We start from the raw sequence: 115,343 nt of genomic DNA, 5'->3' as shown, positions 1-115,343 counted from the left end.
TCAAACATGAATTCGTCTTCTTCTTTGATAATCTGAACACCGAATTCGAATTCCGGGTAATTGCCCGTCTCAATGGCATCCCACAAATCCCGGCGGTTGAAATCGGGATCTTTACCCGCCAGCTTCTGCACTTCGTCCCACACCAGGGAATGTACGCCCAGCAGCGGTTTCCAGTGGAATTTGACGAAATGCCCTTTGCCCTGTTCGTTTACGAACCGGAACGTATGTACCCCAAATCCCTCCATCATCCGGAAACTGCGCGGAAGCGATCGGTCCGACATCGCCCACATCACCATATGAGCCGTCTCGGTATTGGAAGTCACGAAGTCCCAGAATGTATCGTGCGCGGATTGGGCCTGCGGAATTTCATTATGTGGCTCCGGTTTGACGGCATGGATAAAGTCCGGGAACTTCATGGCGTCCTGAATAAAGAAGACAGGCATGTTGTTTCCGACGAGATCGTAATTGCCTTCTTCCGTGTAAAATTTCGTAGCGAAGCCGCGGACGTCCCGCACGGTATCGGATGAGCCGCGCGACCCGGCAACGGTCGAGAAACGGACAAAAACGGGCGTTTTTACGGAAGGATCCTGCAGAAATTTCGCTTTTGTATACTCCGTCATAGGTTCGTATACCTGGAAATAACCGTGTGCCCCAAATCCCCTTGCGTGTACGATGCGCTCCGGAATACGCTCGTGGTCGAAATGAGTCATTTTTTCCCGGAAATGAAAATCTTCCATCAAAGTCGGCCCGCGCACCCCGGCCTTCAAGGAATGCTCATCCTCGCTGACTCGAAGTCCCTGGTTGGTCGTCAACTTCTGCCCGGTGTCGTCCACCCTGTAGGGTTCAAGCTGTTTATCCTTGCTTTGTTCGTTTACAGGCTCGCGCTGATCGTCTTTTTTCATCGGACAACCTCCTTTGATTTGTTCAGGAAATGAACTCTTCTACTTAGTAACCTGTTTCTGATAAAGCCAAACCGAAATCGCGATGAGAAAATATGACATAACCTTCCACATCGATCCTTCCTACAGGAAGCTTGCGCTTAAAGTCACAAACAAAAAAATCCCTGCCTGGCCGGCAGGGATTCCGATCACTGCGTTTCGTCTAGTACAAGAAAGTGCGTGAGATAATGACCAGCAGAATGAAGAGAACCAGAATAACACCTGTGCTGGTACCAAGGCCAAATCCACCGTAACCCATTCGTCAACACCCTTTCTTTGTTGGGATAGGATATCTTATGCAGCAAGTGACTGTTATTTTTGGACTCCTTTCCCGGTTCCCGGAAATTTCCGCAGGAACTTGGCGAGCCGTGAACCGCATTCCGGCCAGGTCGGCATCAAACTACCAGAAATGGTCATGACATTGACCTACTAAGAGGGAGGCTCTCCTTTTACAATAAAATAAATTCGCCCCGCAGCGGGCCGACAACCTGGAGGTTACATCTTGATGAAGCTGTCTTTAAGCATGTGGAGCATGCACCGAACGACCCGTGAAAATCAGGGAACCGTCCTGGATTTTCTCACTTTTTGTCAGCAGGAAGGCATCGGCCAGGTCGAACTTCTGGATGTCTTCTGGAAAAACAAAGAAGCCGAAATTCCGGCGGTTCTTGCCTTCTTGAAAGAAAACGGAATAACCTTGTCCAGCTATGCCGTCGGCAACGATTTCGTAAAAGGAACTCCCGGCGAAAGAGCCGAAGCGCTGCGCGTTGTAAAAGACGGGATCGAGACGGCAGACAGGCTGGGCACGTCGGTTGTCCGAGTTTTCTCGGGAAATATGTCCGACGCCTATACGTTCGATTCCGCTCTTGAGTGGATCGTATCCGGCCTTGGGGAAGCGGCGGCTTTAGCTGAACAAGCGGGCATTACCCTCTGTCTGGAAAATCACGGCAAGCTGGCCGGTAAAGGGGATCAGGTCCTCGAGATTTTAAAACGAGTCGGCTCGCCTGCCCTGAAATCGACCTTCGATACGGGAAACTTTCTGCTCGTAGATGAGAAACCGCTCCATGCGCTGGATGTTCTTCTTCCTCACATCGGGCATGTACATATTAAGGACTTTGCCGAGACACCCGAAGGGCGATATAAAGCACTGAGCGGTAAAACGTATGAAGGCGTCTTCGCCGGTGAAGGGGAAGTCCGGCTCGACGTGATCGTTTCGAGGCTGAAGGAAGCCGGGTATAACGGCGCCTATGTCCTCGAGTACGAAGGAACCGGAGACGAAGCCGAAGGAGTCCGTAAAAGCTATGAAAACTTCAACCACCTTGTCCAAAGGAGATTAACCCCCATGACACCCATTCAACTAGCTGATGTCGTCATTATAGGCGGAGGCACCGGCGGCTTTGCCGCAGCGCTTGCGTCAGCCGAGTCGGGTAAAAGCGTTATCCTGACCGAAGAAACCGTGTGGATCGGCGGACAGCTCACCAGTCAGGCGGTCCCCCCCGACGAACACCCGTGGATCGAAAAATTCGGCTGCACCCGTACATACCGCAGGTTCCGCGAAGATGTCCGCAATTATTACCGGGATTATTTCCCGATGAAACCTGAATCCAAAGCGATAACGGAGCTTAATCCGGGCAGCGGCTCCGTAAGCCGGTTGTGCCATGAACCGAGAACGGCGCTTGCCGTTCTCCAGCAGATGCTGGCGCCTTACGTTCACAGCGGTCAGGTGACCATCCTGCTCCGGCACATTCCGGTAAATGCGGAAACGGACGGGGACGCGATTACATCGGTTGAAGTAAAAAGCCTGGACAGCGGTGCTCTGACCATCCTGAAGGCCCCTTACTTCCTGGATGCAACGGAATGCGGCGATCTGCTGCCGCTGGCAAAGGCAGAGTATGTGATCGGCGCGGAATCTTACGCGGAAACCGGAGAACCGAACGCGGTAGTCGGAGATCCTCTTCCCGGCGATATGCAGGGCTTTACGTACTGCTTCGCGGTGGATCATCTGGAAGGCGAACATCACGTCATCGAGAAGCCCGAGATGTATGACTTCTGGAAAGCGTACAAAGCGGATTTCTGGCCGGATCGCCTGCTTAGCCTGATAGGTGTCAAGCCTGCCACGAACGAGCCGGTCCGGTATGAAATTTTTCCGGGGACCGAACACTTCTCCCTCTTCCGGTACCGGCAGATCGCGGACATGGAGCACTTCCGCGAAGGAACCTACCGCAGCAGCATTTCGCTCGTCAACTGGCCGCAGAACGATTACTGGCTCGGTTCCATTATCGACGTTCCCGAAGAAGAGAAGCAGAAGCATCTGTACGAGGCCAAGCAGCTATCGCTCTCTCTCCTGTACTGGCTGCAGACAGAAGCGCCCCGTCCGGACGGCGGCACCGGCTACCCCGGCCTGCGTCTGCGCAAAGATGTCGTCGGCACGGAGGACGGCCTGGCGATGTATCCTTACATCCGCGAGTCGCGGCGGATCAAAGCGGAGTTTACCGTGCTGGAGCAGCACGTCGCCACCGCCTGCAGACCCGACGGCCGGGCCGAAGCGTTCGCGGACAGCGTAGGAATCGGCTGCTACCGCATCGATCTGCATCCGAGCACGGAGAACCGTCCGTATATCGACGTCTCGTCCCTGCCGTTTCAGATCCCGCTCGGCAGCCTCATTCCGGTACGCGTGCGCAACCTGCTGGCCGCGGGCAAAAACATCGGCGTCACGCATATCACGAACGGCTGCTACCGGCTTCATCCCGTCGAGTGGAATATCGGCGAAGCGGCCGGATACTGCGCCGCCTACTGCATCGACAACGGCATGACGCCGAGCGAGCTTCGCGGCAATCCTGACGAACTGGCCAAATTCCAGTCGCACCTGGCCAAAGCCGGCATTGAGCTGGAATGGCCTGCCCTTCGGCCGGTCTAATTCCCCCTGCGAGTCCGACCTGATCGGGCGGGAGGATCTCCCGCTTGCATTTTATGATGAGAGCCTCTGGGAGATCAGTCAGTCCCCCAAATTCGGTAAGCCTTCAGACCTTTCTGGAGGCTTTTTTTGGTAAGATAAAGCACCGAACTCACGTTTTTTTGTTATAATCGGAAAAAATGATTGTCCGTTAGGAGGTTAATGAATGGCCGGCTCTCTTTCCGATGATTTATTCATCGGCTCCATTATTTCCCTGTTAATCTGGGGATGCACCAGCGGCATTTTTACGAGGTTTAATCTGACTCATACGGAAGACAGGTACATACACCCTCCGGACGCCGAGGAGTACTTCTCTCACAAACCCGACAAAAAACCTCTCCTGCACGCTTTCCGTTCCTTCTATTTTATTGCGGCCGTACTCGGTTTTGCCGCCTCCGTTGTCGTTTCGTACCTTGAATTTTAACCCTTCGCGGCCTCTTTTTTCTCTGCGCGCGCGTTTTCGATGCTGATTACTCCCCGGATGAAAAGGGTAAGCTGAAAATTGGGAGTCCCTGCATCCTAATGGGATCCCTATAACGAAAGCCCGATACGGAGGTACGACCATGAGCCGCCGGAAACTGCAGGAAAGACTCAAAATGAAGAGCGTGGAACCCCAGCACGGAGAACAGTTCAACCATTTGCTCCGTTATGTGTTCCAGGTTACGAACCATGATTTACAAACGTTCGGCTGGGAAGACCGCGAAATCGCCCAGGCGAAGCTTCCGGTGCTGAAGCAAGCCGATGTCCTCGGCTGGTTTGATGAAGACAAGCTGATATCACAGCTGGCCGTGTACCCGTTTCAAGTGAATATTTTCGGCCGGATATACGATATGGGCGGTTTGACGGGCGTCGGCACTTATCCCGAATACGCCAATATGGGCCTTATGAACCAACTGATGCGGCAGGCTCTTACGAACATGCGAGGACGCAGGCAGTCTATCTCGTATTTGTACCCGTACTCCATCCCGTACTACCGCCGCAAAGGCTGGGAAATTATTTCCGATAAAATTTCGTTCGAAGTCAAAGACACGCAGCTGCCGAAGCTGAAAACGGTCCCCGGCAATGTGGAACGGGTGACGATCGAACACCCCGATATCAAAACCGTGTATCAACGCTTCGCTTTACAGAACCACGCCGCCATGTTGCGGAATAATTTGGCCTGGGAAGAATATTTGCGCTGGGATCTCGACGACATGACCGTGGCCATTTATTACGATGCGGATCATGAGCCTTCCGGGTTTTTGCTGTATTGGATTGCGGGCGAAATTTTTCATATGAAAGAAATGGTTTTTCTTGATGAAGAAGCCCGGACGGGCCTGTGGAATTTCATAAGCGCTCATTTCTCCATGGTCACCTATGTAAAAGGCCATACCTACAAGGACGAACCGATGTCCTTCCTCTTGGAGGACGGGGATATCAAAGAAACGATTGCGCCTTATTTCATGGCGAGGATCGTGGATGTGAGCCAGTTCATTGAACAGTATCCGTTCCAGGCGCAGGGGGAAGAATGCAAGTTAACTTTCAACCTGCATGATCCCATGCTGGAATGGAATCAGGGTACGTTCACTTTGACAGTGGACAAAGAAGGTCAAGGCCGGCTGGCCGACGGGGGCGGAACTCCTTCCGCTTCCTTCGATATCCAGACGCTGACCACGATGCTGATGAGCTATAAGCGGCCTTCTTACCTGCAGCGGATACGCCGGTTTCACGCGGACAAAGAGTCGGTTCAGCTGCTGGAAAAGCTGATTACGAACGAGCAGCCTTATTTCTCGGATTACTTCTAAGTGTCACGATTCCCGCCGCAAGCTTCTATGAGAAAACACGCCAAAAAAACCGTTCCTAGCCGGAGCGGTTTTTTTGGGCATTCCGCCTTCTAATCATCCAGTTCCACTTTCGCCAGCGGCTTCAAAGCGGGCCCCTCGATGACTTCGCCCGTGTAGGCGAAACGGGAGCCGTGGCAGGGACAATCCCATGTCCGTTCGGACGCGTTCCAGTCCACTTCGCATCCCAAATGCGTACAGGTCGTGTCGACCACGTGCAGGCTTCCTTCGCGGTCGCGGTAAGCGCCCGCTCTTTTCCCCCGGACCCGTACGACGGATCCTTCATCCTCGCGGAGTTCGCCGGTTTCTTTCGTGGGAAATTCGAGCTTGCCGGAGATAAGCTCTTTGGCGACGTTCGCATTTTCCACCACAAAGGTTTTAATCGACGGGTTCGCGTGAAACCGGGAGGGCGAGAACAAATCCGTGTAGGGGCTCTCTTCCCCGAGAATGAGCTTCGCGTTCAATTGGGCGGCGGCAACGCCCGTGCTCATTCCCCACTTCTTATAGCCCGTGGCGACGTACAGATTCGGAACGTCATCCAGCTCCTGTCCGATGTACGGGATCGTATCCAGCGTGTACAGGTCTTGAGCCGACCAGCGGTACGCGATTTCTTTCACCCCGAAGGTTTCTCTCGCGAATTTCTCAAGCGCTTCGTAATACTGGAACGTGCAGATGCCCTGGCCCGTCTTGTGGCCTTCTCCGCCCACGATCACCATCGGCTCGCCGTTAATCAGCACGGACCTCAGGGAGCGCTTCGGCTTATCGGCACTGAGGTACATGCCTCCGAGATAACGCTTGTCCGTTTTGACCGCGAGCACATAAGAACGCTCTGCGTAAAGACGCGCGAAATACAGCCCGTGCAGGTTGTTAAAAGGAAAGTGAGAAGCGGATACGACATGCAAGCTGCTGACGGTAAACCCGCCGCTTGTCTTGAGAACGGAGGGACTCCCCGGCTCGTATCCGGTTACGGTGGTTTCCTCGTAAATCCGCCCGCCTTTGCGCACGATTTCTTCAGCCAGATGAGTCAGAAACGGGACCGGGTTGTATTGGGCCTGATTTTTCATCACGACCGCCCCTTTCGTTTCGAAAGGGAGATCGGTTTTTTCTACATAGCTGCCGGGGATTCGCAATTTCTCGTAAGCTTCGTATTCTTTGAACACTTTGTGCAGAGAAGAATCCGTATCGGTGTACACAAAGGCATCCTGTTCTTCAAATTGGCATTGAATGTGGTGCTCCTTGACCAGATGACGGACGAACTGAAGAGCGTCTCGGTTCGCCTCGTAGTACAGCCGCGCTTTTTCTACGCCAAAGTCGGAAATATACTGATCGTAGATCAAATCGTGCTGGGCTGTAATTTTGGCGGTCGTATATCCGGTCGTCCCGTGTAAAATGCGACCCGCGTTCAGAACCGCGACTTTCAAGCCTTTCATGGCCAGCAGGTAGGCCGTCGTCAGACCGGTTATTCCGGCGCCGACGATAGCGGCGTCTACCCGGATATTTTCGTTCAGCCTGGAATAGGAGGGAATTTGGGCGGAAGCCAGCCAGTACGATTCCGGAAACTGGGGGAAAGCGGCGGCTGATCTCGAATTCGTTTCGTTCACGTGGATTAGCTCCTTTTACCAATATTCTCCTAACTTCTCCAGAGTGACCTCATTCTATTCGTTCCGCACAAAGTAAAAAAGCACCCTGCCGGATGCTTCTAAGGCTAATCAGGCGTTATCCACCTGCATAATGTCCATAAAAGGAACTTTCGTCAGCTGTTCGCCGTCCTGAACGTGTACGAGTCTCGTCCGGGGATCCATGACCGTAATTCTGCCGTAGACCTGCTCCTCCCAGCCCCATACCGTGAGAAGAATTAATGAATCCTCGTCCTTCGCTTCCACCAGCCGGTTACCGAGTTCTTCCAGCTCGAACTCATCCCGGGTCGGACGTTTTACTTTTGCCTTTGCCATTATACCTCCTGAATGACGGTCTTACCTTCTGCCGTTTATCTTTCTATCTTACCATGTTTATGGGTTTCTTCCAACGGTTTGGAAACTCACGTTCCTATTTTCTTCTCGCGCTAATGTAAAAAAAAGCCCCTGCCCGGTTTGCACCGGACGAAGGCTCGGATTGTTGGACGGCTTATGTCCGTAAGCATCTGCAGCCAACCTTGATCTGCTCGGTTAAGCTTGAGAAACGGCCATTGTTTCCCGGCACTGTTTGGCGGCCGCAACCATGTTGCGCAGGGCTGCTGCGGTTTCCTCGCTGCCTCTCGTTTTGAGGCCGCAATCGGGATTAATCCAGAAGAGCTGCGGGTCGAGTACGCGCAGCGCACGCTCGATCATGCTTACCATCTCTTCGACGGAAGGGACCCTCGGACTGTGAATGTCGTAGACACCGAGCCCGATTCCCTTCTCGTAGGTGTGCTGTTCGAAGCTTTCGATCAGCTCGCCGTGGCTGCGGGAAGTTTCAATGGATATGACGTCGGCATCCATATCGCGGATAGACCCGATCATGTCGTGGAATTCGCAGTAGCACATATGGGTATGAATTTGCGTCGTGGCCCGCACGTTCGACGTTGTGCTGCGGAAAGCGTTGACCGCCCAATCGAGATAAGCCCGGTGCTCATCTTTCTTAAGAGGAAGGCCTTCACGGACAGCGGGCTCGTCGATTTGGATCATTTCGATTCCCGCCTCTTCGAGTGCTTGCACTTCTTTCTCCAGCGCGAGCGAAATCTGATAGGCGACTACGTCTCTGGACAGATCGTCCCGGACGAATGACCAGTTAAGAATCGTAACCGGTCCGGTCAGCATCCCTTTGACGGGACGTGTCGTGAGCGACTGGGCGTAGACGGTTTCCTCGACGGTCATCGGCTGCGTAAAAGCCACATCGCCGTAAATGACCGGCGGTTTCACACAGCGCGAGCCGTAGGACTGCACCCAGCCGTTGCGCGTGAAGGCGAAGCCGTCCAATTTTTCGCCGAAAAATTCCACCATGTCCGTCCGTTCGAATTCCCCGTGAACGAGGACGTCCAGATCCAGCTCCTCCTGAAGCTTGATCCATTTATCGATCTCGCTCCGGATAAACGCTTTATACTGCTCGTCCGTCCATTCCGCTTTTCTCCATTTGGACCGCGCCTGTCTGACTTCCGCTGTCTGCGGGAAGCTTCCGATAGTCGTGGTCGGGAGAAATGGCAGCTGCCACTTCTCGCGCTGAAGGGCCCGCCTCTCGCCGAAATCCGCGCCGCGTGCCGCCGGCACCTTTTGAAGCTGCAGAGCGGCCGCCTGGACGGCTTTGTTGCCGCGAGCTTCGGAAGATCGGAGGGCGGCAAGCGCTTTTTCGTTCCGCTGAAGCGCTTCGGCGGTGTCCGCCGTTTGGGATACCGCCGCCTTGGACAGCAGGACGATTTCCTCCAGCTTCTCGTCGGCGAAGGCAAGAGCGTCTCTCAGCACCGGATCGAGCTTATCTTCGTGAACGGTGGACACCGGCACATGCAGAAGGCTGCAAGATGGCTGGACGATCACCCGCTCTTCGGGAACCACGGCTAAAATGCCGCGAAGCGTATTCAGCTTCTCCTTCAGATCGGAACGCCAAATATTCCGGCCGTCCACGATACCCGCTCCCAAAATTTTACCTTCGGGAAATCCTTCGCTCTTCAGAAGCTTCAGCGTCTTCTCACCGCCGTGTACGAAATCAAGCCCGATCCCGCTTACGGGCAGCTGCACAACCCTACTGTAATGTTCCACGGATTCGAAGTAGGTCTGGAGCATAATTTTCAGTTTCGGCGCTGCCTCTGCCAGTGCTTTGTAGATCGCTTCAATCCGTTCCATATCCTCGGCGGATACGTTTGTCGAAAGCACCGGTTCGTCCACTTGCACCCATTCGGCGCCTTCCCGTTCCAGCTCTCGCAGCACTTGGCCGTACAGCGGAAGCAGCCGGTCGATCCAGGCATCGGTTTCCGTCTCGGAGTACCCTTTGGACAATTTCAAAAACGTAAACAGTCCGAGAAGCACGGGCTTGCCCTGGATTCCGAGCGCTTCTTTGGCTTCGCGGTAAGCTTTGAGAGGCTTGTTCTCGACCAGTTCGGGCCTCGCGCCCTGCAGTTCCGGCACAATATAATGATAGTTGGTGTTAAACCATTTCGTCATTTCGCATGCAGCCGCCCCGTCCTCGCCTCTAGCCATCGCATAGTAGGTGCCCGGAGATACTTCACCGCCCTCGTATTGAAACCGTTCCGGGACGATTCCGAACATCGCGGAAGTATCCAGTACGTGGTCGTATCCCGAAAAATCGTTGACCGCGATAAGCTCAATGCCCTTCTCCCGCTGAATGCGAAGATTTCCCAAACGGACCTCGGTCAGCTTGTCCGTCAGCTCCCGCTCCCCGATTTTACCGGCCCAGAAAGACTCCAGCGCCTTCTTCCATTCACGTCCCGCTCCGATCCTCGGGTACCCCAAACTGCTGCTTTTCAATGCGTTCATGATCTTGACCTCCTGATAGTGGCTTGAATTGGATGTTTGCATAAGTTCTCTGTTTCATTTGCTTGTTTGTACGCGAAAAATAAGAAAAGGACGTCATTATCCCCGAAGCATGCAAGGATAAAGACGCCCTCTGTTTGTATAATCAGCGGCTCGTACTTTAACACCTCCCTATCTCCCGTAGGTAAAGCAGTGCTGTCAGAACAGGCAGGTCTCCTGGCTCCAGAATCATCATCTTCGGCTGCCTTCCCGGTCTAAGACCAGTGGCATAATCGCCTTGACTCCTCTGTTACAGTGGCGGGACCGCGCCGGTTTTTCACCGGACTTCCCTTTTAAGCTCCAGCTCCCGAGGGGCTGGGCACCTATTCCCAACATATTCAATTGGTTAACTTAGGAATGACTATACACAACGAAGCTTATTTATGCAAGCTTTATTCCAGAGGAATGCCGAAATATTTAAGCAGAGCTTCCTTGTAGGCCGCGTCGTTTTCGGGCACGAACGTGCGCACGCCTTCTGGCGTGAACAGCTTAAACTCCTTGCCGGAGACCGAATTGCGCCCCTCACGGGTCCGTACGGCTACCATCGCATCCTTCGTGAAAATGGAGTCCGGGCTGTGCTCGCACCAGAAGCTGGCCATGACAAAATCTTTGGGCAGCTGCGGCTCCTCGGTAAACGAGTAAATGCGCCTCCAACTGCCGTGATGGTTCTCGCTCAGCACCCAGCCGAATACGGGGTCCCGCTCCATGGCGTATAACTCCCCGCCCTGCCGCTGTTCCAGCTTCTCGGCAAGACGGACCGGTCTCCGGGGGACGATGCCCCCGACACCTACGTCGCATAAGTAGCTGACCCCCTCCGCCTCCACTTTCAATACGTGATGGCGGCGTTTGGGCGGCAGCTGCGTCTCGTCTCGCCAGAACCGGGCGACATAATCGGTCACGGGGTAACCGAGCTGGCGCAGCAGCCAGCCGAACAGGGCGTTCAGCTCGAAGCAGTAGCCGCCCCGCCGCCGCTCGACGATTTTGTGGCGCAGATGCTTTATGTCCAGAGACAGCGGAATACCGTTCAGGATATCCAGATTTTCATACGGAACGGTGTGCAGATGCTGCTCCTGCAGCAAAGCCAGCGCTTCATAACTGCCGTCCAGCGGCCCTTCGTAACCGATTCGGTTGAGGTAAGCCTCCACTTCAGGTTTCAAAGCTTCTCTATCCGTCCTCACGAGACATCCTCCTTTACGGCAGGCTCGCAGACCCTGATTTCTTTGGTACGGAGATCCACAACACGGCTGCGCACATCGCATTTGGAAATGAACAGAGGCTCGCCGTCCCGGTCTATCCAATACGCGATAGGCAGTGAAACTTCGCTGCCGCGAAAGGATCCGTCCGCATGACTCGTCCCGATGACCATGGCATGATGCCGAGAGGCGATTTCTTTCGCTTTTGCAACCCATTCATCGAACTGCTCTTCACTGAACATGCCGACGCCGATCGGCTGAACAAACAAATCGGTCCGGGGGCTGATCGCTTCCTCCACCTCCCGCAGTACCAGTTCGTCACACAAAATCGGGGTGATGAGTAGCCCTTCTTCCTTTACGGATTCATATCCGCTGTATTTGGCCCGGTCCATCGCGATTTTCCCTTCCCGGTTTATGATAACGGCCCGGTCTTTCGGATTTTTCGAACCGCTTATAAGTAGAGTACGCGTACGGGCCGCAAGCTCACACGCCAGAGATAGATTCGTATGTAAGTATCCTTCGGGGAAAACTGCCGCAGTTATGTCGGGATACCTCATCAATTCCGCTTGCAGTTGTTCCAGGTTCCGCTCCAGCTTAGGCTGGCTGACGAGAATTTTCAATCTCAGCACCTCCGGCTTATTCTTAAAGATTTCAACAACTTGGTGAAATATTCCTCCATGTTCACCAACTTTTGATGAGTTTCCGCTCAATTGGCATCATTATTTATTGCATTATCTGCCAGAGAACTCCATAATAGGAATCTGAGTTCTTTTTTCTTTTAGAAAGAGAGTGCGGCCCGTGAAAGATATCCTTGTCCATTTATTCATCATGACATTTCCCCCTCATATTTACCAGATTTTTATGCTTACGCGTTTTTACAAAAGAGAAAAAAAACGAAACCGATTTCTGATGGGAATCCTGATGGGGTTTTCCGGGATTTTCAGTATAAGCTATCCGGTCATGTATCTCGTTCCTGATTTTTATTGGGATTTAAGAGGCGTTCCTCTTCTGCTCGCTTTTATGTACGGAGGGTATTACGGAGGGTTTACGGCGCTCGGGATGATGCTGATTTTTCATGGGATCATGTTCCCGTCTTTCGGAATTTCGGACGTCATTCTCTATGCGGCGGGTTTTCTTCCCATCCTGCTGCGAGCCCGTAACTTCTACCAATATCCTTCGCGAAAAAAAATCGCCCTGTCGCTCTTATACACAAGCATCGGCGCTGCCGCTCTGCTTATCTGGCTGTCTTACATCGTCTCGCATCACGATTTTATCTGGCAGGACCTGCTGCCGCAAGTAAGTCTTCTCGTGACCGTACAGCTTCTGCTGCCGGTGCTCCTCATCCTGTGGTTTCAGCATATGCTCCGGCATGACCAGATGAGTATCGAAATCCAGAAAGCCGAGAAGCTGCAGCATCTCAGCGATCTGGCCGCCAGTGTCGCTCACGAGATCCGAAATCCGCTTCAAGTTACGCGCGGGTATATCCAGATTTCCCAGAAGGAAGCCGACGAGAAGCTCGGCCGATACTTAAACATCGCCATCGGAGAACTCGACCAGGCCGAGAAGATTATCTCGGAGTTTCTGCTCTTCGCCAAACCCGAATTGACGGAAACGGGCCTCATCCATCTCGGCGATTCGCTTCAGCAGGCCGTGACGATGCTTGAACCTTATGCCAGCATGTCGGGAGCCGTAATCGAACTTTCCTGCGAGGACGATATTTTTATCGAAGGAGACTCTTCCAAGCTCAAGCAGGCGTTCGTCAATCTGATCAAAAACGGAATCGAATCGACCCAAACGGACGGTCTGATCCGCATTTGCGGTTATGTTCGGAAGCATAAAGCCATCATTACGATCACCGATAACGGCAGCGGTATGACCAAGGAAGAAATCGAAAGACTGGGGGCGCCCTTCTATACGACGAAAAGCAAGGGGACCGGGCTCGGCCTGATGGTCACGACCCGTCTGATCGATGCCATGCGCGGCAAAATGCGGTTCTCCAGCGAAGTCGGCACCGGATCGGAGGTCATGATCACCTTCCCCCTGACGACAAAAAACAGAGTATCTATTTCCGGAGAATAGATACTCTGTTTTTTTATACGTGCGCGAGATGCTGGAGGGTTTGGCGGAAAATTTCTTTCACGTGATCGTCGTCCAATGAGTAAAAGACGGTTTTGCCGCTTTTGCGCCGCTTAACGATCCGGACATTCCGTAAATACCGGAGCTGATGTGAGACGGCGGATTGTCCCATTTCAAGCACGACACTCAGATCGTGAACGCACAATTCCTGCTGGGAAAGCGCATATATGATTTTGACGCGCGTAGGATCTCCGAGAGCTTTGAACATCTCCGCCATGTTGACGGCCATAGATTCGTTCATCTTCGCATGCTCCAGAGCAGTCCCGTCCGTTTCCGTCCCCGCGCAGGATTCGTCGCAGAGGTCTTCGATTGGTTTTTGCATGATCCATTCACCGCCTTCGTTTCCATACGGCTTATTATATCAAAAACATTACGGTTAAGGGAGTCCCTTCTCCGCTGCGCAAGAAGAAAGTGCCCCGCACCCGGTGCGGAGCACTTTCTTCTATTGGTTAAGATAAAGAAGAGGGCTTCTTCTCGATAAGAACGGTCAAGCTGATCAGCGTTACGAAAATGGTGGCTCCCATGTCCGACAATATGGCGATCCACAAGGTCAGCAGACCGGGAATAGTCAGAAGCAGGGCGATGGCTTTCAATCCGAGCGCCAGGCTGATGTTCATCTTGATCACCCGGTTCACCTGCCGCGCCACGGAGATAGCTTCGGGCAGTTTGCCGAGGTGATCCTGCATCAGCACGATATCGGCGGTTTCCACCGCGCTGTCGGTTCCTTTGCCCATCGCAATGCCGAGCTGGGCGGAAGCGAGTGCCGGAGCGTCGTTGATGCCGTCCCCGATCATGGCTACCGTACCCTCGGCGGCGAGCTCCTTGATTTTGTCGACCTTTTGTTCGGGAAGAAGACTGTCGTAATACTCGCTTACACCGACAGCTTTGGCGACTTTCTCCGCGGTTTTCTGATGATCTCCGGTCAACATAACCGTTTTATGAATGCCCGCTTTATGCAGGGCGGCGATCACTCCGCGGCTTTCCTCCCGGATCTCGTCGGATATTCCGAACATACCGAGCACCTTTTCGTTATCGGCGACTATAACTAAAGTAAGTCCTTCTTCCTTCAACGAGTCGATTTGCTGCTGAATATCTTCCGGAATCCGCAGATGTTCCATGCTCTTCTCGTTGCCGAGCCAGTATCGCTCTCCTTTGAAGCTCGCCACCACTCCCCTTCCGGATACCGTCTCGATAGAGTCGGCTTCTTCGGCCCGGATGCCCTTCGCCTCTATCTCCTTCATGATCGCTTTGGCGAGAGGATGCGAGGAAGATTTCTCGATAGCCGCGGCGGCGGGGTAAAACTTGCGCTCATCCAGCACCACGGACTTCTCCACGTGGGGCTCCCCTTTGGTCAGCGTGCCGGTTTTATCGAACGCAAGCGTATCGATTTTGCCCAGCTGCTCCAGGAACACGCCGCCTTTGATCAGAATGCCGTGGCGGGCATTGCGGGTAATGCCGGATACGATGGCGATCGGCGAGGACAAAATCAGGGCGCACGGACAGCCGACGATCAGAACGGCCAGCCCCTGATAAAGCCATGTCGACCAGCTTCCCCCCAGGAAAAGCGGAGGGATGACGATAACGAGCAGCGAAATGATCATGATGAGGGGGGTGTAATACTTGGCGAAGCGGTTGATGAACAGCTCCGTCGGCGTTTTCGTCTCCTGGGCTTCTTCGACCAGATGCAGGATTTTCGCCAATGAAGAATCCTGATACGCCTTCTCGATGCGGACTTTAAGCAGCCCTTCGTTGTTGATGCTTCCCCCGAACACCTTCTCGCCGGGCGCTTTTTCCACCGGTAGGGATTCGCCGGTTATCGCGGCTTCGTTGACCGAGCTTCTGCCTTCTTCCACGATGCCGTCGGAAGGAATTTTCTGCCCGGAGCGGACCTGAACGAGATCTCCGATCTTAAGAGACGCGATCGGGACGACCGTTTCTTGGCCGTCCGTCAGCAGCACCGCTTCTTTCGGAGCCACTTGAAGCAGTGTTTCCATGGAACGGCGGGCTTTCTCCATCCCCATTCCTTCCAACAGCTCGTTCAGTCCGAACAGGATGGCGACAAGCGTCGCTTCCTTCCACTCGCCGATCACGATAGCTCCCACGAGCGCGATAGTCATCAGCGTATCAATATTGAATTTCAGGCGGAACAAGTTTTTAGCGCCTTTGATGAACGTCATATAGCCGCTCAGTGCCATAATGATCAGATACAAGGGGATGGATACATAGCCCGGCACCCGTCCGTCCGTGAAAAACGCGATCGCGAAAAGCACAGCCGAAACGATAAGATTACGGGTAATCGCCCGGTTGGATTGCCCTCCGTGATCATGATCGTGACCGTGTGAGTGGCCGTGATGGCTGTGCCCATGCCCCTCGTGCGTATGCCCGGCCGCAGGCTGGGATTTGACCAGATAAGCCCCGTCATTGCCCAGAATTTTCTCGACGGCAGGCATGGATATGCGGCTGTCCACGGTCAGCTTGCCGCTGTTATAGCTGAGTCTGGCTTTCGCCCCGTGTTCGAGCTTCTGAATCTGTTCTTCCAGCTCGCGTGTACAGTTCGCGCAGGATAAACCTTTTACGCGGTGCTCCTCCATCTCCATTCCTTCTTTCCAAACAAACGTTTTTTATAAAGTATGCAAAATATGAGTATATGTTCATATAATAAATTTCCGAAAACGTAAAGTCAAGATGCTGGAAGTTCGTGGGATAAAAAAGAGTTGCCGAACCCGTCTATCGACTGCTGCGGTCATGTCTATCCTAGAGACTGAAATCCGCAGAGATGGTAGGATAAAGAAAAGAACAGGTTCTGAGGAAAACGGAGGGTTATGTTCCATGACGGAAGCCTTGTACAAGCAGTACCATTCTCTTCTTTATTCCATCGCTTACCGGATGCTCGGAACCCTGAACGATGCTGAAGATATCATCCAGGATGTTTATCTGGAGATCCAGCAGCAGGATCTGGTCCGTATCGGGAATATGAAAGCCTATTTATGTAAAGCGGTAACCAACCGCTGTATCAACTTTCTCCAATCCGCGCGCAGCCGCAGAGAAATCTATACCGGCGAATGGCTTCCGGAGCCTGTATCCGTTCAACCGGGTCTTGACCCCGCCGAACGGATAGTGCAGGAGGAAACCGTCTCCTACGCGCTGCTCGTCATGATGGAGCGGCTTAATCCGGTTGAGCGTGCGGTGTTCATCCTGCGTGAAGCGCTCGAATACAGTTACCGGGAGATTGGAGATACCCTCCAGAAGTCCGAGGACAACTGCCGCAAGATTTACAGCCGCGTCAAAGCGAAGCTTGTCCGGAAGGAGGCGGAGCCCCTTCACAAAAGCGAACGGGAAGAACACTTTGTGAAGCTGTTTCTCGACGCGGCCAAAACAGGCGATTTCGCAGACTTTATCGCTCAAATGACTGCGGACGCCGTTCTGGTTACGGACGGCGGCGGCAAAGTCCGCTGCGCGCTGCGTCCCATTTATGGCTCGCACCGGATCCGGGCGCTGTTCGAAGGCATATGGCCGCGCGGTTATTTCAGCGGCTCCCTGCTCCCCGCCCGGATCAACGGAGAGCTGGGCTTCGTCCTCCTTCGCGACGAGCGTCCGGTTCTTGCGGTCAGCATGACGTGGGACTGGGAACAGAGCCGGATAGACCGCCTGTTCATAGTCAGCAATCCGGATAAGCTGCACGGAATCCGTCTATAGAGTTACCCCTGAGGAAGGAGGCGAAAACTTTTTTTGCCTCCTTTCTTTTTTTTGTCACAAAACGGCCTCCTTATCTGTTATAGGTCTGAGTGCAAATAGGAGGAGGAATATAAGATGAAAACCCGTCTTCAAATGGATCAGCTGATTCCGAAAGGTTATGCCGCCATGGTGGGGCTGGAGCAGTACTTGGGTTCCACAAGCTTGGACAAATCGCTGAAAGAACTGATCAAAATACGCGCATCCCAGCTGAACGGCTGCGCCTTCTGTATCGACATGCACGCGAAAGACGCGCGTAAACACGGGGAAACCGAGCAGCGAATTTACGCCTTGAACGCCTGGCGCGAAACGCCGTTCTTCACGCCGGAAGAACGTGCGGCGCTCGCATTGACGGAAGCCGTTACGCTCGTTGCCGAAACCCATGTCCCGGACGACGTTTACGACGAAGTCCGTCTTTATTTCGATGAAGTTCAGACATCCGAGATAATTATGGCCATCGTCGTCATAAACGCCTGGAACCGGCTGTCCGTATCGGCCAGGAAAATGCCTGCCGCGGACTGATCCCCAGCCCCTGCCTTCCTTGAAGGCGACTAACCAGTACTCCCTTGTTTCTATGACAAGGGAGTTTTTGCTTTACGCAGGCGCCTCGATAGCAGGTTATCCAAACTTTTGTCAGCCTAGCCTTCCTTAAGCTTGTCCGGCTTTCCTGCATAACTTGCAGATATTTCCGCATTCTAAAGAAAAAGGATATCGGACGAATAAAAAGGAGGGGTACGCGTGGAAATGAAAGGTCTGATGTACGAAAATATACAACAACTTCTCGCGGGAAGCGAGGATACGATTTATCAGCCTTTTCTCCTATACGAACGCTCCTGCGTGCTCATTTATATCCAATCGATCGTCGATGTGAAGACACTTCAAGAGAAGGTCGCTTCCGCTCTCATTACCGAAGCCCAGGGCGACCATGATTGGGACGAATTCCTTCAACTGCTGGACGAAGGGACTTTGTTCCCGCTGCCCGCGAAGCTGGTTTATGCCTCCCAGGATGCCGTCCGGGAAATCGTGCACGGAAAAGCGGCGCTCTGCATCGAAGGCCTGGGCTGCGCTTATGTTTTCGATGTGGTCAAGTATCAGAAAAGGGCGGTTTCCGAGTCCCAGAACGAGCTTGTCGTTATCGGGCCCCAAGAGGCATTTATCGAAGATATCGTCAGTAACTTGTCCCTGCTCCGGCATAAAATCAAGCACCCGGATTTGAAAACCGTTAAATATATCGTGGGCACTTATACGCAGACGACTGTCTATATGATTTATATCGAAGGACTCTGCAAGCCGGAAATTTTAACAGATCTCGATAAGGGAATCCGAGAAATTTCCATCGACGGGGTACTCGGGATCAGCTACCTTTCGGAACAAATGAAGAAAGGAAACAAAACGCCCTTCCCTCAATTCCAATATACGGAACGGCCGGACTCCGTCGCCGCTTCCTTGCTGGAAGGACGTGTCGCTCTCATGCAGGACGGGACACCGTCCGCGCTTCTCGTACCCGTGACGCTCTTCTCCCTGCTCCAGTCTTCCGAGGATTACTACCAGAGCTATTTATCGGCAAGCTGGATACGGCTGGTGCGGATCTTCTTTGCCTTGATTTCGATGCTCCTGCCTTCGTTATACGTGGCGATCACTACGTTTCAGCCCGAAATCATCCCGTCGGATCTGCTGCTTACGATTTCGGCGGCCCGCGAGAATATTCCGTTCTCCGCACTGACGGAGGCTCTAGTCATGGAGCTGACCTTCGAAGGGCTGCGCGAGGCCGGGACGCGCATTCCGAAGCCGGTCGGCCAGACGATTTCCATCATCGGCGCCATCGTAATCGGACAGGCGGCTGTACAAGCGGGGATCGTATCCGCTCCCATGGTCATCGTTGTATCCATCACGGGGATTGCGTCCTACATCATTCCCCATTTCGAGCTGGGACTGGCTTTGCGTCTGCTGCGTTTTCCGCTCCTGCTGCTTGGCGGTACGACAGGTCTGATCGGTGTTTTCATCGCCGCCTTCATCGTGTACGGTCATCTCACGAGCCTAAGGTCGTTCGGTGCCCCTTACCTGAGTCCGCTGGCGCCTCAGGTGCTCAGAGACTGGAAGGACATCTTCATGCGTGTGCCTTCGCCTTTTATGACCAAGCGTTCCAAAGCGTACACCGACAGAAACTTCAGGAGGCAGAAATAACATGAGCCGGATAAGGATTCTCCTTGCTCTGCTTCCCCTGCTGCTGACGACAGGCTGCTGGTCGAAGGTCGAAATCGACGAACAAACGTTTATTTTTGCCATATACATCGATCAGGGGGAAACTCCCGATAAGGTAGAAGTTACAATCAGCAGCCCGCTGCCGAACCGCCTTACGTCCGGTCAACAGGCCGGCAGCGGCACTTCCCAAGGACAACCATACGCCATTATCAGCAAGCAAGGCACTTCGATTCCGCAAGCCCTCATGCTCATTCAGCGAGATCTGACCAGGAAAATTAACTTCGGGCACACCCGGATCGTTACTGTCGGTAGACAATACGCGGAGAACGGGATCAAAGATCTGCTGAGCTGGATGCAAAGAGAACCTACTTTTCATATCAGCACAATTGTGAATACGGCCCCGGGCAAAGCAAGAGAGATAGCGGAACTTACGCCCGTTTACGAAAAGATGCCGGCGGAAGTGATGCTCAAAATGTCCCAGCAACGAGCGATGCTGGATACGAGCGCCAAGGAGTGCTTGATAGCGGAAGCTTCCGGTCAGGGGGTCGCAACCAATTACTTGTCTATGGGCGTAATGAAAATGGCTAGCGAGAACGAAAAGGCCGAGCCTTGGGCGGGTATTCAAGGAGTAGCCTTATATAACAACGATAAGCTCACGGGGGTACTTCCGAGTGCGGAAGGCAGAGCCATAGCCTGGGCCTTGGGCAGATTGGGCAGGCAAGTTTACACCCTATCCTGGGACGACGGCCAAAGTAAGGCGGATATCCTCTTTAATCAATTGACGAGCAAAAAATCGGTCCGGATGGGGCCGGACGGTCCCCGGTTCACGCTGACTCTTACAGGCGACGGAGATCTGATCCACAAAAGGGATCCCATGAACCGCGAAGAGAATGAAATGAAAACTATCCTTGAACAGAAGCTGCGTGAGAAAATCGTAAAACAGTTGAAAAGCGCATTCAGCAAAACACAGCAAGCAAAGTCGGATGTCCTGCAGCTTGGCATGCTGCTTGATTGGAATTATCCGGAATTTTGGGAGAAGAAGCGGGAAAACTGGACCGATTATTATAAGAACGACCTCGATATCGAATTTAAATGCGAGATAAATGTGAAACAGACCGGAATCCAATCTTAACAATCCCAATCCGGTCCTTCATTCTACGGGAAGGAAAATCCGCTATGATTGCTGTGGCTTTTTTCGCTATCGGCTTACTGGAATGGGTTAGAACCAACCCCAAACCTCCCGGCGACACCGTCAAATTCTGGGTGCTTTTCTCGGTGCTGGGCTGTTGGAGCGTTCTGGCCTCCGTCTTTACGTGGTGGCCCCAGCCCAATCAGCTCATGCATCTGCTGCTTGGCTGGCTGGAGTAAGCTTCTTATTTCTGATTGAAGGAGGTGATCGCATGCGCTCAACGTCCTGGCAGACGTTCCGGTTTGCAACGATTTACATGATTTCTCAGCCGATCGCTTTTCTTATTACCCCTCTGATTTCAACCTCCGGCTATCAGGGCTGGATCTCCCTGCTTCTGGGAGGGCTTATCAGCGCTTTATTCCTCTGCTGCACGGTCTATATCGGTCGCTTGAGCCCTGGCGTGCCTTGGGTTCAATCCGGTGAACAAATGATCGGAAAATGGCCGCACCGCTTCTTTCTGTTCGTTGTCCTGTACTGGTGCGTTTATTACGTTTCTATTGATCTCGAAAGCTTTACGCTGTTCTACGGATCGATTTATATGAGAGAAACGCCTCAATGGTTCCTGCAGCTTATCATCGGACTGGTGATCGTGATTACGGCGCGCTGGGGATTTGTCTCGATTGTCTATATGGCGGACGGGCTTTTCCTCATTACGCTACTCGGGATCGCCATCATTTTGGGCTTGTTTACGGCGAACGCCAATTTTCAAATGTTCCCCGCTTTATGGACCCATCACAAAATGGGCTTGGCGTTCCGGGATACCTTTACCGCCGTTTCCTGGTTTGGCGAATGGTTCGTTTTTTTATTTATGGTGCCTCATCTGAAATTCGGGCCTAAAACGCTTCGCAACCTCCTCTCGGCCTGTCTGCTCGTGACGTTTGCCGTCTCCTTGCAGTGGATGCTGACTTTGTTTAATTTCGGTTCTTACTACGGAAGACGCATTCAGTATCCCCTGCTCGAATTGATCCGAAGTTCAACGTTAAGCGGATTTCTCGGCAATGCGGACCCCCTGCTGATCGGTTTGTGGACGACCTCCATGTTCATTCATGATGCGTTTCTCCTGTATGTAGCAACCAAATGTGCGGCACAGCTGTTTAAATTTCAAACGAGAAAAGCGATCCTTCCTCTCCTGGGCGGAACCGCAGTTGTCGCGGCACTTCAATATTCCCGGGACACGACCCGTTTTCTGACCGATATGAACTCCCTTTCCATCGTCCTGTTTTGGGTGTTGGTGGATGCTCTGCCCGTTTATTACGCAGTTATTGTTTATGTGAGAATTAAATTTAGCAAAAAAAAATTCCAAATCACTGAATAAACTGAATGTTTTCTCCGATTCTACTTAAGCTCTCCATATAAATTCATTTTGTGCTGTGATATTCTGTAAAGAGTGCTGCCTTGGGGTTGGTTCAGGCGCTTATTCCCAATGAATACTGGAGAGATATCATGTCAACTTCTGCCGCAAAATCATCCGTTCTATTGGATTTTTACAAAACCGAGCACAACGACGGACTCCGTTCCTTTTATTTGCCGGACGAGCAGCTCCAGTTCAGCGCCCTGCCTCATGAAGTGCTGACGGTGGCTGCCCAAGATCCTCACCGCTATCCGGTTGTCATTTTGGCCGATTCGAAACCGGTCGGTTTTTTTGTCTTATACGACGGCGAAGAAATCGCCCTGTACTCGGACGACCCGCAGACTATCGTACTGAGAGCTTTCTCCGTCAACCATGCGGAACAGGGAAAAGGCTACGCCAAGCAGGGACTGCTTCTCCTCCCCGATTTTGTGAGAAAACAGTTTCCTCTGGCTCGGATTGTTGGCCTCGGGGTCAATATGAAAAATATTCCGGCACGGAATTTGTATTTAAAATGCGGGTTCGAGGATCACGGGCGGACCAAGATCGGCCCGCTGGGTCCCCAGCACATTCTTACCCTGCCGCTGTAATTAGAGACAGATGCAGCCAGCGGCTGTGCCTGGTTTTTGAAACGAAAACGGTGGCGTACTTTTTTGCATAAAATTTCTGAATTTTAGCGGGTAACGCGGCCATTTATGGGACAGTGAAAGAAATTTTGAGAGGCTGATCGACTATAATTAATCGCACTCATCAAAAATATTAATTAACCTCATTAACTAAGAACTTTATTTAATAAGGTTAATTATTCGAAAGAGCCTCCCTAGGCTCTTTTTTTCTTATCTCTCTACCTGCATCGCCTCTCCAAGAGATTTCAAACCACTATTGTACAGCATGGTTAAATTTCGATCCCGGCCGAATAGTGGATGTGCTATTGTAGAAATAGGATCTGCAACTGCATGGGAGGGACGCGAACATGAAAGCTTCACCAGATACGATAGCCTTAGCAGGCTTAATCGGAGAACCGTCGAGAATGCAGATGCTGCTGGAGCTTCTGAGCGGAAAATGCATGCCGGCCAGCGAGCTGGCCGGAGCCGCCCGCATCACTCCCCAGACGGCCAGCTCGCACCTGGCCAAGCTGGTGGAAGGCGGCCTGCTCACGGTCGAGCTCTCGGGGCGCCACCGGTACTACAAGCTTGCGGGCCCGGAGGTCGCCGATGCGCTTGAAGCGCTGAATACACTGGCGCGGCCAAAGCCGGTCAAGTCGCTGCGGGAGCACGACCGGCTTAATCATCTGCGCTTCGCCCGCACCTGCTACGACCATCTCGCGGGGGAAGCGGGAGTCGCGCTGGCGGACCGCCTGCTTGAGACGGGCGTCATCGGCCAGTCCGGCCGCGACTTTACGGTTACGGAGAAAGGCGAAACCTTTCTCCGAGCCTTCGGCATAAACTGCGCGGAGCTCCGCAGAAGCCGGAGACAATTCGCCAAGTGCTGCCTGGACTGGAGCGAACGCAGGTACCACATCGCCGGAAGCCTAGGCGCCGCCTTGACGGAGCAGCTGTTCCGGCGGGAATGGATCGAGCGGATTCCCGGCGGGCGGGCCGTCCGGATCACGGACACAGGGCGAGACGGGCTGAGGCATTTAGGGGTAGACCTGAATCTCCCGTGAAAACGTGCTGAGCTTGCATGAATAATTCGATGGGGGCCGAATAGTACATCATGTATACTTCTTGCGAGGTGATAAGAATGATCAAACAAGAAGTACAGGAAACGTTTCGGACGATTCGGCCTTCAATTCTTTATTTCGGAACGCCGGTCGTTCTCCTCACCACTTTGAGCGAGGACGGAAGCACGAATATCTCCCCGTTGTCGTCCGCCTGGGCGCTCGGCAGCCGGATTATTCTCGGCATCGGAAACGGCGGAAAAGGGATTGAAAATTTGTCCCGAACAGGTGAATGCGTAATCAACCTGCCGGACAGCTCGCTGTGGGAACAAGTTGAGAAGCTGGCCCCGCTGACCGGCAAATCCCCCCTCCCGGACAATAAACGCGAGTTATACCGGTTCGAGAGAGACAAGTTTGCGGTTGCCGGCTTCACCCCTCTTCCGTCCACATGCGTGAAACCCCAGAGAATTCAGGAATGTCCCCTGCAAATCGAAGCCGCTCTCGTTCAGGTGCACCCGAGCGACGGCTTTTGCATCGTGGAAACCGAGTCCCGCGCCGTTCACGCCGAAGAACGGATCGTGCTGGGGGAACATTATGTGAACCCGGCCGCATGGAATCCGCTCATTTACAGCTTCCGGCATTACTTCGGCTTGGATGCGGAGAAAGGCAAGTCCTTCAAGTCCGAAACTTGAATCGGCATCCGCATAGACTGGACGCGTCCTACTCTGCCGTCCATTCCACCCGGAACGTTCCTTCCGCGTGATCTCCTGTAAGAATAAGGGTGGAAATGCCGGATTCGGGTGCGCGGATGCGGATTTTGTTATCTCCAGGCGGATCTCCGGGCACCTGCTTTACGTCCGTAAACCGGACTCCGTATCCGCCGTTTTTCATCGTCCACGAATAGGTTAACAGAGCTGTTTCTCCCTGTTTTATAGGAACCGGAACAGCTTTTTCCCCGTTGAAATAGGCAAAGCTTACCTCGTAAGACGAATGGGTCCGAATCTCCCGCCACTGTTTCGTCTCCGTGAAATCGCCCCCTGCAAATATAAGCAGAACAGCCGGTATACCTAGTCCTGCCACCGCCGACATTAACTTCGTTCTTCTGTACAATGAATCCGCCACATAGAAAAAAAGCGCGCAAACCGAACCGATTAGTCCGGGAATCGCTATATAATTGGGATTGAAAAAAAACACGACAAACGGAGCAAATCCTCCGGCACCGTAAACGACCATCCTTACCCCAACCTTTGCCTGCGGAAAAAATTTGAGCAGAATCAGCTCGACAAGAATGGAATACATAACGGCATATCCATAAACAAGCCACCAAAGATAGGGAAACCTCGCGGCTTCCGAAATTTGGTATAAGCCCGCATCATCTTCAAGGGCTATGATCACAAAAACGCTGAACAATGTACCGGCTGCGGCCAGCTTGGAAAGAATAAAGCTCCAGATCCGTTTTCTCTTAATCCCCTCTCTATCTTTCATAGGTGCTCCCCCTTTTTTAACGGCAATATCAGCGTGTTCGTCGTTAATCGATAAATTTTTCGCCTGGAAGTAACGTTCCTTCAACGTCTCCCTCATGCCGAGAATACCAAAAGACCCGCTGGTCAAACAGTTCTAACTTTTATAGGTCCTCCCGTCCCGGCAGCAAAAAGAAGCACCTCTTCAATCCGGTTTTTCTTACGACCGTCATGAAAGGTGCTTCTTTTGAAATTCCGTACAAATCGGACTGCGCTGCCTGCCGGAGTTTAGCTGTGCACTTCGAAATCCGCTTCAAAGGAACGTACCACTTCCGGCAGCCACCTCTGCTCCACAAACTCGATATGCCGCGGAACGGCTGTATACTCGTCATAATCGCTCTGGCTGGAAAACTCCATCGAGAACGCGTACTGATAGTCGTTTTCCAGGCTGATCTGCCGTAAAACTTGAAGCTTCTGCACCTGCGGTATGGAGGCAAGCAGTTCTCTTCCGTCGCTCAGAAACTTTTCCGCTTCGACCGAACCCTCCTCATGCTTCAAGTTGAATAAAACCAGATGACGAATGGTGCTCATTTAAGTTCCCCCGTTCATTCGGTTTAGTCGTCCGTTTATAACTCAAACGAATACGGATTATAAGGTTTGTTCGCGATCCCGGTTTACAGGACTGCCGGGCGGCCTTTTATCGGGCTTGGGCATTTTGGCCCGCATGACTTTGTAAATCATCGCCGGCTTAAACAGTTCGGTCGGTTTTTCTACCATGTGCAGGATGCGGATAAACTTCCCGTACACGTCCTGGTCGTACTCCGACAGACGGTACAGCCTGCGGACGTACCACTGCATAAAACCGAGGCCCCCCGGCTTCTTTCCTTTCGTATTCGGATAGAGGAACGCATCGGAGGTCGCCGTCATCCACGTAGGCTCAACGAGCGCCGACAACCGCTTGTGAAGAGCGACCGGAATCGCTTCGGCCTTGATCTTGCCCGCACGCACTTCCTGCATAACTTTCTGCAGTTCCAGCGCTTCCAGGCAAGCGATGCTGATGCCTTGCCCGAAAACCGGGTTAAACCGGCAAAAGGCATCCCCGATGACGACAAGTCCTGACGGGAAACGGTCGAGTTTTTCGTAATGCCGGCGCACTTGGCTCGGAAACCGGTACACATGAATATCGCCGGCCGGTTTAAGCGATTTGATATGGTCATACAAATGCGGATGTGTAAGGGACTTGGCGAAATTCAGGAATCCCTGGTCATCGCGCGGCGGATGATTTCCGTCTCCGTATCCGACGAGGGTAACGGACCAGCGGTCGCCTTCAATCGGGAATGTCAGCCCGCCTTTGGACACTTCCGGCGGATTCGGAAAAACGATCACGGACTTGTAATCATGGCTTACGGAAGGATCGCGCTCGTACATCCGTGTGGCATAAGCCAGATTGATATGCACTTCGGATTGCGAGAGGGCGTCAAAGCCGTGTTTCAGAAGCTGATCCGGCGTTTTAGTCGCCGAACCCGCCGCATCGACGATCAGGTCCGCCTCCAGACGCTCGGATTGCTTGGTAACCAGATTCTCCGTCTCGACACCCGTAAAGCGGTTCTCGCCGGGACTGCTGATATACTGAACGACTCTGTGCGAATAAGCGAATTCGATGTTGGAGCGCTGCAGCAGCCGCTGATGAACTCGCCATTCCAACAGAGGCCGGCTTTGGGAAACAACCTCGAATCCGCTGTTGAACCGGACAAAGTGAAAGTTCTGATAAACCCAGGAAATGTCCCGGATAAAATCGAGCCTTTCGCCACCGTGCCCCTCCAGCTCCTGCATAATACCGGGAAAAAACTTGTCGAGCGTATTTTCTCCGCTTTTTAAAAGCCCGTGGGTATGATAGCTCTGCGGTGTGCCTTTACGAGGGTAAGGCCCCTCCGGCTGAGGGTCCTGCTCGATAATCGTCACTGTATCGAAGTAATCGGACAGAACCCGAGCCGCCAGTTTTCCGGCCATGCTGTTGCCGATGACGATTGCTTTGCGCGGCTTGCCCTGCTCCTTCTTGAAATCATTCATTCCGCCACACTTCCTTCCCGTCTAAAAGTCCCCAACTGATCCACCGTTCGTTCAGGTGCTGCTTTTGGTTACGGTCTGCCGCCAGGCTGATTTGCGGTCCATCCAAATCAGCGTAACGGCGAACAGGACGCCGATCAAACCGATGGCTACGCCGGACAATGGTGCTCCCCGGAGTCCCAGCGCGGTATTGATGGCAACTCCGCCCACTGCGGCTCCGATGGCACTGCCTACATTAAAGGCGGAAATATTGAGAGAAGCCGCCAGATCCGCAGCGTCTCCGGCTTTCCGCAGGACAAGCATATTCAACGGTGTTACGATAGCGAAACCGGTCAGTCCCCAGAGGAAGGAGAAAATCACCGCCAGGATAGGCACCTGCCCGAGCAGGGCGAAGGCCGTCATCGTGATGATCATGGCTGCCAGCGAACCGAGTAATGTTTTCATCAGGCCCTTATCCGCCAGCTTTCCGCTGGCGATGTTGCCGATGGCGGAACCGATCCCGAACGCGAGCATAATGGGAGAAACCGCCGTTGGGGTAAAGCCTGTAATTTCTTCAAGGTAAGGCGCGATATACGTATAACCGGCAAACAAACCGCCCGAGCTGAAAACCGTCGTCATCAAGGCGACAAGGGGTTTGGCACGGAAAATTTCACGGGTTTGTTTAGCCATTCCGACGGCTTTGCCGGACTTGATCGTTGGGACGAGCCATGCCATTCCGATAACACAGATAGCAGCCGCAATCGTCAAGGCATAGAAGGACATCCGCCAGCCGTAGCTGTTACCGATAAAGGTTCCTACCGGAACGCCCAATATGGTGGCTACCGTCAAACCCACGGTTAAATAGGAAATGGCGCTGCCTTCTTTTCCCGGAGGCGCAAGCCGCTGGACCACCACGATGGCCACACCGACAAGCGTCCCGTGGGAAAACGAGCAGAACAGCCGGCCGACCATCAGCAGATAATAGTTGGTCGTAACCGCGCTGATCAAAGATCCGGCAACGAACAGGAGAAGCAGTGCGATCAACAGCTTTTTCTTCTCGACTCTTCCCGTCGCGGCCGTAATCAGGGGGCCGCCGATCGCGACGCCGAGTGCGTAAACCGTAATGAGCAGTCCCGCGCTCGACACATTCATGTTGAAATCCCGGGCAATCTGCGGCAGCAGCCCCATCGGCAGAAGCTCGGCGGTACAAATAATGAAAATACTCACAGCCAAGAAATAAACGGCCAGCGGCATCCGGGTCTGTTCGGGTCCTTGAATCCCGGCACCGGAAGCATGAGCCGCTTCCCCTTCTTTGGATTGTTTCGTAGACATGGTGCTCACCTCTCTCTATCCGTTTGACTAGTATGTCAGTGATTAACGAGACCGACGGCTTCTTTAACTCCCTCGGCCCGCTTGTTCAGCGCAGGCTTGACATCCAGCAGCGCATAGCGGATGCTGTCGCACAAAGCCTGCCAGCTGGCTTCGATGATGTTTTCGGAGACGCCGACCGTGCTCCAGGTTTCTTCGCGGTCCGAGAATTCGATCAGAACCCTGACTTTCGTGGCGGTACCGTCTTTATCGTCGAGCACGCGGACCTTATAGTCCGACAAGTGCATCGTCTGAAGACTCGGATAGTGCTCCATCAGGCATTTGCGCAATGCGTTATCCAGCGCATTGATCGGCCCGTTGCCTTCGGCGGCGTTGTACACCGACTCTCCGTGTACCTTGACCTTCACAACCGCTTCGGACAAAATCGCCTGATCGACGGATTTGACGACGGTTATTTTAAACGACTCCAGGGTTAGGATTTCTTCCAGATTCCCGTGGACACTCCGGATCAGAAGCTCTAGGGAAGCGTCGGCTCCGTCGAACTGGTAACCCTGATGCTCAAGCTCCTTGACACGTTCGATAAGGATCTTCGTATTCGGGTTGTTCGCTTCCAGCTCCAGACCGAGCTCCTGAGCCTTGAAAACAAGGTTGCTCTGGCCGGAAAGCTCGGAAACCAGAACCCGCTGCCTGTTCCCCACCAGTCCGGGCGCTATGTGCTCATACGTGCTCGAATCGCGCAAAATAGCCGAGACATGGACACCGCCCTTGTGAGCAAAGGCCGCATGTCCGGCAAAAGGCTGATTGACGGGCATATGCATGTTCGCAATCTCGCTCACATAACGCGCCGTACTTGTAAGTCCGGCAAGCTGCTCCGCGGTTATAACCGGCAGACCCAGCTTGAGCTGGAGGTTCGGAATAACCGAGATGAGATTTGCGTTGCCGCATCTTTCGCCGTAGCCGTTGATCGTTCCCTGCACCTGTGCGGCACCCGCCATGACGGCGGCAATCGTATTCGCCACGGCGAGCTCGCAATCGTTATGGGCATGAATGCCGAGCGGGCAGTCCAATTGTTCTTTCACGGAAGCGACTATCGCCGCGATTTCGTGCGGAAGGGTTCCTCCGTTCGTGTCGCAGAGAACGATCCAGTCGGCCCCGGCTTCGTAAGCTTTGCGAATGGTCGACATGGCGTAAGCGCGATTGCTCTTGTAGCCGTCGAAAAAATGCTCCGCATCGTAGATCACACCGATTCCGCTGCGTTTAAGAAACCGGACCGTGTCCTCGATCATGTTCAAATTTTCGGAAAGCGTCGTCTGGATCGCCGTTTGGACCTGAAAATCCCACGATTTACCGAAAATCGCCGCCGAGCCTACCCCGATATCCAGCAGCTGCCGGAGGTTCGCGTCACGTTCGGCCGAGCTGTTCTTGCGCCTGGTGGAGCCGAATGCCGTAATTCTGGCCTGCTGCAGATTCAACTCTCTGGCGCGGACAAAAAATTCCACATCCTTGTGATTGCTGCCGGGCCAGCCTCCTTCGATGAAAGAAATACCCAGCATATCCAGCCGTTTTGCGATTTTCAGCTTATCCTCGACTGTCAGGCTGACGCCTTCTCCTTGCGTGCCGTCCCGCAAAGTCGTATCCAAGATCGTTATCCGATTGTCCATATCTCCCTCCCGCTTAAAAATCTCCGCCGACCTCTGCCGGGGACCGCCTGCCAGGCAGCCCCCGGTCCGTTTCGGCTGGGACTATTCCGGCTTAACTCCCTCGACGGCAAGCATATACATCGTCTGAGAGACCGCTTCCGTCTCCACCCACTGCCGATACTCGGTTTCGGCGGCCGCCCGTTCCTGCTCGGACAAGTAACCGTCCGCAACCATCTGGACACCGCGGGTTGCCGCAACGTCCGCCCAGATTCCGGCTTGCTGGAGGAAGTTCCCGTCTTCACGCGTCACGGTTTCGTGCTGTTCGCTGCTCCGGATATCCACGAGCCCCAGGTCCGCGAAAACGCCGGGAAGCTCGTCGGCTATCCCGTTGCGCATTCCCGCATCGGAACGCCATTTCAGAAAGGCCGCATAGAAGGCCTTCATGCTTGGAGGCGGCTCCGGCTGCCAGCTGATCTTGTCGTGATTATAGTCCAGCACGATCACGCGGCCGCCCGGTTTTGCGGCTTCGATGAGCTGGCCGAGCGCCTGCCGGGGATCGGCCAGCCATTGAAGCACGCGGGCCGTCGTCACGATGTCGAATTCGCCCCTGTACGGCAAATAGTGGATGTCCGCCGTTTCGAAGGCAAGCGGCGCCTGCCCGCCGAAAGTTTCCCGGGCGTAAGAGATCAGTCCTTCGTTATTGTCGATTCCGACGACACGGCCTTCTTCACCGACCGCCTCCGCGATGCCTTTCGTAATGGCTCCAGTCCCGCAGCCGGCATCGAGTACCGACTGTCCCGGCTCGAGAAGCTCAGCCAGTCTCCGGTGCGAGGACCCCACCGTCCTTGCGTCGAACACGCTCCGCACACTCGCCGCGGAACCGTCCAGTCTGGCTCTGTTTTCCGTTATTCCACCGCTCATAAGCGCGTCTCCTTTCGTACGTACCCCGCTTTTTAATACCGGTTTTTCAGAAAATAACTGACGATTTCTTTCATATCCTCGGAAGACTTCCGGCTTGTCGTGAGCTTCCACGTTTTATACCTGGCGAGCTGTCTGAATTTAGGCGCGGATACGACCGAACCCACGATCTGGATGTCGAGAAGCAGCGGCCGCTCTTCATGAAGAAACGATTTCGCCGCCTCCTGAAGCTCCTCTACCGTTGTCACACGGATCGTATCGATCAGCATCGACTCGCCAAAGGCCACATAGTCAATCGGCTTATACGACGTTCCTACCACGTTGCCTTTGTAGTACGATTTCTGCGCGTTGTTGATGGACTCGAACTTCTCGTTGTTCAAGTTGAGCCAGAGCACCGGTATTTCGTGGGACGTGGCCGTCGCCATCTCCAGCGCCGTCTGGCGGAAGCCGCCGTCACCGAAGATCGAGACGACATACGAATCGGGTTTGGCGCATTTGGCGCCGATCGCGGCCGGAGGCGCATACCCGATAGCCGCACCGTTCAAGCCTTCGATATACGTGCCCGCGCCTTTCGAAAGCAAGTGGGTTTCGGTCCACGAGACCGGGTCCGTTACCCAGATCGTTTTGTCGAGCGGAAGCAGTTTTTGGAGCGTTTCGATGACTTGCACCGGATGCAGCTTGCCTTCGACGACGGAGACGTAAGACAAATCCTTCTCGCGGTCGGCATCGGCAAATTTGTGCTTGGACTGCCGCAGCGCCGCCGTCGCTTTCTCCCACGAAGCGTCCTCGAGCAGATCATACAGAGCAAGCAGGAAAGTTTCCGAATCCGCAGCAATGCCTATGCGCACCTTGTAGTTTTTGCCGATCTGCTTCGGGTCGATGTCGACCTGCACCAGCGGAACTTTATCGAAGATGGAGTCCCAACCCTGCGTCGTAAACTCGCTCATGGACACGCCGACCGCGATGACGAGATCCGCTTCCCGGTACAAATAATAATTGGCGGCCGATTTCCCGTGCAGCCCCGTACAGCCGAGCGCATGCGGATGATTCTCGCTGAGAATCCCCTTTCCTCTGAGCGTCGTGGCTACCGGAATCCCCAGGTCGGCAATCTGTTCGACGACTTCTTCGTTGTGGCTGTAGTTTGCGCCGGCTCCGAGCAGCAGCAAGGGCTTCTGCGATTCTTTCAGCAGATTTCCGAGCCGGCTCACTTCTTCTCCGGCCGCGTCAACGATTTCAGTCGGTTTCGGGAAGGCGAACGGCTCAAACCCTTCAAAATGTATTTCCGTGAACTGAACGTCAATCGGTATGCAAACATGTACGGGCCCTTTGCGACCCGACCACAGGTGCATCTCCGCTTCCTTCAATGTATCGAGCAGGTGGTCTGCAGACTCGATCAATTTGGAATACTTGGTCACGTTGGACATCAAAGCTTCCAGATCGAACGTGCGCCCCTCGCCGACGCACTCCTGGAGAGCGCCTTTCCCGTAAGTCGATATGGGAACCTGACCGGTCAGAAGTATAACGGGCTGCGAATCTGTGAAAGAGTTCACAATGCCGCTGAGCGCATTCGTGGCTCCTATCCCCGTCGTCGTGATGACGCAGGCGGGTGCTGCGCCGGCTTTGGCAAAACCGTCCGCCATCAGCGCCGCACCGTACTCGTGCTGAGAAAGCACAAACCGGATTTCCTTGCGCGAAATTTCGTCGATCATCGGAAGCACATAGCTTCCGGGGATTCCGAAGACCGTATGGATGCCCATCCGTTTTAACCAAAGCGCGACAATTTCTTTGATATACATCGTTTTATTCCCCTTCTTCTAACGGAAATGGAAGAATAACCGGACGGATGCGAAATCCCGCCCTAGACATCAAATTTCAGCGGTCCCTTGCCGGCGAGATAATCGTCCAGCCCCGTAAGGGAGGCCATGCTTTTGCCGCTTAAAATTTCTTTCTTCAATTCTTCTTCCCTCTGTTCGACATAAAGGGCTCCCTGAAGAACCGCGTTTAAATATTTGCGCTTAATGAGCAGCAGCCCGTCGTTATCTCCGAAAATCCAGTCCTGCGGCTCGATGACGATATCCCCGGCCTGAACCGTGTCCGGTACTTTCGTCGCAGGCTTAACCGCCGTTTTGGCCGATACGTAAGTGACTTCCGTAGAGAAGACGGGAAAGTCCAGCTTGTTGATATCGTCGATATCCCGGACGGCGCCGTTGATGACAAGACCGCCCAGCTTCCGGCGGATCGCTTCAAGGACGTAAATATCTCCCGCGAGCGCTTCGGAACGTTTGTTCACATTGTTCAAAAACAGGACGCTGCCCTGAGGTGCCTTGCTGAGCGCCTCCAGACCGGGCAGCATGTCGTTGTCCGTGTTGACCGTATACACAGGCCCGCACAGCTTAAGATGACGCGTCCGGTTCTGAAATGTCGTCGGAAACGGAACGGTATACTTCTGGGAAGCATCGTTAAGCTGAGCGCAGCCGATGTTGGCAAACTGGTGTCTGACCTGCTCGATCGTAGATAAGTCGATGCCCTTCTCTTCCGTAATCATGTTCAGCACACTCCTTCAGGGTTATAGGGTATGAACCGCGCCTGCGTGCGTCAGCACATCGGCAAGCTGTTTGATGGCGTACACCAGATTCGTCTTCTCAATCGTCAAAGGCGGGGCGAAACGGATTCGTTGTCCGGCAGGGCCGCCCGTGAAAATCAAAATTCCGCGTTCGAGGCACTGCTGGACGATGGACTTCCCGGAAACCCCTTCGACTTCGAAGGAGAGCGTCGGACCCGTCAGATGAACGTCCCGCAGCAGCGGAAGCTCGAATGGAAAATGCTCGCGGATCAGAGCCTCGATCTCGCCGCACAGCTCTTCGGGTCGGCTGGCGTCGATATATTCGGCGACCGCCATGGCCGCGAAGCAGCCCAGCGACGAAGTCTGGAACGTATGCGCGAGAAACAGCGAGCCCGGGATCGATTCCTTCAACGAGCCCCGGTATACGACGGCGGAGAACGGATACAGCCCGTTGGTCATCGACTTGCTGAACAAGTAAATGTCCGCTTCTATTCCGAGATGGCAGGACACGCTGAGGTGACCGTGACGGTAAAAGCCGCACTGGATCTCATCGGAAACGACGACTACACCATGCCGCCTGGCTTCGGCGGCCGTATCGGTCAGCCACTTCGCCGGGAGGGGGATGTAGCCGTTGGCTCCCTGCACCGGCTCATAGATAAAAGTCGAAATCGTCTCCCACGGAATATCCGTCTGCCCCGGCTCGATTTCGATGCAGTGCTTTTCAAGCTCGCCCAACAGGGACGTTTGCTGCAAGGCAAAATTTTTGTGCACACTCGTAACGGCAAGCGCATCAAGGCCCAGTCCGTGGAAGGAGCCTTTGAGATAGGCGATTTTGCCTTCTCTCACGCGCTGGCCGATGGAAAGTGCCGTAGATACGGCCATACTGCCGCCGACTTGAAACAGGAGCTCGTAGCCGGGAGCCTTGAGCTTGCCGAGAAGCCACTGTGCATACTGCTCCGCTTCTTTCGGGTAAAAGCAGGCGGCAATATCCGAGCGCAGCTCGCGGAACGGAGCGATATCCGGGTTGCAGTGACCGAAATTCACCGATGCGTAGGCGCTCATGCAGTCGATATAATGCTTCCGTCTTCCTTCGCGGTCTTCCAGGATCAGAAATTCGTTCTTGGAACCGGCCAGATAATAATCCGCACCATAAATTGACTTTTCATCAAAAACGCTCAACGTCATGGGCTCAGCTCCTTCAATTTTTAGTCAATAGCGTTCCCATCCACGAATGGGGAGCCGGAAAGAACGTCAGGATGGAATCTCCCCTGGAAATAATTCCAGCCGTCTTCATATCCAGAAGATTGATAAACACGTCTCCGGCCGGACAGTGAGCCGTTCTCGGGATGTTCAGGCTGAAAAATTTTTCGTACGGAATTTCCCAGTACACCGAAAGGTTTTTGGAAATCGTGAAATTAAAATTGTTCGTCACCACATGATGAATGCTCTCTTTCGGCAGGTTGTTCGCTTCGAGAACCCGCGAGATGACAAGACGGGAATTCGTAAGAAAACTGTCCTGCAGCCCTTTCTTCTCCTGGCCGTACATCAGCCGCCATGAAGAAGAATCTTGAAGCGTCTGAAAAGGAGTCATCGTAAACTGGGGATTCCGGCCCGTCACGATGCAGGAAACGGCTCCATCGCTGTGCAGGCCGATCACGCCGGGGATGATGCGCACGATAGGTCCGTAATCGAGGATTTTATCCGCGCTCACGAGCAGGACGTTCGTGCCGTTCGCTTCCGCAAACTGCCCCGCCAGTTGAAGAGCTGCCGCAACGCTTGCGCAGTACTGCATGAATACCCCGTAAAAAAACGCGCTGCCAAGTCCAAGCTCGTCTAGAAGCCGCCCGGCAAAATCCTCTTCGTGCAGCTCCTTGCAGTGATGATTGCCGGTAGCGAAGAAAACGGCGCCGACCGAACTTTTGTCCAATCCACTTTTTTCCAGAGTAGCCGTGGCCGTCTCCAGCGCGAGCTGGTACATGGTCTTATCGGACCCACAATATTGACGGACCCCGTTGATCCGGAATTTGGCTAAATTTTCTTTGGACGTATCCATCTCCGGGATCTCCGTCAAAGGTTTGTAATCGCCCAACACATAATGCACATGACTGATTCCGACCATAGCTAACCTCGTTTCTTCTCTATCGCATCCTGCTTTACGAAAAGGTAAGCAGAAGCTTCTGCGGTATACGGAAAGTTTGTCCTTGAATGACAGGACGCTCGTTTTGGGCAAGCTTTACTCCGCTGAACCGGTTGAACAACTGCAGGAACGTTTCCTCAAGCTCCAGCTTTGCCAGGTTAAACCCGAGGCAATTGTGGGAGCCCATCGAGAACGATAAATTCGCTTTTTCTTTGCGGGAAGGAATCCACTGGGCCGGATTATCGTACATCTCCTCATCCCGGTTGGCGCTGGCCAGAAGAAGGATAACAAACTTCCCTTTCGGGATGACAACCCCGTCCAGCTCATAATCTTTTTTGCATATCCGGGTCGTCGTATGAAGAGGAGGCTGCCAGCGCAGGCTTTCCTGAACAGCAGACTTCAGATACTCGCCATCCTCCATCACGCGCGCCAGCTCTTCCGGTTTGTCCAGCAGAATGGCCATGATATTGGCAATAGAGCAGGCCGTCGTCTCGGAACCGGCGGACAGCAGAAGCAGAATGTGGCGGTTCATATCTTCCTGAGTCCACTGCCCCTTCTCCACAGCCGCCCGGAAATGGGCGATCATGCCCCGGGAAGTTCCGCCACGCACGAAGTTCTCGATGTAAGCGTACAGTTCATCGCTCGCTTCCAGGGCGGCCTGAAAATGGCTTTTGGGATTATCCAGATGGAGAATAATCGGCCGCATCTTGTGATAGACCCACATGGCATCCTCCGCCGGCAGACCGATTGCTTCCATGATGATGGTCATCGGAATGGGAATCGCGACTTCTTGGATAAAATCGACCTCACGGCCGGAAGGAATTCCGTCCACAATCCGCTTAATGACCTGCCTGACGGCGTCTTCCATCCCTTTTTGCATCGCGCTGGGCTTGAACTGGTTGCTCATGATCGGGCGTCTTTCGCTGTGCTTCTTGCCGTCCATATCAATGATCGTGGAGCCGAACAGATGGCGGGTCGTCCGGAACGGATGCTCGACCGTAAAGTTTTCCGTATCGAGCAGGATCTGCTTGATATGTTTAAACTTGCTGAGGAAGTAGCACTGCTGTTTTTCCGACCAGTGAATCGGCTCCTCCTGTCTTAAAGCGGTATACAACGGCCAAGGATCCTGCCGGAACTCGGTGGACATATAATCAATGACGAGAGGAGTCGCTTCGCTTCTCATAAGATCACCATCCTCAATTGGAGGAAACCAGATGATCTTGGAAGAAGGTTTCGTAAATCGATTTCAGCGTATAAAACTTGCGGATATCATAATCTTCGATCACGATTTCGCGTCCGACCTGTTCCTCCAGAAACACAATCATATCCACCATCGACAAGGAGTCGATATAACCGTGCTCCAGCAGATTATCGTTCTCGTCGATCTGAAGGTCTTCCACCTGATTCGTTTTTTGAATGTGCTCCACAAATTTTGCATACACGTCTTCTTTAGTCACAATCCATCATCTCCTTAACGGGTTAGGGTTGGAATCTGCATTGCTTTAAGCGCCTTCCGGTCGACTTTGCCGTTTGTGTTGAGAGGGAATTCTTTGAGGAAGCTGAAACGCGAAGGAATCATGTAAGACGGCAGCATTTCCGCGCAGTAAGCCCGCAATTGCTGCTGTACGGTTTGAGTGTTTTCCTGATCGGTCAGGACCATAAAAGCGTGAAGCTCCGTTTTGTTCCCCTCGTGTACAATCAGGCATACGCCGTCGACCTTCGGATGTGAAAGAAGTCTTCTCTCCACCTCCTCCAATTCGACCCGGTAGCCCATGATTTTGACTTGGTTATCGGTCCGGCTGACATAATAAAATTCGCCGTTCTCGTCCATGTACGCCAGGTCGCCGGTTTTGAACACTTTCTCTCCCGTGCAGGGCGTTTCCGGATGAGGGACCAGCCGGCTGCTCGTCAATTCTTCCTCCAGCCAGTAGCCTGAGAACAGACAAGCTCCCCGCAGATAAATTTCACCGGTGATTCCCGGCTCGCGAATGATAGTGCCCGCTTCATCGACGAGCAGCATTTCGGTGTTGTGCATCCCCGAACCAACGGAGATCGATTCCGTGTCAGGGAGCGGAAGGGGTAAATCCTTAAACGAACACGCAATGGATTCCGATTGCCCGAAACAGTTAATAATCCGCTTCAAGCCGAGCAGAGACTGCAGTTTGCGAAGATCTCGCGCCGAGCAGTACTCGCCCCCGTAGAGGATCGAATGGAGATGAATATCTTCGACAGGCTGGCGCTCATGAGCGAGGACATTTTTCCAGATGGAAGGAACGCCGCTCATCAAGTCCACCCGCTGCTGATGCAGATGCTCCAGAAACCGTCTGGGCTGGAAAATAAGCGAACGGGGCACGATGACGAGGGTTCCTCCGGTGCCGAATGCCAGCCCCATATCCACGAGGCTGAAATCGAACTGCAGGGACGATACCGAACCGACCCGCGTGTTCTGCGGCAGGGCGCACTGGGCGTTCATCCCGTCGAAATAAGACACCACCGCCCGGTGCGTCATCATGATGCCTTTGGGCTGACCCGTCGTGCCCGAGGTAAAAATGAGATAAACGAGATTTGTATCCAGCAGTTTGGAATCGGTTGAAAGATCGTCCGCAGCTTGGCTTACTTCCGGCACAAGCAAATGGCCTTCATCGAGGTAGGCCTGCCCTGCTTCCGCTTGCGGCGAAAGCTTCCGGGAACGCCCTTTTTGAATATGCAGTCTGGCTCCCGTGCGCGTGAGGATAGATTCGAGCCGCTCCTGGGGAGTGTCGGGATTCAAGGGAATGAACACGAATCCCCGGATCGAGCATGCAATCATAACGGCAATCGCTTCCGCAGACGGATCGAGTTCGAGCACGACCCGGTCTCCGGTACGCAGACCGGCAATTTTCAGCCGTTCCGCATAATCACGGGATTTATCGGCCAGACGGGCGTACGTCCACTTCTCGGAATGGTGCACAATAGCTAAGGATTCCGGGGTTTTCTCGGCAAATTTCAAGAAATAATCATGCAAAAATTTAGGTTCGTCAGAGCGATACATACAGACCTCCACTTAGCGTCAAGTTCGTGTGCCTATTCATCAGCTGAACGAAGCGATGAGTTCTCGCATGGCTTTTTGCCGTTGTCCCGTCACATCCTTTGCGCATTTAGTCGGGGTGTTCAGAGGGATTGCTGTCCTTAAATTATCACTACCCCTACCGAAATTAAAATGTGGTCACCCACATAAAAAATGTGGTTTTGTTCCCATCAAAAAAGGCTCCCTGCACCGGATAGAGCCCGGCGGGGAACCTTTTTGCTCACTTCATTTGCATAATTTTCTTTACGGCGCCTCTACGCGAAGACACTTCCAGCTTGTCGTAGATTTTGGTCAGCCGGCTCTCTACTGTCCGTATGGTCACGTTCAGTTCCTTTGCCATCTGGGCGTTGGTATACTCGAGAGCAATCAGCTCCAGCGTCTGGATTTCCACTTCCGTGAATACCGACGAGATATGATTTAACAGATGATAGAATGAATACGGCAGGAAGAAATGCCCGTCCAGCGTGCACTCGATCACTTGAGCCACCTGTTCCGGTTTCGTATCCATATTTAAGATATTGTTGACTCCCGCTTCCATAAGCGTATGGAAAAACAGGACGTAATTGTATTCGGACAGTACGATGATCCGCAGATCCGCGTAGGTTTTTTTCATTTTCTTGATCCATAAAATATCACAATGCGGGGAGTCACTCATAAGCATAACGACAACGAACGGTTCGGGCAGCACGCCCAAGTGAGTAAAAGACGCCGATTTCATTCCCGTGTCGATTCCGGCAATCTGAAACTGATCGGACTGGCTGAGATAGTCCGCAATCGCGGGATTTTTCCCGGAACTGTTATCCACAATGAAGACATGAATTGGCTTGTTTTTCTCTCTCATCACACATTCTCCGTTTTTGATTCTTATTTTTAAACCGTTCCATCCTCTTGTTCTGCATCCGTCTTAGGACATAGCGGATCAACTCCTTGTCTTGTGGAGTATCGTGAACGGCTTGACCCGGAGTGTAGTGAGCATACGGATAGGAAGCCGGAGCTTCAATAGATTTGGTTCTCCGGATGGAAAGCCTCCAGATTTTCCTTGACTCTCTGCAGGAATTGGCCGGTCACACGGCCTTCGAGGATCCGGTTATCACTGGAGAGACAGAGATTTGCCATGGATCGGACGGCAATCATCTCGTCGACGACCCGGGGTCTTTTTACAATCGATTCGATCGTCAGAATAGCTGCCTGGGGGTAATTGATAGTCGGAGAGGAAAGAATGGAGCCGAATGCGCCCGTGTTGTTGATCGTGAACGTTCCGTCCTGCATATCGTCCAGAGTGAGGCGGCCCGTCCGTGCTTTCTGCGTAAGGCTTGCGATTTCCAGTGCGATCCCCGAGACGCTTTTCTGGTCCGCGAATTTGATAACGGGGGCAAGGACGGAATCTTCCGTCCCGATAAGCAGGGAAATGTGGACATTTCGCTTCATGATGATTTTATCGACGGCCCACACGGAGTTCATCACCGGATAATCCTTGATGGCCGATACGACCGCTTGAATAAAAAAAGCCAGATAAGTTAAATTAACGCCTTCCCGGCGCATAAAGTCATCTTTAAGCTTCGTCCGGAGCTTTACCAGATCCGTTACATCCGTCTCAATCGAAGTCAAGGCGTGGGGAATTTCCCGGACGCTTTGCAGCGTGCGCATGGCTATCGTATGACGGACGGGCGTGACTTTGATAAAATCCTCCGCCTCGCCGACTGTCTCCGCTTCCGTTTGACCAAACGGGGTAGGAGGATTGTCCGACAGATGGATGCCGGTGCTTCTAACGTGAACAGGCTTTTCTTTCGGTTCCGTATGGCTCGTCTCGCCTTTCTCCATATGCTCCCGCTCCTTTTCCAAACTCATAACCGGGACAGCCGCCTTTCTTTTGTATAATCTGCATACCTATACTTCCATTAATGGTCATGAATGCCTTTTATTGTTTAGAAATTGTACCCCACACGTTTACAGCCTGTCAATTGATTCGCAAGCATCCACAAAGTCTCCTTATATCCGACAAAAACCGCCAAATATCTTTCAATAAAAGAAAACATCTAGCTAGGCAGCGATTAAATTGGATACAACTGGTAATTCCAAGAATATATGATACAATATAGGAATAAGTATTAAATAAGTCCTATTCTTGTTACGGGACGCACATTCTAAGGTGGGCCAACCCGATCCCGAACAGAAAAAAAAGCCCTGCCGCTAAGGCAAGGCTAATAGACCCGTTTGTAAACTTGCGTAAAGCGTAGAGATTCAACCGTGTTCAAAAGCCGGCTTGTTATCCTTGTCGAAAACAACCGCTTTTCTCTTCCGGCCCGCCTTAGAAGCTAAATACGGAAGCAGGTAATAATCAAGGCCTAATCTTCCTGCGTTTGCCCCTGCGGCAGCCACGAAAAACCCGAGCAGGATCATCCACGGATTCGAGCTCACCGTTCCCGCAAACATATACATAAAGTTCATCAGCAATCCGAACGTGGCCGCTACGGCCGTCAGACCGCCGAGTATCAGACCGAGACCGACCAGCAATTCACCCCAGGGAACCAAGATGTTAAACGCTTTAACGCCCGGCAGCGCCACATTTTCCAGAAAAGCCTGGTAGGTCGGATACACAAGCTCATTAGTCGCCTTGTCCATCACCGGCTTCGCGATGGCGCCCTTCATAAAACCGCTTGCATCGAAACCTCCCGTAAGCTTGCCCCATCCCGCACTTGCCCACTTCCACCCAACATACAGACGAAGCAACAACAGCAAACCCGAAGCGTAAGCATTGGTTCTTAACCAATTCATCAAAATGATCATCTCCTTTTGGTATGGCTCTGCATGAACATGTCAGAGCTGTGATTTGGCGAAAATCTCCTTCCAATAGATCCAAACTGGATATAGATACCCTCCTTTCCATGTAATGGTAAAAGATGCCTTAATTGTACTTGATTTTTAAAACGCTATCAATTTATTTTTTGCCATTAAATAATGGACTATTTTGACGCTTACATGGAATGTGAAGCACAAATCCCGCCAATTCAGGCCGAAATAAAAAAAGCCCCGTATTAGCGGGGGTAAATTTAATGTAAATGCCCTCACTCCCGAAGCTCTTCCCGCAGAGGTTTTACATGATCGGGAATATCGGTCATTCTGCAAGGCACCAGCTGCGCCCGGAACGTTCCTTGATAGCCAAAGACCGGACCGAAGACGGGATTACTCACATTTACGGAAATTTTATAAGCGTCTTCGGCGTCATCGAACCACTCGCATACTTCGGCTGTCCCCGTCAAACCTGCGGGAAAAGGAAACTGGAGCCAGCCTTCATAAAACCGCTGATCTCCCGACCGGATGCGGATACCGCCGTTGGGAGCCGCCGCAAGTTCAAGATCTACAGCGAGATGCTGCTTGTTCCCCAAGTAATCGACTATTCGCCGGCGCCGGCTGCTGTAAATCATCGTGGCGTCGAAATGCCGGACCCTGGACCTGAACGCGAAGTGCCGGTTCCAGGTTACCGTCTCCCGGCCGTAGCCGTCCCGGTAGGCGAAATTTTCGATAGTGAAAGGAATTTCGGTGCCGCTCTCCGGAAACATGATGTGCCGTGAAGTGCCGATCAGCAGCGGGAGGGCCGTCCACTTGCTGGCCCAGATGCGGTGCATCACGCCTTCGCCAACGGAAGCAACGCCGTCCCCGCTGCTGAAGCCGAACCGCTCCCGGATGCGGGGATGCAGCCTGCCGAATTCCTCTCCTAGCGCCTGCTCGTATATGGATGCCATTTTAGTTCCCCTTCCTTGTGATTGGCGCGCGGCTTGCGCAAGCATCTTCCGGCTTGCGGCAGTTCCCGCCTCGACCAGAACGCCAGCAGGCACAAGCCGGCCATCGCTCCGCTGAGGGTCAGCGGATTAAACGGCGCCTGCAGCAGCTGAGGGCTCCGGGCGAGGGCGATTGCAGGCAGCACCAGCAGCAGCGCCGCCTGCAGGATGTACACGCCCGCCTGTCTATGTGCCGCCGCCGCAAGCAGGCCGATGCCGATCTCGCCCGCGCCCAGCAGGGCGAGTACAGGCTTTTCGCCTCCGGGGAACCACCCGGCCGCCTGCAGGATGGCCAGCTCGCCTCCCCCGGGGAAGAGCAGCTTCGGCACCAGCCCCTGGTACACCCACAGCAGTGCGAGTAGTCCCGCACTGACATAGTGCATCAGGGCGCGCTGGATGCTGACCGAAGGCGGAATGCCTTTTTCCAGCCAGATGCGGAGCATGTCAAAGCTCCAAGCGGTCGCATAGCCGAAAAGCGGGCGGAACAAGAACCGGTCGAGCCAGCGCCCCGCCGCTCCGAAGCGTGTATCGTACGTATAGCGCGTCGCAAACGTCACACCGCCGCCTTTGGGCGAATACTTCCAGTATCCGCTCCCGCTGCGGATCAGCGAGATCCGCTGGGGGGAGCCAAACTTCAAGCCCGATATGCGTTCCCCGGTCAGCAGGTTCATTTTGGTTTTCGTTTCACCCGTTCCCGCGATATTCATTCCAAAGCCGATTCTTGTCCGGTAATGAAACCGCTGGGGCTCTCTATCCCCGCTTCGGGGCAGGTAGGCGATCTCCGTAAAACGCAGATCCCACTGCTGATGCAGTTCCGGAGTCTGAGTCGCTTTCCACAGCGTTTCCATGTCCGTCTGAATGTCGAGCTCCACATAGATCGGTTTTGCCGCCATTCTTTACTCCTCCTCCGCATCCGGACGCTCTTCAGATTCCAGTCCCGTCCGTTTCCCGCTCTTCGTCGATAAATCTCTTCCGGATGTCCGAATCGGGGAGAAGGCAGTTCTCCCTCCGTCCGAACCACCTGTAACGGCCCCGGGCAATCCAAGCGTAAACCCGGTCTCTTACCGAAACGGGTACGATTGCGGCCAGGCTCAGAACCGGCCAGAACCCCGGCATGCAGCGGAACACGCGCAGAGCCGCCGCGGACTTCGTGTAAGCCCGGCCGTTCTGGATCAGCACGAACGTATCCGGGTCGCCGGCCGCCAGCCCCTGCGTCTTCAGAAGGCGTCTGCCTAGCTCCGACTGGATGGCGGCGAACCGAAACCGCCGCGAGGGGTCCCTGCGGATTACGAACCGGGTGATCCCGTGACACAAGATGCAGGATCCGTCGATCAAGAGGATGACGGAATCCTTCTGACAGGCCTTTTGTCGTCTCCCCATAATTCCGCTCCCCGGCAGCTGTTTTCTATCTTCGCCGTCTTAACGCCAGTATAGGGCAGAATGGCGCTTTTGCTCAGTTCTAACTTATTTAGAACGCAGCAAAAAGAGGTTCTACAAATCATAGAACCTCTTACCTGCCGTCCCGTCTGTTGATGAGCTCAATCCGGCTGTTTATCTCGCGAAATCCCCCGTCGCCGCACTTTTTCCACGGCTTCTTTGCTGCTTTTGACTCCCAACTTTTTAAGCATTTTGTTCACCTGGTTTTTCAGAGTGCTCTCCGCCTTCACGAGCTTTTTCTCGATCTGGGACTGCGTGTAGCCTTCTTCGATCAGCTCGTATACTTCCCGTTCTGCGGCCGTCAGCTTCTTCAACTGCTCCTCCCTTTTCAACCGGGAAAATTCCCTCAGAAGAGCGTCCATGGCGGCGGGATGGCGATAGGCGCTGCGTATGGCGTGCGGCACTTCACGGAACCTCGTTTTTTCAATATAATTGACGGCCCCCGCGGTAAAAGCTTCCGTCATCACATGTTCGTCCGACATGGAAGTCAGCATAATGATTTTGACCGGGCGAAGTTCCAGTATTTCCACGGCCGTATAGATGCCGTCAAGTCCGCGGTCGGTCAGCTGAATGTCCATCAGAACCACGTCAAAATCAAGTTTCGCCGCCATACTGACCGCCTCATCGGGATGAACGGCCGCTCCGACGACGAGAAGATCGTCTTCCTTATTTAAATAGGAAGTCATCGCTTTGATCCAATCCGGATCATCCTCCACCAGCAAGACTTTAATGAGTTCCATCGGGCTTCTCTCCGTTTAGTTGAACAATTTTGTTGCGCGGAAAATAAAGACGCACGCACGTTCCGGCTCCCGGTTTGCTAGAAATCTCCACCGAGCCTCCGGATTTCTGCATCACGTTATACACGTACGACAAACCGAGTCCGTAATTGACCGCTTTTTTCTTAGTCGTATAAAACGGCTCAAATACGCGCGACAGCCGGTCGGAAGGAATTCCGCCGCCCGTATCGGCCACGCTCAGCACCGCGCCATAACGGGCCGATGCCAGCGTCACGGTAAGCGTCCCGCCGTCCGGCATCGCTTCGGCCGCATTGCCGAGCAAATTGCCGATGACCTCCGTCAGATGCACGGGATCGAACCGGACAACCGGACGCCAGTCCAAGACGGTTCTGACCGTAATCCCCTGCCGCGCAAATAACTGTCCGTGCCGGCGGACAACTTCCATAACCAGATCGTCGAAGGGGACCGGCCGTTCCTTAAGCGCAATCTCCTTCGTCCGGTTATGAATGCGGCCTACCATATCGAGCATGTGTTCGGAGGCGGCTGCGATAATCCGCAGATGTTCCTTCGTTTCTTCGTCCTTCTCGTCCAGGCCTTCCTGCAAATTCACCGTGCTGAGCGCTATTTTACCCAGCTCGTTTTTGATCGAATGGTTGAGCAGCGTCGTACCGGATGTGACCGCCTGCATGGTCGTATCGAGCGAATCCCTTTCAAAACGGAGTCGGATGCCCAATACGCCGTATACAAAAACGCAGAGCAGCGCCACCGCGAACGAATACATCATAAAGACGGAAACATAGCTGAAAAAGTCGAATTCCGGCGAGAACACCCGCGCCACGTTAATAAACAGCAGTACGCCAAGCAGTGTGGGAACGATGATCAGCGTCGTGATGAGCCGGTTTCTTTTGCGGACGGGATTCCCTTCTCTCCGGAGAGAAAGGACGAGCAGCGAACAGGCGCCCAGATAATAAGGAGCCGTCCATAAAAGCAGCGGGCCGTAATGGATGGCAAACGCATCCCGCGAGACCGTGTAGATCAGCATGACCGGAACGGGCAGAAGCAGCAGTCCTTTGGCCGCCCGCCGGGCCCGAGGTCTGTTTTCCAATACGCCCGAGTACACGAGACTAAAGACAAGCACCCCGTAAGGCGTCAGGGTATGATTGATAAATTCCGATGCGTGAGCGAGTTCCGTAAAGCCTTGCTGCTTGAGCAAGCCGGTCAAGCCGCCTATGGAAGCGCTGAAAAGAAAAAACGCCGCCCACCGGTTCGTCTCTTTATGAAGGTGCGGAATCAGAACAATTAGCGATGCCAGCGAGAGAGCCAGAAAATAATAAAGCATACGATCACCTTTATGGAAGCAGTTATGTTTATCCTACCATATTCCTCCAAGGAAATCCGATCACCGATAGCTTTTACGGAAAATTCTGATAGTATAGAAGGAAGGGCTCCTACCGGGAGTCTTATTTTTACATAAGGAGGCATACCCCTATGACGACAAACTGGAAAGAAAGGCTGACCGGCATTACCGGCGCGGATTTGGGGATGGAAGGAGGAATCTACTATGAACCTTAGTCTGACAGGTTCCCGGCATCAGCTCATCAACCAGCTCGTCTATTTCGACGAGGAACTGCATCAGTTTCTGGAGCTCTATTTCCCTTCCCCGACGAAATCGCGAACCTATACCGAAGAGCGGCTTCTGGAGTATTCCGAAGCTCTCACCGATCTGATCAGCGAATTCAGCGAGGAGCTTCTGCATTCCAAGGTGCTTATTGGCAGCAAGGTACAGATTCGCTACTTGGATGATAACCAGTCGGATACGTATTCGATCGTTTTCCCTTCCAAAACGGACCCTTCCAGCAACCGGATTTCTTTCTTATCCCCTATCGGAAGCCATCTCCTGCTGGGGACGCGGGAACAGACGTTTACGATCCAGACACCGTCCGGCGAATACAGTGTGCTGATTGAAGATATCCGGTATATGAACGCCGGAGACGTTTAACCGGTATACGATTCGTATCGACGGTTTGAAAACAAGCAACCTTCTAGAAATTTTTTCCGTCAGGAAGGTTGAGGTGAACTAAAACGATGAAAACTAAAAAGAACATGATTGCAGCGCTGACTCTAGGATGTTCCCTGCTGGCTGCTTCTTCCGCTTCTGCGTTCTCCGACGTTCAGGGAGCGGATGCCGCCGTTATCGCGTCTTTGCAGAGCAAAGGAGTGATTCAGGGCGTGTCGGAGGACGAATTTGCGCCTCAAGGCAAACTGACGTCCGTGCAGGGCGTACATTTGATCGTCAAGGCACTCCAGTTAAAGGCAGCGGACGGAGCTTTGTCTAACCCGAACGCGCCCTGGTATGCCGAATCGCTTGAAATCGCCGCAAAAAACGGACTTCCCGTCGGACTCGCGGCAGACCCGTCGGCCGAGCTGACCCGGGAACAGTTCGCACAACTTCTGTATAAGGGAATCCAGGCGACCGGGGATTATCCGTTGATCAAAATGTATATTCAGTTCGCGGACGAAGATCAGATGACCCCGTCGTATCAAGGCAGCATTCAGAACCTGCTGCTTATGAAGGTCGCGGCGCTCGACGATAAAAGCTTGTTCCATCCGCAGGACCGCATTACCCGGATCGAAGCGGCGGGCATGATCGCCAAAGCGATTGATTTTACCGACCGCCACAAGGAACAGACGGACAATCAAGCAAATGAGGAAGTAAGCTTTACGATCGAGAAGGTAAACGCGGATATCAACAAAATCGTACTCACCCGCAGAGAGCAGCCCAGTCCCGGATACGGGCTTTCGATTACGAAAATCGAGATGAACGACAGTGGTCAAGCGAAAATCCATTATAAGCTGACTTCTCCAGAACCGGGTAAAATGTATCCCCAAGTCCTATGGACATCGAAAACGGAAACCTATCTTTCGAGCAAATATAAAGTGGAAATCCAAGCGAATTGACAAACAGGCGCCGCCTCCGGTTACGGAGAGCGGCGCTTTTTTTGTCGTTTGCATATCGATTCGATGCGAGCGGATAAACCCTCGGCTGCCCTATATGGCAAGCGTTAATTATACGGCTTGAAAATAAATAACGCTTGAAAAACAAGAACATTTGTTCTAATATAGAAATATTAGTAAATAACGGAGGGAACGCTAACGATGCACACACCCCATTCCGGCCAACCGGAGAGCTTTGAAATTTCTGTCCGTCCCTGGTCCGAAAATGACCTTACTCTGCTCAAGCGGATGAATACGGCAGAAATGTGGGCCCATCTTGGAGGCCCTGAATCGGAAGAAGCTTTAGCTTCCAGGCATCAAAGATACATGAAAGCCGTACCGGGCAAGGTTCGCATGTTTACGATTCTTTTCGGAGACGAAGCTGTGGGCAACGTAGGCTACTGGGCGCAGCACTGGAGAGACCAGGACGTTTTTGAAGTGGGTTGGGGCGTACTGCCGGAGTTTCAGGGGCACGGTATTGCCATGACTGCAACTTCGGCTATGCTGGACATCCTACGAGACGATGTGCCCGGCGCGGTCGTTTATGCGTTTCCCGGTGTGTCCAACTCCCCCTCGAACGCCATTTGCAGGAAGCTCGGATTCTCTCTCGCGGGAGAAACGGAAGTGGAGTTCCCCAAAGGCTCTTGGATGAAGTCTAACGAATGGAGACTTCAATTTCCCGGATAGCCAGGAGAACTTACTGTGTAAATTTGCTTCCTTTTCTTTTTTTGAAGAACGGCCGTGATCCATTCCCGCGTATAAAGCGTCGTACATCCCTTGTGTACACGCCGCGTGTCCACTCTTCCTATCCTCTCTCCGATTTTTTCCATACCTACTTCTGTAAACCCCGAATAATGGATTCCTATTTCACATAAACATCGGTTCATGGATTCCATTTGGTATCTCGGGGCTCCTCTGATTTCCACTTCGATTTAATGAAGCAGCTCCGTAATCTGCGGCTCTTCCAAGGCTTTTTTTCTTTCTTAGCTTTCGGTCAACTGCAGCTGCCAAGTGACTCCGTAACGGTCGCTAATCCAGCCGAACATTTTACTGAACGGATAAGAAGCCAAAGGCATTAATATCTGTCCTCCCCGGGACAACTCTTCGTACACCCGCTGAATTTCTTCCTCCGTCTCAAAAAACGAATGCAGCGAAATAGCGGGGGTAAACGTCCAGTCGTGTTTCACACTGCTGTCTACGCACATGAAGGCTTGTCCGTTTAAGGAAAACGACGCATGCATGACGCTTCCTTCCTCGCCGTGTTCACCAGGACCATACCGCGTAATCCGGATGATTTCGGAGTTTTCGAATACCGATGTATACAGATTCATAGCTTCCTCCGCCTGCCCTGTAAAGGTCAGGAAAGGTGTTACCGCTGACGGCTTGACTTGATTCATTCCAACCACTCCTTCGGATAGTTATTATACAGCTTCATTCCATCTTCATTTGATTGACTATGCGGATAAGTATAAAGAGACGCGTTTCAAAGTGCAATCCACGGAAAGACTCACGCAGGTGCAAGGCGTTTCCTTTTTATTTTGATTGCTCTGGCGAAATGGATTGATTCTCCAAATATGTTTTTCTATAATAGAGCTGATTGCCAAAACAGAAAGGAGGTCTCGTCCTACATTCTAAGTGCTCGTACAGATTGAGCATTTCCAAAAGCTGACCCTTTTAAAATCAGAGAAGGAGTGATATTTGATTGGACCGCACATTTAGGAGCTACCGTCCCACTCTCTCGTTATTTCTGGCCTTCGCACTCTTGATCGGCTTATTCCCTCCCATTTCTGCAAGCGCTTACTCTCCCCCGTCTACTTCTCTCCCGATTAGTTCAGTAACCAGCGTCACTTACGGCACCTATAATTCGCTCGCCCTGACTCCCAATCCTGTAACCGTTACACCTTCCTCCTTGCAGCAGTTTGCCGTGTCTGCCTACGATGCCAACGGGAGTGAAACTCCCCTGCAGGCTGGTGATGTCAGTTGGTCCGCCGACAGCGCCATCGGCACGATTGATTCGAGCGGCTTGCTGACGGCAGCGGCGGGCGGCGGCGGATTCAAGGCCGGTTACGTCACCGCTACATACGGAGGGTTAAGCACCCGAGCGCTCGTAATGGTCGGAAGTAAAGCGACAGCCGTAATTGAAGATTTTGAAACCGTTAACAACGGTAAAGTGCTGTTGAGCGCGGGAACCGCGGGCGCGGCGGGAACGAAGAGTTCCATCAGCTTGGCGGAAAGGCCCGAACCCGTGCTTTACGGCAGCCGCTCCCTTAAATTTGCTTACGATATGAGAGGAACCGCGGGTACGTCCGCCGCATTCGTCAGTCTCCGCAATCCCGATACGGGAGCTCTCGACAGACCGATCGAAGGCACACCTAACAAAATCGGCGTCTGGGTTTACGGGGACGAAAGCAGTCATTGGCTGCGCGCCAGACTCAGAAATCAGGCCGGCGTTTCTTTTACCGTTGATTTTACCAGCAGCACCGGCTTTAACTGGAAAGGATGGCGCTACGTAACCGCAGAGATTCCTTCCTCACAGCCAGGTCCTTTCAAGTTTATGGACCTTTATCTGGTCGAAACGAAAGATACGAACAAAAACGCCGGCGTTCTTTATTACGACCGGTTGAGCGCGATTTATTCCAACACCGAAATTGCAGGACTCGACCTGACCGGACTGACTCCGATGAAAACAGGTCAAAGCAAAACCGCAGAGGTCTATGTGACCAAAGCCAACAGCACTTCGCCTCAAAAGGTTGAAAACGGAGTCAGTTTTTACAGCAGCAATCCGGATGTGGCCGTCGTTGACGGCATCGGCCGGGTAAGCGCGCTCAAAGCCGGAAAAGCGGTTATTGCCGCCCTCTATTCCGATAGTCAGCCCGCCGCATTTGAATTGAACGTCACCGATGACGAACCGCAGGTGCTGAGCATTCAGGCATTCGCACCGGATCAGCTGGAAGCTGGACGGACCGGTACTCCAAAAGTTTTCGCGGCTTACGCCAATAGAGCCGATTCTCTCGAAGTCACGAAAGAAGCCCGGTTTGCAAGTTCCAACCCTGCTGTAGCCGAAATTTCGGTTGATGGGAAGATTGTGGCAAAATCGCCCGGTTCCGCTTCGGTGACCGTTACTTTCGCAGACCGCCAGGCGGTAATACCCGTAACGGTTATCGAACCCGTTCCGGTTCTGGCTAAAATCCAGCTGACCGACATGAAATCGATGAATATCGGAGCCGTGCGGCAGGCCAAAGTGCTTGCCACCTATACTCTGCTTGACGTTCCCCAGCCACCGGCGGCAGCGACAAGCGGCGTGACTTATAAAAGCAGCAATCCAGCAGTAGCCGAGATCGACGCCAACGGAACACTCACGGCCAAAACCATAGGTGTCACGACAATCAGTGCCTCGCTAAACGGCAAAACGGACACTTATTCATTGGTCGTTAACAAAGAAACCGGCGCTCCGAAACATGAAATGAGAGCCGCCTGGATTGCGACCGTCGAAAATATCGATTGGCCCGTTAAAGGAACCTACGATGCCGAGCAGCAGAAACGGCAGCTGATCAATTTGCTTGACGAGCTCGAAGCCACCGGAATCAATACGGTGATTTATCAGGTTCGTCCCACTTCGGACGCTTTCTACCGTTCCGCTTTAAATCCCTGGTCAGCCTGGCTGACGGGAACTCAAGGCAAGGACCCGGGATACGATCCTCTTGCCTTCGCCATCCAGGAAGCTCATAAACGGAATATGGAGCTTCATGCCTGGTTCAACCCTTACCGCATCAGCAACGATACGGATAAAAGCAAGCTGGCGGATACGAATCCCGCGGTAAGACACCCCGACTGGGTCGTCTCTTACGGAGGCAAGCTCGGCTATAATCCGGGCAAACCGGAAGTCAAGCGGTATATTATCGACAGCATCATGGAAGTGGTAAACAACTACGATATCGATGCGGTACACTTTGACGACTATTTCTACCCGTATCCTGTAACCGGCGTGGATTATCCCGATGCTGCGGAATATGCGGCCTACGGATCGGGCATGAGCATTGCGGATTGGCGCCGCAGTAACGTAGACTCTCTGATCCGGCAGCTCTCCGCCGAGATTAAAAAATCTAAATCTTATGTCCAATTCGGGATTAGTCCGTTCGGGATCTGGAAAAACAAAGCGAACGACCCGGCAGGCTCCGAGACGAACGGATTGGAAAGCTACTCGGCGATCTATGCGGACAGCAAGAAATGGGTGGACGAACAATGGATCGACTACATCACGCCCCAGCTTTACTGGAACATCAACTACAGTCCCGCCGCCTACGATAAGCTTATAGACTGGTGGAAACGGCAGGTAGAGGGGAAACATGTCCTGCTCTATGCGGGCCACGGCGTTCATAAGATCGGGGACAACGATCCGAACTGGCTGGATCCCGACCAGTTGCCGAACCAAATCTTATTCAACCGGAACTTCGCGGACGTTAAAGGAAGTATGTTCTTCTCCGCCGTGCAGGTTCTCGATAATAAACTCGGTTTCCAGGACCGGTTAAAAACCGATTTGTATAAATATCCGACCCTCATGCCGGAAATGAGCTGGCTCTCCAAGTCGATTCCGGCCGCCCCGGCCGTAACGGCCGCTGCCGAAGGCAGCGCCATTAAGCTGAATATTCAAACCGAGGCGAACAGCACGGCCGGCACCTATGTGATTTACAGATCAGCTGGCGCCGGCGCGCCCGACACGTCGGATCCTGCTCATATCTGGAAACAGGTAAAAGCTGGACCGGCGGGGGTTCAAACTGTCGTTGACAACACCGTTAAGACCGGTACGACTTACACGTACGTCGTTACGGCTCTCGAACGCGGAAGCAGCTTGGAAAGCCACGGCACTACCCTTGCGGCAACCGCTCAATCTTCGTCGGGCTCCGACGGTTCCGGTTCCGGCGGTACCGGATCAGTTGGCGGATCCGGACCGACAGATCCGGCCGTGCCTACGCCTCCGCCAACACCGGGAGACGGGGTTCTAGTCATAGAACCCGCAGATCTTAAGGAAACGGACGGCAAAATTACCGTAACCGTTCCAGACGGCATCCGCGAAGTTCATCTCCCGGCTGATACCGGCACGACGATTGGCAATAGCCGTCCCCTGCTTCTTCGGTTTGCCAATGTGAACGTATCGATACCGAACCCGGTGATACAGCAGTGGCAGGATTTGACCGCCGATACAGGTGCGAAGCTCGTTTTCAAAGCGGAGCCCGTCGAAGGAAGTCAACTGCAAGCTTTGGTTCAGGCCGCTGAAATTAAGCTGGGCGCTGAGATCCGTGCCCGGGGAATGTACGACTTCCGGATGGAGGTCCGGGCCGGGGGCAAAACTGCAGCGGTGATGGACCGCTTCTCAACTCCGCTTGAGATCTCGTTTCAGTCCGCGCAAGGAAGCGACCTGAGCCGTACGGGGCTCTATCATTTAGCCGGAGACGGAACGCTGCAGTATATCGCCGATCAGAAACCGACCGGCAGCGGAACGATCATGGCGAGTATCCGCCATTTCAGTACTTACGGCCTGCTGGAGGTAACCAAATCGTTCCAAGATGTAAATGCCGGTCATTGGGCGTATCCCGCCATCAGCGAGCTGAGCCGCAAGTTGATTGTAACCGGTGTTACCGAGGACCACTTCAGTCCCCAGCGTCAGGTGACCCGGGCCGAATTCGCCGCCCTATTGGTTCGCGCTCTGGGATTGCCCCCAAAAGCAGTCACCCCATTTTCCGACGTAAAAGCAGGAGACTGGTTTGCCGGAGAAGTCGCCGCAGCATTCGATGCGGGAATCGTAACCGGCATGACGGATTCGCTGTTTGAGCCCGGCGGAACGGTCACCCGCGAGCAGATGGCGGCGATGTTGATCCGCGCTTACGAAGCGAAGCACGGGAAGCTGTCCGCTGAATCGCCTTCTGTCTCCTTCACGGATGCCGGAAGCATCCGTGAATGGGCCAAGGGCGATGTCGCGAAAGCTGCCGCCGCCGGGCTGCTAAGCGGACGCGAAGGAAACCTATTCGCGCCGCAAGCCGTCCTTACCCGCGCGGAAAGCGCACAGGCGGTTTACAATCTTTTGAAATAAACGGCCCTTCGCGTCCGTTTTCACGACAAAACAAGCTGGCACCGGTTAAGACCGGGCCAGCTTGTTTTATGGGATGGAATGACTGCGTTTTTTCTTGTTCCGCTTGCCTTACTTGATATACTCTTTGATATACTGGTCTCCCCAGTCGCACATTTGATCCAGAATCGATTTTAACGACCAGCCAAGCGGGCTTAGTTCGTAAACCACTTTAGGCGGAACCTGATTGTATACGGTCCTGGTGATAATTTCGTCTTCCACAAGCTCTTTGAGCTGCTGAGTCAACATCTTCTGGGTAATGGCCGGTATATCTTTTTTCAATTCGCTCGTTCTTTTGGGTCCTTCGGTCAAATAGCACAAAATAACGGTTTTCCACTTTCCCCCGATAACATCCAGGGTCGCTTCCACCGGAATATTGTAAGTGCGCTTATTTTTGGATTTCGCGGGCATCGGTTGCTGCACATCCTTATTTATCCGAATGTCTATCATTCGGTTCTTACGCCCATTTTAACCTACTACGGTGCGATTAACCAGTATTTGTCTAAAATGTGAGCTCGGCTCCGATAAGGAGGAAGGCCGGAAAAAGCCCGGCTGCAAAGCGAATTTTAACGCACCGATCGGTGCCTAAGATACTTTTTGGTAGCAATAAGACAAAAAAGTGCGTACTTCCCATTTCCCACCCCACGATGCATAATTACCTTGTACCCGATAAAAGGAGGGAATACTCCATACCTTTGAAAATTTTGATAGCCGGAGGTTATGGCTTGTGGCGGTATCCTTGCCCGGTTAATCAGAGAGGTGAGCGCGGACGCTGAGCTGGTTCTTGCAGGCAATCATCCGTAATCGGATGAAGCTCTCTCGCCCGTCAGTCGGGTGGAGCCTGCACCGTTCAGCTTGACCTGGATAAACCGGCGCCTTCTCAAAAAACCTCCTTATCCGATTTCGATTTGATCGTGTCGGCTCTGTTCGCCCCGGCTGATCGGCTCGGACAAACGGCAGTGGAATATAAGTTCGCTTATATCGGGTTCTCCCGTCTTGCCGACCAGACGGTTCCTTCGCTTATAACGGCTGTTCACGCTCCGACGGAGCGCCCCTGGCGCTGTTGAACGAACAGCATGTCCGGAACCGTTTCGAACAATTCGGCGTACGCCTATTTCCTACTGAGGAGGTAAAAAAATGAAAGTGCTCACGGTTGTTGCCCACCCCAGAACCGATTCCTTGACCATGGCGGTTACCGACCGCTTCGCACGCGGCCTTCAGGATGCAGACCATGAAACGGAGGTGCTGGATCTTTACCGCAGCGGGTTCAACCCCGTCCTGAATGAAACGGATGAGCCAGACTGGACGGACAGCGGCAAACAGTATTCCGTTGAAGTAATGGCCGAAATAGAACGCATGAAACGACACGACGGTTTGGCTTACATTTTCCCGCTCTGGTGGTACGGCTTGCCGGCCATGCTGAAAGGATACATCGAACGTGTATGGAACCACGGATTCGCCTATGGCCCCCAAAAACTGCCTCATCGGAAAGTATTGTGGCTCAGCCTTGCGGCCCTGACACCCGAGCAATTGGCAAAAAGAAACTACGACCGGATGATCAACCATCAGCTCAATGTCGGCTTGGCGGAATATGCCGGAATTCCAACTTCCAAAGTTGAATTTCTGTATGATACTTTAAGCTCCAATCCAGACCATATTCAGGATTTGCTTCAGCAGGCTTACGAGCACGGGCTTCATTACGGACGCGAATAAGGGCGGGGATTTTTTTCCCGATAAAAAAACGGCGCATTCCCCCTTGCGGGGTGTATGTGCCGTTTTTCCCAAAGTCCTTCCGTACCGCTTGCTTCCCCCTCAACAAATCAAAGCGGCCTGTAAGCCTATTCTCGAATCTCCTTCTGCCGGTTTCTGTTCCGGTACGTCCCGTACAGCAGCACAAGAATACCGATCGTTACAGAACCGAGCGACACTAGATAGCTTCCGTAAGGCGACAAATACTCCACTTGAATAAGAGCATAGTCCGAAGGAACAATCACAAAACGGACCATTTCCAGCCAAGCCAAATGAAATCCGATACACATCCACAAATTTCCGGTAAAGATCCGGCACAATTGAAGTGCGGTACCGAAGGCAAGCAAGTTAACGACATAGTCGAACGTAATCAGATCCCAGGTGCCTACTCCGGCTGCAACCATGGCGGCTGTTAGAGCGACAGGGGCAAGCACAAAGAGAATAATCTGAAGCAGCAGTGCCAGCCATCTGGTGAATCGTGCGCTCAGGTTGCTATATAGATAGCCACGGAACGTTACTTCTTCCGGAAACGCTTCGTAGAAAAAAGCGATCGGAATGTTAATCAGAATGAGGAGCAGAGTCTCCGCAGGCAAGTGAACATCTACCACCCGGATCCAGCCCGCCAGCGTTCCCGCGAGCAGAGCTATGCCCATCATGGCGCTTAGAAAGCCTGCGCCCAGCAGCAAATACGGGAATCCCGACGGAAGCGGGCTCAGTCCCAATCCGCTCCAAGGCCGGTTGTCGGCATAGCGTCTCAACAAATAAATGAGCGGCACGGCAATACCCGAAGTCACGACCGCAAGGATAATTTGCTGGGCCAGAACCGGGAATCCGTAATTTTGCGCGGTTAAGGTAACGGCGACGGCCACTCCCAACGCGGCGACGAATGACAGCCAGCCAAGCAAGATGCGCCAGACCAAGTGAATTTTTCCTTCCGTATCCCGGATAAAGCTCGCGGATGCACGGCCACCTTGAGTTTCAAGTGAAGGTTTAATCGCCCATTCTCCTCTCCTAAACTATCTGGGTGTCTTTTAACTTTTGATCTCGACACATTCTATATATAGCAGGTTTAAAAGGGTTGTGTTCTTGGAAGGTACCCATTTACTCGGCAATTCCCCGAAAATAGCCGGCTGTCCCCGCTTTCTGCGTGCTTCAAAACTTCTCCCCAAGCGGCCTATGCCTTTTGATGAAAAATGTCAAAAAAGAGAAAATTTCTCCCTGATAATAAAAAAATCCCCCTTTTTCTGGTAAAAAGTTTAAACGATAATAGGAGAGCAAGCGGATTCATAGACTTGCAGCAGCAACCTTTACAAGAATAAAGGACTCCCGCTTTCGCATGACGGAGTATCCGGTCGTTGCTTTACGGATTCCTGAACCCGGGCTAGCCTTTTATTGGCCTGAACAAAAGATCGGGAGCCTTTACAAAGCGAGGTGAAGAAGCGAAAAAATTTAATGTAAGCGGTATCATATTTATTCATTAAAGGAGGCTATATGTAATGAATTGGCAATCTATCCGCTCTCAATCTCCCAAGCAGGTCCTGTTCCGTGTTCTGCTGATCGCGTCCCTGCTAGTTTCTCTGCTGCCTTTCCTTGGTTTGAATACCCAACAGGCTTCCGCGGCTGCAAACGTCTCGACTGCGGCTGCCGCTTGTACGGATGCGGCCTGGGATTCTACCAAAGTCTACACGGGCGGACAAAAAGTTTCCTACAACGGGAAAGTATTCGAAGCGAAATGGTGGACACAGGGCGAAACGCCTTCCCAGACAAATACATGGGGAAGCTGGAAATACGTCAGTGACTGCACAGGCGGTGGCGGAACGACGGATACAACGGCACCGACAGCTCCCGCAGGCCTGACTTTAACCGGCAAAACTTCCACAAGCGTTTCCCTTTCGTGGAATGCTTCCACGGATAATGTCGGTGTTACCGGTTACAACGTATACAACGGTTCCGCGCTGGCTACCTCGGTAACCGGCACAACCGCTACGGTAACCGGCCTGGCAGCCAATACGGCTTACTCTTTCAGCGTGAAAGCGAAAGACGCGGCCGGCAACTTGTCGGCAGCCAGCAATGTTCTTGCGGTGACCACGTCCTCGGACGGAGGCGGTACGACGCCTCTGGCTAAAATCAACGGCGCTTACGTTGCTTCCTGGCATTTTCCTGCCGTGAACACGGTTCCCGCCAACAAATTGACGCACATCTTCTATGCATTTGCGGATGTCGCCAATAACGGCGTCAGCGGCGGAGATACTTCGCAAATCGCTCAACTGGTCACGCTGAAACAGAAAAATCCGGACTTGAAGGTTCTGATTTCCGTAGGCGGCTGGGGCCGTTCCGACGGTTTCACGAGCGCGGCTTCCACGGATGCGAACCGTACGGCTTTCGCTAACAGCGCCCTGCAGTATATCCGTGCCAACAAACTCGACGGAATCGATCTGGACTGGGAGTATCCGACAACGGCGGACAAACAAAACTACACCCTTTTCCTGAAAAAACTTCGTGAAGTTCTCGATGCCGGGAGCGCGGCCGACGGTCGTACCGGCAACAAAAAGTATGAAATTACAGCGGCTACGGGCGCTTCCGAGTACGGAATACAAGGAATCGACCTGGGAAGCGTACACCCTTACTTCACCTTCATTAACATTATGACCTACGACATGCAGGTCGGCGCCAACACCCACCACACGAACCTGTACACGTCTTCCCTGAATTCCAGCTACAGCGTGGACAATGCGGTGAAGCTTTACAAGGGACGCGGCGTTCCGTCCGAAAAAATCGTAATCGGCGGAGCTTTCTATTCCCACGGTGCCGGAGATTACACGTATGACGAACTCAAAGCCAGCTATATCAACAAAAACGGCTGGACCCGCCAATGGGACGACGTTGCCAAAGCCCCTTACCTCACTAACGGCAGCAGCATGCTGAGCTACGATGACGCGGAGTCTCTGACTCAAAAAGTCAACTATCTCAAAAGCAACAACCTGGGCGGCATCATGTTCTGGGAGTATGGTCAGAACCTGGGCGCAGAGCTTGTGGATGCCATCTACACGGCATTGAAATAAACTTTCGTTCCGTTCCGGAATAGCAAAAAGCTGCCCGACGTCCTCCTTGGACGCGGGCAGCTTTTTGTTTTTGCTGTTAAAATCGTTCGGTGACTTGATCGCAAGCCATTTACTTTTGAACAAAGGCATGGTATAGTTGTTTCGAAAAGTTTGGAAATAAGAAAAGCGGCAAGCAGCGTGTAAGGCCGGAAGAAAAAGGGTGTAGAAAGCATGGAAACCATTCAAGCCGTTAAAGTGCACAGGGCACTAGGTGAGCATACCCGCTATAAAATCGTTCAAATTTTGACCAAGGAAAGCAATCTCTGTCCCGCGGATCTCGAGAGCCGCTTGGAATCGATCGCTCTTTCCACTTTGTCTCATCATTTGAAACAATTATCGGACTGCGGATTGCTTCACTCCCAGAAAAAAGGAACCTACATTTATTACAGTTTGAATGAAGATACGGTCAAAAAATTTGCGCCTTATTTGATCGAATAGTTTTTTACTTGTTATTTCGATATAACTAGAAATATCAAAAATGCGTACTTTTAAAGTTCCGTATAAAACGCTTATGTGCCTAAACAGATTTTAACGCCGCTGCTCTTTTTTGTTTCTATATTTCTAGAAATATAATATTATTGAGAAATGAGGATGACAATATGTTTAAAACATGGAAAATTTACATGCTTGCCCTGATCAGCTTTCTGGTGGGAACGTCCGAGTACATCATTGCCGGTATTCTGGATAAAATCTCAGCCAGCCTCGACATCTCACTGGTTGCCGCAGGACAGCTGATTACCGTTTTTTCGCTCGTATACGGGCTCGGGACACCCTTTCTGATCGCTTGGACCGCCCGCTGGGAACGGCGCAAATTACTGATCTATTCACTCGGACTTTTTGTCGTCGCGAACGTACTCGCCTTTATCCTGCCGGGCTTTGCCGCATTTATAGGCGCCCGTATTCTGATGGCGCTCGGCGCGGGGGTGGTCGTCGTAACCGCTTTGACCGTTGCAGCCAAAATTGCGCCTTCCGGTAAGCAGGCAAGCGCGATTGCGACCGTCATTATGGGCTTTACCGCTTCTCTCATCGTGGGCGTTCCTCTCGGAAGGCTGGTTGCGGCGGCTTACGACTGGAAAACGGTTTTCGCCGGAATCGGTGCACTCGGCCTGCTGGCGATGTTCGTCTTGTCCGTTACCATACCGAAAACGGAAGGTGACGCTCCCGTTCCTCTGCGCGAGCAGATCGCTCTTCTCAAACAACCCAGAATCCTTCTGGCTTTATCGGTAAGTTTCTTTTGGCTGGGGGGATACTCTATCGCGTACACCTATATCTCCCCTTATCTGCTGACAATTACCGGAATGAACGAGAAAATGTTAAGCGCCGCACTGCTCGCATTCGGCATCGCCAGCCTCGCCGGTTCCAAGATCGGCGGCTACAGCGCCGATAAATGGGGAGTGTACCGCACGCTCATGTCCGGTATGACGCTGCACGTCATCACACTGCTACTGCTGACGCTGGCCGCCCATTCCCCTGTCGTCGTATTCGCCGTGCTGATCTTGTGGTCGTTCGCCGCCTGGTCTTCCGGCCCGACCCAGCAGTATAATCTCGTCACGATGGCGCCCGAGTCATCCGGAATTATGCTCAGCCTGAACAATTCAGTGATGCAGCTTTCCATGGCGGCCGGTGCCGGAATCGGCGGCATTATCGTCGGAAGCGTCTCCCTGAATGCCGTGACATGGATCGGAGCGGTCGGGGTCGCGGCGGCAATCGCCATTAACTTCGTCTCTTTCAAGCTTTCCGTTGGCGAAAGACGCAAGGCGGAGAACATCCGGCACGCCTGAATGAATGCCTGAATGCAGGTGATAAGCTATCCCGGCCGGGGTAGCTTTTTTTTATGTACCCATTATTCCCGCCTTTACAAAATCTCTATAATCCACTTACTCAACGTTAACAATGCCCTGCTATAGTCAGGCTTAGTAAGCATACATACTATCCGACTTATGAAGGGGATCAACAAAAATGAAAAAGAACTGGCTTATCGCCGCATCGACAGCACTTACGCTCGTATCCGGAACAGGGGCCGCTTTTGCCGCGGATCTGAAAGGCTCTACGGCGGACTCGGTCACCTACACCAACAACGGGCAAGCCGTTGCTCCGTCCGTCCCGGCCGTTAACATCGACGGCAGCCTGTATCTGCCTTTCCGCGCAATCAGCGAAGCGACCGGCAAGTACGTCGATTGGGACGAGTTCCGCAGCCGTGTCTCTCTGACGGACAAGCCTGCACTGACAGGCAAATACAAACTGAATGCTCCCGATCTGGCAAAAGGGGTCAAAATGGGCATCGGCTCCTCGCTGACCCACCTGCCGGGCGATCCCGACAATGTATTCTACACAACGGCGGACCGCGGTCCGAACGGAGAAGTCGATGTAAAAGGAACCATGGTCCGTACGTTCCCGCTCGCCGATTATACTCCGACCATTTACAAAATCGAAATTAAAGACGGCCAAATCAACATTCTCGACCAATTCCCACTTAAATTGAACGGCATCAATCCGGCAACAGGGAAAGCCAACATCAGCGGTTTGCCGAACATCAAAGGCCGGGACGAAGCGCCTTTCGACGCCAAAGCCGAGAAAGAACTCGCTTACGATCCGTACGGTCTTGACGTGGAAGGACTGGCCTATAACCCCAAAGACGATACGTTCTGGATTTCGGACGAATACGGCCCCTCCCTGGTGCATGTAAAACGGGACGGTACCCTGATCGAGCGCATCGTGCCTAAAGGCTGGGCCGCTCAAGTTTCCACACCGCTTGTGCCAGCCCGTGAAACACTGCCGGCCGTCTATAACAAGCTCCGCCAAAACCGCGGCGCCGAAGCGGTAGGCATCACACCGGACGGCCGCTTCATGTTCATGGCGATGCAGAGCCCGCTGCGCAGCCCGAACAAGGAATCCGACAATTCGCGTCAACTGCGTATCGTCAAATTTAATCTGCAAACGCTGGAGCCGGTAGCCGAATTCGCTTATCTTGCGGAAGACGCCAAAGACTTCAAGGGATTAAAGCAAGCCGATATCGTCATTTCGGACCTCGTGGTGGTGGATGAAAATACGCTGCTTATCGACGAGCGCGACAAAAACGCGGGAGACAAAGCGCAGCTGAAGCGTATCTATTCCATCGACCTGTCCAACGCGACCAACATTCTCGGCAAATACGACGATACCAAGGCAGCCGGTAAAACACTGGAGCAAATGTCCCCGGCCGAGCTGAAAGGTCAGGGCATCCTTCCTCCTTCCAAACGGACGCTGCTTGATCTGGTCCCTTTCAAATATCCGTATGAGAAAGTGGAAGGCGTGTCTCTCGTAAACGGCAACACGCTTGTCATCGTGAACGACAACGATTTCGGCGTCGATAGCAGCTCCCCGGAAAACGGCACCGAGCTCTGGACGTTCAAGCTCCCGTATACCATCAAGTAAAACATGCAAAATCAGCAAACCCGGTCAGGACCTTTTCGGTCCGCCGGGTTTTTATGTTTTTGAATCGGTTCGAGTATTCCAAGCAGCTCATTTCCGTAAACTTCAAGTTAGTTACTCACATCAGTCACATCACTTCTCTTTTAACCTACAGATGCATGCACAAGCGGCGAAAGCCAGCACTCCGCTCGCGGCGGTTGAAACGGAAAAAGCTCTGAGATAATCTCCCAGGCCGGCTTCGGCAAGGGGCGCATTCAACGCAGCGGAAAACAAAATGCTGATCCCTGCTACACCCAAAGCGTTCGCCAAATACATAAAGGTCGTAAACAGCCCCGAACCGGTTCCGCCCGACGCCGCCGGCACGCGATTCAAGATCGTATTGGCAAGCGGTGTTGTGGCCATGCCCAGACCCAGCCCGTATACCGACAAAATCAATCTATTTTGAAAATGAAAGAAATGCACGGCATCGGCATGCAGAGACCAAATCAGCATAAATAAGCTCGCTCCCATCGTAAACGTCCCTGTTTTTAATACGGCGTCTCCCCATCTTTTCACCAACCACGCCGACATTAATGAAGTGGCGAAAAACCCCAAGCCAAGCGGTAAAAAAACAAGGCTGGTCGATTCAAGATCGAATTTCAGTCCCGCCTGCAAATAATAATTTAAAATGAAGAAGAATGAGAACATACTGAGATAGACAACGACCTCTGTGATGATTCCGATCCGGAATGAACCTATTTTGAACAGGGAAAGCTCCATCAACGGCGCGCGTCCCGCCTCTTCTCTGCGTTTCTGCTGAAGCACGAATTGAAGCAGTAACACGAGCGATAAAAGCAAGCATCCCCAGGTCCATACCGGCCATCCTTGTTTTTGCCCGATCGTTAACGGATATATGAGCAAAAGCAATCCGGACATAACAAGAATAATGCCGAACCAGTCGATACTCGGGTCGGAATGCCCGCGTGATTCGGGAACGATCGGCAGTCCCATCATCACAAGCAGTCCAAAAGGCACATTAACTAGAAAAACGATCCTCCAGCTAAGGCCGAACAGGTTCCAGTCCACCAAAAGCCCGCCCAAAATCAAGCCAAGGGTGAAACCTAGGCCGATCACGGCCCCATAGATGGCAAAAACCAACCCTTTTTCCCTCGGGAGGAAGATGCTCTGCATAATGGACAAAACCTGTGGTTGGATCATCGCTGCCGATAAACCCTGGATGATGCGAATGACAAGGAGTAGGGTCGGGTTCGATACCCATGCGCCGAGCAGACACATACAGGTAAAACCCGAAACCCCGATCCGTAACAGGCGTTTTCGGCCATATAAGTCACCCAATTTTCCGCCTAAAATCAAAGCAACGGCAAGCCCTAACGAATATCCCGAGAAAATAAGCTGCGCTTCGGCAAAGCTGGCATGGACGCTCGCCTGCATTACCGGAAGCGCCACCTGCATCATGTAATTGTTCAGCGAAATCAGAAGCGTCGGCAGCAAAATCAGAACTAAAGCCATCCAGCGGCGTGGATCGGGGTGCGGTGCCGCGTCGGGTTCTCTTGTACATGCAGGAATCAAGTCATCCATTGTTATTCCCCCTCATTCAGCGCCAAATTAAGCGAACCGGCATGACCAATTGATCCTTATTATCAGCGAGAATGAAACGGTGTTCTACCTGCAAAGGTATTTTCTCTCCCTATAGAAGGAATGGGAGGAACAAAAAAAGGATTTCGAACATGATAGCTATGTCCGAAATCCTTTTTTAAACGAATAAGCTGATCTATTCTGTTTTTGCATCCCGATGGGATAACATCTTGAGGTATTCACTCGGATTATATCCATACATTTTATGGAAGGCTGCGGCGAAATTGCTGAAATTGCTGTAGCCGACGGATACCGCCGTTTCCCCGACATTCATCCGCTGCACTTCCATACAATAAAGCGCCTTTTCCATCCTTTGCTTGCGTACCAGTTCAAATACAGTCATGCCAAAACGTTCCCGAAAACCTTTTTTCAGCTTGAATTCATTGAGTCCGACCTTTCTCGCCAGCTCCCGGATCGATAACGGCTGTTCGAAATGACGAACCACCAGTTCCCTGGCTTGATCCAGCTTCGCGAGATCATCCCGGTTCAAAAACTGTTTTCCAATCTCCGCTTCATAGCCTTCTACTTCCCCGAACAAAGCGATCAGCTCCATGGCTTTGCTCTCCATGTAAAGCCGTTTCATCGCTCCGACATAAGAACAGTTCAGCATATCCGACACACAGCGATGGATTTCCGGCGTATTCGGGTATTTATCGATGCTGCCCTTATGCCGCTGCAGCCAGGATTCCATTCTCTGTTTCTCGGTAAGATCGGCCGCATAATGAAACAGCTCCTGCGGAGACAAGCGGAGTTCCAGCATATGATTGCGGACGCCCGCCTTTTTCTCTTCATATACCAATTCATTCTCGAAAAATAGCACGTTGCCCGTCCAATGATTCGTATAGCTCTCCTTGCCGCCCCACTCGCAATAAATATCGCCGCTAAGGCAATAACTTAGCTCAAACAACGGACATGCCTCCTGAATACGCAGCTTCATATCCTGCGCATAGGTCAGGTCCGTTATCGCGATTTCCATGCCGGGACGGATTCGCGTCCTGAGAATGCTTCCTTGTCCAATCTCGTGCGGAATCGTAATATGCTGCTCCCATGCCCGAAGCCGGGATTGTCCTTGAATCAGATCCGTAAATTGATCGAAAAGGCTGTGCACCTCGCTATTAACTATATATAAAGTCAAATGGACACCTTCTCGCCTGATTAATCCAGATATTGTTTGCATTACCAAAAAGCCCGATTCGGAAATCCGGTCATCGTTTAACTGAAATAATGGAGCGAGTAAAACCGTCTGAATCCGGTTCCGGATTTTCATAGGTATACCCGGCGGCCTGAAAGCATTTCCGGGTGAGTCAAAACGGACTTTTATCCTCCACGTGAGCGTGCATGATGATCAGCGTATTCGATACTCCGTAAACCATCATCGCGTCCTGGAACTCGGCAAGCGATTCCATCGATTCGCTCCTCGTTTTCAGCATATAATTGAACTCCCCGCTTATCCGGTACAGCTCGGCAACCTCCGGGGAAGATTCGCAGTAACGGACAAACTCCCGGCATTTAGCGGTTTTAAACAACATAAATGCCTGTATGCCCCGGTCTAATTTACCGGGATCGAATTTGGCTTTGTAGGCGGTAATAATCCCCTGCTCTTCGAGCTTTTGGATGCGTTCTCTCACTGCCGGCTGAGTCATGGAGATGTGACGGCCGATTTCGGCAACCGGCATGCGTGCGTTCGTATGCAGTAAGTTCATGATTTTGCGGTCGGTATCGTCGGGCTTTGCCGTTTCTCTCATCCATCATCCTCCTAAAGCGGTTTAGCGATTTTACTTATAAAACGGAAAGGGATTCGGCATGAATCCCTTTGATTATACCTGTCTCCTCATCCTAATTTCCATATAATTAACTGTATAGAACCGGAAAGGATGATTGGCATGCAGAATTTGCGCGAAAAAACGGCACTCGTCACCGGAGCGAGCCGCGGAATCGGAAAGGCGATCGCCAAGAGATTGGCCCACGACGGTGCATGGGTAGCCGTTCATTACGGCCGGGACAAGAAGGCGGCGGAGCGGACCGTTGCCGAAATTACGGAAACCGGCGGAAGAGCTTTTAGCGTGCAGGCCGATCTGGGCTCCATGCAGGGCGTGGAACGGTTATTCGAGCAGCTGGACACGCTCACCATCAAACATACGGGCAGCACATTCCTCGATATTCTCGTCAACAATGCCGGAATCGGCACACAAGGGTGCATCGAAACCACGACCGAGAAACAGTTTGACGAGCTGATCGCCGTCAACATCAAGGCTCCGTTTTTCATTATTCAAAAAGCGCTGCCTCGGCTGCGCACCGGAGGACGCATCGTGAACATTTCCTCCGCCGAAACCCGCATCGCATTCCCCGCTTCCATTGCCTACGGGTTGACGAAAGGCGCTTTAAACACCATGACCCTGCCGCTGGCGAAACAGCTGGGCGAAAGGGGCATTACCGTGAACACGATCCTTCCCGGCTACACGGAAACCGATATCAACACGGACATCCTGAGCGATCCGTCGGTCCGGGAGTACGCGGCAGGCATGTCCGCTTTCGGCCGGCTCGGACAAGTCGGAGATATCGCGGATGCGGCGGCCTTCCTGGCGTCAGAGGACAGCCGGTGGGTCACCGCCCAGATTCTCGATGTATCCGGCGGCGCCCGCCTCTAAGAACCGGGTAGCGACGAAGGTGATCGGGAGACTGAGCGCTCGAATACCTGTTTTCCAACTTAAAAGACAGACTTCCTTTATAAGAAAGTCTGTCTTTTTTTTCCAGTCCGCTTATGAAGTTAAAAAGTCGCGTACGATACGGACATACTCCTCCGGTTCTTCCAGATATCCCGCATGGGAGCTGTTCTCCAGCACTTGAAAGCCCGATTGAGGGACAAGCGAGTGATAGTAAAACGTAGACTCCGGCGCCGCTTCGTCATACCGGCCGCACAGGAACAGCGACGGCACGGTAATTTCATGAAGCCGCGGTGTCACGTCGTACGTTTTCAGACTCCCGGTCGGGCAAAACTCGGAAGGTCCCCACATGGACATGTAAATGTCCTTATTAGCCTTACCCCGGCTTTCCAGCACGACCGCAGGCAGTGGGTCGATTCGGCATACGTGCCTTTTGTAATAGTCCTTCATCGCATCCCGATACTCATCCGAATTCGTTGTGCCCTGCTCCTCGCTGCTCGCGATGACCGCTTGGACTTCATCCGGCAATTCAGCCAGGAACCGATCCGCGTCTTCTTTCCAGCGTGCCGCACTCAGGCAGGGACTGGAGAAAATGACGCTTCGCACTCCGGTTGGCTTGCGTTCGATCAAATAGGAAGCCGCGAGCATCGTGCCCCAGGAATGCCCGAGTATATGAACTTCATCCAGGCCGAGAGCTTCTCTCACACAGGCCAGTTCTTCGATAAACCGTTCCGTACGCCATAAGGAGGCATCTCCCGGTCTGTCCGAATTCCCTCCGCCGAGCTGATCGTAGAAAATAACCGGCCTTTCGTCTCCCAGCACGTGAAGGGCCGCTTTCAGCGGATCATGAGTGTTGCCCGGGCCGCCGTGTAGAACGAGCAGGGGCGTTCCGCCGCCTTCTCCCGCCGAGCTGTACCACACTTTGCCGCCGGGTACCTCGATATAGCCTTCTGTATGCCGCATCCTGCATGCCTCCCGCTTTCTTTTCATCTTTCTAGTATAAAGCTTTCTGTGGCTTTACGAAATACCGGATGCCGATCCTCTTCTTCCCGCCCGCAAGGACAAGGCAAAGCATAGAAACAAGATCAGGGCCGCCGACACGTACGGATAATTCAAATTCCGGTCGAAAAGAACTCCGGCCACGATCGGACCCGTAATATTTCCGAGGCTGGTATAAGCCGAATTCAGGCCCGCTACATATCCCTGGTGCTCGTTCGCCATTTTAGACATCTGAGTTCCGATCGCCGGACGCAAAATATCGATCGACAAAAATACGATAAACGTCACGACAACAATCATCCAATATTGATGGACGAACAGAGTCAGCAAAACGAACAGACCGGCCATAGCGAGACAGACCGATATGACGGTTCTTTCTCCGAAGCGATTCAAGATCCAGCCGAAAATCGTGACCTGCACGACCGCTCCGGAAATAGAACCGAACGTAATGATAAAAGCGATATCTTTAGGTGTAAATCCGAATTTATGATCCACGAAAAGTCCGAAAACCGTCTCGTAATTCGCCAGGCCGAAAGACATCACGAAGACGATGACCAGGCTGATGAAATACGGTTCCCGGAACGAACTCAGCATCTGGGCCATAAAGCTCTGCTTCTGCGCAGGAGCCGCTCCGGATTTGACGAGCGGTTCCACCGGTTTCGATTCGGGCAGAATAAACAGCGTGACAACCGCGGCGACGGCGCCGACGGCCGCAGCCGCGTAGAAAGGCGCACGTATGCCGAATTCCGCGATAAAGCCGCCGATGCCCGGGCCGATGATGAAGCCCGTCGTGATCGCGGCGTTGATAAATCCCATTCCTTTGGCCCGTTCCGCGGTTGTGGTGACATCGGCTATGTAAGCCATAATCGAAGGCATGATCAGCGCAGCGCCTATCCCTCCGAGCATTCTGGAAGCGAAAAGCAGAACGGGCGAACTCACTACGCCGAATAGCAGCTCGGACACGGTGAAGATGACCATTCCGGCCACGATCATTTTCTTCCGGCCCAGCGAATCGGAAAGCCTTCCCGCGAGCGGTGAGAAAATGAGCTGCGTCAGCGAAAACGCGGCCACGAGGAAGCCCATAATGCTTCCGTTTAAATGAAGTTCGTCCATATAAGTCGGCATGATCGGGATAACGAGTCCGATACCGGTAAATACGAGAAAAATATTAAGCATGAGAAGCAGTACGGCTCCTCGGTTTTTAAGCAGCAGCTCCACTTCCATCCCCTCCTCCACAAATCTGTCTATTTAGTCTATCCCGAGTTCCCTTAATTTCATATACTGAACGTTCGTTCAGTATATAGGCGTAATAAAAGACGCCAAAGCGCCGAATCGAAAATTTCCTCAGCCGTCACCGGCAGTCCGCCTTATCAGCTCGGTTTCGCTACTCCGTGCAGGAAGACGCCGAAAGCCAGCCGGTACAGCTTCAATGCTTCAGCCGTGGACGATTTCCGCGACATCTGGCTCAGCCCCATGATCAGACTTTCCAGAATCACCGCAAGAGGTTCCACATCGGCGCCTTTGAATTCACCGCTGTCCATCCCCTGTTGAATCAGGGCTTGATTGAATTTTAAATGCCGGTTCACCAGCTCGGCGATCCGTTCTTCCACGTCGTTCGTTTTCTCTTCGTTATTAAAAAACTCGTCGGCCGCTTGGGTCAAGGGATGGTTCAAATCTTCGATAACCATCTGTTCCGCCATTCCCAAGAGCTTCTCGGTCGTTGTTTTGTAGAGCGGTTCTTTTTCCATCCACTTTTCTTCCCATTCGCGTTCCCATTCGTCGACCAGATAAAGAAATAAGCCTTCTTTACTTTTGAAATGATAATAAATGTTCCCTTTGCTGCTGCCCGTGGCCTCCACGATATCTTCGATAGAAGTGGCTTTGTATCCCTTCTGGACGAACAAGGTCCTGGCAGCATCAGCAACCCGTTTTTTTGTCTGTTCGCTTTGCAGCTGCTTTTTATTCATCCGCTCCGCTTCACTCCTTCGTGGATGGTTTGACGGCATCTGTACCTGCCGGTCGTGTTCACAGGATAATAATACTGAACGTTCGTTCTGTATCTTATCAAAAACAGCCGATCAAGGCAAATTTTTTATTCTTCGCTTTCGTTTCAAGTCATAGAAAAAACCGGCACAATCTGTGCCGGCTCCATTACATATCCCCCTGCAGACTGCGGATAGCGAAGCTTTCTTTCCCCCTTAAAAGTCAGGGAGCATCCGGGCCCACTTCCGCTTGAGTCAGCGGGTGATTCGTAAAGCTTGACGCGCTCGAACGCTCATCGGCTCCGGCGTCGTTAACCGAGCGGGTTTCCCCGTCCATGTCCTCCTGGACAAAAGGATAAGAGCCTTTGGCATAATTGATCGCCGGGCTGGTAGCCGATAATTTCTGCAACCCCTGCACGGCCGTCAGCAGCGGATTCTTATTCCAGATCTCAGTGGAATTTCTGCCTTTGTTTGTCACGGTCCCTCCGTATCCGATGTTGCCTTCGAATACCGTATTGGTCGTTGCCGCCTCGTTATAGAGAATACCGGAGCTGTTTTTCACGATATTGTTGGCTACCCTGCTGTCTACCGGAGTGAATGCTTTGCCCGAACCGACTACGATACCGGTCGTGCTGTTAACGATCGTGTTGTTGACGACCTGGGCACGGTAAATTCTCCACTGAGCTCTCAGATCGTCTTCGCTCGGATTCGAAGGATAACCGCCCGTTCCGCCGTCGTAATTGCCGTTGTCGAGAATAATCGCGCTGTTCGTCAGATTTTCCATGTAATTGTTATAAATCTTATGATCGTTCCCGTAGATGCGGATGCCCGCCTGTTCCGATTCTACTCCGTCGCCGAGAAAGAAGTTCCCGTAGAAACTGTTGCTATGGCCGTGTCTCGAAGTAAGTCCGCCCTTGGACGTTTTGAACGTATTGTAGCGTACGGTATTGTTGCTGCTCTTTACGGATACGATTTCCGGTTCGCCGTCCGTATTTTCAAACAGATTATACTGGATTTTGTTGAACCCGTCGGAAAGCGAAATTTTGGACAAGCCCAGCCGGATCGTTTCTTTGCCGTTGTCGACCCATGGACCTACATCGTGAAAATAATTGTATTCAATCACATCATGTTGAGAAATATTCCCCTGCCCGTCCCCTTCATAAGCAATCAGTGGATTGGTATCCGTTTTGTTGCCGAAATCGTTGCGGTCGATCTGGTTATGATGGCTGTTCGCCCCGCTGACCTGAAGCCAGATAGTGCCTACGCCCCGTGCAGGTAAAGCAAACTGGTTCCGCGTCAGCCGGATATGATGGGAGCCGTTCAATAAGACACCCTTGTCGGCCGAATTGGCGAACTTCAAGCCCTCGATTGTAACGTAAGAGGATTTTTTGACTTCGAAAGTGGTCGAGCCTGTAATGACCGCCTTTCCGCGGTTTTCGGCTTTGATCGTAATGGGGCTTGCCTCTGTTCCGTTTCTATTTTCAATTAAAATCGACGGATTACTGCCGCTAACCGTGTAATTGCCGTCCGCCAGCACAATCGTCTGTCCGGCGCTTGCGGTTTTCAGAGCCGCTGCCAGTCCTTCCGAAGTGGACACGGGGATTCCCCCTTGGCTGCCGTCTTCCCCATAAATTTCGACTTCCGTGTAGCTGTTCCACAAATTGGTGGAGTTGCCGTGCCCGACAAGTTTCACGTAACGCACCGAGGATACATCCGCGAAATCAAATGTCTGAAGCTGCGCGTTCAGGCTGCTCGTCACATTTGTTTTCACATTCGTATACGTAACGTTGTCCGCCGAAGTCTGAATATCGAAAGTCGACGTTCTCGTGTCGCCGTTTAGGAAAGCAACTTTGATGTAAGCGACTTTACGGAGTGACCCGAGATCGAAGCGGATCCACTCGCCGTCACCGTTTGCGGACCAGCGGGTCGACAGGTTGCCGTCCACCGTATTAGCAGGCAGGTTGCCGTCATGCTTACTCGCCGTTACGGCGGAAGCGGGTACGGAAAGTTTCGTATTCGCCGCATAGCCCTGAGCGGGAATCAGCATAAGAAGCAGACAAAAAGACAAAATGAGCGAAAAGGTACGATTACCGGCGTTCATCACAGCACATCCTTTTGAGCGTATTTTTCAGCGCTTGACTTGCAGTTCCTTACTCCTTCCGCGAAACAGATTGCAGAGTGCGCACTCTTCTCCCTGTATACCGCAAACGTCCCGTAAAAGCTATCTTCAATTCTCGAAAAGCCCCCTCAAAATCCCGAATATCGGCGTTTTTCTTTAAAAAAGCTCCACCTTCATCGTGTCCAGCCATGCCCTGGCTATCAGTCCGTAGCCGGCGGCCGACGGGTGTACCCCATCCGGAGCCCAGTAGCTGGCCGGCGCTTCCGTGGAAGCGCGGGCAAACAAGCCGTCGAGCGGAACCAGCCGGGTTCCGAATTCCCGGGCCAACTCCCGTACGACTCCGATCTTCGGATCGAGATCTTCCCGCCACGCCTTGCGGTCTTCCGGCACGGGAAGGACGAAAGGCTCCATCAGCACGATCCGGGCCCCCGTTTCTTCCGTCGTGCGCGTCAGAAGCTGACGGTATCCCGCGGCAAACGTCTCCAGGGACGTGGGATCATTGCGGTCATACCTTCTCCAGCAGTCGTTGATCCCGATATAAATGGTGACCCAATCCGGCTTTAAGTCGATGCAGTCCTGCTGCCAGCGGTTTTGCAAATCCTTGACGCGGTTTCCGCTTATCCCCTTGTTGAGAAAAGTGACCCGGCTTCCGGGACAGGCGGCTCCGAACAAGCCCGCTATCATCTGAACATAGCCTTTTCCCAGGTCCGCATGATTTTCGCGGTTTCTGCCGGTATCCGTAATGCTGTCTCCTTGAAAAAGAAGAAGCTCTCCCCTTCCGATCGTCCTATCTTTGTGCTCCTTCATGTCCGATCCTCCTCTAATAAATTGCGGAACGGAAATCCGTGCAGGCGCCAAGGCTTGGAGCCTCCGAAATACCGGACGGGTCCCGTCTTCGCATCAACGGGTCCGATCCGCAGCTCGGGTTCTTCGCCGGCCGGATAAAGAATCGCTTCCTCCCCCTGTTTTAGCGGAAGCATAACCGATTCCCGGCTGTCCCCCAGCTGCACATCATGACGCGCGACCTCTCCGGCCAGCCGCCAGTGAATCGTGCCGGTCCAGCCCGTCCGGATTTCGCAAGGCTCCCCCGCCAGACTCTTGACCCTCACGAAAGACGTGGCCCCGGCGCGGCGGACGGCGCTGACGAGGAAGGCGCCCTCGGCGCGCAGGTCGTGGAAGGCGGCCTCCAGCCACTCTTCCGGCACAGCGGGGAAGATCCGGATCGTGCCGCCCCAGCTTTGCAGCAGCATATCGTGCAGCGATTCGGCCCCGGCAAGAGGGGTTTCGATGACAGGCCCCGCTTCTTTGTACATCGTGTTCGGCTTGATAAGGCCGAGAAGTGTATGAAGCAGGCGCAAAGCCTCGTCCCCCCAGCCGAGTGTAGCTGCGATCGAAGCCGCCCCGGCAAAGCTGAAGCCGCGCAGGTCGCCTTCGCTGTCCAGCCAGTGCCGGAGGGAACGGGCGATCAATTCCCGTTCCTCTTCCCGGTCCGGGCTGGCCAGGTGCAGCGGAAAAGCCGCCAGCAGGTGGCTGAAGTGCCTGTGCCCGAAGGCAAGGGGGACCCCGCGGCCGACCATATAGCCGCTTGCGTCCACCGGCAGCGGCGTCAGATTGTCCAGCGCTTCCCGCCACCTGCCGGCAAGGGGATCGCCGCTTCCGAGCCGTGCGTCTGCGGCAAGCAGCGTCTCGCATCCCCACCGGAGCAGCGCGAGGTCGTAGTGGCAGTCGCTGACGGTCAGCCGTTTGAACGAGCCGTATTCCGGCGAGATCGTCGGAGGCAGATGCAGCTTCCCGTCCTCGCCCGCGTGAAGCAGATGCAAGTAGTAATTAACGCTTCCGCGCAGCGCGGGATACAGGACATCCCGCAGCAGCCCGTCGTCCATGGAATAACGGTACTGTCGCCACAGACAGTGGCAGAGCCAGGCCAAATTCCCGATTTCCTCGCCTACCTCGCTGCGGAGGTCAAAGCTGCCGCTTCTCCCAAGGCCCGCGGAATCATGGCGGTACGGCTGCGGAACATTTTCCCTCAGATGCTCGCTGTTATCCGCTACCGCTTTGACCAGCGACTCTCCGATCGCTAGACGGTTGGACGCGTACACCGGGGAATAACTCATCTGGACGTTCATGTTGAACCAGTTCCCGGCCCAGGGGGTCGGTGCAAGCCAGGGACCCTGATTGTCCAGCAGGACACTGTCCGCCCTTGCCGCCGATGCCAGTTTATACATCTGAATCCAGTAAAAACTTTCCAGGCGCCGGTCGGGGATGGAAAGAAAGCTTTGGCGGTAATAGTCGTGCCACCACCTGCGGTGAGCGGACACCCATTCGCCGAAATCGCCGGACGCCGCTTTCCGGACGGCTTCCGCCGCGTTCTTTCTCGCCTTATCGGTGCAGCTGTTCTGGATGGAGACGAAGGCGACTCTCCGTCCATCAGGCGATTGCGTGACTGTCCAGGCGGTGACGCACCCTTCCCCGCGTCCTTCCCCTCCCGTGAAACGCTGGATAACAAAAGTCATTCCATCTTCCCGGGACGTCTCGTGCACGGCAAGCGGGATATACTGATTAACGTTGATTCCGTCGGCAAATTTGAGCACATCGTCCACTTCGGAGTGAGGCACCCACTCCAGGCGTGCCTCCTTTTCCTCCTCCGAAGTTTCAAGTTCAACGGCCATGACCGCTTCTTCGGCATGAACAAGCGCCCTGATGCGCACTTCTCCGCATGTCGTAGTCAGCGAGCCCCGAAGCTCGGCGTTCCACAAATCCACCCTCAGCCGTGTGGGATTATAAATCAGGCCCGCCAGCTCCAGGTTCATTTCGCCTATCGGCACACGGGGTTTAAAATCATCACGATCCGTACGGGTTGCCGTCACATCGGTGCGGCCCGTAACAAACCGGAGCGTCCGCCGCTTTTTCGCATTTTCCGCTCCGTAGACCATTGCTCCGATCGTTCCGTTCCCGATGTAAGCGCCTTCATCCCAGCTCGTCGATTTCACGACCCATTCCATATCGTGCTCCGCCATAAAAGCCCGCCAATCGAGATCCAGGCGCGGACGGTCTGTTACGGATTGCTTCATGAAGCGTCACTCCTATCCTTTTATCGCTCCGATGAGAGCTCCTTTTACGAAATATTTCTGTAAAAACGGATAAACGAGCAGAATCGGCACCGTTGCGACGATAATGGTCGCGTACTTAAGCGTGACGGTGAGCATAGCCACGTCGCCTTCGGAAGCGCCCAGATTGGCATTCGCTTCCCCCTGCAGAAGAATTTCTCGCAAAATAAGCTGCAAAGGAAACATGGATCTTTCCTGCAGGAAGATGAGGGCGTTAAACCACGCGTTCCAGTGGCCGACTCCGTAATAGAGAAGCATGACGGCAAGGACCGGAAGTGAAAGCGGCAGGACGATGCGGAACAAAATAACGAAATCATTCGCCCCGTCGATTTTGGCCGACTCCTCCAGCGCATCCGGGATGCCTTCGAACGCCGTTTTCATCAGAATCAGATTAAACGTGTTAACCGCCGTCGGAATAATAAGCGCCCACAGCGTATTCGCAAGACCCACCCCTTTGACCGTCAAATAAAAAGGGATGAGCCCGCCGCTGAAAAACATCGTGAACACGATGAACAGCATAATCCGTTTGCGGTAAGCGAGGCTTTTGCGGGACAGCGCGTAGGCGCCGAGCGAAGTCAGCAAAATGTTGAACGCAAGACCCAGGAAGACTACGAAAAACGTGTTGGCGTAGCCTCTCAGAATCATGGGATTGCGGAAAACATTCGCGTAGGCGTCCAGCGAGAAGCCGACCGGCTTCCACAAAAACCCTTTGTGCGCAAGAAGCCCTCCCGCATCGCTGAGCGAGGCGAACACAACATACACAAGGGGGTAGATCGTTACGATCATGAGCAGGGTAAGAACAAGCAGATTGAAGCCGTCAAACGCCCGTTCGGAGATAGTCCGTCTGTTCACTAGGGATTCCTTCCTTTCCTACCAGAGACTCGTGCTGTTCAGCTTCCGGCTGATCCAGTTGGAACCGAGAAGCAGCGTGAAGTTCACCGCGGAGTTAAATAGACCGACCGCAGAGCTGAAGCTGTAATTAAACTCCTGGAGCCCTACACGATACACATAGGAAGACACGACGTCTGCGGTATCGAACGTGCTCGGATTGTAAAGCAGGATGATCTTTTCGAAACCGACGTTCATCATACGGCCCAGCTCCAGAATCAGCAGGATAATGATGGTCGGCATCAGTCCGGGCAGCGTAACGTTCAGCATCTGCTTCCAGCGCCCGGCACCGTCCATTTTGGCCGCTTCGTATTGTTCCTGATCGATGCCGGTCAAGGCGGCCAAATAGATGATGGTCCCCCATCCGATATGCTGCCAGATGCCCGAGGACACATAAATGGTACGAAACCACTCCGGTTCCAACAGAAGCGTTAAGCGTTCGCCGCCGAAAAAAGCGATGATATCGTTAATGACGCCGCTGCTCGCCGTAAAATCTTTAATGATGCCGCAGATCACGACGAGGGAAATAAAATAAGGCATGTAAGTCACGGTCTGAACCGTCCGCTTAAAAACCGAGTTCCGCACTTCGTTCAGCAGCAGGGCCAGAATGATCGGCGCCGGAAATCCGAAGACAAGCTCGTTCAAGCTGATCAGAATCGTATTTTTGATCGTCCTCCAGAAATAAGCCCCGGAGAAGAAACTCTCGAAATGGGCGAATCCGACCCATTCGCTTCCCCAGATGCCCAGCCTCGGCGAAAAATCTTTAAAAGCGATAATCGCGCCGTACATGGGAGCATAGTGAAAGACGGCATAGTAAAGCAGTACCGGCAGCAGCATCACATACAAAAGTTTGTTTTTGCGGATATCGAGCAGGAGGCCGGTCCGGGCCTGTTTTTTTGCGGCCGGGTACGGCAGAGCTTCCTGATTTATGGCAGCCATGACACAATTCCTCCGTTCGTATCGGCAGCTCCGGTCGTGAGACGTACATGTCCACACGGTAAAATCCGATTAACGGGCTGCCGCAAAGCATGTTATTAGCGCTTGTTGTAGCGGTCGAAGGCATCCTGGTAAATCTTCGTCACTTTATCGATTCCCATCTCCTTGATCCGCTTTACATACTCGTCGAATTTATCCAGAGGCTCTTTTCCCATCACGAACTTGATAAACATTTCTTCCTTGTAGCTCGTAATAGCCGTGTTCAGCTTGGCGATTTCTTTGCTCTCCTCTACGGTCGGCGTAATAAACTGTGGCAAAGCATGCTTCGCCGCATCGGTCTCGGACCATATTTTCAGGGCCTCGTCCTGCTGCTTGAATGTATTGAAGTTCTTCCGGCTGTCCCCGAGGTAAGGGCCGTTCGGTTTCGTGTATTGGGAAATCATTTGCTGAAGGGTGTATTTCCCGTCCTTCGCTATTTTATCGGTAAATGCTGGCGTGCCGTTGTTCAGGGTAAAGCTGTCGCCTTCCGTCCCGAAGTTAAAAAGCAGACTGCCCTTCTCACCGTACGCGTAATCCAGCCACCTCACGGCCAGCTCCGGATTTTTAGAGGCATCCGAAACCGCTTTGCTGGCAGCCGGATTATACTTGAAATCCCGCTGCCCGATGAAAGGGCGCTCGCCTTTGGTCAGCGTCGGATAAGGAGCTGCGACGAGCTGAAAATTCGGATTCTTCTTCTTTCCCGTATCCATCCATCTTCCCATTCCGCCGCTCAGGAGATGAACCGTCGCACCGGTGCTCTCGTTCAGCATTTTCGTATCCAGTGATTTGGAATCCGTATTAAGGGCGAAATCTTTATCGATCAGCCCCTCCGCATACCACTTGCGCAGAAGCGTCAGCGCCTCTTTGAATTGAGGATCGACCGGCCCGTATCTGACTTTCCCCTGGTCGTCGATATAGTAACGGTTTGCCGTTTTGTAGGCGCCGATAAAAGCGTCCTGGATGTTAAACTCGTTCTGGTATAAGGCGGAAAACGGCGAGGCCGCCCCTTTGCGCTCTTTAAACGCTTTCAAAACGGTGTACCAGTCGTCGATCGTCACCGGAACGTCCAATTTCAATTCGTCCAGCCAGTCCTTGCGGATCATGGGTCCTCGGAATACGAGTCCGTTCTCCGGGCGGATCATCGGAAACACGTAATAATTACCGCTGTCCGTTTTGATCATTTTGTCCAGCTCTTTGTCTTTCTCGAGCAGCTTTTTCAAGTTCGGGGCGTACTTGTCGATATACGAATTGAGCGGAATGATCACCTTATCGGCGATGGCTTTCTCCGGTCCGCCCGGGTACGATCCGCTGCCGCCGCTCCAGTTGTACTCGATCACATCGGGCAAATTGTTGGAAGCGATCAAGAGATTGAACTGGTCTTTGGACTGACCGTCCGCCGGGTGCGTGTACTTGACTTTGATGCCCGTTTCTTTCTCCAGCTGTTTGCCGAACGGTGAGTCCGCCAGATTCGTTACGAACGCGGAAAGGTTCGTGTCCATCGGCTCCCACGAGGTTAGCGTTTCTTCCGCACGAACCGGGTATTTGCCGGGTTCCGAATCCACCGCCGATTGTTTCTCTTCCTTCCCTCCTCTTCCACCGGCCGAACAAGCTGCGAGCATAACCGAAGCTGCCAGAATGACGATGACGCCCGAGCGGCTGTTTCTTCTTCCCGAATGTCGGACCATGTAAACCCTCCTCTTCAAAATCGCGGATGCGCGGTTGCGTCGCGCATCTCAGTGTCAGTATGACTTGCCGCTGCCGTCAAAAGATATCTTCAAAAACCGGAATGGCCCATCAATTTGCCGAAATCCGGGTTGACCGGCAGCCTGTAAAAACCGCAATCCGTCTGTAAAAAGCACACAAAAGCGTAAAAACCGCACGCGGCGGCTTCTACAGGATTTCTTTGTATTTGCCCGGTGTGACGCCTTCGAATTTTTTGAAAATCCGGTTGAAAGTATTGATATCGGAATAGCCGACTTTCCGGGCAATTTCGATGATCGGGTCGCTTGATTGCGACAGCAGTTTCTTAGCTTCCGCAAGACGGACTTTCTGGATCACGTCCAGCAGCGCTTCGCCCGTCTGCGCTTTGAACTGCTTGGACAAATAAGAAGGCGTGAGACCGAACGCTTCTCCGATCATGCTGATATTCAGATTTTCCGAGCTGTAGTTCTGCCGCACATACTCCGTTACCTGCCGGCTGAGCTGATCGTGCTCCGGTTTGCGGCTTTCCTGGATAAACCCGCATACGCGTGACAGCACCTCCCGCATTCCGGCCGTCATTTCCTGCAGCGTCTCCGAGCCCGCCAGCCGTTCGGCCGGATTCAGTTCGCGGATCAGCTCCCGTTTGCCCGGCAGTCCGATTTCATCGAGCGCTTTGAGCAGAGTGCCGACCAGATCGAACAGCAGACAGCGGCTTAGCGGCACGGAAAGCGTCTTCTGCACCACATTGCGCTCAATAACTTGTTCGACGAGCGCATTCGCTTGCCCGAAATCCCCCGCTTTCACGAAGTTGATCAGCTGCTGTTCCACATGCATCGGATAGGAATAGAAAGCCGCCTCCCCGGACTCGTCCCCCCCGGGCAGATCCCCATAGGCGATCACTTCACCGCTACCCATGACGATGCGGTATTCCATCGCGGCCAGCGCTTCTTGATAAGCGAGAGGAACGCCCGCGAGACCCGCATGAACGCCGCTGATCGCGATCGTTAACCGGACCTGAAAATGGTCCGACAGAAACGCTTTCACCTGCCGAGCGAGCCGTCGGATCTCTTGTTCGTCGGCTTCGGGACTGATATTCAGAATGCAGGCCTGCATATCGTCTATACCGGCAGTGACGGCACTGCAGCTTCCGGCCGCCGCCGTTTCTTCCGCCACGTTCATCAGAAGGAAATGAATCTGCCGGATTTTTTTGGCGTCGCCTCCGCCGGGCTCGTCCCACTTTCCGAATTGATCGATCCGGAAGAGCAGGACGGCATAGTGTTCATGCGGGAATCCGATATCATGAGCGGCCAGGGATTCATGAACCGGCACATTGGGATCGAGCCTGCCTTTGAGAAGCCCCTGCAGAAAGTGGGACCGGATCGCATCCCGATGCTGCATCAACCGCCGGCTGACGATCTCCTTCTCGGCAAAAGCGTTGTTCAACGCGTTCTGGACGAAGCCGTATTCATTGGACCCTTCTTCGAACGCCAGGCCTGACTTGGTGGAGAGATTGCGGATCAGAACATGAATGGGGCTGTAGTTCTTTTTCAGGAACAGGAACGTCAAAATCCCCCCGATCAAGAGGCTCAAAAACAAGTTCACAAAAATAAGAACGGACATATGCTTCATCTTCTCGTCAAAAATGTCCGCCGGCATCATCGACACGTACTTCCAGCCGGTCTGTTCGGATGTGGTGTAAGACACGGCCAGATTCCTTCCGGCCGATTCTTTGTAAACGAGCCCGCTCTTGCCGGAGAGCTCCCCGTAGGCCGGATAATCGGTCTTTGGGCCCGTGCCGGAGGAAGCCAGCAGCCGATTTTTCTCGTCCAGCACGGCCACGGAGGCATTATGGACCGGTGCGAGATTAGCCAAAAGCTTGGACTCTTTGATCACAAAAAGAATGACTCCGCCGGGAAGATCGGGATTGTCCAGAATAACCGATTTGGCGTACAGGACGGCGCCGGTTTTGCTGCCGTTCTCCGTAAGCGTCACCGGCGCATACTCCTGGATAAATCTTTTATCGAAAAAAGATTTCCATTCGTCGTAGCCCATACCTTCGTTTTCGCGTAAAGTCTCATACAAGGCACGGCTGTCCGTGCGTTCGCGGGATGATATGACCGTATCGCTGTTTTTGTAATAAATATAAATCTGATCGATAAAATCGTTGGCCACCTTATATACGCCCAGATCGCCCGCAATGCCGATCAGTTCATAGTGATCGTTGTCCGTCAGAGGGCTGCCCGCATGGATAAACCCCGCAAGCCGTTTGTTGAGCGCCATTTCGACGCTAAGCCTTTCGATGCCTTTCAAATGATTGTCGATCGCCTGCTCCATCTGCTTGATCACGGCTTCATTGGACCGGTTGACTTCCGTTTCGACCACATTCCACGTCACCATATAAATCACACCGTTGATCAGAACGGGAACAAGCAGCACGGTTATGTAGGAAATGAGCCAGGTTACAATAACGCTGCGTCGGTTAAACCGTATTCTCTTCAGGCTGTACACTCCCCCGCCACCTTGTAATGTAAACGCTTTATTGAACATTATACCGAAAAGGAGAACCGGGAACATGAACGCGGGTCATGCTTCTTTTATGATTTTTTTGTAAAGGTGCGTAAAAAAAGCCAGTGTTCTCAGCGGAACAGACTGGCTGCATGTATCTTCGCTTCATTTAAGTTCGGCAGCGCCGCGTCATGACGCCAGTCTTACGACAAGTATACCGGCCAAGGCCAGAAGCATGCCGCACGCTTCCCTTCCGGAAATGTTTTCTTTGAGGTAGAACTGCGCGTACAGCAGAACCAGCACGACGTTCATCGCGCTGATGGCGGATACGATCCCCGTCACGCCTCCCCGAAATGCGGGGATGATGAACAGCATCCCGGCCAGGTTTGTGATGCCCACGGTCATCCCCCAAAGCACGGTCCGTTTCATCGACCACGCAGGAGATGCCGGATTGTCCGCTCCGTTCGTGGCAGGGTGCGACCGGTGATCGTCTTCGCTGCCGGGAAGACTCTTGTCCCCGCCGGAGTGCCGGGAAATCCGGGCGTGCTGCGCATCGGGGCCGTAACCGGTCTCCCGGTCGTGCAGGCTCTCGTGCGGCGAACCGACCGCCGTGATTTGCTGCCCCGTCTTCGCCGGAACCTTCAGCCTGGACAGCAGGTACATGCATGCGAACAGGATCGTGCCTGTCCCGTACATGACGGTTAGTACAGGCAAAGTATTCGCTGCCGATAAGGTCGCCTGTTTGGACGATAAATCCGTAAAGCCGAAGAACAGCATCGTCAGCAGGCCCCACTGGATTCCTTGCAGCTGACCCAGCTTCAGATCATGCGAATACCGGATGACGAGCAGGCCGAGAATGACGATGCAAAAACCGGCCAGCTGCACGAGGCCAAGCGATTCTCCCCACAGGAAATAGGCAAGAGTCACCACGACCACCGGCGGCAGACCCGTAAACAGCGCGATCAGAGAGGCTCGTCCGACCGAATAGCCTTTATACATCGAGGCGTTTGCAATAAAGGAGAAAAGCCCCATGGGAACTCCAAACCATACGCCGTGACTCCATACCTGGTTAACAAACAAGTTAACGACAAGCGAGATCAGGGCGCCGGACAAATAAACGCCGAATAGCAGCACATTCCGGTCGGTGCGCCGCTGGGAAGTCCATTGGTACAAAATTCCGCGCAGCCCGAAAGAGACTGCGGCAAGTGAAGCATACATAAACCACATCGTTCGTTTCCTCCGCTCCATACAATCAGCCATACTTGTAATGCCTATCATCTTTATAGACATAATAGCCTTTCATACCGCCGGCTGTATACCCAATCACGGATTTGCTTTGCTGACGTCCGAGGTTTTCAGGTCACGCCCGAGCTTGATTTACGAAAGTTTCCGGCCGATCTTTTATGCAAATGTTTCATTAAACTGGGCCCGTATTTCGTTATCTTGCGGTTTCATTCCGGAACCGGTACGCGACTGTCCTTCCGGAGGTATACTGTTTTCAGATAGCCCCAAACGCTGTTACCCGTTATTAACCGAGAGAAAGGATTATCTGTCATGAAAAATTATTCCGCTGATTTTGTCCTGCACCGGACTTTTTTGCAAGCCCGGACAAAAGATTCGCTTATCCCGACATCGTCGGAACCGGGCCGTACAGGCACTGCCATACACGCCGTCTTCACAGCCAATGTAAGCGGCGGCTTATGTACCTGTACCGGAGGAGGGGCCCGTCATGCCGGATAATATAGCGGAGCGTATCGCCGGGCTGGACTGGGATTCGATCCGGCAGTCTTTGGACGAGCACGGATATGCGAAACTCCCTCCTATGCTCGAATCCTCGCAGTGCGAGGAGCTTATCGGCGGCTACGGGGAGGACCGGCTTTACCGCAGCACGATCAACATGGCCCGGTACCGTTTCGGGCTCGGCGAGTACAAATACTACCGCGCTCCCCTTCCGGATGTGATTCAGGAGATGCGCGAAGCGTTTTATCCGCCGCTGTCGGACATCGCAAACTCCTGGCTGAAGCGGCTGAACCAAGAGGCCTTGTACCCGGACTCGTTATCCGGGTTTTTGGAACAGTGCCGCCGGGAGGATCAAATACGCCCTACCCCGCTCATCCTGAAGTATGAAGCCGGAGGCTACAACTGCCTGCATCAGGATGTATACGGAAGCGTGTTCTTCCCCTTCCAGGTCGTATTTGCGCTGAATCAGAAAGAGCAGGATTACACGGGCGGAGAATTTCTGCTGGTGGAACAGCGGCCTCGCGCGCAGAGCAGAGGACATGTCCTTACGCTGGAGCGCGGCGAGGGGCTGATTTTCCCGACGACCCATCGTCCGGTGTCCGGCTCCCGGGGGTACTACAAGACTACGCTCCGGCATGGCGTAAGCACCGTAACGACAGGCACACGTTACAGTCTGGGACTTGTTTTTCACGATGCCCAGTAACAGCTGCTTGTCTTGTCAGGGAATCAGGGGCTACAAGTCAACTCATGCGAAAAGCACCGTTTTAAGTTATACTGGATAAATCTACATAGAGGAAGGACTGAACGATGCGCAGATATCAATACTTTAACCCGCCGAAAATGAACGAAACTGGAGGTAAAGCTATTGATGAAAGACAAGCTGGAAACGGAAAGACTCCTGCTCCGGACCATGACGGAAGAAGACGCCCCCCGTCTGTTCGAAGTCTGGTCTTCTCCCGATGTAACGAAATTTATGAATATCGAGCCGTTCACGGAGATTAAACAGGCAGCGGATATGATCGCCTTTCTGAACGGACTGGCCCTGGAAAACAAGGCGGTCCGCTACGCGGTCATCGAGAAGGAATCGGGTGCCATTATAGGTTCCTGCGGGTTCAATGAACTCGATTCCGGACAACGCAGAGCGGAAATCGGCTATGATCTGGACTCTACTTACTGGGGAAAAGGCTACGCGCCCGAGGCAATCGGATGCCTGCTTGCTTACGCGTTCGATGAGCTTGGAATGAACCTCATCGAAGCTAAAGTCGAGCCTGAAAACGTCAATTCGATTAAAGTTTTGCGGAAGCTGCGGTTTACTTTCGCAGGCACGCTCAGCAGTGGGGAAGGCGCCGATTCCGGCCCTTCTTCCCCGCTTTTAAACCTTTATGCTAGAAGCCGGGAAGACTGACTCGCACCGGCCCGATCACACAGCAAGGGCTGCCGCATATTCGCGGCAGCCCTTTTGGCGCTTGTTCGCCTTACTCGCGTTTCTTGGAGCCAACCAGCAGCCTAAATTAGCATCTGTACGCTATACGGCGGCTAGTTCACGGCTAATTCACGACCAGTTCGGGCTTGTTAGCGGGATTCTCCCGGCTGTTAAACTGGATCGTCCGGTCCTGGTCGGACACTCCTTCCACGATCAGCGTGACGATACCGTCGGATAGCTGGTCCTTGACGAAAGAGGTGACATCCAGTTCATAGTACGTCAGCGTCCCGCCGACCTGGATGGTAGACAAGGCACCGGTTGTGGCGGCAGGCACGTTGTTCCAGGTTAGCCCCGTCTCCGTCCAGCCGTCTGCGGCCGCTCCCGACACTTTGACTTGGACGTTCGAAGCGTCCTGCGTGTTGCCGCCGAAAAGGCGGAGCTTGGCGGAAGTCACGGCGGTCAGACCGCTGACGTCGAATTTGAGGTAAGCCTTCCGGGTATAGCCTGCGGCCGTGCCGTCTTTGACGTACAGCGTCGGGGCTGTCCCGTAATTAACCCCGGCGCCGGAACCGTCGAGCACGTATGCGTCGGCTGTCGGCGCCTTGACACCTGCCGGAGGCGTTACCGGAACGCCGGCGCCGTTGTAAGCGCCGATATTCGGTGCCGCTGCTGCGGAAACGGCTCCGCCGAAGTAATCTTTGCCGCCGTTATCGGCGATAAGTTTGCCGGCGTTTAGCGCCGGAGAACCGGCCTTCAGGCGGTAAGCCGCCGCCGTAGCCAAGCCGGTGCCTGCGCCTCCCGGATTCACAAACGACGGGTCGGCCGTCCGTTTGGCGGGATCGGCGGGTTCATTCGCCGAATGGGTTCCGCTGGCCTCATAGAAGATGTTGTTGCTGAAAGAGGTCTGGCCCCAGTTGGCCGCTGTTCCCCAATTGGTCGTGACGGACGGATTGGCGTTGTAGAAAATATTGTTCGTAAACTGGTAGCCGGTTTTAGTCGTATCGTTGCCGCCAATTACCTTGTGCGAAGCGCCGTTATAGTAAAAGACATTGTTGTAGATCGAGGCCGGAGTCGCCTCGTTCGCGTTGAAATGGCGGATGATGTTGCCTTCGTTCTGGCTGATGTGATAGCGCATCACATCGTTCTTGTTCGTGCCCATCATGAGTACATGTCCCATCGGATTATCGTGGCTGTAATTGTACTGGTAGGTCGTATTTTCCAAATACAAATCGAAGTCCCACGCGCATCCGTCCTGGTTGGACGCCGGTCCGCCGAACGCTTCGTTGTACTGCAGGACGGTGTTTTTGGCGACGGCCAGCCAAATGGCGGCAATCGCATTGGTGGAGGCTACCCGCGTACCGAAACGGTTTGCCACGTTATATTCGACGAGAGCCCCGTCCGTATCCCGCAGAATAATGCTGTCTCCGCCGACATCTTCCAGATTGTTGTGACCGATGTAGACGTTCGTATTCCAGTTGCCGTACGTGCGTGTGCTCGTCGTGCTGAAGCTGTCGTCGTTCACATAGTTGCTGTGAGCCGCCGCCCGGATTCCGACGCGGTCCACTTTGCGGATGGAGTTGTTTTCGATCCGGACATCGTTGAATCTGGCGTAGGTGCGGGTAGAGGTAGCGGCCGTTCCCTGAATAACCGCAATAATGCCGCCGTTTTCCTTCGCTCCCGCGTTGTTGCTGCCGTCCACATCGTGAACGTCATTGTTGCGGATGTAAATGTGATTATAAACCCGGTCGCTTTCGTTCGCGTCGATGACGACGAAAATACCTGCCCGGAGTGCGGCGGAGTCATTGTTCTCCACGGAAAAATTGTCATCGTTCGTGACTTCCAGATTGTTGATTTCCCAGTACTCCTGGTTGCGAAGAAATACGGTCCCGGTGTTGTATGTTTTCGAACTGTTGTAAACGGTCTGGTTAAAATTGCTGCCGCCGCCGTTTATAACCGGTTTGCTCCCGGTTCCGTACTTGTCGATAACAATCGGGCTGCCGTCCGTACCGGAACCTTTGGGCCAAAGCTGGCCGTTCCAGACACCGCCGGATTTAAACAAAATCCGATCTCCCGGCTGAAACGTCGTCGCGTTCACTTTGGCTAACGTCTTCCAGGCCTGTGCCTGGGAGGCGCCGCTGTTGGCATCGTTTCCGGCTGCCGAGTCCACATAGTAAGCCGTTCCGGCCGCGTGAACCGGCTCCACTCCATAGAAAGCGTTTACAAAAAGCGATAAAAATAAAACGGCTGCCGTCCAGGCACTGATTCTGCTGGAAATTTTCTGCACGATGACTTGCCTCCTTTTTCGTAATGCGCGATAGCTTCGCTCCACTACTTTACAAAAAATTCCTCCGCCCGCCATAGGCAAAATTTTGACTTTCGTGTGCAGCCTTTTTACTTCATGACGCCGGCTTCCCCTTCCGATTCCAAAGGCTTTAGGACTATTATGTCGGTCCGGGCCAGACGCAAAGCCAGTTCCGCGGCATATCGCTCTTCCGTGTAAAGAATCCGGACGCGTTCTTTCACGTCTTCGAACGCCTCGTATTCCGCCTCTCCCCGTTCCGCGCAGCGGATGATATACAGCCGGTCACCCTCCCCGATCACTCCGCTCGTCTGCCCGGGCTGAAGTCCCTCCGCCTCTTGCAGCAGCGCCGGGTACCTCTCCGCGTCGGCTTTACGGTCCGCCGGTGCGAACCAGCGCGTTTCTGCCGTTAGACCGCTGTCAGCCTGTCCGGCCTGGCTTTCGAAAGCTTCTCCCGCCTTCAGCCTGGCCGCCGCCCGGTTCAGCTTCTCGGCACCGCTTGCGCTGTTTTCCGCCGAAAGGAGCTGCAGGCGGATTTTGGACGGACGCATGAACCGGTCGTCCTTCAAGCGTTCGTACGCGGCCTGCAGTTCGGCGTCACCGGCGGCAAAATCTTGCCCGGCCAGCGCCTCTTTCAGCCGGAGCTGCAGGTTCGACTGCTCGTAGCGGTAGTATCCGGCCGGATCGTAAGAGACCGGGCCGTAAACCGGCTCGCCGTGATCGGCAGCGGCTTTGCGTCTGGCGTTCTCCTGCCGCCAGCGCTTCTCGAAGTCACCGAAACCGAGTCCGCCCGCGGCCAGTCCTTTTCCCTTCGCCCACAGCTGCTCGGTCTTGAACTCCTTCACCCGCTGAAGCGTCTTTGCGTTCAATTCTTTCGGTTTTGCCGTGCTTCTCAGCATGTCCCGGACGAGTGTAAACTCGCCGTATTGGATAGGCTCATTACCGATGGAAGCGACGGCTGTGTATTCCGTTACGGATGAGGATTTATATCGCGCAAAGCCTGCCACTGCGGCTGCCGCCGTCACAATAAGCGCCGACACGACGATGATTCGGGCGATCCGGTTTTTCTTCCCATCCGGTTTCATTACGGGCTTTCTTTTTGTGCCCATTCGACTCCCTCCTTTCAAGGTTCGGCTTTGTTTTTCCCCTATCTTAAGAAAGGTCGTGCCGGTTTGCCAGGAACTCCGTTGACTTTTTGATCCGAAAATGTGAACAATTTTGACTTTTTTCCCCACATAATCCGATAATTCGGCAAAATAACCTCTCCTATATAGCCCAGTTGAGTCATGTTAATTTTCACATTCATGGATATAATTGGTTTACGGAAATTCCGTATATACAAAAAGAGGAGGAAGAAAGACATTCATGAAAACACGTAAATATCACTTGTGGGTGGGATTGATCGCTTCGATTTTTATTTTTGTGGAAGCGCTAACAGGAATCCTTCTGGTCCACACGAGCACCATGGGTTTCAATAAGCAGGTTCAAACGTACGAAGCTCCCGCAGCTTCAAACTCCGGTCAGCAGACTTTAAATGTGGCCGAAGCCGTTTTGAAAGCGAGCCAATCAGGCGCTTTCGATCTCTCGGAGGCCCGGCTCGTCATGAACCATACGCTGGGAGACGGCCATCACGGACAAGCGGGCGATTACAAAGTCCGGCTGCGTGACGACGATCAGACCCTGTACGTCATTGATCTGTACGGAAACGTGATCCGCAAAGAAGTAAACGCTACCAACAATTTTGTCAGGGATCTCCACTTCGGTGAACTGTACGGCAAAGATATTACCTGGTTCGTCGATATCGCGGCCATTTCCATTATGTTCCTGACCGCCACCGGCATCGTGCTTTCCATCCGTGTTCTGAAAGCGGGGTCGATACGCAAAAGCAAACGTAAAAAGGCGGAAGCCGCAGGCTAGATCTGAACTTTGGAGGAGGTATGGATAATGTCTACGATTCTCGATACGATCGGCAATTCCCCTCTTATACGGTTAAACCGTCTTGTCGAGTCGGCGGATTCGGAAATTTATTTGAAAATGGAGCGTACCAATCCCGGCGGAAGTATCAAGGATCGTCCCGCGCTTTACATTATCGAAGAGGCGGAAAGAAGGGGCTGGCTGAAACCCGGCGGCACGCTTATCGAATCGTCTTCGGGCAATTTCGGCATCTCGCTGGCCATGATCGGCGCAGCCAAAGGGTATCGCGTCATCGTGCTGGTGGACCCGAAAACGACCCCCGTCAATCTGGCCATGATGAAAGCGTACGGAGCGGAGGTGATCGTGGTAACCGAACAAGACGACAGCGGGTCCTATCACAAAACCCGGATCGCGCTGGCCAACAAGCTGCACCGGGAAATTCCCGGCTCGTTCCGGCCGGATCAGTGCTTTAACCCGTGGAACGGGGACGCCCATTATGTTCAGACGGCGAAAGAGCTGATGGATCAAAGCGGTCACCGGATTGATGCCGTTATCGTCACCGTCAGCACAGGCGGTCAGATCGGGGGCCTCTCGCGTTACATCAAGGAATACGCCCCGCATGTGAAAGTGATCGCGGTCGATGCGGTCGGTTCGACTATTTTCGGCGGCAAGGCGCATGCCTATCTTCTGCCCGGCATGGGGCTGAGCTGGACGCCCACTAATGTGGACGATTTGCAGCGCATCGACGAAGTCTACAAAGTGCCGGACGAGGATGCGTTCCTCATGTGCCGTGTGCTTGCCAAGCACGAAGGCATACTGGGCGGAGGCTCGACGGGAGCCGGGATGGTCGCCGCCTGGAAGCTGGCGCAGCTCATGGGAAGGGGCAAACGGATCGTTTGCGTCGCCTCCGACAACGGGGAACGATACCTGCCGACCATCTATAATGACGACTGGCTGCAGGAACGCGGAATTTTGACGGATATCGGACTTCAAGAAATGAAGATACGCGTCCGCGAGCTGCCTCCCTACAGCAGAAATCCCGCCGAAACGGCCAACTACAAACCCGAGCTGGCCGAACAGCTCGATTCCCCCAGCCGTCTGATCTCAAGGGAGCTGTTCCGGCATGGATAATCCGTATTCCTTCCGGTCTCTGCAAGTGTATGCGGTTACAATTCTGTTTTACTGCATTGTCTATATGGTGCTGATGATTCTTCCCTTCTATGCCATCACGGCCGGTGCCGGCGAAATGGAAATCGGTCTTATCATGGGGACGACGATGTTCGCCTCCATGATCTGCAGACCCATTGCCGGAACCGTTATCGACCGGTACGGGACCCGGAAAGTGTTTGTGCTCGCGCTGCTTCTTTTCACCGTTTCTTTAGCGGGCTATTTCATTCCGAATCTGTGGCTTTTCGGTCTGGTCCGGGCGGTTCAAGGCATCGTAGCCGCTTTCTTTTCCACGGCCATGGAGATTATCACGATGGACCTGCTTTCCGAGAAGATGAGAGCGCAGGGCTTGTCCCTTTATTCCCTGGCGACCATGATCCCCTCGACATTCGGGCCTACCATCGCACTGCTTCTGAAAGACTGGCTGCCGATGATATGGATTTTCGGTTCGTTGTTTATGATGAGTATGGGAATATTCCTATTCGGTCTGTCTCTTTCCAGGCAAATGAAGTCGTCAGCCGCTGCGCCCCCGGCAGAAATTCCGGAAGATCCGGCAGCCAGTCCTCTTTCCCGGAAAGGCGTATGGAAAAGCCGGACCCTGCTTCTCTCCTCCGCCGTTATGCTTCTCGCTTCGGTCGCCAACGGCGCCATTTTCACCTTTCTGCCCTTGTATCTGGAGAAACAAGGTCTGAAATTTGCCGAGCTTTATTTCCTCATTCAGACACTTGTGCTGGTCTTGACGCGGTTTGCGGGCCGGAAGTATATTTCTTCCGACGGGAGCTTTCCGGGCCGGATTCTGTTCCCCGCTCTCGCTTTGGCATGCCTCGGCTCGCTGATTCTGGGAACCAGCCTGTCGCTCGCCGCGCTGGCGGCTGCGGCTGTTTTTAACGGTATCGCGTTCGCTCTGCTGTACCCTGCGCTGTTGACCTATGTGTCTTTCTCCGTTCCGCATTTTGCGCGGGGGCTGCTGATCGGTCTTTTTATCGGGGCCGCCGATCTCGGATTTTCACTGGGAGCTTTAGCCATGGGACCTGTCGCTTCTTCCTTCTCGTTTCCGGTCATGTTTATTACGGGAGGCGCGCTTTGTTTGCTGGCCGGATTTGCGGGCTTAGGATTTCGCGCGCGGCAAACGGAAAACGGAAAGAAGAGGACGGCAGCCGGATTGTAAACTCCGCTGTTATTGCGGCTCCGGCTTATTGGGTACGACAAAACCCGGAAATTGTCTAGTTTATTCCTCTCCGCCCTGTGTCCAAGTAATTAGGGAGAGGAGCTGATGAGAGTGAATACGCGTAAAGAGACAAACAACCATGCTTATTTCATAGGAGGCGGCATCGCTTCCCTGGCTGGAGCCGTTTTTCTGATCCGGGACGGCGGCTGGGCCGGCGAACGGATTCATATCTTGGAAGACCGCTCGGTAAACGGCGGATCTTTGGACGGAAGCGGTGACGAGCGGCAAGGCTATGTGATCCGGGGAGGACGGATGCTGAACGAACCGACTTACGAATGCACGTGGGAGCTTCTGGATTCCATTCCTTCGATCGATTCGCCCGGCAAATCCGTCAAAGACGACATCTACGCCTTTACGGAAAAATATCCGACCCATGCACAGGCACGCCTCGTCGATAAAGACCGGAATATCGTCGACGTGGAGCATATGCTCTTTTCCAATAAAGACCGTCTGGCTATCGGCAAGCTGCTTGTCACATCGGAAGAGCAGCTCGGCAAGCAAAAAATTAACGAATGGTTCGAACCCGAATTTTTTGAAACGAATTTCTGGTTTATGTGGGCGACGATGTTCGCTTTCCAGCCATGGCACAGCTTGGTGGAGTTCAAAAGATACATGATCCGGTTTATGCACGAGTTTCCCCGCATCCACACACTGGCCGGTGTCGCCCGCACGCCTTACAATCAATTCGATTCGATCGTGCTTCCAATCCAGCGATGGCTGGAAAGCCAGGGCGTCCGGTACGAAAGAAAGACGCGCGTAACCGATCTGGATTTTAAGCCGGATCCCACGGGGAAAAGCCCGGTAGTTGCGGGCCGCATCCAGGTCGTTAAAGACGGGAATACCGGCTCGATCGTGGTGAACCCGGACGATCTCGTGTTCTTCACGAACGGCTCCATGACGGAAAGCTCGGATCTCGGTTCGATGACGTCTCCACCTAAACTGGGCGGAAAAGGACCTTCGTTCGGGCTGTGGGAAAAAATTGCCGCGAAGCTGCCGGGCTCCGGCAATCCGTCCGCATTCGACGATCATATCCCCGAGTCCAAATGGGCATCCTTTACGGTCACCTGCAAGGACCCGATGTTTTTCGACTTCATGGAAAACTTCTCCGGCAACAAAGCGGGAACGGGCGCGCTCGTTACCTTTAAAGATTCCAACTGGCTGATGTCTGTCGTACTTGCGCACCAGCCGCATTTCCGCAACCAGCCGGAAGATGTTCAGGTATTCTGGGGCTACGGCCTTTTCCCGGACAAACCGGGTGATTTCGTACCGAAGAAAATGTCTGAATGTACGGGAGAGGACATTTTAACGGAGCTGTTGTCCCATCTGAAACTGTCGGAAAAACTGCCGGAAATGCTGGGAAACTCCATCTGCATTCCCTGCATGATGCCGTTCATCACGAGCCAGTTCATGCCCCGCGAAGAGGGGGACCGTCCGCAAGTTGTGCCGGATGGCTCGGGAAATTTCGCATTTATCGGGCAATATACCGAAATCCCCGACGATGTCGTGTTTACGGTGGAATATTCCGTGAGAACGGCGCAAACGGCCGTCTATACGCTGCTCGATATCGACAAAAAGATTCCCGGGATGTACTACGGGAACCGTCATGCGAAGGTGCTCTTCGATTCGTTGGTGACGATGGTCAAATAGCTTGTCCCGAGAAGCTCCCGCCGGAACGGCGGGGGCTTTTCGGGGTGCCCGCTACATTTCCCCGCCCCCGCTGACAGACAGGTAAGTGCCCGTCAAATAAGAGCTGTCTTCGCTGGCGTAAAAAGCGATCGCCCGGGCGATATCCTCCGGCCGGCCGATTCTTCCGAGCGGCAAATACGCCGCCTGCTGCTGTTTAAACGCTTCCGGTATCGACGCGGTCGCATCCGTTTCCACCATACCGGGCGATACGATATTGGCGGTAATCCCGGCGCCGCCGAACTCCCGGGCGATATACCGGGCAAAGCTGTTTAAGGCTCCCTTAGAGGTGCCGTGCGATATGAACAACGGAGCCGAATGATTGCTCAATCCGCTGGACACATAAACGAGCTTCCCGGACTTTTGCTTTTTCATAAAAGGCAGTACGGCCTTGGTCGAAACGAAAGCGGCCTGAAGCTCGTCGTTCGTTTTCTGGATAAACTCCTCCCAGGACATATCTTCGAAGGACTTCTGGACAAAATTCATACCGGCGTTGTGGACCAGAATGTCTACCGTTCCGAAGCGGGATACCGTTTCCGACACGAGCCCGTTCATCTGCTCCGCATTTCGGGCATCCGCTTGCAAAGCCGCAGCTTCTCCTCCGTTTTCCCGTATGGAAGCAACGACGTTCTCCGCAGCCGAAGCATTGCTCGCATAATTGACGATGACTTTGGCTCCGCGGCCGGCAAGCAGCTTCGCCGCTGCGGCACCGATTCCCCGGCTCGAACCTGTTACAATGGCGACTTTCCCTCTCATCTGCACTCTCTCCTTCTTCATCTAGTTTGGATTAGAGGATCTCCTCTTCAAGCGATCTACATAAACTAAGACACTTCGTCGGAACGAAGTGTCTCTGCATGCATTCGTATTCTTGTCACCAGTCAGGGAATGCAGCCGTTCGCCTGTCCGGCTAGATCCCAAACTTTCCTGCTATCAGCGGTTCTTAGATGCCAGTTAACATCTAATACCGACTTGTGAGTTGAAAATAAATTGAACCTGAGTCTCCCTCCGGATCGACTATATCTATGAAGATAAAAATTGAAAGGGTTGGTACCCTATCATGTTAAAAAACAGGAAATGGATTTCTGCCGGATTCGGGCTATTGATCCTTGCCGCGGCTCTTCCCGTTCATGCGGGGGCAGCATCAAAAGAACCCGCTCCCCACGCGCTAACGCATGCCTCCTTGAAGGACCTGCTTCCGGCGTCAGAACAACGAAAAACCGGGCAACGGAACGCTGCCTGGTTTTTCGTTGTTCTGAGTGCCCCCCGGTTTCACTCATTTATTCCGTCTTTTGGTTTAAGTTTTCCAGACTCTTGAACTCATACCCCTGCTTTTTGGCTTCATCGATAATTTTGTCCAAGGCTTCCGTATTGTCCTTTGAAATGGAGTGCAGCAGGATGACCGCGCCCGGATGAAGCTGGGCAATGACTTTATCGTAGGCATATTTCCAGCCCTTTTGATCTTTGACGTCCCAGTCTTTATAAGCAACCGACCAAAATACGTTGATGTACCCGTGTTGTTTGCTGACCTCTAACACCCGGTCGCTGAAAATTCCGCGGGGCGGACGCATGAAAGACATCGTCTGCACCCCCGTCAGATTGGCGACGGCATCTTTGACCCGGTCCAGCTCGGTCTTTATTTTCTCGTCGGAAATTCGGGACATGTCCGGGTGACTCCAGGAATGGTTGCCGATAAGATGACCTTCGGCCGTCATTCGTTTAACCAATTCGGGCTTATCCTCGACAAAATGACCGGTAACGAAAAAAGCCGCGGGCACCTGCTTCGTTTTTAATACATCGAGTATTTTGGGCGTACATCCGTTTTCATACCCGTTATCGAAAGTTAGATAAAGTTCTTTTTTGCCTGTATCCCCAAGAAAAACCGCTTCATGTTTCTCCAAAATACTCTTGAATCCTTCTTCATCAATGGAGGCAGGCTTCCCTTGTTTGCTCTTTTTGAATCCGAAGTGATATGTCTTATTCCCCCCATCGGCTGCCAAGGTATCTAAAGGAAATACCGTGATGAAAATTGTCAATAAAGCAAAAACGATCGTAACCCTTTTCATGATTCGCCTCCGTTTTCATAACTTTGATGCATTGGTAATATGTCTCTAATCGGAGAGAATCATGCGATTCCGTTCTATGGAACTTTGTGGATCATAAAAATAAAAAATTCCGCCGGGTGACGGATATTTCTTTTTCTATGAATGATTCTGGATATTTTTCGTATCTTACTTATTCGAAAAAGTATCTCCGTCCTCTATTCTTCCCGATTGATAGCCTTTGCTGAACCAGGATTTTCTTTGTTCCGATGTGCCGTGCGTAAAGCTTTCGGGAACCACGTAGCCGCGCGCTCTTTTCTGAATCGTATCATCCCCGACCGCACTGGCGGCCGTTAACGCTTCCTCCAGATCCCCTTCTTCAAGCACATCCATCCCTTTGGCATGATGCGCCCAGACGCCGGCGAAATAGTCGGCCTGCAGCTCAAAACGGACCAGATATTTATTGAATTCCGCTTCACTCATCTTTTGGCGCAGCGGCATAATCTTATCGGATGTCCCGAGCAGTGTCTGCACATGATGTCCGACTTCATGAGCGATTACGTAGGCCATGGCAAAGTCCCCCGGCGCTTTAAACTCCTGCTTAAGCTCGTTATAGAAGCTTAGATCGATGTATAACTTCCGGTCGCCCGGACAATAGAACGGTCCCGTTGACGAACCGGCCGTGCCGCAGGCGGATTGCACCTGGTCCGTGTACAGAACAAGCGTCGGCTTCTCATAAACGAGGCCCCGCTCCTTAAACTGGGCGGTCCACACGTCTTCCGTGTCGGCCAGAACAACAGAGACAAACTGAGAAAGCTCCTTCTCCTGCTGCGTTTCCTCGTACGGCGCGTTTGATCCGGAGCCTGCGCCCGTCAGATCACTCAGCAGATCGCCGGGATTTCCCCCAAGCAGAGTCATGAGGAGCACGATAATGATCCCGCCGATCCCGCCCCCGACGAGCGTTTTGCCGCCGACTCCCCTCCGGTCTTCCACGTTTGAACTTCCTCTTCTTCCCTGCCACTTCATCGCTTGTCCTCCCCCTGGTGTATAGAAACAAGTCCGTCAGATTGAATGATTTTATATGGTAATATACCCGATTTGTAAAGTCAGAAACTTTGTGAAGACTTGGCGTACGCCTCATGATCCAACCCTTTCCAGCCAAACAAAAAGAACCGCGCTTGCCGCGGCTCTTTCAGAAGAAATTCTGTTTCCTTTATTTCCCGAATCGGCACCTTATCCCTGGGCAACCGCACTCTCGTCCATATAAATATACTCCCAATGATGACCGTCGATATCCCGGAAGCTCCACGTGTACATAAAGCCATGGTCCACTTTATCATTCATCGGACTTCCCCCCGCTTCCAGCGCCTTGTTTACAATCTCGTCCACCTGCTCTTTGCTGTCCGCAGATAAGGCCACAATGACTTCGGCACTTTTTCCCGTATCGGCAATCTCCTTATTCGTAAACGTTTTGAAGAAATCCTCCACTAAAAGCATCACAAAAATATTATCGCTGACGACCATGCAGGTTGCGTTCTCGTCCGTAAATTGGGCATTGAATTCAAAGCCGAGTGCCGTGAAAAATTGTACCGATTTGTCCAAATTTTTAACCGGTAAATTCACAAAAATTTTATCCGCTTTAGTTGCCATCAAGAAATACCTCCACGTCATCTATTGTGTTTTTCCGAAAAATTCTTCCGGTTGCTTTTATTGTAGCATGGGCTTCACGGAAGCATTTCTCTTAAATTGCGCTTTTAGTTAGTGAAGTTATGTATAGCAGGTTTCTATTTCGTAACTCGGTTTAGCGATATGTTGCTGTCTCATTCATTTATACGTACATACGTTCACTTAAGAGGTATAATGGATAAGTAAAAGGAGGTGTTTCCAGCTATGTCAGAGCGGTTTTGGAAAGCGGCAAAATTGGATAGTCCTTCAGCCGATAAATGGCAGGCCATTATCAGCAATGATTCTTCTTACGACGGCATCTTTTTTTACGGAGTGAAAACAACCGGCATTTTTTGCCGTCCCTCTTGCAAATCCAAAGAACCGAAACGAGAAAACACCTGCGTATTCCAAGATGCCGAACAAGCCCTGCAGGCCCAATTTCGTCCGTGCAAAAGATGCAAACCGACCGGCAAGAGCCTTCCCGAAGACGACTGGATCGAACAAATCTCCCATTACGCGGACAACCACTACAAACAACCGCTGACGCTCAGAACCTTCTCGGAAATTTGCCACGGCAGTCCTTATCATCTGCAGCGTACGTTCAAGCGAATTAAAGGAATGACTCCGCTTGAATACCTTCAGCACATTCGCATCGAGAATGCCAAAAATCTGCTCGGGAATTCACAGCTATCGGTGTCCGACATCGGATCTAAAGTCGGTATTCCGAACACCTCCTATTTCATTACGCTGTTTAAAAAGAAAACCGGTTATACACCCGCAGGTTACCGGCAGTCCCAAAGCTTGAGCCGGACGATAGAAAGCGGAGTACCTTCAGCGGAAACCGACGCAACCCATCGTTTTAAATCAAGTCGGAAGCAATCAGAGGAACGGAGCGACCATGAAACTCGAATATGGGTATAAAATGCCTAAAACACTGCTGAATAAAGGAACGGGTTTTCTTGCCGGCTATACCCATTCCTTAAATCCTTACACCGGCTGTTCCTTCGGCTGTTCCTATTGTTATGTAAGAAAAATGCCTGTCTCCACTTTCCGCGGGGCCGAATGGGGAACCTGGGTGGATGTCAAGAAAGAAGCGGCCGAACTTTTCCGCAAAGAGCTTCGCCGGGCGAAAAGTAAAGGTCCCGTCACTCTCTTTATGTCCTCGAGTACGGATCCTTATCAGCCGGTTGAATACAAAGAAGAAGTCACCCGGTCGCTGCTCGAAGTGATGACCGAAGATCCACCCGATTTTGTGCTGCTCCAAACAAGGAGCCCTTTAGTAGAACGGGACATGGATCTGCTACTTCAATTGAAAAATCGGGTCCGTGTCAGCATGACGGTAGAAACGGACTTGGATGAGATAAGAAAGCGGTTCTCCCCTGCGGCGCCGCCTATACAAGCACGCTTAAAGACTCTTAAAGCGTTAAAGGCTGCCGGAGTACCCGCACAAGCTGCGATTGCTCCTCTCCTGCCAAGCAGTGAGGCATTTCCGGACCTGTTAAAATCGGTTGTGAACCGGGTTTGCGTTGACGATTATTTTATGGGGGACGGCAGCGGCGGAAGACGTACGCGGAGTTTGAACATGGAAACCGTCTATAAGGAGTTAGGAATGGAAGATTGGTATCACCCTCATGCTTATCAGCTTATGGTAGAACGCTTGAAGAAAGTGTTTACCGAGAATCAGATCTTTATAAGCCAGAAAGGTTTCGAACCTTAGGTTCCAAATCCGGCCGCTGAATGCAAGCGGTTATGAAGGCAAAAATCCGCGGGAATGCGGATTTTTGCTTTTTTTGTCCTAGAGGAGATTTGTCGGGGGAGCAGAATTACGATCGCAAGTCGCTATCGTAACCGGCTAGCGGTCGCTTGATTTATTGGGTTTCCCTGCATGCCGATGTGTCGGAAGTGATCATCCAAGTGATGCCGTATTTATCCTCCAGCTGTCCAAACAGGGCTCCCCAGAAAGCCGGCTCCAGAGGTTGATTAACTTTACCGTCCTTCGACAGATTGTTAAAAGCCGAGTGAGCTTCTTCTTCGGTAGCGAATTCAAGACAGAGACTTAACACATTTCCCGGTGTCAACGCTTCAAACATCGAATCCGACATGAGAAAAGTAACTCCGGCCGCAACCAGGCTCAGATTGATGACTTTGTCTTTCAGCTCTTCTTCCTTCGCGCCCGGCACCTCTCCGTACGTGGTCACGGACGTAATCTCGCCTCCCAGCGCCTGTATGTAAAATTCAGCTTGAGCCCGCGCATCCTCGGAAAAAATATACGTCGTATGCTTAGCCATGCATCAACATCCTCTCGAAAGGTATAGGTGGTTCCTGTACAAATCGTAACACCGATTAAAAGCCGACGTTTCTTATAAATTGCGGTAATGCGGCGGAAGACTCTCCGGTTAGGTGCTGCCTGGTGAACTTGCTCGCCTGAGGAAATTATTCATGAGAACCGGCAGAGAGATCAAAATCGGCGGATCGTCATAGCGCGGAACGTGCAGGGTTACGAGCTGCTGCGGTACGGGAATCCCCGGTTCAACGGCGATCGGTTCCCTCGAACGGGTGCGCAGCGTCGCTTCCGGCAAAAGAAAGTCAACCGCCTTCGTCCCCCAGGAGACCGAGGTTGCCATCAGGTAATAGGTGCCCGGCTTAACGCTCGGAATACAGAAGCTTCCGAGCGAGGAGAGAAGTGTGCCATATAGCGGCAGCCCTTCCGGAATCGGTTTGGCGAACAGACCGATCAGAATGACGCCCTCGAACGGTATCGCGGCTTGAACGATTCCTTCGATATTTCCGAAAGGCAGTGCAGCCGTTTCGGGCGTCGACCAGTCATCCAGCTTCTTAAGGGAGTGAAAATGGCTGTCGGCTAAAAATGTGGAATTCCGGAATTCCGACGGGGTCATCCCGACTTTTTCGGTAAATCTTGTTGTGAAGGTACCCAGGCTTTGCTGTCCGATTTCAAGGCCGATGTCACGGATGCTCAAATTTGTGCGCAGCAGCAGGTCTTTGGCTTTCTGAAGACGAAGCGAAGAAACGTAGTATTGAGGAGTAAGTCCGATTTTTTCTTTGAAAAGTCTTGTAAAGTGGTAAGGGCTGTAAGCGGCGTAAGAGGCCAATTGATTAAGCGAGAGAGGCTCGTAAATGTTCCTCTGAATATACAAAATAACCTCATCAATTTCCGAATACCGGTCAGTCAAACGATTCACCTTCCTTGTATTCTTTGCTCACTCATTTTACCACATTCTTCCTAAGGATTGTACGAACAAAACATTAAGAATCGAATGTTTGTTCCCTTTTTTGTTTATAAAAAAAGCCCTGCCTCAGCAATTGCTTGGCAGGACTTTTTCTGAACGGCATATGACCCGGCCGGGACGGTTAGAACACTTTCGTCGTCCAGGATTCGCAGTTCCAAGTCTCCGTAACAACCTCACGATAGAATTCAGGTTCATGGGAAATGAGCAGGATGCTGCCCTTGTAAGCTTTGAGCGCGCGGGCTAATTCTTCCTTCGCATCCACGTCCAAGTGGTTGGTCGGCTCGTCGAATACAAGCAGGTTGGTTTCGTTGTTGATCAGCTTGCAGAGACGAACTTTGGCTTTCTCTCCGCCGCTCAGCACCGTGATTTTGCTCTCGATATGCTTGGTCGTCAAACCGCATTTCGCCAAGGCGGCCCGCACTTCAAACTGAGTATATGAAGGGAATTCCTTCCAGATCTCCTCGATACACGTGTTGTAGTTGGCGTCTTTCATTTCCTGTTCGAAGTAGCCGATGCTCAGGTTTTCCCCAAGCTGCACGGACCCGGATAAAGCGGGAATCTCGCCTAGAATGCTGCGTAAGAGCGTCGTTTTACCGATTCCGTTGGCACCGACCAGAGCGATTTTCTGCCCTCTTTCCATACGGAGATTGAGCGGTCTGGACAACGGCTCTTCATACCCGATGACAAGATCTTTCGTTTCGAAAATCAGTTTACCTGGCGTTCTTCCCTCTTTGAAGTTAAACTGCGGTTTCGGTTTCTCTTTGGCCAGTTCGATAACGTCCATTTTGTCGAGTTTCTTTTGCCGGGACATGGCCATATTCCGAGTGGCTACGCTCGCTTTGTTGCGGGCCACAAAATCTTTCAGGTCCGCGATTTCCTGCTGCTGGCGTTTATAAGCCGATTCCAGCTGCTGTTTCTTCATTTCATAGACTTGCTTGAAGTGATCGTAGTCGCCTACGTAGCGGTTTAACTCCTGGTTTTCCATATGATAAATCAGGTTAATGACGCTGTTCAGGAACGGAATGTCGTGCGAAATCAGAATAAAGGCATTCTCGTACTCCTGCAGATAGCGCTTCAGCCATTCGATATGCTGCTCGTCCAGATAGTTGGTAGGCTCGTCGAGGAGAAGGATATCCGGCTTCTCCAGAAGCAGTTTCGCCAGCAGGACCTTCGTCCGCTGACCGCCGCTGAGATCGTTGACATCCTTGTCCAGCCCGATATCCGTAAGGCCGAGACCACGGGCGGTTTCCTCGATTTTGGCGTCGATCATATAAAAATCCTGATTGGTCAGCGTATCCTGGATCGTGCCGACGTCTTCGAGCAGCTGCTCCAGTTCTTCCGGAGTGACATCCGCCATTTTCTCATACATGCCGTTCATTTCCTGTTCCATGTCGAACAGATATTGAAAAGCTCCTTTCAGCACATCGCGGATGGTCATGCCTTTGCTGAGAACCGCATGCTGATCCAAATACCCGACCCGCATCCGTTTCGACCATTCCACTTTGCCGTCATCCGGCTGGAGCTTGCCCGTAATAATGTTCATGAAGGTAGACTTACCTTCTCCGTTGGCACCGATGAGTCCAATATGCTCGCCTTTCAGGAGGCGGAAAGATACGTCGTTAAAGATCGCGCGGTCTCCAAAACCGTGGCTCAGTCGTTCTACGTTTAATATGCTCATGAATAGACACCTTTTCTTATAAACTTTTTACTCGCTCCATTATAAGCGTTACGGGGTGGACAACTCAATGCACGATTAAAAAAAAGCCGTTTTCTTTCAAAGTTTTACGTAGCGGCGGATTCTTTAAAAATAAGGCTAAAGTAGGAGGTGGAATTTATTGACAGTTAAAAATCTCGCATGCTAGAATTTTGGTAAATGTTGGTAGGTATTTGGATTCTATCATTCTCCCTCTTCCTTTCTCCGGACGTTATTACTGCACGGCAGTTTATACCCGACTGATAAAGTCTTCCGATATGAAGCGTTCTGCGCTTACATATAAACCGCCTGCGCGGTAATTTTATGGAGAAGGTGAGGAAGAAACACATGTTGAAAAAATGGTTTTTGTCACTCGCTATCGCAGGCTCGGCCCTATTAAGCGGGCTAGCCGGACAAGCGGAAGCGTCCGCGTCGGTACTGCCTGCAGCAACGCCGCCTGTCGTAAAGGGAGGTGAATTAACCTCTCCGACCGATTTCAAGTCCCAGCGCGACGCTCTGCCGGAATCCCGCAAGCCTCTTGAAGCTCCTCTGTCGCTGGATAAAGCGGCTCGCGGTCAAGGATTAACCGTGAACGTGAATGCCGCGCTTAACAACAATCCGAACAATGCGGCGCAAGTCGTAACGGGAGCCGTTTATGCGGATAAAATTACGGAAGCGGGCGGACAGCGGTGGTACGTCTTCCAAACGAACGCTCCGGGAAAACTGACCGCATATCTTCAAACGATTCCTTCCGCCTCCATTGATTACGATCTTCATTTATTCCGGTACGACCCGGCGACGAGCAGTTTGGTGGAGCAGGAGACTTCCTCCTACGGTCCTCAATCCAATGAGCAAATCAGCCGGATAGCACCCGCAGGTATTTACTTCCTGGCGGTTTCGGCCTACACGGGATTCGATGCCAATACGTCTTATTACTTTACGGTTGTAGAATCCGCATCCTACGATACGGCTGAGCCGGACGATAACATCTGGCATGCCCAGCAGAAAACAGATTCGTTTACGGTCAGCGGCCAGACGATCGACAACAGCCTGGACGCCGATTGGATCAAATATACGGTTACCGCCGCAAAATCTTTCCATATCAAACTGGCCAACAGCGCACCGGGCACAACCTATCAGCTGCAGATTTTCAACCAGAATTTAGGATCGCTCGGTACAGTGGACCAGAACAAAGATGTGGACGGCTCCCTGACCCCCGGCACCTATTATCTGCGGGTTGTATCCTTGAATTCGTATAACGCTTCTGTTCCGTATTCACTAACTTTCAGCGAGTACAAAGCTCCGACTTCGGTAGATATCGTAAGCATTGAATCGGAGCCGAATGTCGACGCCGGACAGCGTATCAATTACGGAGAAGGAAACAAATGGAGGATCCAAAATTACATGACCGTGACCGGTCTCGCCAAAGACGCTTCGGGAGCACCTGCTTTCAATGCTCCGATTACCGTCTATATACAAACCAAACTTAACAACAAAATTTATAGCGGAACGGGTACGACGAGCAGCAACGGAACCTTCAGCGTAACGATCAACGGAATACAGCCTGCCATCGGACAAAATTTGTTCTACGGCTACGCTTCAACCCACTATTACGATATTATCCCTCTTCTCGTATACTCCGGCGGAACACAACTGAACGCCAACGATAATTCGCTGTATCATTTCGCTTATTCCATTTACAGCCCTCATTGACTATTTCGCACGTAAAAAAGAGCCCGACCTCGTCGGGCTCTTCCGCATGCTCCCTAAAAAGGAGGCAGCTGATCCAGATTATTCGACTTAACTCCGTCGGGCTCACTGCGGAGAATATCCCGGCCGTACCGGTGAAACACGTCCACATGGGCCAAAGCACCGGACTTGGCTTCATTCAAGGCGGAGACATAATCGAGCTCGCGTCCGGAAGACGTTTTAACGGCAATAATGTCCCCGTCCTCGTTTTTGCGGACAGCCACGATCGATTCCAAACCGTCCGAAGCCGCGGCTTCCGTCTGCTCCTGAACGGCCTGCAGCTCTCCCTGCTGCTTGTACTTCTCGTAAATCGCTTCGAAATCGGTATTTGCCGGTCCTTCATTCATCGGAATCACCTCGGTTATAGCATGCCTATTTTTACTTTCTTTTATAAAAGGCGGCGGGCTGCGAAAAGGTTTTGCCCGATCTAACGGAACTGAATACAGTACGGATAGTTATGCTTTATTTTTATTCATCAGAGCGTGAATTGTATCGGAAACAGCTTTCTCGTGAGGCGTCCAGATGATCGGACCGATTTCCTTCTCATACTTCCGGCCGCTCAATACGAACGGTTCTTCGGTCAAGTAGAGCATTTCGACGACTTCCTTCATCACGGGGTTAAAAAGACCTGCCAGTGACAAGCTCATACGTCCAAGGGGATAAACCGCCTTCCGTTTGCCGCTGGCCCGCTGAGCGAGCTGAACGAGCTCTTTTCCCGACAAAAGTCCCGGTCCCGGAATGTGCCAGTTCTGACCCTCGGTACCGTCACGGCCGGCAATCTCGACAATCATCCTGGAGGCGTCCGGCAAGTACACATACTCCCGCGGAACGGTCATATTGCCGATAAAAACAGTCGGCTTCCCGGCGGCTATCGCTTCCATGGTCACGGCAAGATAAGAAGCCTGCGCGGAAGGACCATAGTAATCGGGCAGCCGAACGATAAGCGGCTTCGCTCTCTTCCAGCGGGATGCGAAAATCAGCTGCTCATACGCAAGCCTCACTTTGCCTTTACGCGTATGCGGCTGTTTGGGGTGATCCTCCTCCGCCTTCGCCGCGCCGGTTCTCCTGCCGTACGGATAAATTCCGTCCACCACGACAACTTTAATAGCCAGATGCTCGGCCGCTTTCATGACGGCTTCGCCAAGAGGCAAAAGTCTCGATTCCATCTCGTGGTAAGGAATGTTCGCGCTGTGAAACAAAACATCGGCGCCTTCCGCGGCTTTGATAATATCGGCGGTCTCGAAGGCATCTCCCTTTACCAGCTTGAGATGCGGGGGATTTCCCAGCTCCAGCTCCAGCTTCAGCTTTTCCAGTTTGGCGGCGGATCGGCCGAAAGCGACCGTCTCTATCCCTCTCTTGACCAGCTCCTCCGTAAGAGTCGTACCCACTCCGCCTGTCGCACCCAATACAACCGCTTTTTTCATTTTAAATCGCTCCTTTTTATGTTATTGATTGACCAATTACTATCTGTTAAAAAAATTTTCCCGATGCTTGTTTTATTTCTTTAGCATCAGGTCCGGCAGCCCGATCGCCATCGACACATTGCACAGCATGCCTCTGGCCAGAAAATCCGATGTCCGCCGCTCCGCGTCTTCCATCCCCGCCTCTTCAAAAGCGTTCAACACAAGCTGTTTAACGCGGCTCATCCCTTCCTGCATCGCCTTGCGGACCGCTTCCTCCCGGATCGTCTGCGCCTGCATTTGAAGCAGAATTTCACTCCCGTGGGCGGCCAAAATGCCTTCGTACGCTTCAATGAAGCCTCTCTCCAGCGTGTCGGGCGAAGCCGATTCCAGTACTTGCCGGAATGCCGTTTCTATCCGCTGCCACGATACTTCAAGAGCTTCGACGAGCAGCGACTCTTTGGTGAAAAAACGGTACACGTACGGCTGGGAAATCGCTGCGCGTTCGGCAACCTGTGCCGTAGTCGCCCGGTAATAGCCGATTTCCGCAAATACTTCGATAGCGGCCGACACGATATCAGTCCGGCGGCTCGCGGAGGACGTATTTTTTTTAACCATAGAGCTGGCTCCTTTCTTCTCAATTTCAGTTATTGATTGGCCAATCACTAATTTAAACCCATCATATGCCACACCTTGCGGATTTGCAAGTATTTTTTTAAATAAAAAAAATCAGACTGCGGACAGTCTGACCCTCTTTTACATCGCGTTAGTTTGAAAAGGAAAGGAGTCCGCCCCCCTATTCTTCCGGCAAAAGCAGGCTGTGCTGGCATACGGTTTGCAGATCTCTCCACGTCCGGTTAACCGGACTGTCTTCCATAGCCGCCGACAAACCCAGCAGCGAAAACAGCTCAAACGTACCGGTCAGCACGCTGCGTACGGCGCTCAGGCACTGTTCGGATACCTGCTTCTCGTCAGCCTCGGACATGCTTCCGTGCACGACAAGCTCGTCCCATGAGCGCGTTATTGCCGAATAGAAAGCGGATTCGGTCCTGCTTAGAAGAGCTTCCTGCTCTTCCAGCTTCCTCTGAACGTTCGCTTTCCGCTCCTTCACGCGGATATAGTCGCGGGCCGCTTCAGCGAAATGAGCGGCGATGCCTAGGGCAACCGCGGCAAAAGAAGCCTGGGCAAACGGGATAAACGGGTACCGGTATATAAGCTCGTCTCCGTAGGCGTGCACTTCCGTGAAGAGAAACGTCATGCTTTCCGGGACGAACAGGTCCGCAACGGAAACGCTGTGGCTTCCGGTCCCCTTGAGGCCGAATGTATTCCAGTCCCGGTGAATACGGACTTGATCCGGCGTGAAAATAAACGAACGGATTTCCGCGTTCTCTCCCCGTTCCGGCCCTTCCGGCTCAACTATACAGTTAGCGGTGAACATCGTGGCGTGGACGGCGCCGCTGCAGTATTTCCAGCAGCCGCTCACCAGATAGCCGCCTTCGACCCGCTTGGCTGTACCGGTTGGCGCGCCGCTGCCCGCAACGACGGCTTTCTCGCCGGCAAATAAGGCGGTACCGACTTGCGGCTTCATTAATGAAGCGAAAAAACCGCCGCCCGCTCCGATGGTCACCAGCCAGCCGAAACTTCCGTCTGCCCGCGAGCATTCCCGGAAAATCCGGAGAGCGTCAGGAAGAGAAGTCATGCGGCCGTTCAAATCGTCCGGGACGAACAGTTTAAACCATCTGTTTCGATAAATGAGGTTAAGCAGTTCTTCGGTAAGAGCTCCCTCCGACTCCATGCCTGGCGCTTGTTCTCTGATCCGCTGTGCTTCCTCTAGGGTGAATATCATAGATACCGCTTCCTTTTGGTTGGTTTTGAATGGACTTTTTTGGTTTTTAAGCTCTATGTATTTTAACACGGGATGGCGCATCGTTCACGGCGATTTACTGACCGCCGCTTTTATAAGGCCTGTAAAGAATGGCTATAAAGGAACTGTCCCTCGGAAGGCGGCAGCGGTTGTGATAAAGTAACTATATCTTAGCAGAGGAGGCGTTACGTGTGGTGGATTTTATCCGGGTCAGATCTTTGCACATCTAAGGATGGTGTCAAAGACTCTGTGTGTTGTGTGCAGAGGACTACGGGATAGGTCTGTCATTTTACAGGTAACCCTCGACGGTTAAACGAAGAGGTTCATCCATAGACCCTATATATCCGCAGGGCAGGAAATCCGCGCGATTTCTGTGCCTGGTCCTCTTGTATCTTCAGCACGGGAAATATTCTTGTGCTGTTTTTATTTTGTATCGAGAGGATGATTAATTTGGAACGACAAAAGCAAAAAGCGATACTTATCGGGATTCATCCGGGTAACCGTACGGATTTCGGCTATTTTATGGAGGAACTCGCTAATCTGGCCGCCGCGGCCGGGATCGAAGAAGCCGGCATGCTGACCCAAAAGATGGCCCGCAGCAATCCTTCCCACTATATCGGGAAAGGGAAGATCGAAGAGCTGCTCGAACTTATCGAAACGCACGGTGCCGATCTCGTCATCTGCAACGACGAACTCACCCCTTCCCAGCTCCGCAATCTGGAAGCCACCTTGAACCGGACCGTGATGGACCGGACGGCCTTGATTCTCGCGATTTTCGCGGAGAGAGCCCGTACTAGAGAAGCCCAGCTTCAAGTCGAGGTAGCCCGGCTCCACTATATGCTCCCCCGCCTGGTCGGTTTGCGCGAGTCGCTCGGACGGCAGGGCGGCGGTTCGGGGCTTAAGAACAGAGGCGCCGGGGAAACGAAGCTGGAACTGGACCGCCGCAGAATCGAAGAGCGGATCGTCATGCTTCAAAAGGAGCTGGAGCAGCTCGTCAGCCATCGCCAAACCCAGCGCAAGAAACGCCGCAAGACCGAAGTTCCCGTCGTCTGTCTCGTCGGCTATACGAATGCGGGCAAATCCAGTCTGATGAACGCCATGATGGAGGCGCACAATCCCGGCCCCGGCAAGCAGGTTATGGCGGAAGACCGGCTGTTCGCCACGCTGGAGACATCGGTGCGCAGCATTCGGCTGCAGGACGGCAGATCGTTCCTGCTGACCGACACGGTCGGATTTGTCAGCCAGCTTCCCCACCATCTCGTTAAAGCGTTCCGCTCTACGCTGGAAGAAGTTGCGGAAGCGGATTTGCTGCTTCACGTCGTCGATAGTTCCAGCCCGGTGTATGAGCGGCAGATGGCGGTAACGGAAGAAACGCTCAAGGAGCTTGGAGCCGATCATATCCCCAAGCTGCTCGTGTACAACAAGGCGGACCTGTCCTCTCTTGAGTTTCCTTGCGCGGATAACGGCAATGTCGTGATTTCCGCCAAACGAAGAGCCGGAATCTCCGAATTGACGGAGCAGATCCGGGAGCGTGTCTTCCGGCACGAGGTTCGGTGCGAGCTGCTCGTTCCTTACGACCAGAGCCATGTGGCCGCTTATTTCAATGAATTCGCCCGCGTCCGGTCTATCCGCTACGAGGCGGACGGCGCACGGCTTACCGTGGAATGTCCGGAATCCGTTCTGGAACGCTACCGCGGTTCCTACATTCCGCTTTCGGAAAGCCAGGCTTACCCGGGCCATTAAACCGATTGCTTTTAGCAGGTTCGATTGTCGAAATGAATGAAATAAGATCCCCCTCGTTGTCCGCCTGACGCGGCAGCGGGGGGATCTTTTCTTTTTAGCCTGACGGGCCCCATAGAAAAAAGCCTCTCTGATTCAGAGAGGCTTTACAGTGCCGGCCAGCACGGCTGATGCCGGTTAAATGAACGTGGTAACCAGTAGAAATAAATTTAGTAAAATAACGATTGCGGCGATGATCCAGCCGAGAACCGTCGTCCATCGCTGATTGACGAGGCCTCCCATAATCGAGCGGTTGCTCGTAAACAGCAGAAGGGGCACCAATGCGAAGGCGATACCGAACGATAACACAACTTGGCTCATAATAAGCGCTCTGGTCGCGTCGATTCCCATAATGATAATAACCAGCGGAGGAATGGTCGTAATGGCGCGGCGCAGATATAAATTAATCCGCTTGTTGATAAAGCCCTGCATGACCACGTCCCCAGCTAACGTTCCGACGGATGCGCTGGAAAGACCCGCGATCAAAAGGGCCAGACCGAACGATACGGCGGATACCGGACCGGCCAGCTCGTAAAACTTGTGGAACGCTTCGTCGAGCTCCTCCACACCGAGTCCGTTTTTGAAAAACAAGGCGGCGGATATAATGACCATCGCCATGTTCACCGCGCCCGCGATCACCATCGCAAGGACGATATCGATAAATTCAAGTTTGAAAATCCGTTTTTTCTCCTGCTCGTTCTTGCCGACAATCCGTTTCTGAGTCAAAGACGAGTGCAAATAAATGGCATGCGGCATAACCGTAGCTCCCAGCATGCCCGCCGCGAGCAAAATGCTGTCGACCCCCTGGAATTTCGGGGTGAAAATACCGGCGGCCACCGCCCCCGCATCCGGCTGCGCGTTGATCACCTGAAGCGCAAAGGAGCAGACGACAATCAAGATCATGCCGGCTATTCCGGCCTCCAGGGATCTGTACCCCCGCCGCTGCAGTTCAAGGATGGCGAAGGAGCCTACCGCCGTAATCAGCGCGGCCGGCAGCATCGGAATGCCGAACAGCAGATACAGGCCCAAGGCCGCGCCTATGAATTCGGCGAGATCCGTCGCGATGATGACCAGCTCGCTCTGAATCCACAAGAAGATGGAGACCGGTTTCGGAAACCGTTCGCGCGCGACTTCCGGCAGGTTCATCCCTGTCGCAATGCCGAGTTTCGCCGATAAAGCCTGAATAAGAACCGCCATCAGATTCGAGACGGCAATTACCCAGAGCAGCATATAGCCGTATTTAGAACCCGCCGTAATATTGGTTGCAAAATTTCCGGGGTCCAGATAAGCGACCGCGGCGATAAAAGCCGGCCCCAGAAAAGGAAGCAATCGTTTAAGTCCCTTCACGTCCCCGCTCAAAACGGATTCTGCAGTAAGAGGTGTTCGTTTATATTTCGTGATGTCCTGTTCAGCCATGGTACTCACCTCTTGCCTAAAAGTTACCTGCGTGCATAAATGTTTCTCGCACGCAAAATATTAACTCGATTATAGTCCCTTCTCTTCCGCTTGTAAACCATCAAACATAGCTATGAGACCCGACTTTCACCTATTCTCTGAACTATTGTATGTAATTATTACGTCAGGGCGCCGTTTCCTACTCGTCTTTAACCTTTTCTTTAGAGAGAAAAACGAAAGCCGCAAATAATTCCATTAGATGGGTATATACATATTTTAGTTTGTATGATTAAGACCTTATTTGTTTGATTATTCGAAAGAAAACGTAAATAAACAAAGAAGGGAGAGGACACAATGAGAAGAAAATGGATGAGGAGTTCCGTCAGCGCTATTCTCGGAGGCACGCTCCTTTTCGGTTCATTGGCCGCGTTTTCCCCTGCCACAACCTATGCGGCGGCGGACAAAACCCGCTACAAGAGCTTTTTCAACGCAGCCGAAGAGGGCCCCATCATCCCCGGTCTGAAAAGCGACAAGAAATGGGTTCCTCAAGGTCTCGCCCTATGGACCAGTAAAAAATGGATTATCGCATCCCAGTATTCCGGCAACGATACCGAAGCGAGCAGCATTTCGATCACCGACAAAACGACCGGAAAACGCTTAAAAACCTTTTATCTATATGAAAGCGGCGGCAAAAAGCATACAGGGCATGTCGGCGGATTAGCCGTGAGCGGCCGTTACTTGTGGGCGACCTCGGGAAAAAACGCGTTTCGTATTCCGCTCACCTCCCTGACCGGTCTTCCCGATTACAGCAAAATCGTGATGAAAAAATATACCCTTTCTCATCAGGCATCCTATGCAACCTTCTCGGAAGGTGTGCTCTGGATCGGCACCTACACGAAGGGGGCCACCTGCACAACGACCGGGCCGCAAGGAACGGTGTACGGGTACCGCCTGCCGGCTAACGAAGATCTCGCTTCAAAAGCCGATTACACGTGGAAAACCCCTGATCGTGTCCAGGGCATGGCACTGACGAAGGACAAGGTCATGTACAGCCAGTCCTGCGGCAGGAACAACGACAGCAAACTGCTCATTCACAAGCGCGGATCGGGCGGCGCGAAAATAAGCCAGCTGACGATGCCTCCGATGTCGGAAGGAATCAGCTTCTATGGAACGGATCTGTACGTCAATTTCGAATCCGGGTCCAAAATTTACGACGGTCGGGACCGGCTGTATAACTTTTATTACTTGGACACCAAAAAATTCAAATGACACGACGGATGTTTCTCTTTTAGCCAAAAGACCCTGCAAAGCTTTAAGCCTTTGCAGGGTCTTTCTGCGCGCACTTATACCGGCGGGATAACCGACACCCGGTTTCTGCCTTCGTTTTTCGCTTTCTGCAGCGCACGTTCCGCCGCATAGACGAGATTTTCCGGACCGCTCCCCGGCTCCGGATAAGCCGATGCCACACCCAGACTGACGGTGAGGTAATCACCGCTGTCGCTATGAGTCTGCGGGATTTTCATGGAAAGGACGCCGAGCCGGATCTGTTCCGCCAAATCAACGGCCTTCTCAATCGCAGCTTCCAGCCGGAGGACGAACGTCCCTCCGCTGTACCGGGCAATTATCGCTTCGTTCGGCTTCCCGATCGCAACGAGGATGTCCGACATCCACTGCAGGCAGGTGTCTCCTCCCTGATAGCCGTACAAAGCGTTGTAGGCTTTGAAATGGTCGATGTCCATCAGAATCAGGGAAACCGGCGATCCTGCACCTGCGGCGCGCTTCCACTCCTTCTCCAGATTCTCGTCGAAGAAGCGGCGGTTGGGCATTTCGGTCAGGGAGTCCGTGTTAATAAACGTCTGCAGCTGGTTGCTGACTTCCGAGAACAGCTCTTTCTCCCCTTCCTCTCTGCCCCGCGCGATAGCAAACAAGGAAGGCTTGCCGTCGTACACGACGCTCGCCATGGTAATCTCAAGCTGCAGCTCCCCTCCCGTGACGGTTACGTATCTGCCGCTCATCGAAAACAACGAAAGCGCCGAGGTGTCCAGCTCTGCCATTTTTTGCTGCAGAACCGGAAGAAAATCGGGATGGACGAATTCCGCCACCGATTTGCCGATCAGCTCTTCCGGGTTCGCGGCTTGAAGAAGCTCCACGCTCTGTTCATTGCAGTAAACGATACGCTTATCCGTGATCGTGAAGAAGGCAACGGGGGAAAGCTCCATAAGCTGCAAATACCTTTTCTCGTTTTCCTTAAGAATACGGGAATTTTGCTGAGCTTGTTCCTCCGCCTGCCTCATCTGGTTCTCCGTCTGCTTGAGCATGATGGATTTCAGGTCGGAAAGCTGCCGCAGCTCCTGGATTTTCCATGGCAAAGACGACGATTCGACAACCTGTCTCCATTTCTCGAACGATTTGCGCGGCGACAGCCGGACACCGTCGTTTTCCCTCAGCACGGCCTTGGCAGGGTCCCCCGCCCAGTTAACGACTTGCACGACTTCGGGACGGAACCAGATCACATAATCTTTGCCGTCCGGCGATAGGGCCAGATAAAGCGCCCCGGAGGCGGTTTTCTTGTATGCGGCAGCAGGCGGATGCTCCTGGCTGAGCCTCGAAGTGTGATATTCGTAATCGTCGGCTTGTCTGGACATCCAGAACGCCAGTTCCCGTATTTGTTCTTTTTCCGGCGCGCTGCCGAATATAGCCAGCTTATCCTTGTAACTGACGGCGACACCGGAGGCGTTCATCACCCGGAGAAGCGATTTTTCCTCCAGTTTAAGCTGCTCTATGACGCGATTCGCGCTGGTGTTTCCGATAAAAATATTGGAAATCCGGTTCGCCATCGTCTTCAGTTCGATTTCGGTCTGATAGTCGTCGAGCTGCTGTCTTTGATAGAGTTCACTGGAGAAGAAGAAACCCAGGAAGTTGCACAGATTGCGGACCCGATGCGTGATATATTTCGGTGAATAGTGGTGGCAGGTAACCAGGCCCCACAGCTTGTTGTCATGAATAAGCGAGATCGTCGTCGTCGCCCCTACCCCCATGTTCTGCAAGTATTCGATATGCAGCGGGGAGACGCTGCGCAGCACGGACAAGCTTAAATTGAGCGGTTTTCCGGTCGCGGGATGAAGCGTAGGGACAATCTCCACCGGCTTGTAATGCACATCGACGATCATCCTCAGCCAGTTTCTCAGATACAACTCGCGGGCCTGCTTGGGGATGTCCGACGCGGGATAATGATGGCCCAGAAACGGCTCCAGCCCGTTTTCTTTCGCCTCGGCGATCACCTTGCCGTTCCATTCCTCGTCGAATTCGTACACCATCACCCGATCGTAGCCCAGCATCTCCTTGATCTGTTCCGCCGCCATCTGGCTGGCTTCCACCCGGTTGCCCGCCCGCTTCATTTTGCAGAAGAATGTTTGGATCCATTGGTAATCCAGAGCGTTCGTCTCTTCCTTATCGGACGCAGGTTCGAGTTCAAGAATAAGCAGATCTTCGCTTTCATGCATAATCCCGTAAAAGGAGACGGCTTCGCCCCCGACTTCAATGCTGATATTCATATAATGAAGCTTGGAAGGATCGAACGTCCGGCTTCCGAGTTCTTCCTGCAAAGCGGCAAGCTGCGCCTTTCCCACAATCTCCTCCAGCGGCCGTCCCAGAAGCTCCTCCGTAGTGCGGCCCAACAAGAGATCGACATTCCGGCTGCATTGGACGATTAAAGGCTGCTCCGTCCTGTTGGTAACGGCAAGAAGGACACCGTGCGGCTGAATAAGGCCGGGAATATGAATAGGCTCCTTGTCACAATTGGTCAGGTCAATCTCTTCATTCAGGGAGGCAAAATTCCCTTCCGTTAAAAGAGTCCGGTTCAGAACCTCCGGATCTTTCACTTTGCTTCTATCCGTCATAAAGGCATCCGCCCCTTATATGTTTAAATTACAGCCGCTTGACTCCCGTGGGCTTCCTTCAGCCATTGATCCAGGAGGATAAAGGTTTCTTTGGCCGCGGCAAGGACCTGTTCCTGCTCTTCTTCCTTCACATTCTCCAAAAGAAACTCGCGGAATTCGCTCCACTTGGTCCGGAGCTCCGCTCCATAGCTGTTGAAATAACGCCCGTTCACTTCCGGATCTACCGAAAGAATCGCCTTCAATTGCTTTGTAATCAATTGCCCGCCAAGCGTGGAGCCTTCCAGCACGTACAAATAGCCGAGGGCGCGTGACAGTGTGGAGACATCCGGAAGAGTGCCGCACTGGGGCAGTTCTTCGATTTGCCGCTTCGTCAAGCCAAGCTGCTCCAAATCGTTTTCGAGAAGGGGCGTTTTCAAGCGGGATTCGATATCGAAACCGAGCTTCTCCCATTCAGGCAGCGCGCTAAGCGCTTTTTCCGACGGCAGAATAAAGCCGTAAAATTTCTCGAGATAAGTCTTGTAAGTTTCGATCGTTAGAGATTTGTCCATAATCGCTTTCGCATACGCGTTCTGTTCGATCTGGTCGTGAAAGGGCGCCGTTTCTTCTCTTAACCGGCTGACGATAGTTGTTGTCATTACGATTTCCCCTTATCCTGTTTTTTATAATGATAGCAAAAGCCCGGGATAAAAGCATCCAAGCCGGTACAGCGCTCTAAAGAAGTCCAGTGCTTTCCCGCAAAATATGGGATAGTTCCCATCTTCATTTTCCAGCGAAGCGGCAGTTTGAAAGAGCCGGGTCCCCTCCCTGGAGCAGCGGCGCGGGATCTGACCGGGAAATCATCGCATACTTTCCCTGGAAATAAAAAAATCCGCGTGCTTCGCGGATTTTTCGAGTTATTTTTCACTTGTTCAAGTGATAAGGAACCGTCGCGATGACCACATCTTTGCGGTTAAACAGGTAGGCTCTAAGCAGCAGGCTGGTCTGATTGTGCAGGATATGCTGCCACCAGTGTTTGGTGATAAACTGCGGGATCAGCACCGTGATGTGGTCGGTTTCCGCCGTTTTCCACTCCACCGTATCGACAAACTTGATGAGCGGCCGGATAATGCTGCGGTAGCTCGAACGTAGTACGATCAGCCGTACGCCGGGGTCCCACTCCTCCCACTTCTTCTCCATGCGCTCGATATCCTCATCGTTAAAACCGACATAAACGGCCACCACGTTGTCCGTAACGGATTTGGCGTAGCCGAGCGATTGTTTCACGACTTGAGTGATCCCGGCGATCGGGACGACAATCGTGTTTCCTTTGATCAGCGGTTTGTCGCGGGCAAGGTCGATGCGGAGCTGGTCGGCCGTATTTTCGTAATGCCGTTTCGTCTGGATAAAAATAAAGATGACAAGCGGCAGGAAGAAGAACACCATCCAGATCTGGCTGAACTTCGTGAAAACAAAGATCAGGGAAATCGTTAACGTCGTTAACATGCCGATCGTGTTGACGATAAAGCGCCCGAGCCAGCCGGACGGCTTCAGTTTGATCCAGCGGACCATCATCCCGAGCTGGGAAAGCGTGAAGGGGATAAACACCCCCAAGGCGTACAGAGGGATCAGGTTTTCGGTATCCCCGTTAAATACGATAACGAGAAGCGCAGACAAGACGCCCAGATTGATAATCCCGTTCGAAAATCCGAGACGGTCGCCGCGGACCATAAACATCCGGGGCATGAATTTGTCCTTGGCCAGCATAAAGGCAAGCAGCGGAAAAGCCGAATACGCCGTATTGGCGGCCAAAAACAAGATCAGCGCCGTAACGCCCTGAATGAAGTAATAAATAAATCCGCGGCCGAAGGTGGCGTTCGCGATTTGCGAAACGACGGTTTCCTTCTCGCTCGGCGCGATGCCGTACCAGTACGCGAGAAGGCTGATCCCGATGAACATGGCACCGAGAATCGTGCCCATCATGACCAGTGTCGCCGCCGCGTTGCGTTCGGCCGGTTTTTTGAAGTTCGGAATGGCGTTCGAGACCGCTTCGACTCCGGTCAGCGCCGAGCAGCCCGAACTGAATGCTTTCAAGATCAGGAACAGGCTGATATTCGATACGGTCGTACTCATCTCGGGCACGGCGGCATGAACGCCGCCGGTGAAATATTTGACTACGCCGGAAATAATCAGCACAAAGATCGAAACGACGAATAAATAAACCGGCAGAGCAAGCACCGATGCGGATTCCGTGATGCCTCTCAAGTTCATGATCGTCAGAAAGAGGATCATCGTCAGCGCGATCAGCACCCGGTGATCGTGCAGGGAAGGAAACGCCGACGTAATGGCGTCCGTTCCCGCGGAAGAACTCACGGCTACCGTAAGGATGTAGTCCACGAGCAGCGAGCCGCCGGCCAGCAGGCCGGTATGAACGCCGAGATTATTTTTC

Annotated in this window: 99 protein-coding genes, 1 pseudogene and 1 riboswitch (2 of these 101 cut by a window edge); of the genes and pseudogenes, 35 read left to right on the top strand and 65 right to left on the bottom strand. The window is 52.9% G+C overall.

Annotated features, from left to right (window positions below):
• A protein-coding gene (locus ABH899_RS12315; RefSeq protein WP_369996427.1) for a catalase crosses the window boundary here: on the bottom strand, nt 1-902 show its start. The gene continues 1,228 nt to the left of window position 1, outside the view; 902 of the gene's 2,130 nt are visible here — the first part of the coding sequence; the start codon lies at nt 900-902; its stop codon lies off the left edge, out of view.
• A gap of 199 nt (nt 903-1,101) precedes the next feature.
• Complete coding sequence (locus tag ABH899_RS12310; protein WP_369996426.1) at nt 1,102-1,197, bottom strand: YjcZ family sporulation protein; 96 nt, start codon at nt 1,195-1,197, stop codon at nt 1,102-1,104.
• A gap of 246 nt (nt 1,198-1,443) precedes the next feature.
• Here ABH899_RS12310 and ABH899_RS12305 point away from each other — a divergent pair.
• The 4 genes and pseudogenes from ABH899_RS12305 to ABH899_RS12290 all read left to right on the top strand — a co-directional run.
• Nucleotides 1,444-2,229 (top strand): annotated as a pseudogene (locus ABH899_RS12305) (sugar phosphate isomerase/epimerase family protein); the annotation flags it as partial.
• Between the two features lie 48 nt (nt 2,230-2,277).
• Nucleotides 2,278-3,852, top strand: coding sequence for an FAD-dependent oxidoreductase (locus ABH899_RS12300; RefSeq protein WP_369996502.1), 1,575 nt, complete (start codon nt 2,278-2,280; stop codon nt 3,850-3,852).
• Nucleotides 3,853-4,054: 202 nt separating this feature from the next.
• The gene (locus ABH899_RS12295) at nt 4,055-4,312 is read left to right on the top strand and encodes a hypothetical protein (protein ID WP_369996424.1); all 258 of its coding nucleotides are present in this window, start codon (nt 4,055-4,057) and stop codon (nt 4,310-4,312) included.
• A gap of 139 nt (nt 4,313-4,451) precedes the next feature.
• The gene (locus ABH899_RS12290; RefSeq protein WP_369996423.1) at nt 4,452-5,672 is read left to right on the top strand and encodes a GNAT family N-acetyltransferase; all 1,221 of its coding nucleotides are present in this window, start codon (nt 4,452-4,454) and stop codon (nt 5,670-5,672) included.
• 89 nt (nt 5,673-5,761) lie between these two features.
• Here ABH899_RS12290 and ABH899_RS12285 read toward each other — a convergent pair whose 3' ends face one another.
• The 5 genes from ABH899_RS12285 to ABH899_RS12265 form a co-directional block, all read right to left on the bottom strand.
• Nucleotides 5,762-7,309, bottom strand: a complete 1,548-nt coding sequence (locus tag ABH899_RS12285) for an FAD-dependent oxidoreductase (protein ID WP_369996421.1) — start codon at nt 7,307-7,309, stop codon at nt 5,762-5,764.
• 108 nt (nt 7,310-7,417) lie between these two features.
• Nucleotides 7,418-7,660 carry a YolD-like family protein gene (locus ABH899_RS12280; protein WP_009673767.1) on the bottom strand — a complete coding sequence of 81 codons (243 nt, stop codon included), beginning with the start codon at nt 7,658-7,660 and terminating at the stop codon, nt 7,418-7,420.
• Between the two features lie 213 nt (nt 7,661-7,873).
• Nucleotides 7,874-10,171, bottom strand: coding sequence for a 5-methyltetrahydropteroyltriglutamate--homocysteine S-methyltransferase (gene metE, locus ABH899_RS12275; protein ID WP_369996420.1), 2,298 nt, complete (start codon nt 10,169-10,171; stop codon nt 7,874-7,876).
• A gap of 186 nt (nt 10,172-10,357) precedes the next feature.
• A riboswitch (cobalamin riboswitch) is annotated at nt 10,358-10,549 on the bottom strand.
• A 50-nt stretch (nt 10,550-10,599) separates the two neighbouring features.
• Nucleotides 10,600-11,385: an arylamine N-acetyltransferase family protein gene (locus ABH899_RS12270; RefSeq protein ID WP_369996419.1), complete on the bottom strand. Its 786-nt coding sequence runs from the start codon at nt 11,383-11,385 to the stop codon at nt 10,600-10,602.
• Complete coding sequence (locus ABH899_RS12265) at nt 11,382-12,029, bottom strand: hypothetical protein (protein ID WP_369996418.1); 648 nt, start codon at nt 12,027-12,029, stop codon at nt 11,382-11,384. The genes ABH899_RS12270 and ABH899_RS12265 overlap by 4 nt, the downstream gene beginning before the upstream one ends.
• A gap of 169 nt (nt 12,030-12,198) precedes the next feature.
• Here ABH899_RS12265 and ABH899_RS12260 point away from each other — a divergent pair, with 169 nt between their 5' ends.
• Nucleotides 12,199-13,479 (top strand): ATP-binding protein, encoded by a 1,281-nt coding sequence (locus tag ABH899_RS12260; protein ID WP_369996417.1) that lies wholly within the window; start codon nt 12,199-12,201, stop codon nt 13,477-13,479.
• Nucleotides 13,480-13,492: 13 nt separating this feature from the next.
• Here ABH899_RS12260 and ABH899_RS12255 read toward each other — a convergent pair whose 3' ends face one another.
• Complete coding sequence (locus tag ABH899_RS12255) at nt 13,493-13,858, bottom strand: ArsR/SmtB family transcription factor (RefSeq protein ID WP_009673801.1); 366 nt, start codon at nt 13,856-13,858, stop codon at nt 13,493-13,495.
• A gap of 127 nt (nt 13,859-13,985) precedes the next feature.
• The gene (locus ABH899_RS12250) at nt 13,986-16,127 is read right to left on the bottom strand and encodes a heavy metal translocating P-type ATPase (RefSeq protein ID WP_369996416.1); all 2,142 of its coding nucleotides are present in this window, start codon (nt 16,125-16,127) and stop codon (nt 13,986-13,988) included.
• Nucleotides 16,128-16,365: 238 nt separating this feature from the next.
• Between ABH899_RS12250 and ABH899_RS12245 the strand changes: the two genes are divergently transcribed.
• The 9 genes from ABH899_RS12245 to ABH899_RS12205 all read left to right on the top strand — a co-directional run bounded on the left by ABH899_RS12245 (nt 16,366) and on the right by ABH899_RS12205 (nt 24,359).
• The gene (locus tag ABH899_RS12245; RefSeq protein WP_369996414.1) at nt 16,366-17,232 is read left to right on the top strand and encodes an RNA polymerase sigma-70 factor; all 867 of its coding nucleotides are present in this window, start codon (nt 16,366-16,368) and stop codon (nt 17,230-17,232) included.
• A gap of 114 nt (nt 17,233-17,346) precedes the next feature.
• Nucleotides 17,347-17,790 carry a carboxymuconolactone decarboxylase family protein gene (locus ABH899_RS12240; RefSeq protein ID WP_369996413.1) on the top strand — a complete coding sequence of 148 codons (444 nt, stop codon included), beginning with the start codon at nt 17,347-17,349 and terminating at the stop codon, nt 17,788-17,790.
• 216 nt (nt 17,791-18,006) lie between these two features.
• Complete coding sequence (locus tag ABH899_RS12235) at nt 18,007-19,452, top strand: spore germination protein (RefSeq protein WP_369996412.1); 1,446 nt, start codon at nt 18,007-18,009, stop codon at nt 19,450-19,452.
• A 1-nt stretch (nt 19,453) separates the two neighbouring features.
• Nucleotides 19,454-20,602: a Ger(x)C family spore germination protein gene (locus tag ABH899_RS12230; protein WP_369996410.1), complete on the top strand. Its 1,149-nt coding sequence runs from the start codon at nt 19,454-19,456 to the stop codon at nt 20,600-20,602.
• A 44-nt stretch (nt 20,603-20,646) separates the two neighbouring features.
• Nucleotides 20,647-20,838: a hypothetical protein gene (locus ABH899_RS12225; RefSeq protein WP_369996409.1), complete on the top strand. Its 192-nt coding sequence runs from the start codon at nt 20,647-20,649 to the stop codon at nt 20,836-20,838.
• A gap of 32 nt (nt 20,839-20,870) precedes the next feature.
• The gene (locus ABH899_RS12220) at nt 20,871-21,974 is read left to right on the top strand and encodes a GerAB/ArcD/ProY family transporter (protein WP_369996408.1); all 1,104 of its coding nucleotides are present in this window, start codon (nt 20,871-20,873) and stop codon (nt 21,972-21,974) included.
• Nucleotides 21,975-22,102: 128 nt separating this feature from the next.
• Complete coding sequence (locus ABH899_RS12215) at nt 22,103-22,597, top strand: GNAT family N-acetyltransferase (RefSeq protein ID WP_369996406.1); 495 nt, start codon at nt 22,103-22,105, stop codon at nt 22,595-22,597.
• Nucleotides 22,598-22,980: 383 nt separating this feature from the next.
• Complete coding sequence (locus ABH899_RS12210) at nt 22,981-23,673, top strand: ArsR/SmtB family transcription factor (protein WP_369996405.1); 693 nt, start codon at nt 22,981-22,983, stop codon at nt 23,671-23,673.
• Between the two features lie 77 nt (nt 23,674-23,750).
• Complete coding sequence (locus ABH899_RS12205) at nt 23,751-24,359, top strand: flavin reductase family protein (protein ID WP_369996404.1); 609 nt, start codon at nt 23,751-23,753, stop codon at nt 24,357-24,359.
• 28 nt (nt 24,360-24,387) lie between these two features.
• On the opposite strand, the gene ABH899_RS12200 is transcribed toward ABH899_RS12205, so the two are convergent.
• From ABH899_RS12200 to ABH899_RS12100, 21 genes are all read right to left on the bottom strand, one after another.
• Nucleotides 24,388-25,152, bottom strand: a complete 765-nt coding sequence (locus tag ABH899_RS12200; RefSeq protein ID WP_369996402.1) for a hypothetical protein — start codon at nt 25,150-25,152, stop codon at nt 24,388-24,390.
• A 263-nt stretch (nt 25,153-25,415) separates the two neighbouring features.
• Complete coding sequence (locus tag ABH899_RS12195) at nt 25,416-25,718, bottom strand: Dabb family protein (protein ID WP_369996401.1); 303 nt, start codon at nt 25,716-25,718, stop codon at nt 25,416-25,418.
• Nucleotides 25,719-25,775: 57 nt separating this feature from the next.
• The gene (locus ABH899_RS12190) at nt 25,776-27,197 is read right to left on the bottom strand and encodes an FAD-dependent oxidoreductase (RefSeq protein WP_369996400.1); all 1,422 of its coding nucleotides are present in this window, start codon (nt 27,195-27,197) and stop codon (nt 25,776-25,778) included.
• A gap of 51 nt (nt 27,198-27,248) precedes the next feature.
• Nucleotides 27,249-28,505, bottom strand: coding sequence for an MFS transporter (locus tag ABH899_RS12185; protein WP_369996398.1), 1,257 nt, complete (start codon nt 28,503-28,505; stop codon nt 27,249-27,251).
• A gap of 35 nt (nt 28,506-28,540) precedes the next feature.
• Nucleotides 28,541-30,163, bottom strand: a complete 1,623-nt coding sequence (gene cimA / locus ABH899_RS12180; RefSeq protein ID WP_369996397.1) for a citramalate synthase — start codon at nt 30,161-30,163, stop codon at nt 28,541-28,543.
• Nucleotides 30,164-30,244: 81 nt separating this feature from the next.
• Nucleotides 30,245-31,063, bottom strand: coding sequence for a methyltransferase domain-containing protein (locus ABH899_RS12175; protein ID WP_369996396.1), 819 nt, complete (start codon nt 31,061-31,063; stop codon nt 30,245-30,247).
• Between the two features lie 32 nt (nt 31,064-31,095).
• Nucleotides 31,096-32,856, bottom strand: coding sequence for a thiamine pyrophosphate-binding protein (locus ABH899_RS12170; protein WP_369996394.1), 1,761 nt, complete (start codon nt 32,854-32,856; stop codon nt 31,096-31,098).
• Between the two features lie 62 nt (nt 32,857-32,918).
• Nucleotides 32,919-33,605, bottom strand: coding sequence for an RraA family protein (locus tag ABH899_RS12165; protein ID WP_369996393.1), 687 nt, complete (start codon nt 33,603-33,605; stop codon nt 32,919-32,921).
• Between the two features lie 21 nt (nt 33,606-33,626).
• A complete protein-coding gene (locus tag ABH899_RS12160) occupies nt 33,627-34,808 on the bottom strand; it encodes an aminotransferase class III-fold pyridoxal phosphate-dependent enzyme (protein ID WP_009673740.1) in 1,182 nt (393 codons plus the stop codon).
• A 13-nt stretch (nt 34,809-34,821) separates the two neighbouring features.
• Nucleotides 34,822-35,742, bottom strand: coding sequence for a 3-oxoacyl-ACP synthase (locus ABH899_RS12155; protein WP_369996392.1), 921 nt, complete (start codon nt 35,740-35,742; stop codon nt 34,822-34,824).
• A gap of 34 nt (nt 35,743-35,776) precedes the next feature.
• Nucleotides 35,777-36,943, bottom strand: a complete 1,167-nt coding sequence (locus tag ABH899_RS12150; RefSeq protein WP_369996390.1) for a cytochrome P450 — start codon at nt 36,941-36,943, stop codon at nt 35,777-35,779.
• A gap of 13 nt (nt 36,944-36,956) precedes the next feature.
• Nucleotides 36,957-37,217 (bottom strand): acyl carrier protein, encoded by a 261-nt coding sequence (locus tag ABH899_RS12145; protein WP_009673659.1) that lies wholly within the window; start codon nt 37,215-37,217, stop codon nt 36,957-36,959.
• 14 nt (nt 37,218-37,231) lie between these two features.
• Nucleotides 37,232-38,791: an amino acid adenylation domain-containing protein gene (locus ABH899_RS12140; protein ID WP_369996389.1), complete on the bottom strand. Its 1,560-nt coding sequence runs from the start codon at nt 38,789-38,791 to the stop codon at nt 37,232-37,234.
• 256 nt (nt 38,792-39,047) lie between these two features.
• Complete coding sequence (locus ABH899_RS12135) at nt 39,048-39,668, bottom strand: response regulator transcription factor (RefSeq protein WP_009673854.1); 621 nt, start codon at nt 39,666-39,668, stop codon at nt 39,048-39,050.
• A 155-nt stretch (nt 39,669-39,823) separates the two neighbouring features.
• Nucleotides 39,824-40,675 (bottom strand): 2-oxo acid dehydrogenase subunit E2, encoded by an 852-nt coding sequence (locus ABH899_RS12130; protein ID WP_369996388.1) that lies wholly within the window; start codon nt 40,673-40,675, stop codon nt 39,824-39,826.
• A 393-nt stretch (nt 40,676-41,068) separates the two neighbouring features.
• Complete coding sequence (locus tag ABH899_RS12125; protein ID WP_369996386.1) at nt 41,069-41,602, bottom strand: DoxX family membrane protein; 534 nt, start codon at nt 41,600-41,602, stop codon at nt 41,069-41,071.
• Nucleotides 41,603-41,892: 290 nt separating this feature from the next.
• Complete coding sequence (locus ABH899_RS12120) at nt 41,893-42,570, bottom strand: DUF4166 domain-containing protein (RefSeq protein ID WP_369996385.1); 678 nt, start codon at nt 42,568-42,570, stop codon at nt 41,893-41,895.
• Complete coding sequence (locus ABH899_RS12115) at nt 42,543-43,499, bottom strand: DoxX-like family protein (protein ID WP_369996384.1); 957 nt, start codon at nt 43,497-43,499, stop codon at nt 42,543-42,545. The genes ABH899_RS12120 and ABH899_RS12115 overlap by 28 nt, the downstream gene beginning before the upstream one ends.
• 31 nt (nt 43,500-43,530) lie before the next feature.
• Nucleotides 43,531-43,986: a thiol-disulfide oxidoreductase DCC family protein gene (locus ABH899_RS12110; protein WP_369996382.1), complete on the bottom strand. Its 456-nt coding sequence runs from the start codon at nt 43,984-43,986 to the stop codon at nt 43,531-43,533.
• Nucleotides 43,987-44,144: 158 nt separating this feature from the next.
• Complete coding sequence (locus ABH899_RS12105; RefSeq protein WP_369996381.1) at nt 44,145-44,783, bottom strand: response regulator; 639 nt, start codon at nt 44,781-44,783, stop codon at nt 44,145-44,147.
• The gene (locus ABH899_RS12100) at nt 44,770-46,119 is read right to left on the bottom strand and encodes a sensor histidine kinase (RefSeq protein ID WP_369996380.1); all 1,350 of its coding nucleotides are present in this window, start codon (nt 46,117-46,119) and stop codon (nt 44,770-44,772) included. The genes ABH899_RS12105 and ABH899_RS12100 overlap by 14 nt, the downstream gene beginning before the upstream one ends.
• 222 nt (nt 46,120-46,341) lie before the next feature.
• On the opposite strand from ABH899_RS12100, the gene ABH899_RS12095 reads away from it, so the two are divergent.
• The 3 genes from ABH899_RS12095 to ABH899_RS12085 all read left to right on the top strand — a co-directional run bounded on the left by ABH899_RS12095 (nt 46,342) and on the right by ABH899_RS12085 (nt 48,461).
• Entirely contained in the window at nt 46,342-46,779 is a 438-nt protein-coding gene (locus tag ABH899_RS12095) for a GreA/GreB family elongation factor (RefSeq protein ID WP_369996379.1), read from the top strand.
• Nucleotides 46,780-46,865: 86 nt separating this feature from the next.
• Nucleotides 46,866-47,738 carry an S-layer homology domain-containing protein gene (locus ABH899_RS12090; protein ID WP_369996377.1) on the top strand — a complete coding sequence of 291 codons (873 nt, stop codon included), beginning with the start codon at nt 46,866-46,868 and terminating at the stop codon, nt 47,736-47,738.
• A 198-nt stretch (nt 47,739-47,936) separates the two neighbouring features.
• Nucleotides 47,937-48,461 (top strand): GNAT family N-acetyltransferase, encoded by a 525-nt coding sequence (locus ABH899_RS12085; RefSeq protein ID WP_369996376.1) that lies wholly within the window; start codon nt 47,937-47,939, stop codon nt 48,459-48,461.
• A 296-nt stretch (nt 48,462-48,757) separates the two neighbouring features.
• On the opposite strand, the gene ABH899_RS12080 is transcribed toward ABH899_RS12085, so the two are convergent.
• Nucleotides 48,758-49,171 (bottom strand): VOC family protein, encoded by a 414-nt coding sequence (locus ABH899_RS12080; RefSeq protein ID WP_369996375.1) that lies wholly within the window; start codon nt 49,169-49,171, stop codon nt 48,758-48,760.
• 305 nt (nt 49,172-49,476) lie between these two features.
• Between ABH899_RS12080 and ABH899_RS12075 the strand changes: the two genes are divergently transcribed.
• On the top strand, nt 49,477-53,862 hold the full coding sequence (locus ABH899_RS12075) for a family 10 glycosylhydrolase (protein WP_369996373.1): 4,386 nt from the start codon (nt 49,477-49,479) through the stop codon (nt 53,860-53,862).
• Between the two features lie 108 nt (nt 53,863-53,970).
• Here the strand turns inward: ABH899_RS12075 and ABH899_RS12070 are convergent, their stop codons facing one another.
• Both ABH899_RS12070 and ABH899_RS12065 read right to left on the bottom strand, forming a co-directional pair.
• Complete coding sequence (locus tag ABH899_RS12070) at nt 53,971-54,309, bottom strand: winged helix-turn-helix transcriptional regulator (protein WP_218230322.1); 339 nt, start codon at nt 54,307-54,309, stop codon at nt 53,971-53,973.
• 482 nt (nt 54,310-54,791) lie between these two features.
• The gene (locus ABH899_RS12065) at nt 54,792-54,935 is read right to left on the bottom strand and encodes a hypothetical protein (RefSeq protein ID WP_218230321.1); all 144 of its coding nucleotides are present in this window, start codon (nt 54,933-54,935) and stop codon (nt 54,792-54,794) included.
• Nucleotides 54,936-55,035: 100 nt separating this feature from the next.
• On the opposite strand from ABH899_RS12065, the gene ABH899_RS12060 reads away from it, so the two are divergent.
• On the top strand, nt 55,036-55,611 hold the full coding sequence (locus ABH899_RS12060; protein WP_369996371.1) for an NAD(P)H oxidoreductase: 576 nt from the start codon (nt 55,036-55,038) through the stop codon (nt 55,609-55,611).
• 125 nt (nt 55,612-55,736) lie between these two features.
• Here ABH899_RS12060 and ABH899_RS12055 read toward each other — a convergent pair whose 3' ends face one another.
• Nucleotides 55,737-56,567, bottom strand: coding sequence for a CPBP family intramembrane glutamic endopeptidase (locus ABH899_RS12055; protein ID WP_369996370.1), 831 nt, complete (start codon nt 56,565-56,567; stop codon nt 55,737-55,739).
• A 576-nt stretch (nt 56,568-57,143) separates the two neighbouring features.
• On the opposite strand from ABH899_RS12055, the gene ABH899_RS12050 reads away from it, so the two are divergent.
• From ABH899_RS12050 to ABH899_RS12035, 4 genes are all read left to right on the top strand, one after another.
• Nucleotides 57,144-58,709 (top strand): glycosyl hydrolase family 18 protein, encoded by a 1,566-nt coding sequence (locus ABH899_RS12050; protein WP_369996368.1) that lies wholly within the window; start codon nt 57,144-57,146, stop codon nt 58,707-58,709.
• 210 nt (nt 58,710-58,919) lie between these two features.
• Nucleotides 58,920-59,186 (top strand): ArsR/SmtB family transcription factor, encoded by a 267-nt coding sequence (locus ABH899_RS12045; RefSeq protein WP_218230317.1) that lies wholly within the window; start codon nt 58,920-58,922, stop codon nt 59,184-59,186.
• Nucleotides 59,187-59,347: 161 nt separating this feature from the next.
• On the top strand, nt 59,348-60,529 hold the full coding sequence (locus ABH899_RS12040) for an MFS transporter (protein WP_369996367.1): 1,182 nt from the start codon (nt 59,348-59,350) through the stop codon (nt 60,527-60,529).
• A 178-nt stretch (nt 60,530-60,707) separates the two neighbouring features.
• Entirely contained in the window at nt 60,708-62,162 is a 1,455-nt protein-coding gene (locus tag ABH899_RS12035; RefSeq protein ID WP_009673870.1) for an esterase-like activity of phytase family protein, read from the top strand.
• A 129-nt stretch (nt 62,163-62,291) separates the two neighbouring features.
• Here the strand turns inward: ABH899_RS12035 and ABH899_RS12030 are convergent, their stop codons facing one another.
• The 3 genes from ABH899_RS12030 to ABH899_RS12020 form a co-directional block, all read right to left on the bottom strand.
• Entirely contained in the window at nt 62,292-63,737 is a 1,446-nt protein-coding gene (locus tag ABH899_RS12030; protein ID WP_369996365.1) for an MFS transporter, read from the bottom strand.
• Between the two features lie 193 nt (nt 63,738-63,930).
• A complete protein-coding gene (locus ABH899_RS12025; RefSeq protein ID WP_369996363.1) occupies nt 63,931-64,929 on the bottom strand; it encodes a helix-turn-helix transcriptional regulator in 999 nt (332 codons plus the stop codon).
• A gap of 169 nt (nt 64,930-65,098) precedes the next feature.
• Complete coding sequence (locus ABH899_RS12020; RefSeq protein ID WP_369996362.1) at nt 65,099-65,539, bottom strand: Lrp/AsnC family transcriptional regulator; 441 nt, start codon at nt 65,537-65,539, stop codon at nt 65,099-65,101.
• 138 nt (nt 65,540-65,677) lie between these two features.
• Here ABH899_RS12020 and ABH899_RS12015 point away from each other — a divergent pair, with 138 nt between their 5' ends.
• Complete coding sequence (locus tag ABH899_RS12015; protein WP_369996360.1) at nt 65,678-66,442, top strand: SDR family oxidoreductase; 765 nt, start codon at nt 65,678-65,680, stop codon at nt 66,440-66,442.
• A gap of 111 nt (nt 66,443-66,553) precedes the next feature.
• Here the strand turns inward: ABH899_RS12015 and ABH899_RS12010 are convergent, their stop codons facing one another.
• The 11 genes from ABH899_RS12010 to ABH899_RS11960 form a co-directional block, all read right to left on the bottom strand.
• Nucleotides 66,554-67,420 (bottom strand): proline iminopeptidase-family hydrolase, encoded by an 867-nt coding sequence (locus ABH899_RS12010; RefSeq protein ID WP_369996359.1) that lies wholly within the window; start codon nt 67,418-67,420, stop codon nt 66,554-66,556.
• A gap of 54 nt (nt 67,421-67,474) precedes the next feature.
• The gene (locus ABH899_RS12005) at nt 67,475-68,674 is read right to left on the bottom strand and encodes an MFS transporter (protein WP_369996500.1); all 1,200 of its coding nucleotides are present in this window, start codon (nt 68,672-68,674) and stop codon (nt 67,475-67,477) included.
• A 152-nt stretch (nt 68,675-68,826) separates the two neighbouring features.
• Nucleotides 68,827-69,423 carry a TetR/AcrR family transcriptional regulator gene (locus tag ABH899_RS12000; RefSeq protein ID WP_369996358.1) on the bottom strand — a complete coding sequence of 199 codons (597 nt, stop codon included), beginning with the start codon at nt 69,421-69,423 and terminating at the stop codon, nt 68,827-68,829.
• A 238-nt stretch (nt 69,424-69,661) separates the two neighbouring features.
• Nucleotides 69,662-71,539, bottom strand: a complete 1,878-nt coding sequence (locus ABH899_RS11995; RefSeq protein WP_369996356.1) for a chondroitinase-B domain-containing protein — start codon at nt 71,537-71,539, stop codon at nt 69,662-69,664.
• A gap of 174 nt (nt 71,540-71,713) precedes the next feature.
• A complete protein-coding gene (locus ABH899_RS11990; RefSeq protein WP_369996355.1) occupies nt 71,714-72,364 on the bottom strand; it encodes an SGNH/GDSL hydrolase family protein in 651 nt (216 codons plus the stop codon).
• Nucleotides 72,361-74,628, bottom strand: a complete 2,268-nt coding sequence (locus ABH899_RS11985) for a glycosyl hydrolase family 95 catalytic domain-containing protein (RefSeq protein WP_369996354.1) — start codon at nt 74,626-74,628, stop codon at nt 72,361-72,363. Before ABH899_RS11985 ends, ABH899_RS11990 begins: the two co-directional genes overlap by 4 nt.
• Nucleotides 74,629-74,640: 12 nt before the next feature.
• Nucleotides 74,641-75,516: a carbohydrate ABC transporter permease gene (locus ABH899_RS11980; protein ID WP_369996352.1), complete on the bottom strand. Its 876-nt coding sequence runs from the start codon at nt 75,514-75,516 to the stop codon at nt 74,641-74,643.
• 18 nt (nt 75,517-75,534) lie between these two features.
• On the bottom strand, nt 75,535-76,491 hold the full coding sequence (locus ABH899_RS11975) for an ABC transporter permease (RefSeq protein ID WP_369996351.1): 957 nt from the start codon (nt 76,489-76,491) through the stop codon (nt 75,535-75,537).
• Nucleotides 76,492-76,586: 95 nt separating this feature from the next.
• Complete coding sequence (locus ABH899_RS11970) at nt 76,587-78,212, bottom strand: extracellular solute-binding protein (RefSeq protein ID WP_369996350.1); 1,626 nt, start codon at nt 78,210-78,212, stop codon at nt 76,587-76,589.
• Nucleotides 78,213-78,417: 205 nt separating this feature from the next.
• Nucleotides 78,418-80,736, bottom strand: coding sequence for a helix-turn-helix domain-containing protein (locus tag ABH899_RS11965; RefSeq protein ID WP_369996349.1), 2,319 nt, complete (start codon nt 80,734-80,736; stop codon nt 78,418-78,420).
• A gap of 186 nt (nt 80,737-80,922) precedes the next feature.
• Complete coding sequence (locus tag ABH899_RS11960) at nt 80,923-81,960, bottom strand: EamA family transporter (protein WP_369996347.1); 1,038 nt, start codon at nt 81,958-81,960, stop codon at nt 80,923-80,925.
• A 502-nt stretch (nt 81,961-82,462) separates the two neighbouring features.
• On the opposite strand from ABH899_RS11960, the gene ABH899_RS11955 reads away from it, so the two are divergent.
• Both ABH899_RS11955 and ABH899_RS11950 read left to right on the top strand, forming a co-directional pair.
• Entirely contained in the window at nt 82,463-83,176 is a 714-nt protein-coding gene (locus ABH899_RS11955) for a 2OG-Fe(II) oxygenase (protein ID WP_369996346.1), read from the top strand.
• 165 nt (nt 83,177-83,341) lie between these two features.
• Entirely contained in the window at nt 83,342-83,878 is a 537-nt protein-coding gene (locus tag ABH899_RS11950; RefSeq protein WP_369996499.1) for a GNAT family N-acetyltransferase, read from the top strand.
• Between the two features lie 142 nt (nt 83,879-84,020).
• Here the strand turns inward: ABH899_RS11950 and ABH899_RS11945 are convergent, their stop codons facing one another.
• On the bottom strand, nt 84,021-86,180 hold the full coding sequence (locus tag ABH899_RS11945; RefSeq protein WP_369996344.1) for a CBM96 family carbohydrate-binding protein: 2,160 nt from the start codon (nt 86,178-86,180) through the stop codon (nt 84,021-84,023).
• Between the two features lie 107 nt (nt 86,181-86,287).
• Nucleotides 86,288-87,304, bottom strand: a complete 1,017-nt coding sequence (locus ABH899_RS11940; protein WP_369996343.1) for a peptidyl-prolyl cis-trans isomerase — start codon at nt 87,302-87,304, stop codon at nt 86,288-86,290.
• Between the two features lie 256 nt (nt 87,305-87,560).
• On the opposite strand from ABH899_RS11940, the gene ABH899_RS11935 reads away from it, so the two are divergent.
• The 4 genes from ABH899_RS11935 to ABH899_RS11920 all read left to right on the top strand — a co-directional run bounded on the left by ABH899_RS11935 (nt 87,561) and on the right by ABH899_RS11920 (nt 92,151).
• The gene (locus ABH899_RS11935) at nt 87,561-88,112 is read left to right on the top strand and encodes a PepSY-associated TM helix domain-containing protein (protein WP_009673683.1); all 552 of its coding nucleotides are present in this window, start codon (nt 87,561-87,563) and stop codon (nt 88,110-88,112) included.
• Nucleotides 88,113-88,139: 27 nt separating this feature from the next.
• Nucleotides 88,140-89,240 (top strand): PLP-dependent cysteine synthase family protein, encoded by a 1,101-nt coding sequence (locus ABH899_RS11930; RefSeq protein WP_369996342.1) that lies wholly within the window; start codon nt 88,140-88,142, stop codon nt 89,238-89,240.
• The gene (gene cntE / locus ABH899_RS11925; RefSeq protein ID WP_369996340.1) at nt 89,233-90,444 is read left to right on the top strand and encodes a staphylopine family metallophore export MFS transporter CntE; all 1,212 of its coding nucleotides are present in this window, start codon (nt 89,233-89,235) and stop codon (nt 90,442-90,444) included. Before ABH899_RS11930 ends, cntE begins: the two co-directional genes overlap by 8 nt.
• Before the next feature lie 105 nt (nt 90,445-90,549).
• Entirely contained in the window at nt 90,550-92,151 is a 1,602-nt protein-coding gene (locus ABH899_RS11920; protein ID WP_369996339.1) for an oleate hydratase, read from the top strand.
• 51 nt (nt 92,152-92,202) lie between these two features.
• Here ABH899_RS11920 and ABH899_RS11915 read toward each other — a convergent pair whose 3' ends face one another.
• From ABH899_RS11915 to ABH899_RS11900, 4 genes are all read right to left on the bottom strand, one after another.
• Nucleotides 92,203-92,943: an SDR family NAD(P)-dependent oxidoreductase gene (locus tag ABH899_RS11915; protein WP_369996337.1), complete on the bottom strand. Its 741-nt coding sequence runs from the start codon at nt 92,941-92,943 to the stop codon at nt 92,203-92,205.
• A 521-nt stretch (nt 92,944-93,464) separates the two neighbouring features.
• Nucleotides 93,465-94,250: a delta-lactam-biosynthetic de-N-acetylase gene (gene pdaA / locus ABH899_RS11910; RefSeq protein ID WP_369996336.1), complete on the bottom strand. Its 786-nt coding sequence runs from the start codon at nt 94,248-94,250 to the stop codon at nt 93,465-93,467.
• Between the two features lie 165 nt (nt 94,251-94,415).
• Nucleotides 94,416-95,252, bottom strand: a complete 837-nt coding sequence (gene ypfJ, locus ABH899_RS11905; RefSeq protein ID WP_369996334.1) for a KPN_02809 family neutral zinc metallopeptidase — start codon at nt 95,250-95,252, stop codon at nt 94,416-94,418.
• Between the two features lie 207 nt (nt 95,253-95,459).
• Entirely contained in the window at nt 95,460-95,876 is a 417-nt protein-coding gene (locus ABH899_RS11900) for a VOC family protein (RefSeq protein ID WP_369996333.1), read from the bottom strand.
• 240 nt (nt 95,877-96,116) lie between these two features.
• On the opposite strand from ABH899_RS11900, the gene ABH899_RS11895 reads away from it, so the two are divergent.
• Nucleotides 96,117-96,812 carry a bifunctional transcriptional activator/DNA repair enzyme AdaA gene (locus ABH899_RS11895; protein ID WP_369996331.1) on the top strand — a complete coding sequence of 232 codons (696 nt, stop codon included), beginning with the start codon at nt 96,117-96,119 and terminating at the stop codon, nt 96,810-96,812.
• A complete protein-coding gene (locus ABH899_RS11890; RefSeq protein ID WP_369996330.1) occupies nt 96,790-97,608 on the top strand; it encodes an SPL family radical SAM protein in 819 nt (272 codons plus the stop codon). Before ABH899_RS11895 ends, ABH899_RS11890 begins: the two co-directional genes overlap by 23 nt.
• 151 nt (nt 97,609-97,759) lie before the next feature.
• On the opposite strand, the gene ABH899_RS11885 is transcribed toward ABH899_RS11890, so the two are convergent.
• The 3 genes from ABH899_RS11885 to ABH899_RS11875 form a co-directional block, all read right to left on the bottom strand.
• Entirely contained in the window at nt 97,760-98,179 is a 420-nt protein-coding gene (locus ABH899_RS11885; RefSeq protein ID WP_218230292.1) for a VOC family protein, read from the bottom strand.
• 108 nt (nt 98,180-98,287) lie between these two features.
• On the bottom strand, nt 98,288-99,082 hold the full coding sequence (locus tag ABH899_RS11880; protein WP_369996328.1) for a helix-turn-helix transcriptional regulator: 795 nt from the start codon (nt 99,080-99,082) through the stop codon (nt 98,288-98,290).
• Between the two features lie 178 nt (nt 99,083-99,260).
• Entirely contained in the window at nt 99,261-100,817 is a 1,557-nt protein-coding gene (locus tag ABH899_RS11875) for an ABC-F family ATP-binding cassette domain-containing protein (protein ID WP_218230290.1), read from the bottom strand.
• A gap of 363 nt (nt 100,818-101,180) precedes the next feature.
• On the opposite strand from ABH899_RS11875, the gene ABH899_RS11870 reads away from it, so the two are divergent.
• Nucleotides 101,181-102,545: an Ig-like domain-containing protein gene (locus tag ABH899_RS11870; protein WP_369996326.1), complete on the top strand. Its 1,365-nt coding sequence runs from the start codon at nt 101,181-101,183 to the stop codon at nt 102,543-102,545.
• Nucleotides 102,546-102,598: 53 nt separating this feature from the next.
• On the opposite strand, the gene ABH899_RS11865 is transcribed toward ABH899_RS11870, so the two are convergent.
• From ABH899_RS11865 to ABH899_RS11850, 4 genes are all read right to left on the bottom strand, one after another.
• Nucleotides 102,599-102,928, bottom strand: coding sequence for a DUF3892 domain-containing protein (locus ABH899_RS11865; protein WP_369996325.1), 330 nt, complete (start codon nt 102,926-102,928; stop codon nt 102,599-102,601).
• Nucleotides 102,929-103,036: 108 nt separating this feature from the next.
• The gene (locus ABH899_RS11860; protein WP_369996324.1) at nt 103,037-104,005 is read right to left on the bottom strand and encodes an SDR family NAD(P)-dependent oxidoreductase; all 969 of its coding nucleotides are present in this window, start codon (nt 104,003-104,005) and stop codon (nt 103,037-103,039) included.
• 72 nt (nt 104,006-104,077) lie between these two features.
• A complete protein-coding gene (locus tag ABH899_RS11855) occupies nt 104,078-104,599 on the bottom strand; it encodes a TetR/AcrR family transcriptional regulator (protein ID WP_369996322.1) in 522 nt (173 codons plus the stop codon).
• A gap of 178 nt (nt 104,600-104,777) precedes the next feature.
• Nucleotides 104,778-105,827, bottom strand: coding sequence for an acyl-CoA dehydrogenase family protein (locus ABH899_RS11850; RefSeq protein ID WP_369996320.1), 1,050 nt, complete (start codon nt 105,825-105,827; stop codon nt 104,778-104,780).
• Nucleotides 105,828-106,295: 468 nt separating this feature from the next.
• Here ABH899_RS11850 and hflX point away from each other — a divergent pair, with 468 nt between their 5' ends.
• Nucleotides 106,296-107,588 (top strand): GTPase HflX, encoded by a 1,293-nt coding sequence (gene hflX / locus ABH899_RS11845; protein WP_369996319.1) that lies wholly within the window; start codon nt 106,296-106,298, stop codon nt 107,586-107,588.
• A 174-nt stretch (nt 107,589-107,762) separates the two neighbouring features.
• Here hflX and ABH899_RS11840 read toward each other — a convergent pair whose 3' ends face one another.
• Nucleotides 107,763-109,040 (bottom strand): Nramp family divalent metal transporter, encoded by a 1,278-nt coding sequence (locus tag ABH899_RS11840; protein ID WP_369996317.1) that lies wholly within the window; start codon nt 109,038-109,040, stop codon nt 107,763-107,765.
• A gap of 333 nt (nt 109,041-109,373) precedes the next feature.
• Between ABH899_RS11840 and ABH899_RS11835 the strand changes: the two genes are divergently transcribed.
• Nucleotides 109,374-110,288 (top strand): hypothetical protein, encoded by a 915-nt coding sequence (locus ABH899_RS11835; RefSeq protein WP_369996316.1) that lies wholly within the window; start codon nt 109,374-109,376, stop codon nt 110,286-110,288.
• Nucleotides 110,289-110,362: 74 nt separating this feature from the next.
• Here the strand turns inward: ABH899_RS11835 and ABH899_RS11830 are convergent, their stop codons facing one another.
• From ABH899_RS11830 to ABH899_RS11820, 3 genes are all read right to left on the bottom strand, one after another.
• Nucleotides 110,363-112,918: a diguanylate cyclase domain-containing protein gene (locus tag ABH899_RS11830; protein WP_369996314.1), complete on the bottom strand. Its 2,556-nt coding sequence runs from the start codon at nt 112,916-112,918 to the stop codon at nt 110,363-110,365.
• A 23-nt stretch (nt 112,919-112,941) separates the two neighbouring features.
• Nucleotides 112,942-113,553 (bottom strand): biliverdin-producing heme oxygenase, encoded by a 612-nt coding sequence (locus ABH899_RS11825; RefSeq protein ID WP_369996313.1) that lies wholly within the window; start codon nt 113,551-113,553, stop codon nt 112,942-112,944.
• A 265-nt stretch (nt 113,554-113,818) separates the two neighbouring features.
• On the bottom strand, nt 113,819-115,343 hold the 3' portion of the coding sequence (locus ABH899_RS11820) for an APC family permease (protein ID WP_369996312.1). Its footprint extends 293 nt past the window's final position; the window shows 1,525 of its 1,818 coding nt (coding positions 294-1,818); its start codon lies off the right edge, out of view — the gene reads right to left on this strand; its stop codon occupies nt 113,819-113,821.

This window comes from Paenibacillus sp. RC84 (genome assembly GCF_041260495.1).
Classification (GTDB): domain Bacteria; phylum Bacillota; class Bacilli; order Paenibacillales; family NBRC-103111; genus Paenibacillus_F.
Note: the sequence above shows the minus strand (reverse complement) of the source record. Positions and strands in the feature narration are given on the sequence as shown.

What these genes read in the sequence shown, in the direction of transcription:
- ABH899_RS12310 (WP_369996426.1), bottom strand. Translation starts at nt 1,197, where the DNA reads ATGGGTTACGGTGGATTTGGCCTTGGTACCAGCACAGGTGTTATTCTG.
- ABH899_RS12300 (WP_369996502.1), top strand. Translation starts at nt 2,278, where the DNA reads ATGACACCCATTCAACTAGCTGATGTCGTCATTATAGGCGGAGGCACC.
- ABH899_RS12295 (WP_369996424.1), top strand. Translation starts at nt 4,055, where the DNA reads ATGGCCGGCTCTCTTTCCGATGATTTATTCATCGGCTCCATTATTTCC.
- ABH899_RS12290 (WP_369996423.1), top strand. Translation starts at nt 4,452, where the DNA reads ATGAGCCGCCGGAAACTGCAGGAAAGACTCAAAATGAAGAGCGTGGAA.
- ABH899_RS12280 (WP_009673767.1), bottom strand. Translation starts at nt 7,660, where the DNA reads ATGGCAAAGGCAAAAGTAAAACGTCCGACCCGGGATGAGTTCGAGCTG.
- metE (WP_369996420.1), bottom strand. Translation starts at nt 10,171, where the DNA reads ATGAACGCATTGAAAAGCAGCAGTTTGGGGTACCCGAGGATCGGAGCG.
- ABH899_RS12255 (WP_009673801.1), bottom strand. Translation starts at nt 13,858, where the DNA reads ATGCAAAAACCAATCGAAGACCTCTGCGACGAATCCTGCGCGGGGACG.
- ABH899_RS12250 (WP_369996416.1), bottom strand. Translation starts at nt 16,127, where the DNA reads ATGGAGGAGCACCGCGTAAAAGGTTTATCCTGCGCGAACTGTACACGC.
- ABH899_RS12245 (WP_369996414.1), top strand. Translation starts at nt 16,366, where the DNA reads ATGACGGAAGCCTTGTACAAGCAGTACCATTCTCTTCTTTATTCCATC.
- ABH899_RS12240 (WP_369996413.1), top strand. Translation starts at nt 17,347, where the DNA reads ATGAAAACCCGTCTTCAAATGGATCAGCTGATTCCGAAAGGTTATGCC.
- ABH899_RS12230 (WP_369996410.1), top strand. Translation starts at nt 19,454, where the DNA reads ATGAGCCGGATAAGGATTCTCCTTGCTCTGCTTCCCCTGCTGCTGACG.
- ABH899_RS12225 (WP_369996409.1), top strand. Translation starts at nt 20,647, where the DNA reads ATGATTGCTGTGGCTTTTTTCGCTATCGGCTTACTGGAATGGGTTAGA.
- ABH899_RS12220 (WP_369996408.1), top strand. Translation starts at nt 20,871, where the DNA reads ATGCGCTCAACGTCCTGGCAGACGTTCCGGTTTGCAACGATTTACATG.
- ABH899_RS12215 (WP_369996406.1), top strand. Translation starts at nt 22,103, where the DNA reads ATGTCAACTTCTGCCGCAAAATCATCCGTTCTATTGGATTTTTACAAA.
- ABH899_RS12210 (WP_369996405.1), top strand. Translation starts at nt 22,981, where the DNA reads ATGAAAGCTTCACCAGATACGATAGCCTTAGCAGGCTTAATCGGAGAA.
- ABH899_RS12205 (WP_369996404.1), top strand. Translation starts at nt 23,751, where the DNA reads ATGATCAAACAAGAAGTACAGGAAACGTTTCGGACGATTCGGCCTTCA.
- ABH899_RS12200 (WP_369996402.1), bottom strand. Translation starts at nt 25,152, where the DNA reads ATGAAAGATAGAGAGGGGATTAAGAGAAAACGGATCTGGAGCTTTATT.
- ABH899_RS12195 (WP_369996401.1), bottom strand. Translation starts at nt 25,718, where the DNA reads ATGAGCACCATTCGTCATCTGGTTTTATTCAACTTGAAGCATGAGGAG.
- ABH899_RS12190 (WP_369996400.1), bottom strand. Translation starts at nt 27,197, where the DNA reads ATGAATGATTTCAAGAAGGAGCAGGGCAAGCCGCGCAAAGCAATCGTC.
- ABH899_RS12185 (WP_369996398.1), bottom strand. Translation starts at nt 28,505, where the DNA reads ATGTCTACGAAACAATCCAAAGAAGGGGAAGCGGCTCATGCTTCCGGT.
- cimA (WP_369996397.1), bottom strand. Translation starts at nt 30,163, where the DNA reads ATGGACAATCGGATAACGATCTTGGATACGACTTTGCGGGACGGCACG.
- ABH899_RS12175 (WP_369996396.1), bottom strand. Translation starts at nt 31,063, where the DNA reads ATGAGCGGTGGAATAACGGAAAACAGAGCCAGACTGGACGGTTCCGCG.
- ABH899_RS12170 (WP_369996394.1), bottom strand. Translation starts at nt 32,856, where the DNA reads ATGTATATCAAAGAAATTGTCGCGCTTTGGTTAAAACGGATGGGCATC.
- ABH899_RS12165 (WP_369996393.1), bottom strand. Translation starts at nt 33,605, where the DNA reads ATGATTACGGAAGAGAAGGGCATCGACTTATCTACGATCGAGCAGGTC.
- ABH899_RS12160 (WP_009673740.1), bottom strand. Translation starts at nt 34,808, where the DNA reads ATGACGTTGAGCGTTTTTGATGAAAAGTCAATTTATGGTGCGGATTAT.
- ABH899_RS12155 (WP_369996392.1), bottom strand. Translation starts at nt 35,742, where the DNA reads ATGGTCGGAATCAGTCATGTGCATTATGTGTTGGGCGATTACAAACCT.
- ABH899_RS12150 (WP_369996390.1), bottom strand. Translation starts at nt 36,943, where the DNA reads ATGAGAAGCGAAGCGACTCCTCTCGTCATTGATTATATGTCCACCGAG.
- ABH899_RS12140 (WP_369996389.1), bottom strand. Translation starts at nt 38,791, where the DNA reads ATGTATCGCTCTGACGAACCTAAATTTTTGCATGATTATTTCTTGAAA.
- ABH899_RS12135 (WP_009673854.1), bottom strand. Translation starts at nt 39,668, where the DNA reads ATGAGAGAGAAAAACAAGCCAATTCATGTCTTCATTGTGGATAACAGT.
- ABH899_RS12130 (WP_369996388.1), bottom strand. Translation starts at nt 40,675, where the DNA reads ATGAGTTTGGAAAAGGAGCGGGAGCATATGGAGAAAGGCGAGACGAGC.
- ABH899_RS12125 (WP_369996386.1), bottom strand. Translation starts at nt 41,602, where the DNA reads ATGAATTGGTTAAGAACCAATGCTTACGCTTCGGGTTTGCTGTTGTTG.
- ABH899_RS12120 (WP_369996385.1), bottom strand. Translation starts at nt 42,570, where the DNA reads ATGGCATCCATATACGAGCAGGCGCTAGGAGAGGAATTCGGCAGGCTG.
- ABH899_RS12115 (WP_369996384.1), bottom strand. Translation starts at nt 43,499, where the DNA reads ATGGCGGCAAAACCGATCTATGTGGAGCTCGACATTCAGACGGACATG.
- ABH899_RS12110 (WP_369996382.1), bottom strand. Translation starts at nt 43,986, where the DNA reads ATGGGGAGACGACAAAAGGCCTGTCAGAAGGATTCCGTCATCCTCTTG.
- ABH899_RS12105 (WP_369996381.1), bottom strand. Translation starts at nt 44,783, where the DNA reads ATGGAACTCATTAAAGTCTTGCTGGTGGAGGATGATCCGGATTGGATC.
- ABH899_RS12100 (WP_369996380.1), bottom strand. Translation starts at nt 46,119, where the DNA reads ATGCTTTATTATTTTCTGGCTCTCTCGCTGGCATCGCTAATTGTTCTG.
- ABH899_RS12095 (WP_369996379.1), top strand. Translation starts at nt 46,342, where the DNA reads ATGAACCTTAGTCTGACAGGTTCCCGGCATCAGCTCATCAACCAGCTC.
- ABH899_RS12090 (WP_369996377.1), top strand. Translation starts at nt 46,866, where the DNA reads ATGAAAACTAAAAAGAACATGATTGCAGCGCTGACTCTAGGATGTTCC.
- ABH899_RS12085 (WP_369996376.1), top strand. Translation starts at nt 47,937, where the DNA reads ATGCACACACCCCATTCCGGCCAACCGGAGAGCTTTGAAATTTCTGTC.
- ABH899_RS12080 (WP_369996375.1), bottom strand. Translation starts at nt 49,171, where the DNA reads ATGAATCAAGTCAAGCCGTCAGCGGTAACACCTTTCCTGACCTTTACA.
- ABH899_RS12070 (WP_218230322.1), bottom strand. Translation starts at nt 54,309, where the DNA reads ATGCCCGCGAAATCCAAAAATAAGCGCACTTACAATATTCCGGTGGAA.
- ABH899_RS12060 (WP_369996371.1), top strand. Translation starts at nt 55,036, where the DNA reads ATGAAAGTGCTCACGGTTGTTGCCCACCCCAGAACCGATTCCTTGACC.
- ABH899_RS12050 (WP_369996368.1), top strand. Translation starts at nt 57,144, where the DNA reads ATGAATTGGCAATCTATCCGCTCTCAATCTCCCAAGCAGGTCCTGTTC.
- ABH899_RS12045 (WP_218230317.1), top strand. Translation starts at nt 58,920, where the DNA reads ATGGAAACCATTCAAGCCGTTAAAGTGCACAGGGCACTAGGTGAGCAT.
- ABH899_RS12040 (WP_369996367.1), top strand. Translation starts at nt 59,348, where the DNA reads ATGTTTAAAACATGGAAAATTTACATGCTTGCCCTGATCAGCTTTCTG.
- ABH899_RS12035 (WP_009673870.1), top strand. Translation starts at nt 60,708, where the DNA reads ATGAAAAAGAACTGGCTTATCGCCGCATCGACAGCACTTACGCTCGTA.
- ABH899_RS12030 (WP_369996365.1), bottom strand. Translation starts at nt 63,737, where the DNA reads ATGGATGACTTGATTCCTGCATGTACAAGAGAACCCGACGCGGCACCG.
- ABH899_RS12020 (WP_369996362.1), bottom strand. Translation starts at nt 65,539, where the DNA reads ATGAGAGAAACGGCAAAGCCCGACGATACCGACCGCAAAATCATGAAC.
- ABH899_RS12015 (WP_369996360.1), top strand. Translation starts at nt 65,678, where the DNA reads ATGCAGAATTTGCGCGAAAAAACGGCACTCGTCACCGGAGCGAGCCGC.
- ABH899_RS12010 (WP_369996359.1), bottom strand. Translation starts at nt 67,420, where the DNA reads ATGCGGCATACAGAAGGCTATATCGAGGTACCCGGCGGCAAAGTGTGG.
- ABH899_RS12000 (WP_369996358.1), bottom strand. Translation starts at nt 69,423, where the DNA reads ATGAATAAAAAGCAGCTGCAAAGCGAACAGACAAAAAAACGGGTTGCT.
- ABH899_RS11995 (WP_369996356.1), bottom strand. Translation starts at nt 71,539, where the DNA reads ATGAACGCCGGTAATCGTACCTTTTCGCTCATTTTGTCTTTTTGTCTG.
- ABH899_RS11990 (WP_369996355.1), bottom strand. Translation starts at nt 72,364, where the DNA reads ATGAAGGAGCACAAAGATAGGACGATCGGAAGGGGAGAGCTTCTTCTT.
- ABH899_RS11985 (WP_369996354.1), bottom strand. Translation starts at nt 74,628, where the DNA reads ATGAAGCAATCCGTAACAGACCGTCCGCGCCTGGATCTCGATTGGCGG.
- ABH899_RS11975 (WP_369996351.1), bottom strand. Translation starts at nt 76,491, where the DNA reads ATGGCTGCCATAAATCAGGAAGCTCTGCCGTACCCGGCCGCAAAAAAA.
- ABH899_RS11970 (WP_369996350.1), bottom strand. Translation starts at nt 78,212, where the DNA reads ATGGTCCGACATTCGGGAAGAAGAAACAGCCGCTCGGGCGTCATCGTC.
- ABH899_RS11960 (WP_369996347.1), bottom strand. Translation starts at nt 81,960, where the DNA reads ATGTGGTTTATGTATGCTTCACTTGCCGCAGTCTCTTTCGGGCTGCGC.
- ABH899_RS11955 (WP_369996346.1), top strand. Translation starts at nt 82,463, where the DNA reads ATGCCGGATAATATAGCGGAGCGTATCGCCGGGCTGGACTGGGATTCG.
- ABH899_RS11950 (WP_369996499.1), top strand. Translation starts at nt 83,342, where the DNA reads ATGAAAGACAAGCTGGAAACGGAAAGACTCCTGCTCCGGACCATGACG.
- ABH899_RS11940 (WP_369996343.1), bottom strand. Translation starts at nt 87,304, where the DNA reads ATGGGCACAAAAAGAAAGCCCGTAATGAAACCGGATGGGAAGAAAAAC.
- ABH899_RS11935 (WP_009673683.1), top strand. Translation starts at nt 87,561, where the DNA reads ATGAAAACACGTAAATATCACTTGTGGGTGGGATTGATCGCTTCGATT.
- ABH899_RS11930 (WP_369996342.1), top strand. Translation starts at nt 88,140, where the DNA reads ATGTCTACGATTCTCGATACGATCGGCAATTCCCCTCTTATACGGTTA.
- cntE (WP_369996340.1), top strand. Translation starts at nt 89,233, where the DNA reads ATGGATAATCCGTATTCCTTCCGGTCTCTGCAAGTGTATGCGGTTACA.
- ABH899_RS11920 (WP_369996339.1), top strand. Translation starts at nt 90,550, where the DNA reads ATGAGAGTGAATACGCGTAAAGAGACAAACAACCATGCTTATTTCATA.
- ABH899_RS11915 (WP_369996337.1), bottom strand. Translation starts at nt 92,943, where the DNA reads ATGAGAGGGAAAGTCGCCATTGTAACAGGTTCGAGCCGGGGAATCGGT.
- pdaA (WP_369996336.1), bottom strand. Translation starts at nt 94,250, where the DNA reads ATGAAAAGGGTTACGATCGTTTTTGCTTTATTGACAATTTTCATCACG.
- ypfJ (WP_369996334.1), bottom strand. Translation starts at nt 95,252, where the DNA reads ATGAAGTGGCAGGGAAGAAGAGGAAGTTCAAACGTGGAAGACCGGAGG.
- ABH899_RS11900 (WP_369996333.1), bottom strand. Translation starts at nt 95,876, where the DNA reads ATGGCAACTAAAGCGGATAAAATTTTTGTGAATTTACCGGTTAAAAAT.
- ABH899_RS11895 (WP_369996331.1), top strand. Translation starts at nt 96,117, where the DNA reads ATGTCAGAGCGGTTTTGGAAAGCGGCAAAATTGGATAGTCCTTCAGCC.
- ABH899_RS11890 (WP_369996330.1), top strand. Translation starts at nt 96,790, where the DNA reads ATGAAACTCGAATATGGGTATAAAATGCCTAAAACACTGCTGAATAAA.
- ABH899_RS11885 (WP_218230292.1), bottom strand. Translation starts at nt 98,179, where the DNA reads ATGGCTAAGCATACGACGTATATTTTTTCCGAGGATGCGCGGGCTCAA.
- ABH899_RS11875 (WP_218230290.1), bottom strand. Translation starts at nt 100,817, where the DNA reads ATGAGCATATTAAACGTAGAACGACTGAGCCACGGTTTTGGAGACCGC.
- ABH899_RS11870 (WP_369996326.1), top strand. Translation starts at nt 101,181, where the DNA reads ATGTTGAAAAAATGGTTTTTGTCACTCGCTATCGCAGGCTCGGCCCTA.
- ABH899_RS11865 (WP_369996325.1), bottom strand. Translation starts at nt 102,928, where the DNA reads ATGAATGAAGGACCGGCAAATACCGATTTCGAAGCGATTTACGAGAAG.
- ABH899_RS11860 (WP_369996324.1), bottom strand. Translation starts at nt 104,005, where the DNA reads ATGAAAAAAGCGGTTGTATTGGGTGCGACAGGCGGAGTGGGTACGACT.
- ABH899_RS11855 (WP_369996322.1), bottom strand. Translation starts at nt 104,599, where the DNA reads ATGGTTAAAAAAAATACGTCCTCCGCGAGCCGCCGGACTGATATCGTG.
- ABH899_RS11850 (WP_369996320.1), bottom strand. Translation starts at nt 105,827, where the DNA reads ATGATATTCACCCTAGAGGAAGCACAGCGGATCAGAGAACAAGCGCCA.
- ABH899_RS11840 (WP_369996317.1), bottom strand. Translation starts at nt 109,040, where the DNA reads ATGGCTGAACAGGACATCACGAAATATAAACGAACACCTCTTACTGCA.
- ABH899_RS11835 (WP_369996316.1), top strand. Translation starts at nt 109,374, where the DNA reads ATGAGAAGAAAATGGATGAGGAGTTCCGTCAGCGCTATTCTCGGAGGC.
- ABH899_RS11830 (WP_369996314.1), bottom strand. Translation starts at nt 112,918, where the DNA reads ATGACGGATAGAAGCAAAGTGAAAGATCCGGAGGTTCTGAACCGGACT.
- ABH899_RS11825 (WP_369996313.1), bottom strand. Translation starts at nt 113,553, where the DNA reads ATGACAACAACTATCGTCAGCCGGTTAAGAGAAGAAACGGCGCCCTTT.